Raw genomic sequence first — 109796 nt, 5'->3', positions numbered from 1 at the left:
TGGCAATATGTGCAGGACCTCGCCGGCCGCCTCGGCGTCGCGCTGACCGAGCGCTGACCGGCAAAACAAAACCGCGCCCGGCCTTGCGGCGGGGCGCGGTCTGAAGGTCGCCGGGATCGGAAGGGCCGGCGAAACTCAGAGACCGGCGAGATACTGCGACGGATCCATCGCCTGCGATCCCTTGCGGATCTCGAAATGCACCTGCGGCGAGGAGACGTTTCCGGTCTGGCCGGCCTTGGCGATCACCTGGCCGCGCTTCACCGTATCGCCCTTCTTCACGTCGAGCGCGCTGTTGTGGGCATAGGCGGTGACCCAGCCGTCGGCATGCTTCACCAACACCAGGTTGCCATAGCCCTTCAGCTCGCTGCCGGCATAGGCGACGACGCCGTCCTCGGCGGCCTTCACCGAGGTGCCTTCCGGCACCGAGACGTTGATGCCCTCATTGGTCTGCCCGCCGGGCTTCGGCCCGTAGCCGGAAATGATGCGCCCGCGCACCGGCCAGCGGAACTGCACGCCGCTCGCGGTGCGGGTTTCCTCGACCGGCTCGGAAGGCTTCACGGCGGCGATGGTCTGCGCCTTGGGCTCGGCCGGCGCGGCGAGCGGCGCCGCCGCGACGGCGGCCGGGGCCGGCTTGGCCGAATTGGCGGGAGCGAGAGGCTTGGCGGCCGGTGCCGCCGCGACGGCCGTGGATGCAGCGGCCGGAGCGGTCGCGACGGGTGTCGTCGCCACCGGCATGGTGGTCGCCGGCTTGGCAGCGGCGACCGGAGCCGGCGCCACGGCCGGCTTGGCGGCGACCGCCGCGCTGGCGCCGGGGATCACCACGCTCTGACCGATGCGCACCTGGGAATTGGTGTCGAGGCCGTTAGCCGCCGCGATCTGCGAGACCGGCACATTGTAGCGGCGCGACAGCGAGTTCAGCGTCTCGCCGGAGGCGACCACATGCGCGGCGCCGGCAGCGGCCATCGACGGCTTCGCGGCGGCGGCCGGCGCGTGCAGCACGGGCGCGGCGGCGACGGGTGCCGGCTGGCGCACCGGGGCGGCGGCCTGCGGCGCCGCATAGGTGCCGTAGAGGGGCTGCTGGGCCGGCGTCACCGCGGCGAGCTGCTGCGGCTGGCCGTAGCCCTGCGGCTGCGCCTGCGGGGCGCCATAGGTTTGCGGGCGACCATAGGCCGGCGCCGCCGCATAATTCGGCTGCGGCGCGCCGTAGGACGTCGAGGCGACCGGCTGCGGCGCGCCATAGGAGGGAGCCCCCATCGGCGCGGACTGGACCTGGCCGGTCGGCGCCGAGGCGATCGATCCGGTATAGGCCGGCGCCGACTGTGCGGCGAACGGGCTCTGGTTGGGATTCTGGAAGCGACCGACATCGGAGCTGCACGCCGCCGCGGTACCGCCGAGCAGCGCGACAACCGACAATCGCAAGAAGGACCGGGAGCCCGACACCGACCAAGATTCACGCATCAAAGACCCGCGCATCGCACCCATCACCCGCACGCCAAACATGGGGACGATTAAAGGCTCGTATAGGTAAACATCGGCTTAAGTCCGCCAGCGCCGTGGCCCACGAAACGGCAAAAGCGTGGCGGAATCGCTACAGAATCTCGGCCACGCCCGGCAACAGCGGCACGAAGCGCACCCGCCCGAGCTCACGCCGTTCCAGCCCGGCCGGGGTGGAGACGATCTTCATCAGTACTTGTGTACCGTCCAACTCGCCCACCGGCGCCACCAGCACGCCGCCATGGTTGAGCTGGGCAAGCAGCGCGGGCGGCACCTCGCGCACCGCAACCGTGACGAGAATGCGATCATAGGGCGATGTGGCGAGATAGCCGTGCTGGCCGTCCGCCACCACCACGTCGACATTGGAGAGCTCCAGCGCCTTGAGGCGGGCCCGCGCCTCCTGCGCCAGCGTATGGAAGCGCTCCAGCGTGATCACCCGTCCCGCCAGATGGGCGAGCACCGCCGCCTGGTAGCCGCTGCCGGTGCCGATCTCCAGCACGCGATGCGCCGCCGCCGGCGCCAGCGCCTCGGTCATCCGCGCCACCAGCGAGGGCTGGCTGATGCTCTGGCCGCACTCGATCGGCAGCGCCTGGTCGCTCCAGGAGAGGTGGCGGAACGCCGGCGCGATGAACATCTCGCGTGGCACCTGCTCCATGGCCCGCAGCAGCTCGCGGTCGCGAAACCCGCGCTGGCGCAGCGACAGCAGCAGCGCCGCCCGTGCCGTGGCATCCGTTCCGTCCGCATCCACCGCCATCGCCGCCGCCCCTCGCTCGCCCGGAAGATCAGCCGTGGAACACTTGCGCCAACAGGGTCATCATCGGCTCGTCGGTCATGTCCAGCCGCAGCGGCGTCACCGAGATGCAGCCCTGGTCGAGCGCATGCAGGTCGGAGCCGTTCACGGTTTCGAAGACGCGCCGTTCGAAGGCGATCCAGAAATAGGGGTTGCCGCGTCCGTCGGCGCGCTCGTCGATGCGCAGCAGTTCCTGGTTGCGCTTGCCCTGCGCCGTCACCCGCACGCCGGCCACCTCTTCCGGCGGCCGGTTGGGGAAGTTGACGTTGATGAGCAGGCCCGGCGGGATCCCCTCCTCCAGCAGCTTGCGGATCACCTGCGGCCCGTGATGCTCGGCCGCCGCATAGGAGGGGGCGTGGCGCGTCGCCAGCCCATAGGCCTGCGACAGCGCGATGGAGGGAATGCCGAGCACCGTGCCTTCCATGGCGCCCGCCACCGTGCCGGAATAGCCGACATCCTCGGCGACGTTCTGGCCGCGATTGACGCCGGAGAGCACCAGGTCGGGCTTGCCGTCCTTCAGGATGTGCCGCACCGCCATGATCACGCAATCGGTCGGCGTGCCCTTCACCGCGAAGCGCTTCTCCTCCACCTGCCGCAGCCGCAGCGGATCGGAGAGCGACAGCGAATGCGACACGCCGGACTGGTCGAATTCCGGCGCCACCACCCACACATCGTCGGAGAGGGCGCGGGCGATCCGCGCGCAGGCGTCGAGCCCGGGTGCGTGGATGCCGTCGTCATTGGTCACGAGAATGCGCATGGCCTGTCCATTCGTCGTCGCGGCGGGAAACGGGCGGCCGACGGAATCGGCCTCCCCTTCCCCGATATCACCTGACGGCAGGCTCCGCGATGACGCGGAGCCCACAATCGGCGGCGCTCAGTTCGCCGCGATGCGGGTGCGCCCGCCCATATAGGGCACCAGCGCGTCCGGCACCGTCACCGAGCCGTCCTCGTTCTGGTAGGTCTCGAGGATCGCCACCATGGCGCGCCCCACCGCGACGCCCGAGCCGTTGAGCGTGTGGACGAAGCGCGGGCCCTTGCTGTCCTTCGGCCGGTAGCGGGCGTTCATCCGCCGCGCCTGGAAGTCGGAGCAGGTCGAGACCGAGGAGATCTCGCGATAGGCGTTCTGGCCCGGCAGCCACACCTCGATGTCGAAGGTGCGCGCCGAGGCGAAGCCCATGTCGCCGGTGCACAGCGTGACGACGCGGTGATGCAGGCCCAGCTGTTTCAACACCGCCTGCGCGCAGGCGAGCATGCGCTCCTGCTCCTCCAGCGATTTCTCAGGCGCGGTGATCGCCACCATCTCGACCTTGCTGAACTGGTGCTGGCGGATCATGCCGCGCGTATCGCGCCCCGCCGCCCCGGCCTCGGCGCGGAAGCAGTTGGTGAGCGCGGTGAAGCGCAGCGGCAGCTCGTCCTCGGAAAGGATCGACTGCGCGACGAGGTTGGTCAGCGGCACCTCGGCGGTGGGGATGAGCCACATGTCCTCGCCGGCGCGGAACTGATCCTCGCGGAACTTCGGCAGCTGCGCGGTGCCGAACATCGCCTCGTCCTTGACGAGCACCGGCGGCGCCACCTCGGTATAGCCGTGCTGCTCGGTGTGGGCGTCGATGAAGAACTGCCCGATGGCGCGTTCCAGCCGCGCCAGCTGGCTCTTCAGCACCACGAAGCGGGCGCCGGACAGCTTGGCCGCCGCCTCGAAGTCCATCCAGCCCAGCGCCTCGCCGATCTCGAAATGCTGCTTCGGCGTGAACCCGTAGGCGCGGATCGCCGGCATGGGAAGCGCCGAGCCCTCGATCTCCGCATGCGGCGCGGCATCGAACGGCACGTTGTCGTGCTCGTCCTTGCCGAACGGCACCTCGGCGAGCGGCGCGTTGGGGATGGCGGCGAGGGTGTCGTTCAGCTCGGCCTCGGCCGCCTTCACGTCCTCCTCGATCGCCGGGATCTCGGTCTTGAAGCCGTTCACCTCCGCCATCAGCGCCTCGGCGCGGGCATTGTCGCCGGCCTTCTTGGCGGCGCCGATCTCCTTGGAGGCGGCGTTGCGGCGGGCCTGCAGTTCTTCCAGCTTCACGATGCCGGCGCGGCGACGCTCGTCGAGCGACAGCAGCGAGGACACCAGAGACCGCGCCTCGGTCTCCGGCGTGCCGCGCCGTACCAATGCGTCGATGAGCCCCTCGGGCTCCTCGCGGATCCACTTGATGTCGTGCATGGAAGTCTCGCTCTCGCGTCTGACGGTCTCCGGCCCGTGCCGGACGCCCTCGACCTACTCCAATGCAGTGGAGCGCGACAAGCCTGACGGGCCGAAAACGTCGCCGCGACCCGGCGCCGGGATCAGGCGGCGTTCTCCCGCGCCGCCTCCGCCGCCGCCCGCCGCTTTTCGACGACACGCACCAGAAAGACCGAGACCTCGTAGAGAAGCAGGGTTGGGATGGCGAGCGAGAACTGGCTCACCACGTCCGGCGGCGTCAGCACCGCGGCGATGATGAAGGCGCCGACGATGGCGTAGCGGCGGAACTTCTTCAGCTGGTCGGAGGTCACCACCCCGATCTGCGCCAGCAGGGTGAGGATCACCGGCAGCTGGAAGCAGATGCCGAAGGCGAAGATCAGCGTCATGATCAGCGACAGATATTCGCTCACCTGCGGCAACAGCGAGATTTCCGGCGAGTCCGGCCCGGCCAGCTGCTGCATGGAGATGAAGTAGGTCATCGCCAGCGGCATGGCGACGAAATAGACGAAGGCCGCCCCGATGACGAAGCAGATCGGCGTGGCGATCAGATAGGGCAGGAACGCGCCGCGCTCATGCTTGTAGAGGCCCGGCGCCACGAACATGTAGACCTGCGCCGCCACCACCGGGAAGGAGATGAACGCCGCCCCGAACATGCCGAGCTTGATCTGGGTGAACAGGAACTCCTGCGGCGCCGTATAGATCAGCTTGACGTTCTGCGAGCCGCCGGCGGCGAACTCATAGGGCCAGAGCAGGATGTTGTAGATCGCCTTGCCCAGCATGAAGCAGGCGAAGAAGGCGATGAAGAAGGCGATCAGCGATTTGATCAGCCGCGCCCGCAGCTCGATCAGGTGCTCGATCAGCGGAGCCTTGGAGGCGTCGATATCGTCCTGGCTCATGCTTAGGCGCCCTTCGCCTTGGAGGCGTCTTCGCCGGCCGGCGGCGCGGATGCGGCGGTCTTGGTCGCGGAGGTCTTGATCTCGGAGGTCTTGCCGTCAGGTGTCGCCGGCGGATGGTCGAGGTCGGCCACCGCCTCGGCGATCTCGGTCTCGGAGCCAGGTGCGGCGGGCCCGGTGTCCGTCGCCGCCGAGGGACGGTCGAGATCGGCGACCGCCGCCGAAATCTCCGGTTCCGAAATCTCCGGCGTCGCCGCGAGCTTGTCGGGGGAAGACACGGCCGGCGGCGCGGTCTCGCTCGCCGCCGCGATCGGCGCCGGCTCCGTCCCGGCGATGGCATCGGCGGCGCCGCGCACCTCGGCCTCGATGCTCTCGAAGGCGTTCGGCTCCAGCTCGCTCGGCTCCAATGCCGCCACCGGGGTGGCTGCCGGATCGGTGGGCACCGGCAGGTCCTTGCGCTCCACCGGCGTCGCCGCGTCCTTCAGCTGCTGCTCGATGTCGTGCAGCGGATTGGTGGGGATCGAGGCGGCGACGCTGTCGCGCACGCTGGAGATGCTGTTCTGCGTGTCGTCGGCGAAGCCGGACAGCGTCTTCTTCACATCCGCGAGATCGGCCTCGCGCAGCGCTTCCTGGAAGGTGCCCTGGAACTCGCCGGCCATGCGGCGCAGCTTGCCCACCATGCGTCCGACATTGCGGATCACGCCGGGCAATTCCTTGGGGCCGATCACGACCAGCGCCACGACGCCGATCACCAGCATTTCGGACCAGCCGATATCAAACATGAAGATGACGGGGCAGCGCGTCGGCTGCCCTCCCCGATCCGATGAGGTGCGATCCACGGGCCCGGCGCCCGTGGCCTGTCCGCCGACGACCTTCCGCCAGCGCCTGTTCGCGCCGGAAAGCCGTCAAAGCCGCCTTGCGCCGGCGAAACGCGCCGGCGGGAAGCAGCTTGGCTTCCCGCTTGGCAGGGAAGCCGCAGGCGTCGTCAGCCGACCTTGCTGCGCTCGGCCTCGACATTGTTCTGGTGGTCGAGCGAGCGCACCGGCTCGGCCGGCTTGGCCGCCGTCTCGTCATCGTCGGCCATGCCCTTCTTGAATGCCTTGATGCCCTTGGCGGCATCGCCCATCAGCTCGGACAGCTTGCCGCGGCCGAAGAGGAGCAGCACGACAACCAGCACGATGATCCAATGCCAGATGCTCAACGAACCCATATCAGAAACTCCCTGGACCGAAACGCCTGCCCCAAGCGGCTGGAACTCCTGGCGCGCGCGTCGCAACTGAGGCCGGACACTAGAGCATCGCGCGGAAAAGTGGGAACAGCTTTTTCGCGCAGTCCCTGCCCGCGTGATGGGCATCGGTCGCGTCGCACCCTGCCGACCCTCTGCACAGGTGATCTAAGGTCCGGTGGCGGCGAAAACAAGAACTTCGGCGATATCGATGTGAACGCCGACATTCTGGCCGGCACCGAGACCGGCGGTGCCGCGCCGCCGCACGATCAGCGGCCGGTCGATTCCGGCCACCACCACTTCATAAAGGTCGAGCTCGCCCAGGAAGCGGTGCTCGACCACGCGCCCGGCGGCGCCCGAGCCCGGCGCCCGCAGCTCGACCCCCTGCGGGCGGATCGCCGCGACCGCCGGCGTGCCCTCGCCGAGCCCCGGCGCCGCAAAGCTGCCGAGCGGGGTTTCGAGCCGCCCGCCGGCGACCCTTCCAGCCACCTCGTTGATCTCGCAGAAGAAACGCGCCGCCGGCAGGTCGATCGGCTCGCGGTACAGCGCCACCGGCGTGCCAAGCTGCACGATTCGCCCCGCCCGCATCAGCGCGATGCGGTCGCCCATGCGCATCGCCTCCTCGGGGTCATGAGTGACGATGACACAGGTCGCGCCGGCATCGCGCACCACGTCCAGCGTCTCGGCGCGCACGCTGCCGCGTAGCCGGCTGTCGAGCCCGGAGAACGGCTCGTCCATCAGGAGGATTCCCGGCCGGGTCACAAGTGCGCGCGCAAGCGCCACGCGCTGCTGCTCGCCGCCGGACAGCGCATGCGGATAGTCCCCGGCATAGCGGCCGAGCCGCATGCGCTCCAGCGCCCGCCGGGCTTCGGCGAGCGCCTCGGCCCTGGGCAGCGCCTTCAGGCCGAACGCCACATTGTCGAGATTGGTGAGATGGGGAAACAGCGCATAGTCCTGAAAGACGAGGCCGATGTGCCGCTTCTCCGGCGGCACGAACTGGTCCGGCCCCGCCACCACCCGCCTGTCGAGCAGGATGCGCCCGGCGCTCGGGCGCTCGATGCCGGCGATGAGGCGCAGAAGCGTGGTCTTGCCGCAGCCGGAGGGGCCGAGCAGGCACACGATCTCCCCCGGCTCGATCACGAGATCGATCCCCTTGGCGGCGGCGGTGGTGCCATAGCTGTGATGCACGCCTTCGAGGATCAGCCGGCTCGCCAGCGAGATCGGGGTGCGGGTCGGCACGTCGTCCATGCGTTGCTTGATCCCTGTGCGGGCCGGAAAGCCGGCCTCAACCCTCGTCTTCGCCTTCCCGCACCTCGTCCATTTCCTCCGGCTCGGGCGCGAGGCCGAAGTCGAGTTCCGGCTCCAGCGGATCCTCGTCGTCCGCCAGCGCCATCTCGTCGCTCGGCAGCGGCACGGTTAATCCGGCCGTGACGCGCGCGTCAACGAAGCCGGCCCCCTTGAGCTCCTCCAGCCCCGGCAGGTCCTGGATCGACTCCAGCCCGAAATGGACGAGAAAGCTTTCCGCGGTGCCATAGGTTACGGGCCGGCCGGGACTGCGCCGACGGCCGCGCATGCGGATCCAGCCGGATTCGAGCAGCACGTCGAGCGTGCCCTTGCTGGTGGAGACGCCGCGGATCTCCTCGATCTCCGCCCGCGTCACCGGCTGGTGATAGGCGATGATCGCCAGCGTCTCCAGCGCCGCGCGCGACAGCTTGCGCGGCTCGGGCTTGTCGCGGGCCAGCAGGAAGCCGAGATCGGGGGCGGTACGCAATGTCCATTTGCCCGCCACGCGCACCAGGTTGACGCCGCGGCCGGCATAATCGGCGGATAGTTGCGCCATCAGCGGCCGCAGATCGACGCCTTCCGGCAGACGGGCCGCCAGCGTCGCCTCGTCGAGCGGCTCGCCGGCGGCGAACAGCATGGCCTCGAGCAGGCGCAGATGGACATCGCGCTCCGGCACCCCGTTGTCCCCGCTCAACGCGACGGCCCCCGCTCACCGTCGGCGTCGCGGCGACGGACATAGATCGGCGCGAAGGCCTCGCTCTGCTGGAGATCGATCACCCCCTCGCGCACCATCTCGAGGCTGGCAGAGAAGCTGGAGGCCAGCATGGTCGCCCGCATCTTCGGATCGGCGAACCAGTCGATCAGCAGCCCGTCGAGGCGCGACCACTCGCCGGCGGGATCGAGCCGCCCGATCATCCGCTCCAGGCGCTCGCGCGCCTCGGCGAGCGGGATGACGTTGCGCGGGGCGAAGCGCACCTGCGAGAGCGCGACCTTCTGCCGTTGCGCGCCATAGGCCGCCAGCAGGTCGTAGAGGGTGGCCTCATAGACCGGCCGCGCCGCGCCGGTCAGAGGTTCCGGCGCGCCCCGCGCGAAGACGTCGTGGCCGATGCGGTCGCGGGTGGCGAGATGCGCGGCGGCCGCGCGGATCCGCTCCAGGCGCTGCAGCCGCGCCGCGAGGTCCTGCGCCAGATCGGCGGCGCTCGGCCCCTCCGCCTTGGGCGGCTCGGGCAGCAGCAGGCGTGATTTCAGGAACGCCAGCCAGGCCGCCATGACCAGATAGTCCGCCGCCAGTTCCAGCCGCACCCGGCGCGCCTCCTCGACGAAGCGCAGATACTGCTCGGCCAGCTCCAGGATGGAGATGCGGGACAGGTCCACCTTCTGGGTGCGGGCGAGCGCCAGCAGCAGGTCGAGCGGCCCCTCGAAGCCATCGACATCGACGACGAGCGCGCCCTCGCCCGGGATGCGGGCGTCGTCCGCCTCGAAGGCAAGAGGGGTATGTTCCATGGTGATCGTCGGCGTCGGAGATCGGGGGCGGCGTTCAGGACGCCGTGATCATACCCGAAAACGTCGCGGAATCCTCAATCCCGGCCACCCGTGCGGCGGGGCTCCATTCCAGCGCCGCCGCGCAGCGCCGTGCCGCCTCCCCGGCCAGCAACGGCGTATGCGCCGCCACCTCGGCCATCTCCTCCATGCGGCCATTGCAATGGAGCGCCAGGTCGCAGCCGGCGGCAAAGGAGGCCGCCGCCCGCTCGCCCAGCGAGCCGGACAGCGCGCCCATCGAGAGATCGTCGCTCATCAGGGCGCCGTCGAAGCCGATATGGCCGCGAATGATCTCGTCGATCACCTCTCGCGAGGTGGTGGCCGGCGCCGTCGCGTCGATCGCGGTGTAGACCACATGCGCGGTCATGCCGAGAGGCAGGTCCCTCAGCGGCCGGAACGCCGCGAAATCGGTCGCCTCCAGCTCCGCGCGCGAGGTCTCCACCACCGGCAGGCTTTCATGGCTGTCGGCACGGGCGCGGCCATGGCCCGGAATGTGTTTGAGCACCGGCAGAACGCCCCGCGCGCCCATGCCCTCGGCCACCGCGCGGGCAAGCCGCGCCACCTGCGCCGGCTCGGCGCCATAGGCGCGATCGCCGATGATGCCGTGGCCCTCCGGCAGCCGCAGATCGGCGCAGGGCACGCAATCGACGGTGATGCCGAGCGCTACGAGATCGCCCGCCATCACCCGTGCGTTCTCCCTGGCGGCCGTTTCCGCGGAGAAATCCCCGGCCTCGGCCATGGCGGCGAAGCGGCCAGCGGGCGGATAGGCCGGCCAGTGCGGCGGGCCGAGCCGCTGCACGCGCCCGCCCTCCTGGTCGATCAGCACCGGCGCATCGTGGCGGCCGACCACGGCGCGGAAATCGGCGACCAGCGCCCTCACCTGCTCCGGCGTCTCGACATTGCGACGAAACAGGATCAGTCCCCACGGCGCCGCCTCCGCGAAGAAGCGGCGCTCGTCCGGGGTGAGCGCAAGACCGGCGCAGCCGGCGATGAAGGCACGGGGGGCGGTCATGTCAGAGGTCCGGCGTCAGAGGCGCGAGACGAAGCAATTACCGCCCTGCGACTTCAACTGCTCGCACAGGTTCACCGCATCGGCGCGGTTGGTGAAGGCTCCGATCTGGGCGCGATAGGTGGTACCGCCGGTGGAGGAAATGTCGCCGCGCCGCACCGAGGCTGGCTTGCCGCCGAGCAGGCTCGGATAGCGCGTCAGCGCGCTGCGCAGCATGGCCTGCGCATCCGCCTCGCTCGGCACCGAGCCGATCTGCACCACATAGGCGCCGCTGGCGGTCGGCACGGAGTTGGCCGCGGCGTTCAGCGTCTGCGTCACATTCGCCGCCGGCGCGGGAGCCGCCTGCGACGGCGCGGTGGCGACCCGGGTGGGTGGGGCCGGCACGTTCGGCACGATGGACGGCGTGGCGGCGAGCGGCGCCGGATTGGTCGAGACCGGCGAGGCCGTGCCGGGGCTCAGGGCCACCGCGGCCGATGCGGTCGGCTGCGGCGATTGGGGCGTGGTGGCGACGGCCGCCGCCGGCGTCGGCGCGGGATCGCCTTCGACGATGCTGCCGTCGGCGCGCACGGTGAGGGTGCGCACCCGCTTCGGCTCGGTGCCGGACGGCGCGGTGGCGACCGGCGTCCGGGAACTCGGCGCCGGGGCGATCACCCGCGGCTGCGGCTGCGCCGCCTGCGAGACGTCGACCGGCTGCTCCTCGCTGGACACCACCTTCTCGCTGCCGGTCGAGCCGGTACCGCCGACGCGGTCATAGATCAGCTTCTGGCCATCGCTGGTGGTTTCCGCCGTCTGGGTCGGCGCCGGCACCACCTTGTTGGGCGCCTGCTCGGCGCGGATCACCGGAGGCTGGCCACCGGCAATGGTCGAGGTGCCGCCGCTGCGAAGGAACGCATAGGCGCCGGCACCGCCGACCACAAGAACCGCCAGCGCGGCGCCGGCCATCAGGAGGCGCCGCCGGTTGCGACGCGGCGCGGCGGCCTCGTGGCCGAAATCCTCGTCGGCCTCAGCCCCATAGGCCTCGTCGTCGCCGGAAGTGCGGCCATAGTCGTAGACGTCGTCCTCGCGATCGAGGCCGAGATCGAAGGTCGTGTCGCGATCGGCGGGCGCCTGGTTGGCGCGGCTCATCCAGCTCGGCGGCGGAGCGGCCGGCTGCTCGAAGGCCGGCTCGGCCCGCGCGGGCGCTCGCGGGGCCGGGGCCGGCTCGACGGGAGGGCGTCGATCCACCACCGGCGCGCGCACAGGAGCTGCGGGCGGGGCAACCGGCGCGCGGGGCGCGGGCGACGGGGCCGCGGCAGCCGCAGAGACGGGCGCCGCCGGCCGCGGCGGCATGGCGGGACGCGCCTCGCGTGCATAGGGCTCGCCCGGATGCGGCGGACGCTGACCGGGCTCGACGGAAGGACGCTCGGCGCGCGGGGCGGGAGCGGGAGCGGGAGCGGCGGCACGCTGCGCCGATTCGGTATAGACCTCCGCCGCGAGCGCGGCGAAGGAGCCCGCCGCCGGACGCGGCGCGGCAGCCGGGGACGGCGCGCGCGGCGCCTGCGGAGCCGGCTGGGGCTGCGACGGACGCGGCGAAGCCACCGGCGCCTGCGGCCGGGGCGGCGGTGCCGCCGGACGCTGGGGCTGCCGGGGAACCTCGCGCATCAACGCCGCGAACTCGTCCTCCTGCGCCATCATGCGCGCGAGTTCGGCAAGCGGATCGGCGGCGTTGGACCGTCCCTCGGCCGGGCGCGGGGCGTGACCCGGATCGCTCTGCCGATAACGTGAAGTGCCGTCGTTGACCATGTTGACCGGACCTGTTGGCTGCGTGCGAACACCCGCCGGCAGGACCGGAGGCGCACTTTAGGAGGAGCGGAGCGAGACCTTACGCAACGCGCTCACCGCATTTCTTCGGGAGCATCGACTCCGAGGATCGCGAGTCCCGAAGCGATGATCAGCGCAACCGCGTGAACGAGTGCCAGCCGCGCATAAGTCGACTTTCGATCATCTTCGATAATGAAGCGTAAATGTGGCGCGTCTTTGCCGCGATTCCACTGTGCATGCAGGGCGCTGGCGAGATCGTAGAGGTAGAACGCGACCCGGTGCGGCTCGCGCGCGGAGGCCGCCTGCTCGATCAGCCGGGGATAGCCGGCGATCAGCCGGGCAAGCGCGATCTCGCCCTCGTCGTCGAGCCGCGACAGCTCCGCCGAGGCGAAGGCGGCCGGGTCGGCGGGCAGATCGGCGAAGGCGTCGCGGGCGTTGCGCAGGATGGAGCGCGCCCGGGCATGGGCGTACTGCACGTAGAACACCGGGTTGTCGCGGCTCTGCTCCATCACCTTGGCGAGGTCGAAGTCGAGCACCGCATCATTCTTGCGGTGGATCATCATGAAGCGCACCGCGTCGCGACCGACTTCATCCACTACTTCACGCAACGTCACGAAGGTGCCGGCGCGCTTCGACATCTTCACCGGCTCGCCATTGCGCAGCAGGCGTACCAGCTGGCAGATCTCGACGTCGAGCCCCCCCTCCCCGCCGGTGGCGGCCTTCACCGCCGCCTGCATGCGCTTGATGTAGCCGCCGTGATCGGCGCCCCACACGTCGATCATCTGCTTGAAGCCGCGATCGAACTTGTCCTTGTGGTAGGCGATGTCGGCGGCGAAGTAGGTATAGGCGCCGTCGGACTTCACCAGCGGCCGGTCGACGTCGTCGCCATATTCGGTGGCGCGGAACAGCGTCTGCTCGCGGTCCTCCCAGTCCTCCACCGGCGCCCCCTTGGGCGGCGGCAGGCTGCCGTCATAGACGAGGTCGCGGGCGCGCAGGTCTTCCAGCAGTCGGTCGATGGTCGAGGCGTTGCCGCCGTTCCGCGCATGCAGCGTCCGCTCGGAGAAGAACACGTCGTGGCGGATGTTCAGCGCCGCGAGGTCGTCGCGGATCATCGCCATCATCTCGTCGATGGCAACCTTGCGCACCGACGGCAGCCATTCCTCCTCGCTCTTGTCGAGCAGCGTCCGGCCATATTTCACCACGAGGTCGCGCCCGACCGGCACCAGATAGTCGCCGGGATAGAAGCCCTCGGGAATGGTGATCTCTTCGCCCAGCGCCTCGCGGTAGCGCAGATAGGCCGAGCGGGCGAGCACGTCGACCTGCACGCCGGCATCGTTGATGTAATATTCGCGCGTCACCGCCCAGCCGGCGAAGGCGAGCAGGTTGGCGAGCGCATCGCCGAACACCGCGCCGCGGCAATGGCCGACATGCATCGGCCCCGTGGGATTGGCCGAGACATATTCGACATTCATCGCCTGCGCGCCGCCCATGCCGGAACGGCCGAAATCGGCGCCCTGGATCAGCACCGCCTCGATCACCCGCGGCCAGAAGGCCGGGGCGAGCGCGATGTTGATGAAGCCGGGCCCGGCGACGTCGACCCGCTCGACATCATCGATCGCCCGCAATTTCTCGGCCAGCTTCTCGGCGAGATCGCGCGGCTTCAGGCCGGCATCCTTCGAGAGCACCATCGCGGCATTGGTGGCGAGATCGCCATGGCTGGCATCGCGCGGCGGCTCCACCACCACGCGTCGCGCGTCGATGCCTCCCGGCAGCACACCTTCCGCCGCCAGCGCTTCCAGCGCGGCGCGGACATGATCGGCGAAGAGGGCATAGAGGTTCATGGCGGAAAGCTCCGAAACGGCCGGCCCGAAGGGGCGCGAGCCGGCTAGCGCGTTTCGGGGGGCGAGTCAAAAGACTTGGCGTGCCGCGTGCCGCACGTCCACCGAGCCCTCCTTGGCTTTCCCTCTCCCTGTGAGGGAGAGGTTGCCCGCGCAGCGGGTCGGTGAGGGGGGACGACATTGGGGGATCAGTAAGCCCCCTCACCCCATCCCTCTCCCCCGCGGGGAGAGGGCCGCCTCGCCTCGCAACGTCCCGAAGCGGCCACGCCTGGAACAGCCGCGTATGTTTGGCGAGCGCATAGCGGTCGGTCTGGCCGGCTTGGCCGGGTCAAGCCCGGCCATGACGTCGTGTGGGATGGAGGCGACGTCCATGGCCTCGCCGTCATCCCGGACGACCGAAAGGCCGATCCGGGATCGCATGGGAAGCAGAGAGCAATCCCGGCTCTCCGGCTTCGCCTGCGGCCGGGATGACGGATGCCGGCGAGGCGCTCCACCGGCCTCCCTACGCAATCCCGCCAAAGCACCCACATCCTGAGGTGCGTGCGAGCGCACCCGGACGAGCCTCCTTCGAGGCCCGACCTGCGGCCGGGCACCTCAGGATGAGGGCGCCCGGAGCAGGCTCGGAGCGGATGAGACCAGCCCCTCACAAATTCCCGACGTCGAACAGCCGCGCATGCTCGGCGAGCGCGTAGCGGTCGGTCTGGCCGGCGATGAAGTCGGCAATGCGCCGCGCCCGGCCGGCCTCGTCACGCGCCTCCATGCCGGCGCGCCATTCCACCGGCAGGGTGAACGTATCGGCCATGTAGGCGCCGAACAGTTCACGCACCATCCGCCCGGCCGCCTCCATCTCCGACATCACCCGCGGGTGCCGGTACATGCGGGGAAACAGGAAGTCCTTGATCGCCCGCTCGCCCTGCGCCCGCTCGGCGGAGAAGCCGACCAGCGCCCGCCCCAGCCGGCGCACCGCGTCGGCATCCTCCGGTCCAAGCTCGGCGGCCCGCCGCCGGGTCTCGCCCACCACGTCCTCGATCAGCAGGGTGATCATCCGCCGGCCGATCTCGTGCACCATGCGCGAACCGGACAGCCCCGGCCAATCCGCCTCGATGCCGGCGATCACCGCGCCCACCAGCGGCAGCGCCCGCAATTCCTCCACCCTGAACATGCCGGCGCGCAGCCCGTCGTCGAGGTCGTGCACGTCATAGGCGATGTCGTCGGCGATGGCGGCGACCTGCGCCTCGGCGGAGGGCCAGCTCCACAGCCACAGATCCTGCTTCTCGCCATATACGGCGATGGCATGCGCCAGTGGCCCCTTGCCCTCGCCGGCCAGCGGCCCGTTATGCTTGACGATGCCTTCCAGCGTCTCCCAGCTTAGGTTCAGCCCGTCGAAGCCGGGATAGCGGTTCTCCAGCCGCGTCACCACGCGCAGCGACTGGGCGTTGTGATCGAAGCCGCCATAGGCGGCCATGCAGGCGTCGAGCACCCGCTCGCCGGCATGGGCGAAGGGCGGATGGCCGAGATCGTGAGCCAGCGCCAGCGCCTCGGCGAGGTCCTCGTCCAGCCCCAGCGCGCGGGCGATGGAGCGCGCCACCTGCACCACCTCCAGCGTGTGGGTGAGCCGGGTGCGGTAGTGGTCGCCCTCGTGATAGGTGAAGACCTGCGTCTTGTAGGCCAGCCGCCGGAAGGCGCTGGAATGGATGATGCGGTCGGCGTCGCGGCGGAAGGCGCTGCGCGCGCGGCTTTCGGGCTCGGCGACCAGGCGGCCGCGGCTTTCCTCGGCCCGGGCGGCCCATGGGGCGCGTGGCTCGGCGGCGGCGAGCGCCATGCGCGGGTCTCCTCTGCGCGTTCGCCCCTTTGACTCGGCGGCGTCAGCACTTAACTATCAAGCCAGTCACATTCAACATCCGAAGGCCGCCCGATGGCTGACGCCTCCCTCGCCCCCTCTGCCGACAACGTCGCGGTCACGTCCAGCGCCGCCCGTCGCATCGCCGAGATCCTGGCCACCGAACCGCCCGCCAGCATGCTGCGCGTCAGCGTGGAGGGCGGTGGCTGCTCCGGCTTCCAGTACAAATTCGACATCACCCGCGAGAAGGCCGAGGACGACCTCGTCATCGAGCGGGACGGCGCCACCGTCGTCGTCGATCCGGTCTCGCTGGAATACATGTCCGGCTCGCAGCTCGATTTCGTCGACGACCTGATCGGCGCCTCGTTCAAGATCAGCAATCCGCACGCCACCGCCTCCTGCGGCTGCGGCACCAGCTTCGCGCTCTGATGTCGCCTGACGGGACGCGGCGCATCGGCGTGCTCTGCGCGCTGGAGCAGGAGGTCGCCTATCTCCTCGACAATCTCGAACATGCCGAGACCTTCGACACCGCCGGCATGGCCTTCCATGCCGGCCGGCTCGACGGCGAGGCGGTGGTGCTGGCCAAGGCCGGCATGGGCAAGGTCAATGCCGCCATCGCCACCACGCTGCTGATCGAGCGTTTCGGCGCGCGGGCGGTGATGTTCTCCGGCGTCGCCGGCGGGCTCGACCCGGCCCTGTCGGTCGGCGACATCGTCATCGCCGACCATGTGATCCAGCACGACCACGGCTATGAGGGGCCCGGCGGCTTCGTCGCCTACCAGCACGGGCACCAGCCCTATTTCAATCCGTTCGACGGCCTCGGCATCGCGCTGGATCCCGCCCTTGCGGCGCGGATCGCGGCGGCGCTGGCCGATGTCGAGCTCGCGCCCCTCGCCGCCGCGGGCGACGGTGCGCCGGCGCCGCGCCTGCATTTCGGCCGGGTGCTCACCGGCGACCAGTTCATCAACAACGAACAGGTGCGCGAGGCGCTGTTCCGCGACTTCGCTGCCAAGGCGGTGGAGATGGAGGGCGCCGCCATGGCGCAGGCCTGCGCCGCCTTCGGCGTGCCCTGGGTGGTGATCCGCGCCCTCTCCGACCTCGCCGGCCACTCCTCGCATTTCGACGTGCACCGCTTCCTCGACGAGGTGGCGCGTTCCGGCGCCCTCATCGTGCGCCGGCTGCTGCCGGTGGTATGAGGAGCAAACGGATCATCGCCGGCCGGCGACCAGGCGCTCCGCCACCGTGCCGCCCAAGGCCGGCAGCACGCCGAACAGCAGCAGCTGCGCCATGCCGGTGATGCCGAGGACGGCGGACAGGGCGAAGGCGACAAGAAGCCCCAGCACCACGCCCGCAATATAGGGTCCGTATCCGCCCATCCGCACCGCTCCTTTCCCGAGGCCGTCTGCGACGTCATAGGGCCGCAGCATGCGCCGCCGACGCCGGATCCACCACCCCACGCCTTCCAGCCGTTGCCGCACCGGCGTCGACGCGAAACAGGACGCGCAGGGAATGATCCCCCTCATCCTTACGCTTTCCTGAGGTCGCCGCCCCGTCTTCGCCATCGAAAGCTGACGCAGCGTCGCCCACATTGAGGGCACGGTCGATCCCGGCCGATGGAGCCTTCCATGTTCATCGCCACCCTGCGCTCCGTGCTGGCGCACCTGTTCCACCGCCTTGACCGGCAGCTGACCGATGGCTGCTACCAGCACGGCCGCTACTGCACCAGCGACGCCAAGATCCGCCATCCCGCCCGCCCGCGCCGGTGACGGCGCCGATTGCACCGATGGCGCCGAGCCGGCATGCTGCGCCCGATTCAAGACCCGAGGCAAAGCGGACATCTCGCCCATGCGCATCGCCACCTGGAACGTCAATTCCGTCCGGCTGCGGCTCGACAACACGCTGACCTGGCTCAAGGAGCGCCAGCCCGATCTCGTCTGCCTGCAGGAGATCAAGTGCCAGGACGACCAGTTCCCGCGCGAGGTCTTCGAGAGTGCCGGCTACAATGTCGCCGTGCACGGGCAGAAGGGCTTCAACGGCGTCGCCGTGCTGTCCCGCCTGCCCTTCGACGAGGTGAAGGCCGGCCTTCCCGGCGACGAGGCCGATGTGCAGTCGCGCTTCATCGAGGTGGTGGTGTCGCGCCCCGGCGGCGGCGTGGTGCGGGTGTGCGGCATCTATTTGCCCAACGGCAACCCGCCGGACACCGAGAAATACCCCTACAAGCTCGCCTGGATGGCGCGGCTGAAGGCGCATATCGCCGAACGCCTCGCCCTGGAGGAGCCGCTGATCGTGGCCGGCGACTACAACGTCATCCCCGAGCCGGAGGATGCCGCCCATCCCGAGGCATGGGTGCGCGACGCGCTGTTCCTGCCCCGCACCCGCGCCGCCTTCCGCGCCATCGAGAATCTCGGCCTTACCGATGCGCTGCGGGCGTCGAGCGACGCGGCCGGGCTCTACACCTTCTGGGACTATCAGGCCGGGGCGTGGCAGAAGAACAACGGCATCCGCATCGATCACCTGCTGCTCTCCCCGCAGGCGGCCGACCTCCTCAAGGGCGTTGGTATCGACAAGCATGTGCGCAGCTGGGAGAAGCCGTCCGATCATGTGCCGGTCTGGGCGGATCTCGACATCGCGGCGTGAGGACGGCCGATCCGAGCTACCGGGCACCACCTCATCCTGAGGTGCGAGCGAAGCGAGCCTCGAAGGATGCTTGCCCTGGCGTGCCCGGACAACCATCCTTCGAGGCTTGGCGTACCGCCGGGCACCTCAGGGATGAGGATGCTCCATGGATTTCGACCAGGCTGGCAACCGCCGAAGTCCATCGCCGCCCGCCTCGAAAGGCGGCACCTGGATCCGCGGCCGAAGCCTTAGCGCCTACAAGCGCCTACCGCTCGACCTTCATATATTGCTCGAGATAGACCAGCGCCATGGAGCGCTCGTCCGGCGTCGCATTGGCAAAGGCGTCGTCATAGAGATCGACCACCCATTTGTCGCTCGGCCCGGCCGCGGCGTCGCGGGCGAGCGTCAGCCACATCAGGCCGCGCGCCGCCTGGCGGGGAATGCCGTCGTCGCCCTTGAACAGCAGCCCGCCCAGCGCCGCCTGCGCCTGGTACTGGCCCTTGTGGGCGGCAAGCCCCAGCCAGCGGGCGGCGAAGCGCAGGTCGCGATTGACGCCGACGCCATCGATATAGAGGCGCGCCAGATGGTACTGCGCTTCGGAATCGCCGAAATAGGACGCGGCATAGGCGAACATGTCGCGCGCCCGGTTGGGATCGCGCCGCACCTTACTGTTGGGAATCCCGATCAGGTAGTAATTGCCCAGCGCCACGAAGGCATCGGCGACGAAACGCGCCTGCGGCGTCGACGGGTTGTCGTCCGCATGCATGTTGGCGATCTGGGTGAAATACTCGAACGCCTTGATGTCGTTGCGCTCGACCCCTTCCCCCTCGGCATACATGCGCCCGAGCTTCCACTGGGCACCGGCATGGCCCTGGTCGGCGGCATAGCGCAGGGAATCGATGCCCTTCTCGGTCTCGCCGGAGCGCAGCGCCTGGGTGCCGAAGCGCACGGCTTCGTCGAGGGGACGCGGAGTGGAGATGCCCCCATTGCCGGAATCGGTGGTGCCGTCGAAGGCAAACGCCTGCGACCACACCGCCGGCAGCGGCATCAGCACCGTCGCAGCGACGGCTATGAGGGCCAGACGGTCAGATATCCGCATAGCACGATGTCTCAGCTGCGCCGCCGGGATGCGTCACCGCGCCCTGACGGGCGGGCCCCACGGCCTGCGCGAACTTCCAGATGGCCCCCGAGCCGAAAGACGACGGACGCGGCTGCCACTCGCGACGGCGCGCGGCCAGTTCCTCGTCCGAAAGCGCGACGTCGAGGCGGCCCTCGATCGCGTCGATGGTGATGAGGTCGCCGTCGCGCAGAAGCCCGATCGGCCCGCCCACCGCCGCTTCCGGGCCGACATGGCCGATGCAGAAGCCGCGGGTGGCGCCGGAGAAGCGGCCATCGGTGATCAGGGCCACCTTGTCGCCCATGCCCTGGCCGTACAGCGCCGCGGTGGTCGCCAGCATCTCGCGCATGCCCGGGCCGCCCTTCGGACCTTCGTAACGGATCACCAGCACCTCGCCTTCCTTGTAGGCGCGGTTGGTGACGGCCTCGAAACAGGCCTCCTCATTGTCGAAGCAGCGGGCGGGGCCGGAGAAGATCTGGTTCTTCAGGCCGGCCACCTTCACGATGGCGCCGTCCGGGGCGAGATTGCCGGCAAGCCCAACCACGCCGCCGGTGACGGTGATCGGGTCGTTGGCCGGGCGCACCACGTCCTGGTTCGGGTTCCACTTCACCGAGGCGAGGTTCTCGGCGATGGTGCGGCCGGTCACGGTGAGGCAGTCGCCATGCAGATAGCCATGATCGAGCAGCGTCTTCATCAGCAGCGGGATGCCGCCGACTTCGAACATGTCCTTGGCGACATAGCGCCCGCCCGGCTTCAGGTCGGCGATATAGGGCGTGCGCTTGAAGATCTCGGCGACGTCGAACAGGTCGAACGCGATGCCGCATTCATGCGCGATGGCCGGCAAATGCAGGCCGGCATTGGTCGAGCCGCCGGAGGCCGCCACCACGGTGGCCGCGTTCTCCAGCGCCTTGCGGGTGACGATGTCGCGCGGGCGGATGTTGCGGGCGATCAGATCCATGATCTGCTCGCCCGCGGTCATGCAGAACCGGTCGCGGATCTCGTAGGGGGCCGGGGCGCCGGCCGAATAGGGCAGCGCGAGGCCGATCGCCTCGGAGACGGTCGCCATGGTGTTGGCGGTGAACTGGGCGCCGCAGGCGCCGGCGGAGGGGCAGGCCACCTGCTCGATCTCGTCGAGATCCTCGTCGGACATCAGGCCGACCGAGTGCTTGCCCACCGCCTCGAACATGTCCTGCACGGTCACCGGCTGGCCGCGGAACGAGCCGGGCAGGATCGAGCCGCCATAGATGAAGATCGACGGCACGTTGAGCCGCACCATGGCCATCATCATGCCCGGCAGCGACTTGTCGCAGCCGGCGAGGCCGACCAGCGCATCATAGGAATGGCCGCGCATGGTGAGCTCGACCGAGTCGGCGATCACCTCGCGCGAGGCCAGCGAGGCCTTCATGCCCTCATGGCCCATGGCGATGCCGTCGGTGACGGTGATGGTGCAGAACTCGCGCGGGGTGCCGTTGGCCGCCGCGACGCCCTTCTTCACCGCCTGCGCCTGGCGCATCAGCGAGATGTTGCACGGCGCCGCCTCGTTCCAGCAGGAGGCCACGCCGACCAGCGGCTGGTGGATCTGCTCGCGGGTGAGGCCCATCGCATAGAGATAGGAACGGTGCGGCGCGCGCGCCGGCCCTTCCGTCACATGACGGCTGGGCAGGTTCCTTTTATCGATGAGCGTCTTGGCGTCCATTTCTAAAGTGCTTTCCCGGTAGAGGCGGAATTCTTTGAACCCGCATCCTAGGCACGACTATCCACTGTCTTCGGGTCGGATTTCGTGCCGGTTTGTGGCGGCTTCGCGGCGCCCTGGGTGCCGGGCCCGGTTAGGGTGGCGAATGCGTGACACTGTTGCACATGTGTCACGATCGGCGGTAGCGCCAAACGGCGGTACCGCGTGCCATCTCGCGCTTAGGCTTAAGGCTTTACTGCTACCTCTTTTGCCGCCTCGCCCCGGGCCCGGCGTCCTTCAGGCGCGCGTCATCACCACGTCACGCGCTGTGCGGAAGGGAGGTGGCGGTGTAGGCTTCAACGACGCGGCGGAGACCGCGGTCAGGAGGACGAAAATGTCGAGCGGCAATATCGTGGATCGCCTGCGCGCGATGGCGGCGGATCTCGACGGGTTTCCCCGCGACAAGGTGGAGGACGAGCTCTCCGAGGCGGCCGATGTGATCGAAAGGCTGCGGAGCGAGCTCGACAAATATCTGCCGCCGGTCGAGGCGCCGACGGCCTCTTCGACCTCCGCCCGGGACGACGCCCTCCCGGTGCCGCCCACCGCTGTCGGCTCCACCTCCTGAGGGCGCCGGCCGGCACGCCCGCCCGCCGGCGCGGCGGAACCGATCTGCCGCCGCGATGACATGCAGCCCGGGCCTTGCCCGGGCATCCATGTCCTCGCCATGCCCCGGCCAGGGGGCGGCCTTCCCGCCGTGCCCCCCACCCGCCCGCAGAGCGGAATGTCGAGTGGAACCGCGGCCCGGAGAGCCCCCTCAGCCCGCCTTGCCGAGGCGGCCGAGCGCGTCGCGGATCTTGGCCGCGCGGGCCTGGGCGGCGTCGCGACGCTCGCGCTGCTCCTCGATCACCTCTTCCTTGGCGCGGGAGATGAAGTCCGGGTTGCCGAGCTTCTTCTCGATCTTGTCGAGCTCGTCCTGCGTCTTGGCGAGCTCCTTGCCGAGCCGCGCCACCTCGGCGTCCATGTCGATGATGCCGGCCAGCGGCAGCGCCGCCGCCTCGTCGCGCACCACCACCTGCACCGCACCGGGCGGGGCAATGTCGGCGAAGGTCACGCCGGAGAGGCGGGCGAGGCGCGTCAGCGCGTCCATCCACACCTCGGCCCGGGTCTGGGTGAGGCTGGAGGCGTCCACCAGCACCAGCGGGATCTGCGCGCCGGCCGGCACGTTCATCTCCGCCCGCACCGAGCGGATCTCGGTGACGAGGTCGAGCAGCCAGCCGATCTCCTCGGCCGCCTGCGGCGCCTTCAGGCCGGAGAGCTTCGACCAGGGGGTCAGCGCCAGCATGGCCGGCCGCCGCAGCCCTTCGCCGGCGGTGAGCTTCCACAGCTCCTCGGTGAGGAACGGCATGAAGGGATGCAGCAGCTTCAGGATCTCGTCGAGCACGAAGGCGGTGGTCGCCCGCGTCTCCGCCTGCCAGGGATTGTCGGCGTTCATGAACACCGGCTTGGCCAGCTCCAGATACCAGTCGCAGAAGATGTTCCACACGAAGCGATAGGCCGCGCCCGCCGCATCGTTGAAGCGGTAGGCCTCGATGGCGGCGGTGATCTCCTCGTTCGCCTGCTGCAGTTCGCCGAGGATCCAGCGGTTCACCGCCAGTTCCACCTGCTTCGGCTCATAGGTCGACACCCGCGTGCAGCCGTTCATCTCGGCGAAGCGGGCGGCGTTCCACAGCTTGGTCGCGAAGTTGCGGTAGCCCTCGACACGCGAGGTCGCGAGCTTGATGTCGCGCCCCTGCGCCGCCATGGCGGCGAGCGTGAAGCGCAGCGCGTCGGCGCCATATTCCTCGATCAGCGACAAGGGGTCGATGACGTTGCCCTTGGACTTCGACATCTTGGCGCCCTTCTCGTCGCGGACGAGGGCGTGGATGTAGACGTCCTTGAACGGGATGACGCCGTCCATGAAATGCAGGCCCATCATCATCATCCGGGCGACCCAGAAGAAGATGATGTCGAAGCCGGTGATCAGCACCGAGGTCGGGTAGAAGCGCTCGAGCTCCCTTGTCCGGTCCGGCCAGCCGAGCGTCGAGAACGGCCACAGCGCCGAAGAGAACCAGGTGTCCAGCACGTCCTCGTCGCGGGTGATGAGGCCGCCCGCCTTCTCGGGATGCTTGGCGTAATCCTGCGCCTCGGCGTCGGTGATGATGCCGGCCTGCACGCAATGGGCGAGCGCCGCGGCGATCGCCGCCTCCTCGGTCTCCTCGACGAAGACGGTGCCGTCCGGCCCGTACCAGGCCGGGATCTGGTGGCCCCACCACAGCTGGCGCGAGATGCACCAGGGCTGGATGTTCTCCAGCCATTCGAAATAGGTTTTCTCCCAGTTCTTCGGGATGAAGCTGGTGCGCCCGTCGCGCACCGCCTTCAGCGCCGGCTGGGCCAGCGTGTGGGCGTCGACATACCACTGGTCGGTGAGCCAGGGCTCGATGACGACGTTGGAGCGGTCGCCATGCGGCACCATGTGGGTGTGCGGCTCGATCCTGTCGAGCAGCCCGCGCTCCTCCATCAGCGCGACGATGGCCTTGCGCGCCGCCTCGCGACTCTGGCCGCCCAGCGCCAGCACCGCGTCGAGATCGGCGCCCTCGGTAGCGCCCTCGAGGAACTCGGCATTGCCCGACAGCGCGAGCCGCGCCTCGGCGTCGAGCACGTTGATCATCGGCACGCCGGCGCGCTTGCCGACCTCGAAGTCGTTGAAGTCGTGCGCCGGGGTGATCTTCACCGCGCCGGTGCCCTTGGTCGGGTCGGAATAGGCGTCGGCGACGATGGGGATCAGCCGGCCGACCAGCGGCAGGCGCACCTTGGCGCCGGCGGCGACGAGGCCGAGATAGCGGGTGTCCTCGGGATGCACCGCCACCGCGGTGTCGCCGAGCATGGTCTCCGGGCGGGTGGTGGCGACCACGATATAGTCGCGGGTCTCATACCCGGTCGGCCTGCCTTCCTCGTCGAAGGCGATCGGGTGCTCATAGGTGACGCCATCGGCGAGCGGATAGCGGAAGTGCCAGAGATGACCCTTCACCTCGGTCTGCACCACCTCGAGGTCGGAGATGGCGGACTGGAACTTCGGGTCCCAGTTGACGAGGCGCTTGTCCTTGTAGATCAGCCCTTCCTTGTAGAGCCGCACGAACACCTTGAGGACCGCGCGCGACAGCCCCTCGTCCATGGTGAAGCGCTCGCGCGACCAGTCGCAGGAGGCGCCCAGCCGCTTCAGCTGGTTGATGATGGTGCCGCCGGATTCTTCCTTCCACGCCCAGACACGCTCGACGAAGGCCGCGCGTCCCATGTCGCGGCGGCCCGGCTGCTGGCGCTCGGCGAGCTGGCGCTCGACCACCATCTGGGTGGCGATGCCGGCATGGTCGGTGCCGACCTGCCACAGCACGTCCTTGCCGCGCATGCGCTCGAAGCGGGCGAGCACGTCCTGCAGCGTGTTGTTCAGCGCATGCCCCATATGGAGCGAGCCGGTGACGTTGGGCGGCGGGATGACGATGCAATAGGGCTCGGCGTTTACCCGCTCGGGACGGCCGGCCTTGAAGGCATCGGCCTCGACCCATGCCTGATAGATGCGGCCTTCGACGGCGGCGGGATCGAACCTGTTGTCGAGCATGTCGGCTCCGGGGCACCACGGGAAACGGGTGCGACAGAAAGCGGAGCGGGGCGCTCAAGTCAACATTCAGTTGACGATCCGGCCTGCCCCAACGGCTCCGGCACAACCGGGGCCGGGATCGACAAGCCTCCCGATGGCATGCCGGCGTCGGCGGGTCGAGACCGGGCGAGCCGGCGGCCCGCCCGTTCGCTCACTGGCCGTGGCGCGCCACGCGCTCGATCTCGGCGCGCACCAGCCGCTCCACCAGCTCGGGCAGGTTCTCGTCGAGCCAGCTCCTCAGCATCGGGCGCAGAGCGTCGGTGACAACGTCCTCCATCGAGCGGGTGTTGGAGGCGACGGTACGGGCCAGCGCCCCGAAGGAGGACGCCACCGATTCGCCGGCAGCGCCGGACACCAGCCGGTTCGGCCGGCCCTCCGCCTCGGCGCGCGCCAGCAGCGAGCGGGTCTCGCCGCGCGGGGCCTCGGCGTCTTCGGAGGTGCGGCGTTCGGCGAGCGTGGAATTGAGACGCGACGAAACCACGGCGGGCTTGGCTTGCACCTGCATATCGGCAGTCTCCGGGAAGGCTTTGGGAGCGAGGGATTCGACGGAACGGGTAACGGCGGCCATGACCTGTGCATGCAAACTGCCGGCCAGGCCATCGAGTTCCGCATGGACGGCGCGCTCGATGGGCGTCGCCTCCGTCCGTGCGGCGGCGGCGGCGGTCGGCGGCAAGGGATGCGGGCGCGGCGCCGTGGCATCGGCGATCTCGGCCTCGTGCTGCGGGACGGCCACGGCCGCCACGGCGACGGCGGGCTCGGCCGCGAGCTCCTCCGGCTCGCCGGCAACGGTCTCGGCCGACGGCTCCGCCGAAGACGCGACATCCTCGCCGACCGGAGCGACCTCAACCAGTTCGACGAGGCCGGCGGACTGTGCCGCTTCGCCCTCGCCGGCGACATCGTCGGAGATGATCCGCCTGATCGAGGCTAGAATCTCCTCCATGGATGGCTCGTTCGCCCTCGCACTCACCGACATGCGCTGCATCCGACCTCTGAAACGCTTACTCACACACCATGCGGGTCATTGCCCCGCCGAATCATACATTAACACTTTGTAAACATGCCACTAGCTCCAATGTCGCGCCATCGAGGCCCGTGAGCTTGTGGATGACCGACCGCAAGGGACGTCCCGCCGCGCCCATTATTGACCCAGCGTCAGCCACCGACGCAATGCCTGCAATCAGCCCGCGCCCGCGACTTGCGCATGATGCCTGCAGCCGGGCGGATCCTGTATCCCGAGCGATGTTCCCCCCCACCCGCACCGGCCCGAACGAAAATGCCCGGCACGAGGCCGGGCATCTTCTCGATCGAGGAAGGCGGCCGGGCGCTACTGCCCGCCCGGGGTCCGCACGCCGATCCAGGCGTCGCGCACCTGGTTGTAGTGGATCTTCGGATTGTAGGTCGCGACCTTCAGCGACAGCTTGGTGGAGTTGAGTTCGCCCACCGAGGACAGCACCGCATAGGAGGCAACCACGCGGTCGCGCTGGGCGATGACCAGGCTGGCCCGCGCGTTGAACAGCGCCGTCTGGGCGTTCAGCACGTCGAGCGTGGTGCGCTGGCCGACGCGCCATTCCTCGCGCACGCCGCGCAGCGCGATCTCGTTGGCGGCCACCGAGGCCTGCGCCGATTCGATGGCGTCCTTTGCCGCCACCAGGGCGCCCCAGTACTGCACCACATTCGCCCGCACCTGGTCGCGGTTCACGTCGACCTCGATGCGCGACTGGCTGAGCAGTTCCTTGGTCTGGCGGATGGTCGCGAACTCCGAGCCGCCCTGATAGATCGGCACGGTGAGATTCAGGCTCGCGGTAGCGGAGGTCGCCCGCTCGATCGTGGTGGACGAATTGTAGTTCGACCCCGCCGTGCCCTGCAGGCTCAGCTGCGGCGACAGGGCCGATTCGGCCACCTTCACATTCGACATCGAGGCGTCGACCGCGAATTCGGCCGCCTTCACCGCCGGATGGCGACCGAGGCCCATCTGGATCGCCGTGTCGACATTCTTCGGCAGCATCGGGTCGATCGGGCGGCCGGGCGAAAGCTTGTTCGCCTTCAGCCCGGTCACCTGGAAGAACACCGCCTGCGAGGTGGTCAGGTTGGACTGCGCCTGCGAGAGCAGGCTCTGGGCGTTGGCGACGCTCGCCTCGGCCTGGGCGACGTCGGTGCGGGTGATCTCGCCGACGGCGAAGCGGTCGCGGGCCGCCCGCAATTCTTCCTGCAGGGCCGCGAGGTTCTGCTTCTGCAGCTCCACCAGCGCCGAGTTCTGCAGCACGTTCATATAGGCGGTCACGCCGTCGAGCAGTACCAGCTGCTCGGTATTGCGCAGCAGCTCGCGCTGGCCCCTCACCTGCGATTCGGCGCCGCGCACCGAATTGGCGGTGCGCAGGCCGTCATAGATGGTCTGGCTGATGGTGACGCCGAATCCCGAGGGAAACAGCGTGTTGTTGCTGACCGTCGGCACGCCGGTGAGGCGAGCCGTCGCCGCGCCGATTCGCGTCTCGGTCCATTCGGCGCCGATCGAGGCGGTGCCGAACACCTGCGGACGGTAGCCGCCCAGCGCGATCGGCACATATTCGTCGGTGGCGCGGGTGGCCGCACGCTGCGAATTCAACGTCGGGTTGCTGTTGTAAGCGGAAACCAGCGCCTGATCGAGCGTCTGGGCGGCGGCCGGAAGCGATGTCCCAATCACGAAAACGGTGATCGCAGACGCGACCAGCCTGCCCCCGGTAGCATCAAGCCACATGCTCAAACCCCTGCAACGCGATCAAAACGGAAGCGACTACCATCGGCCGCTTCTCATCTATGTATGACGGACTGTCAGAATAGGAGGACGAAGAGGAGCTGTGAACTGCAAGTAGGAGAACGGAAACCAATTTGCGGGGAGCGCGGCAGATCAGCCACAGCCCCCGCGCAAAGCCTTAGAATACAAAGCCCGGCGCCGCCTCGAACCCCGGCAGGGTGGGCACGGCGGCATCGAAGACCACGCGCGATCCGATGCCCCCGGCGGTGTTGGTGAACACCGTGGCGCGGCCGGCGCGGCCCCGTCCGATCACCGCAACGAGTCGCCCGCCCGGCTTGAGCTGCGAAAGCAGCGCCTGCGGCGCCTCGTCGACCGATCCGTTGAGCAGAATCGCGTCATAGGGCGCCTCGGCCGGCCAGCCGGCGGTGAGCGGCCCCTTCACATAGGCGGCGTTGAGCAGGCCGAGCTCGGTGAGCACGCCGGCCCCCTTGTCGGCCAGCTCGCCATCTTCCTCGAGCGCCACCACCTGGCCAGCGAGCCGCGCCAGCACGGCGGTCGAGTAGCCGGTGGAAGCCCCGACATCGAGCACCAGATCGCCTTCGCCGATTTCGGCCGCCTGCAGCAGCTTGGCCAGCACCATCGGCTCCATCAGGTAGCGGCCGGGGGCCCCCTCCTTCACCAGCAGATCGTCGTCGATATAGGCGAAGTTGCGCAGCCCGGCCGGGACGAAGCGCTCGCGCGGCGTCTCCAGCATGGCGGCGACGATCTTCAGATCGGTCACGTCGTTCGCCCGCACCTGCGCGTCGACCATGGCACGGCGCATCTCAGCGAAATCGATCATTCTGGGCAATCCCGACTACGTTCCCGGAAAACGCCGCGGAGAGCGCTGCGGCAAGGCTTCCCTGCCCTGCTCCCTGCCCTTCGCGGCTTGCCATGAGTAGTGCGACGCACGCCGGCTTGGCAAGCATTCTTCCACCCATGTCGCTGCATCCCGGCCCGTTCCGCCCGCACGGCTTCCACCTGCCCGCCTGCCGTGTGCCCGCGCGCGCCCAAGCTATACTCCTGCGCGGCCCTTGCGCGGCGGCGCACGGGACCGGGGACGAAAGGGCGCTCCTCCGTTGCCGTTCGCAAGAGGCTCTGTTATGAGGCGCCTCGGCTGCAAGACGGCGGCGCTCTCCGGGGCGCTTCCTCGCCTGCGGCCACGTGGCGGAGTGGTTACGCAGCGGACTGCAAATCCGCGTACGGGGGTTCGATTCCCTCCGTGGCCTCCAACAGCGCACGCGCCGCCGAGATGCCCGGATCGGGTGCCGGCGGCGCGTGTTGCGCCCGCAACAGGGGACGGCGGGTCGACCGCCCGCACCGCTCCATCGTTTGACAATGCTGGTCGATCGTCGTTGATGAAGCCCGTCGCTGAAGCTGCCGCCGGCGGCCAGCGGCTGCGGCGCCCGTGCCTTTTTCCGGCGCACGGCGCCCGCCTTAGAGGAACTGCCTGATGGTGCCATCGAAACTGGCCAATGCGTTTCGCAACATGATCAGCCCGGAGACGCGGGACACCGTCAAGCGGCTGTTCCTGTCCGACGGGCGGCGGCACTGGAAGGGCTATGCGCTGTCCTTCGTGTTCATGGGCATCATGGCCGGCACGACCTCGGGGCTCGCCTACATCATGGGCGACGTGATCAACAAGATCTTCGTCCAGCAGAATTCCGCCGCCGTCTGGATCATGTCCGGCATCGTGCTGGCGCTCAGCGTCATCAAGGGCTTCGCCACCTACGGGCAGGCGGTGACGCTGGCCCGCGTCGGCAACCGCATCGTCGCCGACAACCAGAAGCGGGTGCTCGACCGCCTGCTGGTGCAGGACCTGCGCTTCTTCGCCCAGACCCAGACCGCCGAACTGATGATGCGGTTCAATGCCGGCGCCGAGGGCGCGCGCAACGTCCTGAACCTCATCATCACCAGCCTCGGCCGCGACCTCCTGTCGGTGATCGGCCTCACCGCCGTGATGATCATCCAGGATCCGTTCATGGCGGTGATCGGGCTGATCGTGATGCCGATCGCGGTGGGCGGCGTGCGCAGCCTGATCCGCAAGGTGCAGAAGATCTTCACCCGCGAGTTCCACTCGGCCATCCAGATCATGGGCCAGTCGCTGGAGGCCTTCCAGGGCATCCGCACCATCAAGTCCTTCAATCTGGAGCCCAACGTCCAGTTCCGGCTGAACGACCGCATCGACGCCTTGGAGAAGGCGTCGAACCGCATGGTGCGCGCGCAGTCGCAGTCCGGTCCGCTGATGGAGGCGCTGGGCGGCGTCGCCGTCGGCCTCGTCATCATGTATGCCGGCTACAGCGTGCTGCATGGCGGCCGCACGCCGGGCGAGTTCTTCTCGGTGATCACCGCGCTGCTGCTCAGCTACGAGCCGGCCAAGCGGCTGGCCCGGCTGAACATCGACCTGACCGGCCACCTCCTCGCCGCGCGCATGCTGTTCCAGATCCTCGACCTGAAGCCGACCGAGCAGGACCCGCCCGGCACCCCCGACCTCGAACTGGCCCCCAAGGGCGGCCGCATCGAGTTCAACGACGTCTATTTCGGCTATCGCCCCGAGGAGCCGGTGCTCAAGGGCCTCAGCTTCGTCGCCGAGGCCGGCAAGACCACGGCGCTGGTCGGCCTGTCCGGCGGCGGCAAGAGCACGGTGATGAACCTCATCGAGCGCTTCTACGACATCTCGTCGGGCACCATCGCGATCGACGGGCAGAAGATCGAGCAGGTGACGCGCCGCTCGGTGCGCGATCAGGTGGCCTTCGTCAGCCAGGACGTGTTCCTGTTCTCCGGCACCGTCTATGAGAACATCCTCGCCGGCCGGCTCGACGCCACCAGCGAGGAGGTCGTCGAGGCGGCGCGCGCCGCCCATGCGCACGACTTCATCTCCGGCTTCGCCAACGGCTACGACACCGCCGTCGGCGAGCATGGCGCCCAGCTCTCGGGCGGCCAGCGCCAGCGCATCGCCATCGCCCGCGCCTTCCTCAAGAACGCGCCGATCCTGCTGCTCGACGAGGCCACCGCCGCGCTGGATTCCGAATCCGAGGCGGAGGTGCAGAAGGCGCTGCGCTCGCTGCAGATGCACCGTACCACGCTGGTCATCGCCCATCGCCTGCAGACCGTCGTCAACGCGGACCGCATCTGCGTCATCGAGGAGGGACAGGTGGTGGAGAGCGGGCGACACGATGAATTGATTGCACGCCGGGGCCGCTATTTCGGCTTTCACCAGTTGCAGTTCACCGGCCAGCAGGAGCGCCTCAGCGCCTGAAGATATCCACATGCCCGCCGGATGCGACTTCACAAACGCATCCGGCGTTGCTATAGGGGCGCCCGTGACGGCGACGTGGTCGCCTCTTTTCCCTGATAGCTCAGTTGGTAGAGCGTTCGACTGTTAATCGAATGGTCGCAGGTTCGAGTCCTGCTCAGGGAGCCACTCATTTCAGCCAAGGCGTTGATTTCAAAAGAAAATCCGCTTTGGCCAACCAAGTGCCCCCAACACCGCTCCTAATTCAGTGACCACCCTTGAAGCCGCAAATTGCGCGACTCGGGTGATTCCCCTGCCCTCTTGGCTCCAGCTATGAGTCGAACCCGCCGAGAGAGAGCGCCCCGCCCTCACTTCCGCTCAGCCAGCTTCCGCCAGACCTTGGATTCGGCGAAATCGCGGATCAGGTCGCCGAGCTCCGGCTCATCGACGAGCAAGGCAGCGCCTTCTGCCTGGAACCAGCGCTGAACCCGCTCGTGTCGTTCCGGCCAATCGGCTAGCTGGCGCGTCACCGCTAACGGAAACACCTCAACCTTGATCAGTGCGAAGTGCTGGTCGAGCCGCTTCCAGTAGCGATATTCGCCGAACGGCTTGCGGCCGATCTCACCGATCACACCCGCCTCCTGCCGTGCCTCCACCTGTGCGGACTTCCAGTCCTTGTGGTTCTTGATCGGCCAGCCCTTTGGGATAACCGCGCGGTGTGTCTCGCGGGAGGTGAGCAGCAGGATCTCCAACTGCCCTTCCGGCGACACCCGAAACGGCAGCGCAGCGATCTGCTCCAGCGTACGGCCACTGGCGGCCAGTTTCGTGAGCTTCTTTTTCTTCTTCGCCATGGGGCGATGTTACCGGACTTGAGCCGGGCCGCGAGCTTCGGCGGCAGGCGTCCACAGGCGCCCCGCCGCACCTTTCAGCGCGACGGGGCTGGGCTGTCAGCCCGTGCGGGAAGAGATGAATTCCCTCAAGAAGCTTTCGGCGGAATCGGGATATCGGCCGAAGCCAACCGTCCGGCACATCTCGTTCCATTGCTCGATATCAGGCAGATCGTCATAGAGCTCAGCAGCTGCGAGGATTACCTCGTCCGGCACGTCCTTGGCAGAACTGGCAAGGCGACGAAAGGCTTCAGCGGCTGTGGCGTTTCGGTCGTCATTGGGAAACTCGATCGCCTTCTGCTCGCGCCACTCCGCCTGCTCAATGAACAACTCTTCCAGTGTGGACTGATCCATCACACTTCTCCTCTTCGCGCCGCGCAGGCGCATTGCTTCGCTGAGTCGGTCCGCGGAACTGCGGACAGACCCACCCGTTGCCCCGCCAGGGGGCGCTGCCGTCAGTGATGAAGGCGCGCTATATGGGTTGCGATGCGCGCGATGGCCCTACGATGCCGGAGCAGTCGCGGGCGACGAGGGCTGAGCCTCGATCCAAAGAATGCCCGTGTGCCCTATGGTCGTCAAGGTAACCCGTACGCGTGCCGCCACCATTGGCGCACATAGTCCCGCCGCACCTCGCAGCGCGGCGGGGCGTGAGCGGTCAGCAGCTCATCGCGGCATCCGACTCGAGCCTTTCCTTAAGGCGGTCGACCATCTCCTGTCCGACGATTGCGACGCGGCTCAACGCATTGGCCTGATACGCCTCTAGGTCGGATGCCATCATGTTGATCGCTTCCAGAAGAGCCCGGAGTTCGTCCAGCCCGTCGATAGTGTTGGACAGGGACGCTGATGCTACGGGTTTGGGGCTATGCATGTTCATCGCGCCACCTCCACCAGCTGGCCGTTGACCACCTCGGCATAGCGCACCGGAATGTCGCCACGAGAGCGGCGAGGCCGGAACGTGATTCTCGGGAAGCTGGTGGCCTGCTGGGGCCGGCCTGTCATATCTGCCAGTTGATGCAGGGCCGACTCGCTGGCTGTCCGCCGCTCAACGCGTGTGTCTTCCATCTGCTGACTGAACCACCTCTCATCGCGCCGAAGGTGAAGGGCATCCGGGTCAGCTATGCCCGTGTCCTCATCCTCAGCATCATGCGGCTCGTCATTGATGTCGCCGCCGCCATCGTCGTCAGGCTCGGCGGTCCCGGATGGGTCTAGCGTGCACCACGCCAAGGCGTCGTCCTGATTGACGCCCAACGTCCAGCCGAACTCATGCTCGGCGTCTGCGTCGCCCTCAAGGGCGTCCAGCACCTCTATGGCGCGGTCGATGATGAGGATCAGGTCGCGCCTTGTCGTGGCGCGGTCGGCAATCGGGGCTTGCCCGTAGTCGGGATCGATTAGCATGGGGATTGGCTCACTGGTTCGGCCTCTCACAGCCGTGCCGGCGGTCGGAACCGGCATCCGGGGGGTGAGAACTCGCCAGTGAGACGAGTCGGACGCTTTTACCTTTTCAGGCTGGACAGAACGGCCGCCCCCGGACAATATGATCCGGTTCGGAGCCGAGCCGCCAAGCTCGTCCGTTGCTCTGCCGTTACCGGCAGCATGCATTTCGACCGCCGCCCAACGCTGCCAGGCGTCAGGGCAATTCCTGCCAGGGAATATGCGGTCTATCACTGGTCCAGGTTCTCACACCCACGGACACGTTGCCCCCGTTTCCGCGAATCTGCAAGCGTCCCCTCGCGGGGGACTACGACTTGCGGCTGCCCCTCGGGTGGCACGGTGGGACATTGTCCCTTTCAGCGATGCGCGCTGCTCGCCTTGCGTCTAGCTTTCGTCTGGCTTCCGCCATCGGGTCAGTGGTCTCTCCACCTGCGCGACGTCCGTCCAGCCAAGCGTCGATCGCCACTAGGTCATAGTGGCCTGTCACCGAGCATGCCTGCGGAAAGCCGGCACGGAATAGAGCTTCCCGCTTCAGATTGAACTCGGCAATCGTCAGATGCAGCCGCCGGGCCGCCTTGGTCGGCGGGACCAGCCGCGGCTCAACAACGAAGCGGATCTGGTTGGGTGTGGGGTGGCTCATCGTCTTCTCCCTTGATGATGGGAGCGTCATAGACACTTATGCCGCGCCCACACCATGCGCCGTATTGTTCCTGTTACGTTCCCATGCTTTCATGGCCGCATCAGGAGCGCCCACATGACATCTGCAGACGACAACATCCGCCTGGTTTTTGTGTCCCGCAAGACAGCGGCGGCATTGCTGGAAATCAGCCCAGACACGTTCGACCAGTGGGTGCGCTCCGGTTTCATCCCGCCTGCTGCGGTGAACCGTGGGCAGATCATTCGCTGGCATTGGCCGACCGTTGAGGCGAAGCTGGCAGAGCGCCCCAGCAACGTGGAGTCTGATCCATTCAAGCTCCCCGACGGGCCGTATGTGCGCAAGCCTAAGCCGAGGAAGCCTCGCGCCCCGCGCGCGCTGGTCGAACCGATCTAGTTGCCGCCATGACAGCAGCCCTAGGCACGATCTACACCCTTGAGGAAGCCGCCGACCGGCTGCGGACTACACCGCGGATGGTTGCCCGGCTCGCACGGCGGTATGGCAGGTGCGCTCGAATAGGCCGTGAATATCGCTTCAGTGAAGGTGACTTGGCCGCCCTGTGGGATGCGATACGCTTGCCCGCCAAGGAGCCTTGGGCGCACCACGCTACGAAGCAGCAGGTGGAACAGGCGTACGCCGACATAGCCGCCCACGCGAAGAAGGCGCGGGACGCCCGATTGGCCGCTCGTCAGGCCCTTCGTAATAGGACCACCCCATGACCCCCAATGAACGCATCGAACAGCTCGAGGCCAAGGTCCAGCAGGCCTACCAGGTCATCGGCCGCCTGCTGTCGGGACCGGACGGCGAGTGTCCGGACTTCGATCTGCCGGAGGGCCAGCGCGCGTTGGATTATTTCGCGCACGAGGACTACGACGACGACTTCCTGCCGTTCGTGCATCCGCGGCGGGCGGGGAAGTGAGGCCGCCGCGGGAAGAATTCCTTTGGGGGGAATTGATGTCCTGGTTCTCACGCCTATTTGGTCGCGCGGCGCCCGCTCAATCGATTGGCGAGCGCAACGCATCTGTCAAAGCCGTGACGATCGACGCCAGCGGACCAGAATTCTTCGATGCGTTTCCGAGCCGCGAAGATATCGACCGACGCCTGCGCCAATCTGGACTGTTCAAGCCAGAAGCCTCGGATTGGATTATCGATGCCGCATTCAAAGCCATTGGCGGGAGGGCGGAGGGCTCGATCACCGCAATCACGCGGGCTGGGCGCTTACTGGCGAAAGATGAACTGAAAGAAATCGGCTATCGATCCAACGCCAAGATTGGTCGCGGCTTTGTCGATGCGCTTGCCGTTAGCGATGTCCGCTTTGCCATTGAAGAAATGCAGAGGCAGCTAAGGGTGGCCGCGTGTCGCGCCAACCTACTGCACAACCTTCGTCGCGCAGAAGAGGCTGTTGGGATCAAGCGCGTTATTTTCCGCTGTGGGGTGCCGGATGCCGCTTCGAAAATCGAACGAGAGTTCGAGGGGAAGACCATGCTAACATCAAAGGCGCGAGAACTTATTATCAACCACGATGAGCAGCTGACATATACATGGTTCGAGCCGATTATTGAATTTTAACGCCAAGAGATAGGCGGGGACCACTTGCGGGGGTAGGATGGGCAGCCAAATGATCCACCGCCGACTACGGGCTAAAACGCGACGAGCAGATGGGTCATGGAAAAACGCACGATATCCCAGGATTTTGTGAATCTATCCGTGAGACACAACGGCCTCTTTTTGCCGGGCCATAGCTTACAGAGGGCGCTCTCTCGGTATTGTGTCTGTCTAGCGGTTTGGACAGGATCGGACGAGTATCCCGTCTATCTGCCAGGATCTGCCACGCTTCTGAGATATAAGGACCGCTATTTCCTCATATGTACGCGACATCAACTTACGGAGGAAGATTTTGAGAGTGTTTGCATCATGCTTCCGAACGGCAAGCAATCGCGATGCATTACCTCCGGTGGAGCAATCTGGTGGTCCGCGGAAATCAATGACGGCGATCATAATCAAATCGTGATTTTCGATTTTACAGGCCCGTGCATAGAACTGTCTGACCTCCGAGCTCTGTTCTTGGATTTTCGACATCAACACCCGGACGTGCCCGCCGATAACGTCGTCGCTCTCCTCGCCTATGGGTATCCTACGAAGGGAAGGAACTACGATGCCGACGCTAGGCATATCGAGTTAGGTCAGTGCTTCGTGCTTTGCCGCTTCATCGGAGGCGGTTCTGACGATGCGGTGCACGTGATCGCTCCGCTGAAGCCGTTGAGCTTCGACCCGGACGGTATGAGCGGCGGCGCCGCTTTCTGTCTGCTACACGATACGGAAGGCTTTTCCATTCACTTGGCTGGCGTCATCGTTAGAGGGGGTCAACATCGCTTACGCCTAATCAAGGCGGGCGCGGTCCAGATGGTGCTCGAAGAGTTCATTCGAAGCCGGCCGCTCTAGCAGCATACGGTCGAAGCACGGGAAACCTAGACCGCGACGCGGTCAAGTGTCCGGCCGACTCCCGCGCAAGTCTCGGCACTCCTGAACGCGGCCTATCCTCGCCGTGCACATCATGCCGCCCCCTTTCCAGCCGGTTGCAGGCGTGGCAGGGTGCTACCAGTGAGGTGTGGAGGTTGGGAATGCCCGAGGCACTAAAAGCTGGCGTCCAGTACGGCGATTGGGATGGAACTGTTGCTGCCGATAACGGTGATCAGGGAGGAATCCATGATCATCTCCGGGAGAAGGGCCTCCTCCGTGACGATGAGGCGCTTCTCGCCATAAGATTTCATAGTGGTAGCACTGACGGCATACCGTGGGTGGACGCACTTGTACTGCGCGCCGCGGGCTTTGACGGCGCCAAGCAAATTCTTCAGCAAACAGACACACCTACTCTTTATCAGCGCAAATTCGAGCCTACACTCCAAGAATTCTTTAGTTTATTCAAAAGATTTAATATTGTCTTGACCATAAGTGGACAAAATCTAAGCGGTCGAGAATTCGATATTGTTCAAGAAGACTAACTGGAGAACATGGAGACGCCTCTATGACAAACGAAGAGCTTGAAAAAGAAATAAGCCTGCTTCGTCAGGCAGTGTATAGCTTACTGCACTATGTTATGAGCACCAACAAGCAGTTCGAACATCTCGTCAAGAATGCCGACACGGCGCTTGGGCAAATGACTACACCCTTGCCCAATAAGAGAGAAGACAAGTTGTAAGAGTGCTTCCCGGAGTTGCGCCAGGGGCCGTGGTGGTGGCTCCTGGCTGGGTCGCCTATTCGGTTTCTTGCTTGCCGCCGTCCGTGAGCAGGTGCTTGAACGGGCCGCATTAGCATGATGCCCCACCTACACCAGGCCATGCCGGCGCAACATGGCTTCCAATTCGTCCGTAGCCATCGCTATGGCTGCGGCATCGCCGCTACCGGCGGCCCGCATAAGCTGCTCGATGGTTCGGTCAATCTCATCGTCGGAGAAGCCGCGGTCGTTCAGGCAGGCGATAGCGGCGAGCACCGTGCCAATTGTGCGGGGAGGACTGGTGTTGAGCACGATGGGCCGCGTGAGCGGCTGATCTATCAAGGATTGCATCGCACATCTCCGTCGCCGTCATCAAGGCTAAGACGCGTCGGCGGTGCAATGCAACCAATTTGGGGGACTATGATCGGAGGCGTAGCGGAGGCAGGAAGTGCAATTCCATCCCGTTATGGGTGATCTCGGTGACATCGACGTTGTGGCTGCTGCCATCTTCGAGGGTTAGAACGGCCCGGCCGAGCCGAGCACCCATAACAGGTTTACCCTCGGAAGAGACGTGCCCCCTTACGATCACTTCGCGGAGCGCAGGTATGCTCTCCCGTAGCATCACAGAGAGCTCGTAATGGGCGGTGGTGGCGCTTGCTCCCAGAATCCGGAGCCAGCCCTCTCCCTTAAACGACCTTAACAGCTCCATCCGCGTCACCTGAGAGAAGACCTCACCACGACAAAACGCCGTCGACGGCGGAAGGTTCCGCATCGCAACAGCGGGTTTTCGCCAATGCGAAAGCTTCACTCGCACTTGAATTCGCGCACCTTCTCGTCAGCGACGATCCGCCGCCGCAAGACGTTCCGGGCGGGGGTCTGTCCGGCAGTCTTATAACGCAGGCGCTCACTGACCGTTCCCCTCATCGAACGCAAGAGCCCGGTCAGCAGTTGGAACAGCTGTGGGCATGGCCGGGTTAGCAGAGCAAAGTCACTCCCGCCAAGCGAGGTGAGACCGATGCTTGCAAATCATTCGCCCCCGCCACGAGGTTCCGGGAAGGCGGCAGTACTGATCTTGGGAATCGTCGCGCTGATGATGGTGACGATCTTCGTCGGGTTTAACCTCTATCATGCAGACACGCTTCACGAGCAGCAGTCTGGCCAGGTAGAACCTACAGATGCCCCCAAGGGGCCCAAAGATCTCCAGACGCCGCCGGTTCAGCCGAGATAGAGCAGGTGCGTCGAGCGTGGCCTTGCTTATCTACTTCCGCATGAACTTGTCGGGCGCCTCGGGCCAGTAGGCCTTGCCATCCTTCGGTGCGCCCCAAGGATCCCCATGCTCGCGCGTATGCGGCGGTTCGTCTCCGCGAGCAACGCTAATCCGGGTGGCACGCCGCGCAGCGCGATGCGCCGCGACCTTGAACCACTTGTCGCTGTCCTTGGTGGTGATCCCCATGATTGGGGTCTTGCGCCGGCTGTCAGACATGTCCGCCTCCTAAGAGGGCGCTTATATCACGGTTCGTCTGCCGCTTCTGCGCGGGCCGCTGCCGAACGCATCCGGGGGCGGATGCAGCTTGCCGCCGAGAGCATTATTGAAGTTGGGCGGGAGCTGTCCGAGCAAAAGGAGGCTCTCGGGCACAGCAATTTCATGCAATGGGTGGATGCAGAATTTGAAATGAGCCAGGCGTCGGCCAACCGGTTCATGCAAGTAGCCGAACGATTTGGTTCAAATTCATCACGTGTGATAAATTTACTTCCAAGCGCCCTCTACGCCCTTGCCGCCCCGTCGACACCCGAACCCGTCCGCGAAGCGGTGCTGGAGCGGGCCGAAGCTGGTGAGAGGGAAGATTTTTCTACATCACGTCAACGTTTCGGTACGATATCTATGTGCGTGATAGACTACGCCATGGAAAACAACCTTGAAGCCCGCGCTCGGGCAATATGTGAAGCCGATCTGAGACTTGGGTCGGCAATCTCTGAATCCGCAATGGCGTCGGCTGTTGATCGATATTGGCGGGTCGTCGCGCGCGAGATATTGCACGGCGACGGTGACCATAGCGACATCAGCCATCGAGATGCTGACAACGTCGATGCAATCGCCTACCGAGCGCTCCGTACGCGCTACGACTTCCCTGGCAATTTGAACGGATAAGGGTGTTAGTCGGATATGTTCGCCGTCCGGGCCTGACGCGAAGCCTTTGCCATGAGGCTGGATAGGCCAGGTCCGCAGCTGCTGACGATAGCACTGGTTCGGCAATGCGACGTTAAATGTGCGCCCGTCAGTTGATGCAACCCATGGAGGGCTATCTATGTCCGTCTCCGAAGTTGCTGTCCCTCGTCAGCTGACCAAGGCGGGCTATCGTCTGCGCAAGGCGCTCGCCCCCCCCCTTTGGAGCCGTCACTATGGCGAGGGCTACGTGGCGACGGTCGATCGCGATGTGGCTGTGTTTGGCACCACGGCGGCGATGCCCACCCCGCCAGTGGCGCAGGACAAAGCCGAAAGGTGAACTGCCTACTCCTTTTGACCATCCCATCGATGCTGCGAAAGTGCTACTACTTTTGGGGGCGCGTTGAAAATGCGCCTACCACTCGTTGTAGCCAGATACAGTTTTGCCTGCGGATCTCGACTGTCAAGCGGATATGCCGCTAGCGATTCTGTACACAGATGGTGATATTTTTCATATGGATACTGAAGATGTAGCTGAATATTCAGCGTCGCCCGCCGAGCCGCAATCGGCCGCTCATGCGTCAGGACACAATGATCGAGGCACGCAATCGTATCCGACAAGGAGTAACGAGGCTCTAATTCGCCGCGACTTCATCGTCCTGATTGAGCCTCGCGTATTACATGCGCAGAGCATGGTCAGATCTCTTCGAATGACTGATAAGAGTTGTGATTTTGATACTTATTTAGATTTTCGTGAGTGGATGGCGTTGGGCGATAGTGAAAATACCTCGTTGATTCTGCTGTCGCTACCACGCGCCTTTGGAAATAAAATTGGCGTGGAGAAACTTCGATCCGACGTCGGGCAGCTACAGCTACACCATCCGTCAATCAGTTTTGCGGTTTTATGCGATGATGAGACAGCGAAGAGCGTGGTCGATGTCATGCAGACAGGCGCCAAGGGATACCTTCCAACCAATTTATCTCTCCGACTTATGATACAAATTCTCCATTTACTAATGGCGGGCGGAACTTACATACCTAGCTCCAGCTTTCTAGATGGCTCGCCTAATTCTTTTGAGGGGTCTGATCATCCAATTGAGCTACGAGATGCCTTTGGGTCCCACAAGCAAATGATGGTAGCCCGAGCCTTGCGCAGTGGCGCTCCCAACAAGATCATCGCCTACCAGCTCAATATGTGTGAAAGCACTGTTAAGGTGCATGTTCGTAACATCATGAAGAAATTCAACGCAAAAAACCGCACTGAAGTGGCGTTGTTGGCCGCGAAAATGTTTCCCGTGGAAAGCCAATAACCTCGCGAAATTTCTTCGTATTTCTTAGAATTAGCTATTGTCGCAGAATGGGGATAAAATTGGATATCGCCAGCATAAGCATAAGCACGTTGGCGGCTGAAAGAAGACGGATCGTCATCCGCGCGCTTTCGCTCGACCCAGCCGGAGAGCAGGCGCATGATTATGAAAGCAATCGATCCGAGACAGGTGCTGCACGATTTGAACGGTTGTGCGACGACGGCGTGGAAGTGGCCGCCGCGGAACGGTCAAGCGCGCACTGTCAGACGTCAGGAGTACAACTCTCTGCAAAAAGCGCTTAAGGCGATTTGTAAGAATAATTCTGGCCGTGATTTCCAGATTGTTGTGCACGCGGACTCAGAACATGAGTTCGAGCCTGAACACGTTGAAATGCTCTGTAATTATTTCCGTCGATCGAAATCCACTGAAACTTGAGCTCGATCGAAATTGAACACCGCAAGAATGAAGGGCGTGCCGACCTATCGTGCCAAAAGCCGCCACCCCTACGGCCTCAACCTCGCCTCGACATCGACGATGTAGCGCCCTTGAAAACCGTGTGCGTGACCGTCTCGATGACGAACTCAACGCCGTCGAGCTCGGGGCGCTTCTGCAAGCCGCCCCTTGACGCCGGTTGCAGTCGTGGAAGGATGCTACCGTTGAGGTTGGAGGGCCTAGCGTGGGCGACATCACGAAGGTGCACATCGGGCGCTTCGCGGCGAACAGGGTAGACAACACGGCGTCAGTTGGCGTCAGCATCCTGCGAGGTCAAAATATGACCGAGCTGGAGCTTTCGCTACCCACTCGTCCGTCAAATCCCAAGGAATGGCAGGCTCTCGCCCTGGAAGCTCTGCAGAAAGAGCTAGGAATTCCGGCAACAGAGTTAGCGTCAATCGCAACTTGGCCGAAGGATTGGCCTCCGACGGGTAGTCCATCCTAAAACGATTTATTCCCGTTTATTAGTCCTGTCACAGCCGCGTAACACCCCAGAACCCGCGCTGTTCTGATCACGATTCCAACCCACCGCTCCTTGGCGGACGCTCATACGGCACCGCATCGATCGCAGCTGTCAGCTGCATATCCATTAACAGCAGTGCGTGGTTCAGCACGTCGCAGCCGAGATAGGGCCGTCGTGCCGATCGGCACTTGCGCCGCCCATTGGCAGACCGAGCGGCGGAACTCCGCACCTCTTTCCGCATCGCTCAGCTTGGACTGGATGCAGCCCTCGCTGCGTGCGCTTTACCATCACTGCGCCTGCCGATGTAGAGATGGCCGACCGCGCACATACCCCCAGGACGCTTCCTTACGGGCTTCCTCGAGAGCCATGCCCAGTAGCTCTCCGGCGACTAATAGGGCCTTGATGGCCGCGCGCGCATCGCCGTCGCAGGTCGCGATGGCCTCGTCGACGTCGGCCTCGGTGATGGGCTTTGGGTGCTCTTGTTCGGTCATGTCCGCCTCCTGTTCTCTATTTCACCATGAGAACAAAAAGAGAACAATCCCGATCAGGGTAGGGGCCGGAACAGGCCGGCGAGCCTGTGCGTTGTTATCCCGTCCAATGGAGGGATTAGCCATGCCAATCATGGACCAGCTTCACACCGCGCAAGCCGCCACCATCCCGATGGTTCGTGTTCGTGACGGGTCGGTGGTTTTTGACATCGACACGCTTGACGAGGCATTGGCCTTTGCGACGGCTCACCCCTACCCTCGGGGCGACTACGACGAGATGATCCACCAGCTTGAGAGTGCGGCGGATCCTGAGGAGTTGATCGAGGCAGGACACGCTTTCCAATGGTGGGCGGAGGCCAACAATGTGGCCGCGGGCCCCGTGCGCTGCTGAGGGGACGCCTACAACCCAAGCCGCCCCGGCAGCCCCCTTGCACGGGCTCGGGCACCACGCCTGCCGCGACGCTCTCGGGGGAGAAGGAGGGGTAGTCACTCCTCCTCTGGCTGTCTCAGCTTCGGCAGCACCTTGATGTCGGTATCGACCCATCTGCGGTGATCGTCGCTGTCCTTGATCGGATAGGGGCCGCTTGGGCCAAGCGCCTTGCACTCCCGACACTTGAGCCAAAGCCTGACGCCATGACCGCCGTGGATATTGCCTCAATTTATCCGGATGTATTTCTTCTGCAAGAATCACCGGCCACCCGACACCGCATGACCGTTGCATTAAGATTCTCAGTGACGAACGCGAATAATATTCTCTATCATTTGGATAACGGATACTCAGTTTAGGAGATGTGGCTTGGATCAACCAGTTTCGGCGCCAGCGACCGAAGCCGCACAGCCCGGCGATGCCGGCGACACCTCGGACAATCGCCTGAAATTGAAAGATTATGTGACCATATTTTTCTCAACATGCGCCTTGATCTTGTCGATAGTTGGATTTTGGATACAAAATTTTCATACAAAATCTGTTCTTTCAGTCTCTTATACTTCCAGCAAATCCGATTACGGCAAACCTGGATATACATTTGCATTTTTGAATGAAGGAAATCGGCCCATATTGCTACGCAATATATTGTATTATAGAACCGAAGCGAATAAAATAGATGCAGATTTTATTAAAGTTCAGATTAGTAAATTGAAATTTGATATGAGAGACGTATCTTTTTTGGACGCCTTATCTAGGAAATCAGCCACCTTAACGACCTGCAATGACCGACATATTGGTGGTTTTTCGGCCGCAATATCTTTAGATAAAGTCTTCACTAGCACAAAAAACGATCAATTCTTGGGTGCACAAACCGTAAAGCCGGGTGAATTTCTGATATTGAACGATATTAGGTTCCGAGCGATGGATGTGTTGTTTCAGAGGAACGATGATCACGTTAACGGCCCGTTCTTTGTTTCATGTTTTGGATTTTTTTATACAAAGGCAGACGGTTCAATCGGAGAGAGAATAATTCCAGCCGGAATTTTATTTCGAATGCCCGGGATAAGTTCTGAACAGTTCCATTTCGTAGACAGTATTTCTTTTGGGAACGTGCCGAGGGTGGTCGCCCCTTAAAATCGGCTCGCCTGGCGAAGGCGGTCCGCAGTTCCGCTACCGACCCGATTATTTCGTATGCCTCGTCGTTAGCGCGGCAGCGCCCGAAGCAGAGGCGCAAACCAGTCCCAAACGTAGGTCGCCACGATGCCGATGGCGCCGCCCGTATAGACCACGGTGCGCCATCCGCCGCGCAATGCGAGCCAGCCGCCCTTGGCTTGGGTCAGAAGCTGCTTGATTTCCGCGACGTCGTTCTTCACGGACTTGATTTCGTCGCGCACTTCCCTGAATTCGTTCCGCACCTCGACGCGGGATTCCTCATGCTGTCGGGTGAGGTGTCGAACTTCTGCTTCCACGACAGCCAGTCTTTCGAGCTCGGTAAAGGTCATCGGCGCACCCCCTTGGCCAGGAGCGCCCCGGCGTCGCCAAGGATGATCGCGGGGATGAGGACCATCGCCATGCCGTTGATGTGCTCGGGCACGTCGACCACGACCAGATTCAGTCCGAACCACGGGTTGATGATCTGGATGAGATAGATCGCCGACCACCACAGCCCGTATGGCACGACGATCAGCAGCCGGCCGAGCCGTACGGCGGACCAGCGGTCGCCCGCTTCGGCAAGCGCAATGTCCCGCGCCGCTTCCAACTTGGCGATCGTCTGGTCGGCCTCGAGCTTGGCGGCGTCATTGGCGGCCCGCAGCTTGGCCGTGTAGGCGTCGGTGAGCGCCGACGTGATCTTGGTCAGCGTGCCGCCGGTTAGCCAACCGAGGATGGTGGCGATCATGTCCGCCATCCGAAGCGGCGAGCGAGCCAGTAGGCGCCCTCCACCACAGCAGCGAGCACCACACCCGCGGCGGCGGCGACATCGGGATCGTTGGCGATCATGTCCGCGAACTCCTGCGGCATGAAGCCCTTGAACACCAGATAGCCGGCGATGTAGCGCAGGAGAATGCGTAGGAACGGGCCGTTCATGCGGCGATCCTCTTGAATAGGGCCAGCAGCGCGGCAAGCCAGCCGCGGGGCGCAGGAGCGTTGTCATTGGCAGGGGCTGGCGCTGCCGTGGGGGCCGGGGCGGCGGGCTTGTCGCCAAGAGCGGCAGCGATTGCCGCTCGGGCGTCGATGCGCTTGCCGCTACCCCAGTCCGGCGTCATCTTGGCCGTCACACGGATGTATTCGGTGACGCGCCCGTCATTGGACCACTTGCCATCGAAGAACAGATCCCGCTCGGCCATGCGGCGAGCGGTGATCTCCTTCGGCGTGCACCAGTTCATGATGGCCTTGCGAGCGCCGGCAACGTCACCCGCCACCCACTCCTTCACCCAGTCGGCGCGGCCGATGGCTCCGGTGTTGTAGTGAAAAGAGAGCGCTGCCGCGAACTGTGCCTTGGTAAGGCTTCGCCCCTTGAACGCCGAGCGAACGGCGGGCGCGTATTTCGCCTCGAGCAGCCACACATAGACCGCCAGGCAATGCTCAAGCGTCTGCGGCTTGCCGATATAGCGGTCGACCTTGTGGCCGCTGGCGTTGGTGACGCCGATCGACCATGTCAGGACTCCGACACTGTCCTTGTAAGCCTGTCGGACCAGCCCCTCATGCGAGGCGAGCTCGAGCGCCACGTCGGCGTCGACGATGTTCATGTCGGTACTCCAAGAATCAAAATGCCGCCCGGAGGCGGCGGACGGGGCGGCTGTGGGAGGCGTTCAACCGGAAACGAGAATGCGCTGCCATCCGGTGAGAGAACCCGGCGCCGCCTCGACGGCGTAGCCGGTCAGATCCTCGCTCACGTCATGGAATGCTGGCTTCTCCCAGTCGTCAGGCGGCCCGGCCTGTGCCTGCACCTGATAGGTGAAGTCGTCATCATCAGCCGAGAACACCATGACGCGCTCAAGGAAGGACAGCCCGGTATCGACGATCTCATTCGAGACCAGCTCGAAATCCGGGTCTTCGTCGGCGGCGATGGCCTGAAGCTGGGCTGGGCTGAAGCTGCGCAGGACGTTCTTCATGTCTTTCTTCCCGATCAGGCGAAATAGCTGTGATCGATGGCACCCGAGGTGTCACCGAGATTGTAGCCGGTCTGGTTCGGATGCAGGCCGTCGCCGGTGTACTTGAACGCCGTGCCGTCCACCTTCCACTTGCCGGAGTTGAGGCTGCTTTCGAAAGCGGAGGCCGTGTCGAAGACATGATACAGCGGGTGCCCCGCCTGTCCGGCGATGATGGCGCCGACGGTGCCGGCATCGACGGGAACCCCGCCCAGGATCGGCGCCCCGGCGCGCAGCCAGTCATTCACCGCGACGCGGACCGCTTCACCGGCCTTCACGGTTTGGTTGGCGAGCGTGGCCCAGCTATCCGTCGAGGTGGTGTTCGGCCCGATGGTGGTTTGGAACAGCCGTCCATCGGGCCGCTTGAAGGTTGCCGCTCGGTTCCACAACGTCAGCATGTTGACGCGCATCGCCGTCAGCGTGGCGCCGTTGGAGATGGAGTTGACGCCCCATTCCATGATGCCGTTCTTGACGTAGGCAAGTTGCGACATGCGGAAGTTGGTGTTTCCGCCCTGAATGCAGGTTTCCAGATCGTCACCAGCGACGCCGCCGTTGATGTGGGCGCGCCGATTCGAGACGGCCCGGCCGATCAATCCCCAGCCGTCGCCCGCTGCGGCGGTATCCGCCAGAGGAGTGGTGAAGCTGTCTCCGGTGCCATCGACGATGGAATCGCCGAGACTACAGACGCCGCCGTGGGTGGTGCGCGAGATGATGCGCTGCGGCCAGGTGTTGGACGAGCGCGAGGCCGGGTCCGAGCCGATCTGCTCGGTTCGGTCGGCGACGCGCGTGGTGGACGCCGTGCTGCCCTCACCGATGGCGGTGTTCATCGCCATGTTCTTGCAGAGATAGCCGGCCGACATATACTCGGCGGCGCAGATCCAGAACTCCGCGCCAGCCGGGATGTTGATCTCCAGGAAGTCGGAACAGGCCTCGCTGGCCATGTCGACGCGGCCCTGCCGGCGCTTGCTGAAGGTCAGGAGCGTCTTGACGCCCGCCGGATATTCGATGGAGACCGAAACAGATTTCGGGCTCTGCGCGCCGCCTTCCTTCTTGTCGACCGCGCGATTGTTGAACCAGCCGGATAGCACAACGGCGATTTCGGTGACGGCCACCAACGCCTTGTGGTGCGATTTCCAGTAGACGGAGATACCGTCTGTGGCCTGCTGCGAGGATATGCGGCAGTTGCTGGCGATCTGGCCGTAATACTCGCCGCCGCCGCGCAGCGGATAGCTGGCATGGTTCGCCGGCAGGCCGCCAGTCCGCACCAGTTCCTCATTGAACAGACGGGTCGCCAGCTTGGGGCTGGTGACGCCGCCAGCGCGCTCGATATCGGCTTCGCTCAGCATCACTGGCGCTCCCACTTGGAGACAGCGGACATGTTCCCGTTCGCGTCGCGAGTGATCGTCTGCACCCAGGACGTGGTGCCGTCGCTGATCGTCTGCGTCAGCATGTTGCCGCTGGCGTCGCGCGTCACTGCCGTCACCGCGCAGTCGTCCGGGTACATCAGCGCGCCGGTGCTGTCCTTCACGGCGTTGCGCGCGGCGGACGGCATCGGGTTGGTGGCGGTGTAGGGGGTTCCGGTCGGATCGCTCGGAAGCGACTTCGGGAGGTGGAGGTCCGCGCCGAGGTCCTTGGTGGCGAGGTTCCTCGCATAGCCGTCGAAATCAACGGACTTGATGTAGTCGGGCATTGTCAGCTCCAGAAAAAGAAGGGCGTGAGGACCAGATTTCGGCGCTTTGAGAAGTCAGGACGGCGGGGGGAATAGCGGTCGACCTCGGACTGGGCCTCCGCGAGAACGGCCTCGGCCTCCGGCGTCAGATCGCCGGGCGGCCCGTCCTTGCCCTGGATGCCGGGCACCTCCAGCATCACAGGACCAAGGCGCTCGAACTCACCGGCCGCGCCGATGTAGAGCGTGCCGCCGCCGAGCTTTTCGGTGGTGGTTCCGATCGAGCGGAATACGTCGACCAGCGTCCGCTTGCCGGCCGGAAGCTGCCAGGCCAGATCCTCGTCATAGACCCACCTCACGCCGTTCGGCAGCGCGAGCGTCAGGGTGCCGTCTTCCGTCGACAGGGTGACCGGCGTCGAGCCGTCGAGCGGGGTCAGCAGGATCGTCACCGAGGAGCCCGTCAGGTCGACATTCGGAAAGACGATCTCGAACGGCGGGCCATTGGCGCCGCGATAGATCTTCAGGACGAATTCAGTCGCGGGGATCATGGTCGCTCCAATAGAAAAAGCCGCCTTGCGGCGGCTCGAACGGGGCGGGCATCAGGTCGTTTCAGGCGCCGGGCCACGCCCACGCGTCGATGTCGGCAGGATCGGTCACGGTGCCGGCCACGATGCCTGCCAGCACGTCGCGCTCAGCGGCAAAGCAGGCTTGCACGTGAGCCGCGACCGCATTCGCGATGGTGGTGACGGCGGCGGCATCGAGTGTCACGAAGCCATCCGCCGCCTTGAACTGCACCGTGGCCGAGGGGTTCGCCTGCACATAGACGAAGGCGCCGGTGATCAGGCCCTGGCTTTCTCGGTCGGTGGCGATGCTGGCGCCGTTGACGACGATGCCGGCCGTCTCGATCGCCCAGCGCTTGGCGGCGGCATAGGTCGCAAGGTCGATGTCGGGTGGCAATGGCTGGACAAGTATGGGCCGCCCGTTTCCGTCGGCGCGAACCATCCGCCCATCCGCCTGCCCGGCGATCAGCGCCTCGTGCTCGGCCTGCGTCACCAGCGCGACGTCGCCGGGCATGACCTTGTGAATGTCGGAGCGATAAAAGCCACCGGTCTCGGCGCTGTAGTAAATGCGGATGTCCGACATCACTTCCCCCATGCGCGCCAATTGACGCCGATATTCGTGTTCTTGGCCGCGATGTCGCCCGGATCGCCAAAGACGATGTAATGGGGGACGTAGATGATGATCGTGGTCAGGCTTCCGGGCGCCGGCCCGGCACCCGTCGGGTAGGCGCCGCTGCCCGCATCGCAGGTGATCACACCTTGGAACTGCGAAGGAAAGGCAATGGGCAGGGTCACGTTTACCTGCGTCGTGGTGCCGTTCAGCGCGACCGTTCCCCACTGTTCGATCTGACCATCAGGATAGCGTCGCCATCCAGATCCAGACGTGGGAACGACGGCATCGGCGAGCTGCAATTCGTCATCGGGCGTCATCCCGACGCGCTCGATGACGCTGACGATCTCGTCGATCGGCCACTGGAAGGCGTCAGCGCCGGGAATTGACCCCTCGACCCCGATGCTGGGATTGGCATTGATCCACAGGCGCTCAGGGTCGCTGAGGTTGCCGTTGAATGGCGGGATGTACTTCATTCGATCCTCACGAGTAGGAGAAGTGCAGCACCCCGTGCGCCGGCTGAAGAGGCCGGATGGTGCATTCGAGGTCAGTGGCGAGGGCGATGCGGGCGAAGGGATCGACGCCGCAGCGGCCAAGGCCGGCGCGGAACCACGTGACCCGGTAGCCGGTGACGATGATCCACCAGTGATGCGCGATCGACGGCGGGCCGAGCGGGTCGGATCCGCCGCACTGCGACAGGCCGCACATGAAGGGTGTGATCTCGACGATCGACACCTCGTAGCCGAGCTGCGCCGCGATCCCGAGGAAGTAGGCGCGCGATTGTCCGCCGGTGGACGTCAGGCGCTGCACCAGCGCATTCCGGCGATCCTCGATGCCGAGCGGTTCGGCGACGCAGGGATCGGGCAGACCGGCCGCCGCCTCCCATTCCTCCAGCAGGCGAAAGGTCGTGTCGGGGTGCGCCTCGATAGTGACGAGATTCCACGCCTCGGCATCCAACCGACCCCAGATCTCGGCCTGTCCTCGGCTGAACATCTGGAGCGGCGAGCCGGTTTCCCGCGGCCAGGCGTCGCCGGGCGGCAGGACCGCCAGCATCACGCCGCCATAGTCCTCCCCGGTGTGCTGGATCGGGGTGTCAGACATAGGTGATCGTCCCGAGCACGCCCATCTCGCCGGGCAGGCATGTCACGTTCGACGCGGTAAGATCGTGCGAATCCTCGCCGGCAGCGGCCGACACCGCTTCGGCGATCCACGAGCGCGAGATCGTCACGCCCGGCGCGGCACGGCGGCGAAGCATCTGCCGCACCGACGCAGCGATGGCGGACCGAATGGCGGAGGTGTCCGGCGTCAGGTTGGCGATGGTGAAATCGACCGGCTTCTCGACCGGCGCCAGCACGAACAAGCGCTTGGCCGCGACCGGCCGCAGCGGATCGATATGGGCAAATACGAGGTCGCAATCGTCGGTGGTCGGGATGCCGTTCGGAGGGCGCAGATCGTCCATCACAAAGCGGACGGTGACCGTGCCTTCCCCCATCTCCTGCGCCGCCCAGGCGCGAGTAACGCCAGTCACCTCGCGCGCCCAGGCGATGTAATCGCGGACGGCGCCACCCTGCGGCGGCTTGCGGATGCGCTCCAGCAGCCGGTCACGGTAGCTCTCGGTTCCCTCGGTGTCGGCGCCTCCCGCCCAGTCGGCGGGGATGGCAGCCAGCGCGTTGACGCCGGGGATGGCCGACAGGAAGGTGGCCGTGCCACCGGCCATCAGGTTGCCCTGCGGTCCCGGCTCGGTGCACCGCGCCGCTATCGTCGTGCCACCCGGCGACGCGGTGGCCGCGGCCAACGTCTCGATGCGTATATTGCCGACGTTCAGTTCGGTCCCCGCGTCGACCGGCGTGCCGGCGGTACCGGTGATGACGATCTCACCCTCGGCAAAGGTCGCGGCCTGTTTTGGACCGATCCAAATGCGGCCATGACGATCCAGCCAGAAGACGGCGGTGTCCGGCAACATCTCGCGCGCCAGCGTCTCAAGGTAGCGATAGGCGCCGTCGGCGAGCCCGGAATTCGCGTCGGCCAGCACACGCATGTTGCTGTTGGGAACGGTCGCGTCGGCGCCGGGGAAGTGCGCGGCAATATCGTCACGCACCTGCCGGCGGATATCCGGCAGGACAGGCAGATTGAGCGGCATGGAGGATCAATCCCAGAGTGTGCGGAAGCGCAGGGCGACCAACTGTTCCGGCCCGCGATAGGCGGTCACGGTGACTTCGATCACCCCGATCTCGGCGCGTACGGCCGATACGTCGAGGCGAGTGCCGATCTTCTCGTCGAGGAACCAGGCGAGGCCGGTGCGCACATAATCCTCGGCGCGCAACCGGACGGCTTCCGTCCACTTCTCGCGGCGGAGCAGCCAGAGTTTGGACCCGATCGGCGGTGCCCCCCAGATGTCGGCCGCCTGCCAGTCCGCCCACCATCCCCGCCGGTCGTCGTCGGTCGGATCGGGCAGCACGTCGTTTTCGTCAGCGAGGGCATCCGTCATCAGCGAGATGACGAAGGCCGTCTCCAGATCCCGGCCGGTGTCGAGTACCGAGCCGTTGAGCAGCCATTCGGCGTGCAGGGTGTCGGGGTTCCACAGGGTGCGAATGTCGGACATCAGACCACCGGCCCCCCGGTGTTGCCGATGCCAGGTTCGACGTCGGAATGGATATGCTGCTTCAGCGATACCCCGTCGGCGATGACGTCGCCGGTGACGACGACGTTGCCGCCCTGGCAGTCGATGGTCAGGTCGCCCGCCGACACGATGGCGATGCCGTCGCGTCCGAGCAGCAGCTTCTGCCCCTGATCGTCATAGAGCGCGACCTCGCCGCCTTGCAGGCCCTTCAGCCGGTAGCGACGATCTCCCACGGCGATGACCACCGCGTGCGAGCGCTTGCCCGTCGGGAACGCCACCAGCGCCTCGGCGCCCTCATGTGGCGCCGCTGTGATGCCATAGGGCTCCCAGTGTTCCACGCCGGATTTGTTCTCGTCGGCCAGCAGGCGGATATCCACCTCCTGCATCTTCCGGCCGCTGTTGGTGCGGGAGATAACGCCACGCGCCATGGTCTGCGAGGCGCGGCGGCGGGTGTCATTCCTCTCAGTTATCATCGCCAACCCTCACAACGCCGTCCCAAGAAAAGCCGCCCCCCTTTGCTCCCTTCGCCCTCTTCTTCTTGCCCTTCCCCTTTCCGCCTGACTTCTTGTTCAGGGCGGAATGCGGGACAAGACGCAGCACGGCGACGGTTCCGCCGTTCTGGCCTTGCCGGAAGGTGACCTCGCGCAACGCCAGGGGGCGGTCGACATAGAGTTTGGGGCTGGCAAGATGGATCGTCTCACCCGGCGTCCAGAGCTTGCCGGGCGCGCGGAACCACCCGAGCACGGTGACATCGGCTGTCAGTTCCGCTCCCTCTCTAACCGCGGCCTCCCAGTCGAGGCGGTCGCGAAGCTCGCGGGTGGTCAGCGGCTCCTCGGGCGCCAGGAGCAGGGGGCGGTAACGTGGGACAGCGCTGTCCGTCCGCGTCTCGGTGATCTCGGAAACCACCTCGCCCCAGGCATCATCCGATCCGCGACGCTGTGACTTGCCCACGTACTTCGAGAAGCGTTTTTCCGATCCGAGAGAGGCCTGCGCCGCGAGGATGTTCTCGCCCTCGACCAGCCAGGCTACCGGGTCGGTCTCCTCTGCCTCGTCGATGACAAGGTTTCCCTCTTCATCGTCGTGCAGCATCACGCCGCGCGCGTCGCACAGATCGGTCAGAGCGCGGACGACGGTCGCGCCGGGATCGATCGAGATATCCTCGAACGGCTCGCCCACGTCCGCCTTGGCCGTCACCCTCACCCCGACCGTGCCAGCCAGGTTGTTGGCGATGGCATCGAGCTTGTAGCCCTTGAAGTTGCCTCCCGGCACAATGGCGCTGCAATCGACCGCATCTGCCGTCTTCGATCTGCCGGCCACCCGGACCGCGCTGCGCGACGCGTCATAGGACGGTTCGACGCGGTCCACGAACCCGGTGATGACCTTCACGCCGCCGAGTTGCACGGTGCAGGCGTCAAAGGGCTTGATTGGCCAGGTCGGCAGCGCGGCCGGTGCAGCTTCCGTGTCCACGACCTCGAGCATGAACCCGGACGAGGCGGCGTCGAAAGCGCGGCGGACCTCGACTGTCTTCCACCCCTCGAACGCCTGCGCGCCGATGGAGAGCCGTGCACGAAGGTTCGTCATGCGGAAAGCGCCTTGAATTCACGTGGCATGAAGCCGGGATGCACGGCGCCGGCATAGGTCGCTACTTCTGCGGCCCGTGAGGCATCCTGCCAAAGCCGGTGCGCGGCGACCACGGCCGGCAGTGTCCCCGCCAGCTTGACGGTCCGCAACGCCGGCAGTGGACGGCCACGCTCCACCAGATCCCGCACCGTCGCAGCAAAGGAGATGCGCAGGGCGGCGAGAAGGTCCGCGTCCCGAGCCGTGGCGGCAATGTCGATTTCCGCGTCGAATCGCGCCGCGATGTCGGCCCGATAGGCGTCGGCTTCGTCGCGGGACGCGAAGTCCATCGAGGCCAGCGCCTTCGCATATTCCAGCAGCCAGATCCGACGGATGAAGTCGACGACGGCGCGATATTCCGGCCCGTCCGAAACCTTCGGCAGGACCGATCCCGCGCTGGCGAACGCCGAAGCGCGGGCCACGGTCGCTTCTCGCTGCTGCTGTGCCAAGTCCCGTTCGGTGGTGGCGCCCTCGGCGCGGGTGGCGTCTGGCAGTTGCAGTGTGTCCGCCAGGCCTTCAGCGATAGTCGGAATGGCTGCGGCCGCCACAAGCACCGGCGCCGGGTTCGAGCGCAGATCCCCGATTGCCAGCCGCATGTGAGCATGGGAGAGCGGATCGACCGGTAACACGTGAAGCGCCGATACCGCGTCACAATGCTCGATCACCGCCTCGTTGGCGATGCGCTGCGCCTCCGGTCCCATGTCGTCGACGGCGGCGGTGAACAGGTCGACGATTGCCGCCGCGACCGCCACCACGGCATTGATGGCCGCGACGCTGGTGACGATGAAGCCGAGCAGACCCGGCGCGTCACCCTTCTCGACAAACGCCATATCGAGCATGACCATCCGGCCATGGTCGACGCTCTCGGTGTTCGTGATGCCGAGGCATTCCACAAGCACTGGCGCCGCGGACGGCAGCGTGAGCAGGCCGGCGCCGTCCACCTCGCAGGCCAGCGCCAGCGCCTCGGCGCGAAGCGCGGCATCCCGTCCGAGCATGAAGGCGCGGAAGGCATAGCGGCGAGCCAGCCGCCCGAAGCTCTCCGCATAGGGGGTGTCGCGCTTCGGGAACTCGTGGACCTCGACGCGCTTCCCGCGCGCCGGGGCCACCTCCAGCACGTGGAAGCGCACCCCCCTGAAAGTTGCCGGCAGGTATGCCATCAGCCAGCCCCCCGATAGCCCATGTCGAGATCCCAATCACCGAACAGTCCGCCGTCGGTGCGCACGTCGGCCTTGGTGCCGGGCGGCGCGTTCTGGAACTTGACGTTCACGGTCGCGGTGCCGCGCTGTGCCGCCGCGTACTGCGGCCGCGTGGTGATCAGCTCCGGCGTCTGGTAGCGCTCGCCGTTCAGCGAGCCATAGCGCCCTCGATACTGCGACGGCGGGCCAACCGGGGGCGGACCACCGGGCGGCGTAGCGGGCGCGCCACCGTCGCCCGGATTGGCCGGCTGACCGCGCGAGCCGTTCGGCGCCGGGTTCTGAACCGACGGCAACGAGAAGGTGAGCGTCGCCCAGAGGGACTTGATGCGCTCGATGACACGCAGGAACGGCCCATAGAGATTGGTGTCGAGCCAACCGCCAAGCCAGGACAGCGCAGCCTCCAGACGTCCACGCAGGTCCGTTCCGAACGTCTCGTCGATGACGCTGAGAAGCCCGCGGACGAGGGCCTTCAGCGCGTCGAAGTTGCCGCCCCAGATGTCCTTGATGGCCCCGAAGATGTCCCCCTGGAACAGCTTGCCGAACCCGGACCAGATTCGTTCGACCCCGGCGGAGAATTCGTCCCAGTTCTTGAGCGCGCCTGCGATGGCCAGGAGGCCGAGGATCACAGGCCATCCACCGGCGGCAACAAGCGCACCACCCGCAGACGTGATCGCGAACCCCACCCGGCCGACCGCCACAGCAAGTTGCACCAACGGCGCCACGAGCGGAGCGGCGATCAACGCCGCAAGTCCACCGAACACAAATTTCCAATTCGCCCCGGCTGTGGTCACGAGGTCGTCAATGCGTTTGAACCCTCGTTCCGTCTGGGCAATGGCGTCCTGTAGATCGAAGCCGGCGAAGGCATCGCGGAGGCCGATCACCGCCTGTTCGAGCTTCAACCCAACCCAGTCCCGATTAACCTCCAACCACTTGGTGAAGTCCTGGATCATGGGCTCCAAGACGGGCTGGAGCTTGGAGCCAATCGATATTCCCAGCCCTTGCCCGGCGATCGATAGTTCCTCTAGGCTGTCTTTCAGAGATTTGGCCCGCTTTACGTCCCCTTCAGGGATGATGATCCCGAGTTGCCGAGCCTTCGCTGCAAGCTCTTCCAAGCCCTGCCTGCCATCCGAAAGCATCGGGACCAGTTGCGCACCGCTCTCCCCGAACAGGGCCAGTGCCATGCGGGCGCGCATCGCCGGATCCTTGTTCTTCTCGAAAGCCTGCGCCAATTGCGGAAGGATCGTTTCCAGCGGCTTGATATGACCTTTTGCGTCCTTCACCGAGACGCCGAGCTTGCGGAACAGCGCGGCGGCGTCCTTGGCCTTGCCCCTGCTCACATCTGCCATGGTCTTCTGGAGCTGCCCGAGGCCGCGATCGAGCACTGCCGACGTCGTGCCGCTGGCGGACGCCGCGTAGCGCCATTCCTGAAGGGCCACGACAGATGTTCCGAGACGGACAGCCATATCGGACGCTTCGGCACCGGTCGTCGCGAAGGACTTTGCGGCGGTGTAGGCAGCGGTGGCGACCGTTCCGAAGTAGGCGGCGGCACTGACCGCCGCCAGCGCAGCAAGAGAGCCGACGGCGGCGAAGTTCCATGCCACTGACTGCAGGCCATGACCGACACCGCCGAGTGACCGACCGACGCCCTGAAACGCGACGCTGACACCGCCAACATCGGCAGCGACCTTCTTGAGGCTTGGGTTACGACTGATACCGGCCATGGCAGCGCCGATTTTGGCGAGCGTCGGCGATACGCGGTCTGTGATTTCGGCTACGCCGCGGATGTCGAGAGGCTGAGTCATGGCTGTGGACCGTCAGCTTTTTCCGTTGCTATGGTTCAGCAAACCGGAGAGAGGCCATGAAAATGCGATGAGCGTCGCCGCTGCAGCAGTGCTTCTCTCGGGCGCTATTTTCGGCACCGAGTTGTCAGCCAATCAAACCGCCTTCATCGCGGCTGTAGATGCTGGCCGCACAGCATATGCGGCGGGAAAAATGACTTCCAAAAAGCTTCGGCTTGCCCCGCCCGTGCAAAGGCATTTTGAATGACATTCAGGCCGCGCCATAAGCCGTTGACCGAGTAATGGCAATGCTCTTCTGGTTCGCTTTAGGGGGCGGGATCATCTTCACCACCATCGTTACGGCGATGCTACGGCACGTCCTCTTGAGGCGCGCGCTGCTCATTGACCATGCCGAGGAGCACTCTCCCCCGCTTGTGCCCTCCATGCCCATGGAGGAAGAAACGGACCTTGCCATATTCCTCGACGAGTCCGAGAGGCTTCAATCTCCTCCGGCACATACACCTCGCTGTAGCGCCGGAACGCCATGGCGTGCCCCTGCTCCACCATCCACTGACCGACGTCAGTCCCGCCTACGGCGCAGGTGGCGATGATCCGCTTGTAGCGGTCACGGCCAGTCGGCTCGCATGAGGCGGTCGCCCGGCCGATCAAGTCTGCGAGGGCAAAGGCCGCTACCTGTCCGCATCGGTAGGAAGCACCATCAGCACGCCGGCACGTCTGGCGGCTTTCTGGGGCGTCGATCCCATTGAGGCGAATGCGCTCGCCGTGGATTTCCAGCGTGTCGCCGTCGATGACCGTCGCTTGACCGCTCAGCGGTTCGGCCGCCGCCGAGGTTCCGAGAAGAATGAGCAGGGCCAGCGCCTTAAGCATCCCCCTGCTTATCACTAAACCGCGACGCCATCGCATGGTCGGCCAGCATCTCGGGCACGGTCTTGGACAGGAACACATCGGGTAGCGTGTTCCAGAACCGCGCCAGATCACAGGCGACCATTTCGATGTCGACGTCTACGACGGGGTGAAAAAAGGGGCGATGGCCGCCGCCATCGGGAGCCAGTCGCCGGGCGGGATCTTGTTCACCGCGAGAGGAGAAAGAGGCGGCGTCGCCAGCAGAGCCGCATATTTTCCGACGCGGTCCATGTGGAAGTCGATCTGCGTGCCGTCGGCGCTCATCACCATGGGGATGTTGAGCCGGCGGATTTCCTCGCCGGTCGGCGGCCGGAACACCACGCTGGTGATCTGATCGCCAAAGCTCTCGACCGGCTTGCTGAAGGTGAAGGGCATGCCTTCGTCAACGTTGCTCATGCTGCTCTCCTCACGCGTTCGGCATCAGTTCGTCGCCGGACAGGCCTTCGAAGCGAAAGGCCACCTGGCCGTCGGCCGGCTGTGCGGTGGCATCCGAGGCGTACCAGGCATTGCGGATGACGATGACGCGGCCGTCCGGCCCCTCGACCGTCACCGTCTCGTCGGTGACGGCGTGCAGATTTTCGATCGAGACGTCGGGCGTGGTGCTGATCTGCCCCGACACATAGGGCACCTTCGGCGTTTCCTTGTAGCCGTGAACGCCGTCGAGGCCGGCGACGCCCTCTCGGGTCGACGAGGTCACGTCGTACTCCAACTCCTTGATCGGGTACTGGCGCGAGCCCACCCGCATATAGGAGACCCCTGCAATTCGCTTTCCCATGGATGCCTCCTATCAGGCCGCGGCTTCGGTCGGGTACTGGAGGCGGAACTGCGCCAGCACCGCGAACACGACCAACTGGTTGACGAGATCCGGCGGGAACAGAACGTTCACCCGGTTCGGATCGGTGCCGTCGCGTTCGACGATCAGTGCTTCCTTGAACGCCTTGGCGTTCTCGACCAACCCGCGGTCTTCAAGGTCGCGATACTGGGCCACCAGCCGGGCACGGATCGTATTCGGGGTGACGATCGCCTGGCCGGGGCCAAAGCGCGTGCCGTCATTCGCCAGCTTGTGGCGGGGATACTCCGAGGTCACGATGGCGCGCAGCTCGCGCAGCACCCGCGTCAGCGTGGCGCGGGTCTCGATGCGGCGATAGGCGCGATCCTCGACGCCATAGCTGTTGTACTTGTAAGTCGTCACCGACGCCTCGACGGCGATCTGATCATCATTCGTCACCGAATGCGTCCAGCCGCCCTGAAGCGCCAGAGCGGCCCGCTCGCCCTTGGTGAAGCGGCTGGGCGCCGGTGCCGGCAACGCGCCGGTGAGCAGTAGGGTCTGGAGCGGCCGGGCCGGGTCGGCGTTCAGCGCCTGGGCAGCCGCCGCGGCGTTGAGCGCAGAGATCTCCCACACCGGCGTCGGCGTCGCCACCTCGAGCATGTCCACCGAGATGGCCGGATCGTTGCGGGTGGCAAGGAAGGTCAGCAGGTCGGCATAGCTGCCGCGCATCGCCGAGAAGCCCCAGCCATAGAGCTGGCGGTCATAGGCCCAGCGCGCCTTGATCAGGTCGCGGAAGGCGTCGAGGGAGGCGCTATCGGTGAACGGGAACGCCTGATGGTCGAACTCCTGATCGCCGAGGTTGGCGATGCCGGTGTCGAGGGTCGGCGCGCCGGTGCCGGAGGCCATGGCGGTGATGGTGAGCGCCAGGCTGGCCGGCAGCGCCTCCCCGCCCTGCGTCCCGCGATAGGAGTGCTCGATGCGGATATCGTTGCCGGTGAGGCCCTTCCACTTCGCGGTCAGAGTGACCGTCGAGGTTGAGGCTACCCCGGTGACCGGCAGCGTGGTCTTGGCGGCGATGGCCGCGGCGATCTTCGTTGCCACCTGCGCGGTGGTGTCGCTCGCCGTCACCAGCACCGGGACGGACTGCCCGGCGATGTAGAGCGGGATGGTGCCGGCAGCCGTCGGCGCGGCAGTCACCGCGATCGTGCCGCTGGCAGCCACGCCGGCCGCCGGCTCGGCCAGCGGCAGCACCCATACCTCGCCGGTGGTGTTGCGACGGCGGAAGGCGGAGAGCATCAGCGCGGCCATGGAGCCGGCGCCGAAAAGCGCCGCGCCCTGGGCATCGCTGCCGACGGGCACCGGCACGTTCACCGCGGCAGAGCCGCCGGCAAGCTTGATGCCCCAGAGCAGCGCGCGATCGGAGATGATGACGCCGCCCGCCTTGGACGGGTCGACTTCAGCCCAGAAGAGAGGGAGCGGCCAATTGCTCGGCACCTCGTTGAAGGAAACGGCCATCGCTCATCACTCCTTGGCTTTGGCGGGCTTGGACGGATCGGCCGGCGGATCGGTCTCGACCACGCTGCCATCGCCGGAATCGGGAAGGCGCCGCATGAGGAACTGGTCATGCGGCCACCAGTCGCCGGTCGCGGGCAGGGTCTGCATGGTGTCGGGATGCACGACGACGAGGCCCGGCTGAGCGGGTTTCACGAACAGGGATTTCATGGGGGCGTCCTCAGTCTCGGGGGTAGTCGGTGCCGAATGTCGGCTGCGTGTCGTCGGGTAGCTTCCCGCGCAGGGCGTCGAACTGGTGCGGGCTGGAGGCGCCGAAATCTTCGCGCCAACGGCACGTCATGGTGATACCGGCATCGCCGATCAGAGCCTCGCCGCCCGGCGTCGTCGAAAGGACGGTGTCGATCTCTCCCACGGCTTCCAGCTCGGACAGCCAGGCCGCATCATTCATCAGCGTGGCGACGGCGATTTCTGCCTGATCCAGCAGGCGCGCCTCAAGATCTTCAGGTGTCCGCGCGACGTGGCGAAGCACGATCACGATCGTTCCGTCACAGACGTAGCCGGGCGGGCCGATGTTCGCCGAGCCCTCGGAACGCCGCTGCACCCGCTGCGCGCTCACTATGACCGCCGGCAGATCCGTGGCCTCCGTCGGGAGCACGGCGGCGCGGGTCACGTCACTGCGGCGCTTCAGCGCCGTATTGCCCGCGAGGCAATCGGCTGTCCGGTCCCGCAGCGCCTTGAGTTCACTCATCTTCGAACCCCGTCAGCCGATGCAGGAACACCGTGGCGCCGCCCTGGCCGTCCGACTTGACGTCGCTCACCCCGAACCAGTCGAGGATTTCGGGGCCGCTGATGGCGATCTGATCGCCCTTGATCGGTTGGCGGGGCCATTCGGAAAGGCGGATCCCGAGCTGCGGCGAGGTGGTGACGTGGGAGGTGCCGCTTTCGTCCAGCACCTCCACCGCCTTGTTGTCGAAGATCCCGCGCGCCGTGTAGTCGGTGCCGTTCTTCGGCCGCACCTGCACCGGGCGGGCGAACACGCCCATGCAGGTGCGCAGCACGACGCCCGAGAAGTCGATCATCAGACGGTCGGCAGCAGCTTGACGGGCACGGTGGTCGCGTCGGAAGCCAGCGCCGCCGAGGCCCAGCAGCGGCCGATCAGGGTATTGCCCGACGCGGTCGTGGTGACGTTGCTGTTGGCCGCGCTCCAATAGACCTTGACGCCGGGATTGATGGCGCCGGTGGCCTTCGGAAGGTCGTACACGAGATCTACAGAGAGGATCAGTGTCTCGCCGGCCTTGCAGGTGTTGAAGGCGACGCCGACAGTATCGCCGACGATGACAAGCGAGCCGGCGGTGGTATCTGCGGCGGCGGTGACCTTCAGGGTCTTGCCGTCCTGAACAAGGTTCTTCATCGGACTGTCTCCGGTTGGAAAGGGAAAGGGCGACCCGAAGGCCGCCCAAGGGGATGCAGCCCGATCAGGCGACCGGGATTTTGCGCAAGCCGCGGTAGCCCCACGCCTTCACGCCGAAGTCGGAACGGACCTTGAATTCGACGCCGTCGATCTTCCAGCCGTCCTGCTGCTCCAGCAGCGGGGACTCGTTGCCGTCGAGGTACATGACCTCGACAGTGTCGAAGGCGTTCGGATCCGCGGCGAGATAGGTGGCCAGGGTTCCGCTGGAGAGATCCAGTTCGGCATCCGCGATCGGCACCACTTCGCCAGCTACCTTGCTTGGGACGCTCGGATTGGCTTGCCCCAGCTCGGTCGCAGACAGGAAGATCTGGCGCACCGCAGCATAGTGCTCCATCGGAGTCAGCACGTACTTCGGCGAGATGCCGAGCGTTACGTCACCTTCCTTCTGCTTGCGCATCGCCGCAAGCGACTTGGCGTAGACGTCGGAGGTGACGCCGACATTGCCGGCACCGGCGGCGAGGTTGCCGTGGGTGGCATGGAAGAGTGCCACGCTGTCGGCCATCGCCGGGTTCGTGTTCAGTACGCCATAGACCAGCTTGTTGATGGTGCGCCGGGCCGCGGCACCCATCTTCATGGGCGTACGGGTGAAGACACCCATGTCGTCGTTGATGATGGCCTGTCGGCTGATCTTGAACAGCTTGCCATAGGTGCCGATCGCCCCGGTCTCGCCGCGCTCGCCGAAGCTAGCGTACTGGTACTCCTCACCCTCCTCGACCTTCGAGAGGATAGGGAAGAAGCCGGTGTCTGCACGCGTGGTCAGCTTGAAGTCTCCGAGCGAACCCTTGGCAGTCCAAAGCTGATAGGTGGTCTCAGCTTCGGTATAGCCTTTGAGCATGGCCTTGTTCGCCACGTTGCTCAGCACCAGCGGGAAGTCGGAGGTACCGTGCATGGCCGTGGGGGCGGCGGTGAAGGCCGCACCGACCATCGCGAGCACATCGTGGCTGGCCGGCTTGACGCCAGCGTGCTGGAGGCTGGCGCGTGCCAGCTCGGTGAGCTTGTAGGAGGTGAACTCATTCGCCTCGCCGCCGGCCAGGCCAGCCTTGCCGAGTAGCGCCTTTTCCATGCCGATGCGGAAGCGGTCGCGGGCGTCGCCGGTCACCGCCGCCTGATGCGGGCGAGATTCGGGACCGTTCTTGTCCTGCGCATTGCAGATCTCGGTAAGGATCAGGTCGGCCGCGTGCTCGGGCGTCTTGGCCTGGGCAACGATGGCCTCCGCTTGTTCAATGGTCAGGTTGGCAGCACGGCAGCGCGCCAGCACCTGCACCGCGAGCGGGCGGGTATCGGCCGCCGGCACGGGCGGGACGGGCGCCGGAGCCGGTGCGGGCGTGGTGGAGACGGGAGCGGGGGCCGGCTGGGCGGCCGCGTTCGGCATGGTCATGGTGACCTCCTGTTGAGCGGCGGCTGCCGCGGGGTGGTTCTTCGGGAAAGGTTTGGAAAAAGGCGCGAGGGTTTCAGGCGCCCGCGAATAGATCGCGTAATTCCACGTCGAGGCGTCGGTGGACTCGGCGTCATCGGTGCTGGTGGCGAAGCCTTTGGCCACGGCTTCCTCGCCGGTGAACCACGTCTCGGCTTCCATCATCTGCGCCGTCTCGGCACGCGCCAGGCCGGTGGACTTGGCGTAGAGGTTCGCCATCTGCACGTCGATCTTGTCGAGCAGGTTGGCGGACTTCTGCAGATCCCTCTTCTGCCCCCATGCGATGGTCGAAGCATTGTGGATCATCAGCAGCGCGCCAGTGCGCATGATGCGCTCGGCGCCGGCCATGGCGATCACCGAGGCGGCAGAAGCGGCCACGGCATCGACCACGATGGTCACCTTGCCGTCATAGCCCTTGAAGGCGTTGTAGATGGCGATGCCCTCCCAGGCGACGCCACCACCGCTGTTGATGCGTGCGGTGACGTCGGCACCGTCGAGCCCGGCGAGCGTGTGAATGACGTCGGCCGCAGTGAAGCCAGCGTCATCCCAGATCGAGCCGCCGACAGGCCCATAGAGGACCATCTCGCCGTCAACGAGCAGGTTTTTGGGCATTCTCATTTCCTGTCTGCTGGGCGGCGCCGGCCTTCAAGGACCGGCGGCCGTCGCTGTCGAAGGCGAGCTTCATGCTGTCCGCGCGCTCATTGTCAGCGGCGTTCTCGGCATCGATCGCTTCAGGGTCGTATCCGAGCTTGCGCACCTCGGTGGACCGGCTGGAAAGGCCGGAACGGATGGCGTCGCGGATGGCGGGAATCTCGTCGACCGGCGAGATCATCTCCCGCCGCGGTGGCGTCCAAGACCAATCCAGCCCCTCGGACGAGCCGAGCCGGACAGCCACCGCCTCCATTGTCCAGCGCTGCACCGGACGGCACAGGCTGGGGATCATCATGTGGTTCTGCCAGGCGGCGACGTTGCGCTGAAATTCAAGCCAGCCCATGCGGCCGGAGCTGAAATTCACGTCGGCATAGTTGCCGTACAGGCCCTCATAGGTCAGGCCGAGGCCGGCGGCGATCTCCTGCCCGATGGCCCGCATATAGGGGCCATAGTCCCCAACCTGCGGCGGGGTGCCGAAGGTGACCTCCTCGCCCTGGCGGAGATATTCGACAATTCCCGGCCCAAGCGCGGTCAGGCGGTCGTCACCATCGACGTCCTCCAGATCATCCGGGTCCTGCTCTTCGTCGCCTCCTTTCACGAAGGCGGCGTAGCAGGCCGCGATCTTGAAGCGCATCAGATGCGCGTCGGAGGCGTCCGCCTGATCCCGCATGCGCATGATCACCGGCGCGAACCAGCTGGCGCCGCGCATCTGGCCGGCACGATCCTGCCGGTAGACGTGCGCGACTTCCGACGCCGGGATGCGGCGCGACTGCGGCAGCGTGTAGCGCGACCAGGCGCCGGGGTGCTCGTCGAACAGGTGATAAGCCACCCGACGGCCAAGCAGATCGAACTCGATGCCTTGAACAGCGAAGCCGGTCCCGATCGGTCCGTCGATGCTGGTGTCGAGGTGGTCGATCTCCAGCACCTGCAACTGGAAGGGCAGCGGCAGGCGGTCCTCAGGACGGCGCCAACGGCGACGCACCAATACCTCACCATCCACGGCGACGGCCGCGACGATCCCCGCCTCTATGCCGTAGAGATCCGTTCGGCCGTTGGCGTCGATGTTCGGCGTATCCAGATGCTCGATCAACAGCGGGTCGACCCGCTTGACGAAGCCGTCCCGCCCCCTGATCGCGGGCACGATGCCGGTGCCCACCACGTTGTTGGCGATCATCTGCTGCGCCCGCGCCGCGATCGGCACGTTGCGCACCATGTCGCGCGCTACGTTGCGGAGGACGACGCCAGCCTTCCCGATCTCGGCGTCGGCAGACGTGCCAACGGCACGCCAACCGGCAGAGCGGCGGGATTTGGTGGCACCGTCGAAAGCGGCGCGCACCTGCCGACTGAACGCCACGCGCGCAGGGTTACGCTCGCGCCGGGCTTGCCCGCCACGCCACCAATCAAACCATGCCATGCGATCAGGTCCCGCTGCTGTATACGGCGTAGCGGCGGCGACGGCGCGGGCGACCCGCGGCCTGCGCCTCCAGATCGGCCAGCACGTCGCGCATTTCCTTCAGGCTACGGTATTCCACCGTCTTGCCGTCATAGGTCACACGCTGCGCGCCCAAGGCTATGGCCTCGCGCAGAGCTTCGACCCGCTCGCTCACCGTGCTAGCCATTCCGAATTCCTGCCTATCCAGCCGCTCGAGCGGCGAGGTCGTTTCCTGCGCTTCACTGCCGACACCGGCGTATCGTCGCTGATCTCTTCAACCACCGCGTCCGGCTCGCCCTCGTCATCGCTGGCAACTGGCGCGCTGGCCGCCGGTCGACGCCGGGGGCCGAGTTTCACGGACGTCGACAGGCGCGCTGCCAACGCGAGAACGAAGGTGTCTAAAGCCTCGTTACGTTTGCCCTTCGGCAGGTCCCACACCCGATAGGGGCGGCCCTGCTTGTAGCGGGTCACCACCTGCTCGGCGGTGAGCTGTGCGAAATACTCGGCGTCGAATCCATCAGCCGCCGGAAAATGCACATAGCCGGGCCGGCGCTGCTCCTCGCCCTGAAGCTGGATCTTCAGCCGGCCGTAGATCGAATCCTTCGCCGTATCGACGCCGATCCCAAAGAACGGCATCGAATGTGTCTTCGATCTTGTGCCGCGCTTCGGCCAGACCGGACGCGGCCCGGCGATGCCTTTGGTGGCGTAGACCGCCTGGCGCCGATATCGCTTCGCGTAGCCCAGTACCTCGGCCGTGTGGTGACCGCCCATGTCGATGCAGCAGGCCTTCACCCGCAACGTTCGGCCGGTGTCGGTCACCAGCAATTCGCGTCGGAAGGCGGTCAGCTTGTTCCAGACATCCTGTTGCGACGGGTCACCGAGGATCACTTCGTACCGGCACGGCCAGCTTTCTTCGCCTTCGCCCCACGCGAGCCATTGCAGTTCGAGCCGGTCGCCCTGCGTGTCGACGCCCATCGTGATCAGTTGGACATCGTCCGGTAGGCTGTCGTGATCGAATGTCTCCAGCCGCTGCATGAAGGCATCGGGGTCGATTGTCTCGCCCTGCTCCGCCCAGCTTTCGCCCAAGACGGTGTTGATGAACGGCTGAAGCAGTTCAGGCAGTCCGCGGCACTCGACAAACTCACGCACCAGGCCAGGCAGACCGTCCTCCAGCAGCTTCGAATACAGCGCGTTGAACCGGAAGCCGGCGACACCGGAGAACGGCTTTGTTGCCTCCCACTTGCGATTGTCGATCGCAGTGAGGCGGTCCTCTTCCGTCCACGACTCGCCACAGGCTTCGCACTGGTAGTGCGCGGTATCGGGCAGGTGTTCACCCGTCTCGGTCTTGTCCCACTTCACCTGCTCCCAGCGGAGCGATTGATACGCGTCGCACAGCGGGCACGCGACGTAGCAGATGCGCATGTCGGACCGCTCATATTCCCGCTCGATGCGAGAGAATCCCTTTCGCGTCGGCGTCGATCCGCCAAGCGTCTTGCGGTTCCAGAACGTCGCCTGGCGCTTGCGTGCCAGCTTTATCGGGTCGCCTTCCGTCCCCGCCGACACCGGGTAGCGGTCAACCTCGTCATAGATCACCACCCGCTTGGGTCGGGATGCGAGGCCTGCCGGCGCGTTGGCGCCGACCATGTCGATCTGTCCGCCAGGGAACGCCTTGTGCAGGATCGAATTACCGGAGTTCCGCGACTTCGGGTCGGCGATCAGGCCGCGCAGCGCCGGAGTGTCGCGGACCATCGGGGCCAGGCGGTCTTTCGACCAAGCCTCGGCCATCTCGACCGTCGGCTGCACCACGAGGATGCTGGTCGGGTCCTGATGCACAAAATAGCCGGCGGCGTTGTTTACCACCTCTGTCCAGCCGAACTGCGAGGGCTTTAGCACCCACGCCTCTTTCACGGCCGGATCGGTGATCGCCTCCATGATGTCGCCCAGGATAGGCTGGCGTTCAGTTCGCCACTTGCCGGGCCGAGCCGACGTTTCGCGCGACAAGCGCCGATATTCATCCGCCCATTCTTTGAGGCCGAGCTTCGGAGGAGGCCGAAGTGCGGCCAGCGCCTCGGAGACGATCTGCCGGAGGCCGGCATGGTCACGAACCCGGATCGCTGCCGTCGTCATCCCGTTCGACATCGACATCAGCCCCGGACAGGGCCTCCAGTGCTTCCTGCACCCGGTCCCGCAAAATGCTCTCGATCTGGGCCGTGGTCTTCTTCCCGCCCAGCAGCGGCGCGGTGTCCGCCGGCATCGCCAGCAGCACGCGCTTTATCTCGTTGCAGATCTGCTCCCACGTCGAGCCGACATCGGCCGCGGGGATCAGTTCGCCGCGGGTAACGGCGTTCTCCATCGCCTTGGCGTCCGCCTGCTCTTTTGCCAGCCGCGCCCGCTCGCTCTCCAGCGACAGAGCACTTTCCGGGTTGAGCATCCGGCCTGCCGCCTGGGCGCGCAGGTGCTGGATATAGGCCACGGTGCAGGCGTGGAGATCGTACCGGCCACGAGCCTCGGGCTGGAAAATCCCTTTCCCAACCATCTGCGAGACGGCGCCCTGCGAGAGGTCAATGCGCTCAGCCAGATCAGTCTGCGTGCCCCAGAATTCACCGTCGGCCATCGGCGCGCCTATCCAATAGAGCCATACGATAGAAAATTATTATTACCCCTTAGGAAATTCTTGGCGCTAGGGCGAGCCCATGCCTCCGAAACACCCATACCCACCCCCGGCCCGGAAGGACCCGACGAAAGAAAGTTGCGCGCGGCGGGCATGAGCGGTCATTTTCTTACCCGATCGATAGGCTTTCTCTATCGCAATTTTATTTCCTGACTGGCAGCGCCACGGTCACATTCTGTCGTAACGCAACTTTATTGCGTCTGCATATCGTATACCACGAATGGGCTATGTGGCTTCCGCCTTACCCCGGCCCCTTGGTCCCCTCGTGCATGGCGAAGCGGGCCATGACGTGCATCACCGCCTCGGTCACCTTGTCGGGCAGGGTGGAGCGCACAGTGGCTTCGAAGATGGCGGGGAAGTCGTAGCGCACGATGTACTTCATGCTCGGGCTGTAGAGCGCCAGGAGCCGGATCGTCGTGTTCTCGTTCGTGCGGCGCCAGATGCCGGCGGGCCGGTTCTTGCCCTTGGGCTTGCCGCTAAACACGCGACGCCTATCGCCCATCAGCGCTTTGAGGGCGCCGCGCCCGACGTTGCCATAGGAATTCCGTTTGATGAACGGGGTGGCCAGCACCTTGGCACCAACCGGCGAGCGGGTACCGCCAGCGACGTTGATGCCCAGGTATGCCGCCTGTCGGTCCTTGATGAACACTTCGAACCGGAGCTGCCCTTTGTTCGCCGGGGTGAAGCCGACGCCCTGCTGCGTGAACGGCGTTGGGCGATCGAGTGAAGTTGAGAGCGCCTTCTTCTCGGCCTCGACCGTCTCCCGCATCGTCCATGTCATGGCGGTGGCGAGTGCATAGGGAATTTGTTTGGATGTGGCGCCGAGGGCACGAGCCTTCCTATCCCACTCCTTGAGGTCGAAGCGGACTTGCATCAGAACATCCCTAGCACGTCACGCCAGATCCACACATGGCCAAGCTTGCCGGAATTGGCAAATATATTTCAGGACAATTGGGCGATCACAGCATTCTCGCTTGCAGATCATGTTGGGCGGCTGCGATAACTCACGCCTAAGAACTATTATTCAACTCTAGAAAAGGGAGGGAGATAATTGGATTTCTACGATAAATTCGGAACAGCAGCCGTATACGCCAAAGCTAACTACTTGATTACCTGGGAGGGCAAGCCCGTGGCACTGATCTCGCGCAATGCTCTATTCTCAATGCGCGGAACTCATATCGGCTTCATCAGCAGCGGATGGATTAGGGATAGGCACGGTGATGCGATTGCATGTGCCCCGACCCGGCGCGGGGTCGGCCCGATGACGCCAATTCGCGCTGTGCCCCCGGCGAAGGCGATTGCAGCTACGCCGCCGACGCCGGAGTTCTTGCCGGACGCACCAGAAATGCCGAAACCGAGATCGTCATGGTCTGCAATTTCAATCGCTGACTTCTTCGAGGATAGACCCGCGCGAGGCGGCCGCCTCAATTCAATTCTCCCTTGGCCCGCAGGAGGTCCACGGCCCGCCTAATCGCCAGCCGTTTCGTTCCCCATCAGCGCCCTCGCCGCTCGCTCTTGGCGATATTCGGTGCCAGCAATGGCACGTTGCCCGCGTTGGTACATTGGGATAACGCAGACCGATGATCGTGAAACTGAAAACTCTTCGCACCCGGCTGCTCACCGCCCAGCGCGAACTCATCACCATCGCAGCGAATGCCGACACCATTCCGGCCGACAACGTGATGCGGAAGATTGCCGATCTCGAAGTGACGATCGGCGCCATCGAAACCATGATCGAAGAAAACGAGAAGTGAACACCGAGGAGCAACCCGCGCCCGGACCCGCGCCATACCGCAGCATGGGGATCCGGGCGCAGTCACCGCAGCGGAGGAGTCGCCGCAGGTGAAACGGAGACGATGCTTCCAGCGCCCCAGCCTTGCGGCTCGCCTGGGTATCGGTGCATCGTCTTTGGGGTATCGGGACAGTCCGCATGTGGGTGCCGAGTATTCGTACCGGCCCTGCGAGCGCCCCGAATCTGCAAGCCCGCGGTCTCGCCGCGGGCGCAACTTTGACTTCTATTTGAAGTATAGCACCGCTGACGTACTTGACGTACGTCAGGCCGCTTGGCGTCTCGTGATGACGCCATAGAAAATTGCAAGTTCGTGCAACCCGAGGTCCAGCCGCTCAGCCGCCTGCGCTTCAGCCCGTGCACCGGCACTGTAGCGACCAACAGCCGCTCCGGCCTCTGCCAGCGTCCGGCCCTCAATCACCACGGCGTCGATCACAGGTGAAAACCTGTCGCCCATTGCCCTGCGCGCAGCTCTGTAGCGCTCCAGCGCCCGCGTCGCCGCCTCGCTCCCGAATAGCCCGCCGGCTGCCGTGCCTGCGCCGGATCCACCATCGACCTGTTCCCGGCCATAGTCGATGGCGCCGAGAGGCGCCAGGCCGGCGCTGTGGTGATCCTGACGGTAGCGCAGGCCAGCGGCGTACAGAGACTCGTTCAAATCTGGATTGCGATCAAGCTGGCCGCGCTTCCACATCCGTTCGAACCCCTCGACCAAACGGCGTGCGCCGGGCGCGGCGTTGTCGTTCTCGGCGCTCGCGGCGCGCACATCACCGAATGCGGGCATGGTGATCCCCTTCACCACGACAACCGGACGCTTCGCTGCTCCCCACCAACACCGCGCGACGTCTTCGATACCTGCCGCGAGCGGTGCCAGGTTGTCGAGATCGGCCACGGGCTGCCTGCAGGCCAAGGCGTGGCATACAGCCACGCGACGGGTCTTGCTGCGGACTGCCATGACGGTCTCGTCGACCTTGGCGGCGATCTCCCGGCGGGGCTGCGTCACGCGGCTCCACCTACCGTCCTTATCGCGCCAATCGTAGCGTCCGGGGTCCCGAAGCGTCGCCGATCCGACAGTGAACATCTTGTTCAGAATGTCGGCCGCGTCCCGACCTGTGTCGTCGATGCTGCCCTCATGATGCAGTCGGGTAATGAGCCGGGCGGGCTCGATTGCCACTTCTCCGGTCTTGTCGAGGGCGTCGTTCATGGCATCCGTCGGGTCATAGGAGATGGCATCTTCGGCGAGGCTGTCGAGGCTGATCATGTCGGGAGCGGACTTGCTCATGCGGCAATCCCGACGGCGCGAGCTGCGGCAATGCCATCCCCGCGGGCGGCCTCAGCTGCGGCAGGCGTTGAGTGCAGCGAGCAGTCGAAATCGCCGGTCTCGGATGTCGGCCAGACGGCCGCCCAGCGGGGATAGCCGTGAAGGCTGAAGCCCTCGAGTACAGCACCATCGTCGGGAAGCTGGCCATCCTCAATGGTGGAGTACTCCGGCAGAGTGCGACCAAACCGCAGGTCGTATTCGATGACGTCGGACAATTCGTGGCGCGAGAATGCGCCTTCGGCCCTCGGATGAGTGATGCGCACATGCGCCTCCATGACCTGGTTGATGACGGTGTGCGGCTTTGAGGTGATGTCCTAGATGTAGTGCTCTTGGGTGTGTGGCGCTACTGGGGATGGCACGCGAGGCGGGGCGTGACGCACAGGACGTCGCCGATCCCAGATTGGTCAGGCGGCCTTGCTCAATGTGCGTCATTGGCGTACATTGAGGATTGACACCTGTACGTCATTGGCGTATAGATGGGACATGAAGATTGTTCGCACCAGCGCATTCGATCGCAGTGTGGCCAAGGCAGGCGCGAGCAGGGCCGAGGTTGATGCGCTTGAATTGGCGCTGGCCGCCAACCCCGATGCCGGCGACGTTATCCCCGGCATGCACGGTGCCCGCAAGGTGCGCTTTGCGATGCGAGGAAAGGGCAAGCGTGGCGGTGGCCGATGCATTTATGTGGTGATGCGATCTGACGACATGGTGTTCCTGCTTTTGGCCTATGCGAAAGCGGATCAGGAAGACATGACCCAGGCCCAGCGCCAGCGCGTTGCGGCCCTGATGGAGGCGATCAATGAGTAAGCTTGGCGACGATCTGATAGAATCCCTGGAAGAGGTGCTGGCCTACAAGCGCGGGGAGATCGCGCTGCCCACACGTACCGTGAGTCCCCTTCCCCCTGCGCGGATCAAGGCCATTCGCAAGCGTGTGGCCAAGAGCCCGAAGGAATTCGAGCGCCGCTTTCATGTTCCTGCCCGCACCATGGAGGGATGGGAGCAGGGCCGTCGCCAGCCAGACCCGGCTGCGGTAGCCTTGCTTCGGGTGATCGAGAAGAACCCCGACGCCGTCGAGGCCGCGCTGGCCGATTGATTGTGGCGGACGGTCAAGCCGCCATCTGCAGATCGTTGTCATTGGCCACCCTACCTGCCGCCAGCCATTCCTCGACGGTGGCCTCTACGAGGTCGGCGCACTCGTCTTCGCTGGTGGCGTGGGGAATCTGGGTCGATGGGCCGCGACGTCGACGGCGTGGCGGCCGAGACGTTTGTCCGCACGATCGCCCGGCGGGTCGATGAGGCCATGGACCGCTGCTAGCCGCAAAAAAGAAGCCGCCGGCGGAGACCGGCGGCTTCCAGAGATCGCAATCCCCGGCAGGACACCGGAGACTTGAAGGTAGCAGCCGTGCGGCACGGCGGGAAGCGATAGCTGCCAGTGCGATGTTGATGGAGCCATGTTCGCCATGTTCGCGCAGGGATACCCTCACGCGAAAACCACCCTCGCGGGACACCCCCCTGCTGTTTATGACCATACCTTATATATAATATATTGATATATATAGATATTTTACAATAAAGCCATGTTCGAAGGCATGTCCAAAGGTATGTCGAAGGCATGTCCGAGGTGGAGAAAACAGACATGCCTTCGCTGCACGAGGCATGTCCATCTTCCGAAAACGGACATGCCTTCGAACATGGCTTGAGTACGCCTATGTGAGCGGTTCGGCGCCCTCAGGGGTGTGCTCGCGCGCCCAATACCGCACTAGGGTCTGCCCGCTCTCGGACGTCACCCTGCCGAAGATGACCTCGCGGGCCTCGCGCAGTTGGTCGAGCACGTCGTCCAGACGCCTCCCGTCAATGGCACCGCGCAACCGGACCAGCAACCTCCCTTTGGTTAGCCCCTTAACGTCGGCGCGCTCAATAATGCTTCGCACCCTAAGGTATTCCGCCGCCCGGTCGTTGTCTGCGATGTTAGCATGCGCACCCCGGACGATGGTGTTGAACGATGCCTCAGCTACTGCGTTGGCCCATTCCTGGATCTCGGGGGTGATCACCGGTTCCTTTGGGTCACATCCTACGGCGACGATCAACGCCAAGCGTGCGGCGTTCTCGCCGACGCGGTTCAGGATCGGCCGGTATTGCGGATCCAGGGTCGTCCGCATGGCACGCATCCGGTCGTCGAACGCCTCGAAAAGGTCCTCCACCCCTGGCGCAAATTTGACCGTCACCATCGGCCATGGCTTAGCCTCAGGATTGGCAGATAGGGCGTGCCAAGGTCCCGCCCCGAGATGGCCAACACTGCCACCGAGAAGCGCAGACACCTTCGCCGATAGTTCAGCGGGGATATTATCCAGTGAGCCCTCAGGCCGCCGCACCTTCACCGGCTCGCCATCGCCTGCGTCGATCATCACCAAGCGCCCAAGGAGTCCCTCCGAGATATTGCCGGACGAAAGCGCAGCCCAGAAGGTACTTGGCGTCGACACACCGTGGATCGTCAAGCAGGGTTGGATGATCCGCTTAATATTGCCGCTGGCTTTCTCGGCGCCGCCCCAGCTTCCGGAAGGTGCACCGGTCAACTCCATCAACGCAGTGGCGATTTCTTCGCGATGCGGCGCGACATTCCGGCCCGCATGGAGCGAGAGGAACTTGCCAAATTCGTCGATCACGGCGATGCACGATGGCGACTTCCGCAGGCGCCCGGCAAGGCCCGGCAACGAGCGGAGTTTATCAGCGAAGATGTGCTCGCTGACCCGTGCGCCGTCGGGCGTGGAGTCGGCCAGTGCTTCGGCCGCGCGTATGGTGATGTCCTTTCCGAAACCCGACTCTGCCAGCGCCACGACGTAAAGGTTACTCCGAAGACCCGTCGGCCCCTTGTAGCGACGGCCGATCAGCCCGGCCGTGAACGCCAGCGCCGAGGCAAGCGCGAGGTGCGGCGACGGGAAACGGGCGCAGGAGGCGATCCAGCGAGCGAACTCGCCGACGGCGCCGGGCGGATAGCAAAGTTCGAGCGGCAAGCCGACGGCGGCCGCCGTCGGGATAGGCCGCGCAGCGTCTTCGTCATCGTCATCGGGCTCATTGTCATTGGCGGCCCTGCCGCGCAGCTTCTCGATCATCGCCGCGCCTATCTCTCGCGCACGAAGATGGGGCTGCCCGAACCGCCCCCAAAGCCGGGTGAAGTCCTGCCGGGCGTAATCCTCAGAGCGGTAGCGGCTCAGCCAATCGCCGGACGCCGACAGGAACAGTCCCGCAGCCACCTCGGCGGGGTGGCCGTCGAAGGCGAGCTTCTCGACGACGCGCGCGGCATGGGCAGACCTGTCGCCGACGTCGTTGGCGGCCAGCAGGCGCGCTGCTTCCGGCGTCACCTCGACCCCGTCGACGTCCGGTAGGTCGCCGAGCTCGACGGGGTCGGCCTCGGCGCGCGGCGCACTGGCGGACACAGCGAGGGCGAGTGCCGTCGGATCGGTGAAGGTCCCGTCCCACGGCTCGACGGCGGTGACCGCCGCCGGCTCCGGGTTGCGCCCGCGGGCCAGCTTCGCCGGGCCGGGCCAGTTCAGGGTGCCCGGCACTCGCCAGACATGCGCGATGTCGCCTGTGCCATGGTCTGAGCCAGTGGTGGCTTTCAAGCCCCGCGCGATCGCCTTGGCTACGTCCGGCGCAATGGGGCGGTCGAATATCCACATGGGCTGCCGGTTGCCGGGTGAGGTCTCCAGCACGAGGTTCGGCGGCAGAGGGTACGAACCGGTGTCGCGGCCTGTGTCGGCATCGATGTCGGCGACCAGGCCAAGCACGGCGACGACATCGTCGCCGCCGCCACGGTGGCCGCGCGCAAGGGTGCGGCGCATGACCTGAAGGCCGCAATAGACGTTCGCTCCCGCGGTGCCGCTATGTGCCTCGATAGCGGCCACCATGCCTTCGACGTCGCCAACGGCGTGATGCGTGATGATGCCGCCGTCGCGCTCCAGCGCCGCGTTGAACACCGACACCACCAACACGCCGTCGACGCCGTGGGCGAGGCGCTGGAGCATTTCCACATGGCTGCGGACGGGGTTGGGTGATGAGTCAGGCTGCGGTGCGGCGGTCACGGTCATGGCCAACTTTCGACATAGCGAGCGATGAAATTTCGGCGGCGATTTCTGCAGGGATGGCGACGACCCGCGCGCCATCGACATTCGGGGACCACACCCGTAGGCCGCCGTCCGCGGCTCTACGAAGTGTGAGGCGAAGAAGCCGGACGCCGCAGGGCAGCTCGAGATCGAAGGTCGCGAGATTCCGGCTCCCCTGCTGGCCGGGATGAATGTTTTCTATTCTCACCGGATCACCGCCCCCAAATGGGTGCGGCTGCGACAGCTTGGCAGTCGAGGAGTGGCGCTCGCTGTGCTGACCTCCAGGCCCCCGCAAACAGATCCTCGCCATCACCCGCGCCGCGGTCCCCATCATGGTAGCCGGTTATGCGGTTCCTGAAGCTGCCTAGGCTGTGGCAGAATCCGATACCTCCGCCGCTATGCGGGAGAGCATCTCCCCAACAATAGTAGTCGCCCGAGCATTCCCCGAGCGCGCCAAGCGCGAGGCCCCAGTACTCGGAATGAACGAGACCAATGCCGAGCAGCAGGATGTCGCTGCGGCCGCCAGCGTCGCGGACCGAGCGGCTGGCCAGCAGGCGGGCTTTCGGGGTCGGCTGAAGCTCCTGTTCGACGCCGACGAGCACCGTGCCGGCACCACGCAGCGCAAACGTCGGTGCCCATCCCCTCGGGCCGCTCGGCTTGTATTCGTACGACCAACTGAGATTGTCGAAAAACGCCGCCCATATTGCATCGATACGAGAGTCGTAGAGGGCGCCAAGGTAGTATACCGGGCTGTTGCTGCCAGAATGCATCAGGATCTCCTCACGAAGACAAAAACTGATCGTCCGCCGCCGCGACGGTGCGGGACGAGTCATGGGCGCGATGGCGATGCCCGCGCGGGCGGGCGGTTGCTGTGCGGCAGGTACGGTTAGGCGGCCGCCCGTTGGTCACGAGCGGCGATGCGGGCGTCAATCCAGGCGAGAACTTCGGCGCGGACGAACGCGACTCTTTTCTCCCCCAGAGGAACCGCAGCGGGGAAACGACCGGACGTGCGATATTTGTTGATCATCGTCCGTGACATGCTTGTCATGCGGCACGTGTCGTTCAGCGAGATGAGCGGAAAATTATCGTTGTCCGGCATGGAGCACTCCTGCAGCCGGTGGATCGACGGGTTTTCTTGGCCCCTGAGAGCTTCTTGTCTTTATTGAAACTCTGCCACACTGGGTCGGCACCGTCCGCAAGTCGCCAGCGCGAACTCGGGCGCAACGCACAGGACGTTAGAGGCCGGCGCAGAAATCGGCCCACGCGGACATCAGCAGGCGGCGCTTTTCGAGAGCATCTCCCCGCCGATACGCTCGCTCGACCTGGTCACCCACCGCGTGCGCCAATGCGCTCTCTGCGACCTCGCGCTGGAATTCGGTTTCCTCCGAGACCCAGTCGCGGAACGCGCTTCTCATGCCGTGCACGGTGAAGCCGTCCCCGCCGCTCGTCGCCAAAGCTTTCGTCAGCGCTGGGTCAGACATCGGCTTGCGGACGGACTGGCCGGGAAACACCAAGTCCGACAACGCCCTCGCTTTCTGGCCCTCCAATAACTCAACGGCGCGGTCCGACAGCGGCACCCGGTGCTCGCGGCCGGCCTTCATTCTGGCGGCGGGAATCGTCCAAACCTTCGAGCCGAGATCTATCTCCGCCCACAATGCGCCCCTCGCCTCTCCAGAGCGCGCGGCCGTCAGGATCGCAAATTCGAGGCACCGCGCAGCCGTGCCGTTCGCCTTGCGAAGCTGCGTCATGAACGCCGGCAGATCAGGATACGGCATCGCCGCATGGTTCTTCTTCTGCAGCGGATCGCGGCGCGGCAGGATCTGATCCAGATGGCCTTTCCATTCCGCTGGATTCGGACCGTCGCGCAGGCCGCGAGCACGGGCATGGTCAAGGATCAGTTTCACCCGCTCGCGGGTCTTCTGAGCGGTCTCCGGCATGGCGGTCCAGATAGGCCGGAGGATCCGCACGACGTCATCGGTGGACACCTCTCCCACCGGGATGCGCCGCAGCCCCTTGGCATAGACCTCGGCCACCCGGCGCCATCCCGCCTGAGTCACCCTGCCCCGCCATTGGCTTTTCATGGACTCGATATATTCATCGGCAACCGTGCCGAAAGTCACGACAGGCACCCTCGCCTGCCGCTCAGTCATTTCCTTGAACGGGTCGCCGCCAGCACCGAGAATTTCGCGGATCTCATCCGCCTTCCGGCGAGCGGCGGCGAGCGAGACCTGGCCGACGCCGCCGCCGAAACTACCAAGACCCATCTCGCGCCGCCGGCCGTGCCGGACAAAAATGAACACCCAGGCCCAAGTCGCACCGGACTTCCCGCGATGCAGCCATAGGCCATCGCCATCGCGAAGTTTCGGCTTGTCGGCATGTTTAATCGCCAAGGCAGTAAGTAAATTCCGAGCCATTTCCGCTCCGAACGAAAATCCTAATCCATGTCGGTTACTATCAAAGTCAGTAGTGTCAGAGGTGGCGCCGCCAACTCGCAATATAGCTAGGAATCTGCGCGGCACCTGTCAAGAAAATCAGTAAAAACAATACCTTGTCTCATGCTCAGGGAGCCACCCCCCATCCGGGGCGGCTCAACCTCCCAAATCGCTTCCCCACCCGCCGAGATTGCTGGATAAATTCATTTCCAGCCTCCGCGCGCTGTCCCCAGCCGGGGCAGCCACAGCCCCCATCCCCGCGAATTTGTCGGCCTTGTTGTTGATCCCGGCAATCAGCCGGGACGGCGAACATGGCCTTGTCAGATGCGGCATGCCGGACGGCCAGAGGCCGGGAAGGCGAGTACAAACTTTCCGACGGTGGTGGCCTCTATCTCTTCGTGAAGCCTAACGGCGCCCAGGGCTGGCAGCAGGCCCACAGGTTCGGCCGTAGCCACCTTGCAGCAACTGCGGGACACCACCCGTGGCGGGATAAGTTCGTCCGTGTTTCCCGCGACCGTATCGGCGGAGAAACCGGTGAGCGAAAACACTCTGAACTTCGCGCTACGCCGCCTGGATATAAGGGCGGAGGTAATGACCGCCCACGGCTTTCGGGCAGCGTTTGCCACGCCCGCCGACGAGAGCCCGACGCTGGCATCCCGATGCGATCGAGCGGCAGCTCGCCCATGCTGAGGGCAACAAACATGCGCCGGGGCTTCCCCCTCAATTTGCAACACGACAAGCGTCTGCAACGACGACGGTGGCCGTCGACCGGTCGGCACCTCGGCGGACGGTGACGGAGGCGCCGGCAAGGGACGAATTGTTCTCGCCCAGCGAGAAACAAAATCTCAAAATGCGAGAACTCGTCTGGACAACGATAGAACGCCACCTATCCTCCCATTCAAATAACAATGACCAATAGGGAGGAGGCACGTGGCGTCTCCTGCAAAGAAAACGGCGCCGGAGGCGACACATTCATCACTGTCCAAAGCTCTCAGCCTGATGAAGGTGATCGCGGAGCGCGGACGCAACGGAATGACGTTAAGCGCGGCAGCGAAGAGAGCCGAAATACATATCGCGACGGCGCACCGTCTTCTCGTTGCACTCGTCGAAGAAGATTTCCTGAACTTCGATCCCTACACGAAACTCTATCATCTCGGCCTGATGCCTTATGAGATCGTCGCCCGTGCCGGCACCGATCTCGAATTCGTTTCCTTGCGCAAGAAGTTGCGTCCCTATCTGGAACGGGCCCAGGCGGAAGCCGGCGGCATCGTCAGCCTTTCGGTGGTGTCCCGCAGCGAGGCGCTGTGCGTCGACGTCGTGGAGGGACATTCCGACATAAGGCTGAACACCCTGACCGTGGGCTCACGGCGTCCGCTCGGCGCCGGTGCGGCGAGCCTGGCGCTTCTCGCCGCCCAGGACGCGGCCGAACGGGAGGCGACGATCGCCCGCGAGGCGGAGCGCTATCTGAAATATGGCAGCCTTACCGCCGATCTCGTGCGCACCGCCTGCGAAGGGCTTCGGTCCGATGGCTACGTGTTCAACGAGGCATGGATCATCCCGGATATCGGGGCCCTTGGCATACCGCTGTTCTCGACGGCTCCCGGCGCGGTCTGCGCGGTGTCGCTCACCAACACGATCTCACGCCTTAGCCCCGACCGACGGCGGGAGATCGCCGTCGTGCTGTCCCGGGCAGCTCAGGCGGCCGGCTTCAAAACCATGGATATTCCCTGATGTACCCCATTGATCTTTTCTATCGGCAGGCGGCGCGCACGCCAGACCGGATCGCGGTGGAGTTCGGCGAGGAGCGTTGCACCTATGCGCAGCTGCTCGCCCGATCGAGCGCGCTGGCCGCCGGACTTCAGGCGCAGGATCCGACGCCGGGCTCGCGGATCGGCATCTGCTGCTACAATCACCTGGAACATCTGATCGCCTGGCTTGCCATCCTCGCGGCGGGCAAGGTGTGGGTGCCGCTTTATCCGCGGAACAAGTCAGCGGAGATCGGCGGGAGCATTTCCTTCACCGAGATGTCGATCGTCATCGCCGATGCGGCCGCCGTGCCGCTGGTTGAAGGCGCCGGCGCCCGGATTCTCATTGCCGACGCCAAGGGCGGCGCCGGCACGACGGGCGGTCTTGCTCGCGCCCATGAAGGCGGCAGGCCGCGCTTTCATCCCCTGCCGCTCGATGCGACCCAAGCGATCAAGTTTACCGGCGGCTCAACGGGCAAGCCGAAGGGCGTGATGCAGCCTTATCGCTCGTGGAACACCAACATCATCACCCAGATCCTTGCCTGGGACCTGAAGCCCGGCGACCGGTTGCTGGCGGTGGCGCCGATCACGCATGGCACGTCGACCTATATCCTGCCGACGCTCGCCACCGGCGGCACGCTGGTGCTGATGGACCAGCCCCGCCCCGAGGAGGTGCTGCACGCACTGTCGCAGGAGCGCATCGCGACCACATTCCTGCCCCCGACCGTCATCTACATGATGATGCAGCTGCCGGAAGCGCGCCGGGGCACCTATGATCACCTGCGCAACCTTGTCTACGGGTCGGGGCCGATGCGCGCCGATGCCATCGCCGAAGCCCAGTCGATCTTCGGCCCCCGCATCTGTTCCACCTATGGGCAAACCGAGGCGCCGCAGATCGCCACCATGATCTCGGCCGAGCAACTGGCCATGCCGGAACTCCGCGCTTCCGTCGGCCGAGAGACCGTCCTCACCCGCGTCGCGATCATGGATGAGGAGGGGAAGCTCCTGCCTGACGGCGAACTTGGTGAAATCGTCATCCGTGGCGACCTGCTGATGACCGGCTACTGGCGCCAGCCGGAAAAGACCGAGCAGACCATCGTCGACGGCTGGCTGCACACGGGCGACATCGGGCAGTTCGACGACAGCGGCTTCCTCTATCTCAAGGGGCGCTCCAAGGACCTCATCATTACCGGCGGCTTCAACGTCTATCCGGTCGATGTCGAGCCGGTGATCGCCGAACATCATGCCGTGTCCGACTGCGCGGTTTTCGGCGTCCCCGACGAGAAGTGGGGCGAGGCGGTCCATGCGGCGGTCGAGATCCGCGAAGGGGCGTCGTTCGACGCGCAGGACATCATCCGCTTCGTCAAGGACAGGCTCGGCTCGGTGAAGGCACCGAAATCCGTCGCCGTCTACGACCGTCTGCCGCGCAACAGTTACGGAAAGCTCCAGAAGCAGGCGCTGGTGGACGACTACATCGCCCGCGCGGCCCGCGAAGATAAAGAGGTGCACTCATGAGTTCCGGGACTTCGACCACGGGCACCGGTCGCGCGCCGGCAACGACGCCGACGCCCACGACCGCGCTTAGCCACCATACGCTCGACGCGGTCTACTACCGGGGCCGAAGCGTCGTGGACGACATCCTGAAGCCGGGCGCCAAGCCGGATTTCGTGCGCGAGGCGATGTTCCACATCTTCGGTCGCGCGTTCAGCGAAGACGAACTGACGGTTGTGAACGCCATTCTCATCACCATGATGGAACACGGATTCACGCCCAGCGCCATTTCCACCCGCTCGATCTACATGAGCGCACCGGAAAATCTGCAGGGCGCGGTCGCTGCCGGCCTGATGGCGGTCGGCAGCCAGTTCGTCGGCACCGTCGAGAACAATGCGCGGCTGCTGGCTCGCATCGTCTCCACGCCGGCCGACGGGCAGCGTGCGGCCGCCGAGGCGATCGTCGATGACTACAGGGCCCGCAAGGCGCCTTTGCCCGGCTTCGGGCATCATCTCCATCGCCCGGATGACCCGCGTGCCGCATGCCTGCTGCAGATCGGTGCGGGACACGGGCTCGACGGCGCCTATGTGAAGGCCTTGCGCCTGCTCTCGGCGGTGATCGACGAAAAGGCCCGCCGTCACATCACCATCAATGCCACCGGTGCGGTTTCGGCTCTGCTGGGCGAGATGAGCATTCCGGTCGATCTGATGCGCGGTTTCTCGGTTTTCGGCCGGACGCCGGGCCTCATCGCGCATATCGCCGAGGAGCGTGAGCGCCCGAGTGCCCGCTTCATCTGGGAACTCGTCGACAACACCATTCCCTACGAGGCCTGAGCCGTGGGCGATTACGCATTGCTTACCGGCGGGGCCCGCAATATCGGCGCCGCGATTGCCCGGCGCCTGACGCAAGACGGGTTCCGCGTCATCGTGGTTGATGCCGCGGAGCCGGAGCACGATCAGTTCGAGAGCTTCGTCAGGGCCGACTTGCGCGATCCGGGCACGGCGCGTCACGGCTTGGCCAGGGCTGTGGCGGGACGCGCGGTGACGCGCCTGGTGAACAATGCGGGCATCGTCGAGCCGGCGAGCCTGGAGGACACCAGCACGGAGAGCCTCGATGCCGTGGTTGCGGTCAATCTGAAGGCGCCGCTCCTGTGCATGCAGACGGTGCTGCCGGCGATGAAAGCGGCCGGGTGCGGGCGCGTCGTCAATATTTCCAGCCGGGCGGCGCTCGGCAAGGAACTGCGATCGGCCTATTCCGCGACCAAGGCGGGCCTGCACGGCATGACGCGCACCTGGGCGCTGGAACTTGGCCGCATCGGTATCACCGTGAATGCCGTCGGCCCCGGGCCCATCCGCACCAGCCTCTTCGATGCGGTGAACCCGGCGGATTCTCCGCGCACGAAAGCGATAGTGGATGCCATCCCCGTGGGGCGGCTCGGCACCTGCGAAGACGTGGCGGAGGCGGTCGGTTTCCTCGTCTCCGATCGCGCCGGCTTCATCACGGGGCAGGTTCTTTATGTCTGCGGAGGAATGACCATAGGCGCTGCGTGAGCCTGCCGACCGGCAGGCAGCGCGAAGCGTCCGACAGAACATCGAAAAATAACAACGACGCCGGATTCAAAGGGAGGAACAGCATGCTTCGCTTCGTACGACACGCCATCATGGCGGCACTGGTGGCGGGCGTCGGGATCGGGATGAGTTGCGCCCACGCCGACAACTGGCCATCGCGCAACGTCTCCATCATCGTGCCTTATTCGGCCGGCGGGGCGACAGACATTCTCGCGCGCAAGATCGCCGAAGGGCTGACCAACGAACTGGGCCGGACGGTGATCGTCGACAACCGTGCCGGAGCCGGCGGCATTCTCGGCACGACGCTCGCGGCCAACGCGAAGCCGGACGGCTATACGCTGTTCTTCGGACAGGTCTCGTCCCACGGCATCGTCCCCAACCTGGCCGCCTCGCTGAAATATGACCCGGTAAAGAGCTTCGAGCCGATCATCTTCATCGCGTCCATTCCCAACATCCTGGTGGTCAACAAGGACCTGCCGGTCAATTCGGTCGACGAGCTGATCGCCTATGCCAAGGCGAACCCCGACAAGCTCAATTACGCCTCCTCGGGCATCGGCGCCTCGACCCATCTTTCGGGCGAGATGTTCAAGTCGCAGGCGGGGATCAGCATGACCCACATTCCCTTCCCGGGAAGCGCGCAGGCCATCACCTCGGTGATGGGAGGGCAGACGCAGATCATGTTCGACAACATGCCCTCTGCCTATCAGCATGTGCTCAGCGGCGGCCTGAAGGCGCTCGCCGTCACGACCAAAAACCGCTCGCCCGCCGCCCCCGACATTCCCACCGTCGCCGAAGCCGCGACGAAGGCGGATCTCTCGAAATTCGAGGCGACCTCCTGGTTCGGGCTGTTCGCTCCCGCTGGCACGCCGGCGGAGGTGATCACGCGTGTGAACACCTCGGTGAACGACCTCCTCAAGAAGCCGGAAATCATCAAGTTCATCAACGATGGTGGCGGCGTGACGGAGGGCGGCACGCCGGAGGAACTGGCCAAGCATGTGACGGCAGAGCTGGCGAAGTGGAAAGTCGTGATCAACGACGCGGGCATTCCCAAGCAGTAGCGCTCAGCCGCGGCGGCGGGGCAAATGTCGCCGGCTCCCCATCTCCTGCGTGGAAGTCTCATCATGCCTCCATCCAGAAGCGGATCCTGCCCGCAGGACATCATCGCGGGCATCTTCTTCCTCGTTATCGGCCTTGCCGGTATGTGGAACAGTTTCTCCTATCCGATTGGCACCGCCCTCCAGATGGGGCCGGGCTACTTCCCGGCGCTGGTGTTCGGCCTTCTCGCCGCGCTCGGCCTCGCCATTCTCGTCAAAGGGCTCCTCGCCGCCGGGCCGGGAATCCAGGGTTGGGCATGGCGGCCGACACTGCTGGTGCTCGGCGGGTTGGTTCTCTTCGCCGTCCTCGCCCCGGTGCTCGGCTTCGTGCTGTCCTGCATGCTGCTCACGACCGTCGCGACGCTGGCCGTTCCCGAAATGCCGTGGCGCACCCGTCTCGGGCTCGCGGCCGCGCTCACCGGCTTCTGCTGGCTGATCTTCATCGCCGGCCTCGGCGTTCTCATTCCCTCGTGGCCGGAGCTGCTGCCATAATGGACCTGTTCGGCAATATCGCCATGGGGCTCGGGGTCGCCGTCCAGCCCATCAATATCGGCTTCTGCTTCATCGGCGCGCTGCTGGGAACCGTCATCGGCGTGCTGCCCGGCGTCGGGCCCACCGCGACGATGGCGCTGCTGCTGCCGCTGACCTTCGGCCTGCCCACCGAAGCCTCCATCATCATGCTGGCCGGCATCTATTACGGCGCCCAATATGGCGGTTCGACCACGGCCATTCTCCTGAACCTGCCGGGCGAGACCTCGAGCGTCGTCACCACGCTGGACGGCCATCAGATGGCCAGGCAGGGACGGGCGGGAGCGGCGCTGGCGATCGCGGCGATCGGCTCGCTTGTCGGCGGGAGCGTGGCCACGCTGGTGCTGGCTGCCTTTGGTCCGCTGCTGACCCGCGCCGCCTTGTCCTTCAGCGCGCCGGACTATTTCGCGCTGATCCTGTTCGGATTGCTGGTCTCCATCATCCTCGCCCATGGCTCGCTCCTCAAATCGGTGACCATGGTGGTGGCGGGCATCGCGCTCGGCACCATAGGCGTCGACATCAATACCGGCCAGTTCCGCATGACCTTCGGCACGATGGAACTGGCGGAAGGCATCAACTTCGTGCCGCTCGCAATGGGCCTGTTCGGCATCGCGGATATCCTGCGCAACCTCGAGAACCGCGGCTCCGGCATGGGCACGGTGAGCGTCATCTCCAGCCTGTGGCCGAGCCGGGACGACATCCGCCGTTCCTGGCCCGCCATACTGCGCGGCACCGGGCTCGGCAGCCTGCTCGGCGTGCTGCCGGGTGGAGGGGCGACGCTGGCGTCCTTCGCCTCCTACAGCCTCGAAAAGAAGGTGGCGGCCGATCCCGCCCGCTTCGGCAAGGGCGCCATTGAGGGCGTCGCCGGTCCTGAGACGGCCAACAACGCGGCCGCCCAGACCTCCTTCGTGCCGCTGCTGACCCTCGGCCTGCCGACCAATGCGGTCATGGCACTGCTGGTCGGCGCCTTCATCATCCAGGGCGTCCAGCCCGGCCCGATGATGCTGAAGCAGCAGCCGGGGCTGTTCTGGGGGCTGATCGCCTCCATGTGGATCGGCAACCTCATGCTGGTCGTCATCAACCTGCCGCTCATCGGCCTGTGGGTGAAGCTGCTGCGGGTCCGCTACGAGTTTCTGTTCCCCGCGGTGCTGCTGTTCTGTGCCATCGGCGCCTACAGCCTCCATAATTCCGGCTTCGACATACTGGTCATGGCGGTGTTCGGCGCGGTGGGCTACCTGCTCATCAAGCTTGGCTGCGAGCCGACGCCGCTGCTGCTCGGCTTCGTCCTGGGACCCATGCTGGAGGAGAACCTCCGCCGCTCCCTGATGCTGTCGCGCGGCAGCCTGATGACCTTCATCGAACATCCGATCAGCCTGACCATCCTCATCGCGTTCGCCCTGACTTTGGTGACGGTCGTGCGGCCGTCGATGCGGCGCAAGCGCGACATCGCCTTTGCCGAGGAGGAAACATGAGTGCCGATATCGATGGACGACGGCCCTCCCCTCCCGCCGAACTGTCCGGCCGGGTCGCCGTCGTGCTGGGCGGGGGCTCGATTGGTCCGGGCTGGGGCATCGGCAAGGCCGTCTCGGTGCTCTTCGCGCGGGCGGGAGCACGGATCGTGGTCGGCGACCGGGAGCTCCGCTCCGCAGAGGAAACATGCGAGATCATCCTCGCCGAGGGCGGGGAGGCCCGTGCGATCGGGCTCGACGTGACCGACGACACCGCGCTGACCGGCGCCCTGCAGCAGGTTCTGGATCAGCACGGCCGCATCGACGTGCTCTATTTCAATGTCGGCATCGGCAAGGCCGGCCCATCGATCGCCACTTCGCCGGCCGACTGGCGCCGGATCTGCGACGCCAACCTCACGGCGCTGCACGTCGCGACGACCAGCGTGCTGCCGGCCATGCAGGCCGCGCGACGGGGCGTGATCCTCGCCACATCGTCCATCGCCGGCATACGGGATGTCGGGTATCCGCATCTCGCCTATGGCAGCACCAAGGCGGCGATGATCCAGTATCTGCGGCTGCTGGCCGTGGAATACGCCCCCTATGGGATTCGGGCGAACACGATCATCCCCGGCCTGATAGACACACCGCGCATCGAGAAGACGGTGGCCAACGCTTACGGCTCCGCCAGCCTTGCCGAGATGAAGGAATTGCGGGCCTCCCAATGCCCGCTCGGGCGCATGGGCACGGCATTCGACGTGGCGGAGGCGGCGCTGTTCCTCGCCTCCGACCGGGCCGCCTACATCACCGGTACGGAACTGCGGATCGACGCGGGCCTCGCGGCGACGACCCGTCAACCGGGCGGAACATGACGTCTTCAGGCCTGCGTCGGCCACGACACCGGCGGCGCCAGCGCGCCGGACGCCTCGACGATCCGCGCGTGCGGCAGACGCCTCTGCGGATCCTCCCCGTCGCCCGTGGCGCATGAAATCGATTGCGTGGAGGTAGTTGAATTCGGCGGTGACGCCGAGCGGGTCATGGTCTCGATCCAGGGGCCAGCATCGCACCGCTGAGACAAGAGAGACATTTGTCGCCGCGCGTTCGGGAAATATAACAGGGGTTGAATCCCGGCGCGGGAGGGCGGCGCGGCGCGCCGGCTGGTCTTTCCGCGCGGGCGAAGGCTTCACCCTTCCCGCCATAGCGGAGCTTTCCGGCGCATGAACATCCGCTTTCTGGAGACCTTTCTCTGGGTGGCCCGGCTGCGCAGCTTCTCCAGCGCCGCCGACAAGCTCTGCACCACCCAGGCTGCCGTCTCCAATCGCATCGCGACGCTGGAGCGCGACCTCGGCGTGCGCCTGTTCGAGCGGGACCTGCGCAATGTCAGCCTCACTCCGGCCGGGGAGCGGGCGCTTGCGCAGGCGGAGACCATCGTCCAGCTGGCAGCCGATCTGCGGTTAGGGATCGGCGATCCCCACCGGCTTCGCGGCCGCGTGTCCATCGGCGTCATCGACACCATCGTCTATGCTTGGCTGCCGCAACTCATGGAGCAGGGTTATGCCGCCCATCCCGACGTCGACCTCGACCTCACGGTGGACACGAGCCTGGCGGTGGCGCGCCTGCTGATGGATCGGCAGGTAGATCTGGCGCTCATCGCTGGCCCCGTGCTCGCTCCCGGGTACCGCAACATCGAGCTGTGCAGTTATGAGTGCATCTGGGCGGCGGCGCCGCGCCTCGGCCTACACGGCCGCCGGCTGACACTGGAGGACCTTACCGCCTATCCGGTCTTCGCCTTCTCGCGCGGCTCGCAGCCGCACCAGAACGTGCTGAAGCTGATCGAGGCGGCTGGCCTGGACCCACACGCGGTGCGCATCCTCAATTCCAACTCCCTCGCCACCATCACCCGCCTCGTGCGCGACGGCATGGGGGTCGCGGTGTTTCCCGAAGTGGTGATGCGTGAGATGCGCGAGCGCGGCGAACTCGTGCAGCTCGACGTCGAGGCGCGGTTGCCGCGGCTGCACCTGCACGCGGTCTATCGCGAGGAGCCCGGCAGCACGCTGCCGCAGCTGATCGCCCGCATGGCCGCCGAGATCGCCGCCGGCGAGGACAAGCCACCCGGTGCTGCACCGCACAGGGAATAGGCAGCATCCGCATATGCCGCTCTCATAAGCGTTGCTTGTCGGCGCGGACAAGAATTTCGCGTTTGTCGGGGCGCCGGCGGTCTGGTCACATCGACCGGACCGCTGAAGGAGGACCCGGCGTGAAGGTTTCGTTGATCCAGATGAATTCACAGGGCGACAAGGCGGCGAACCTCGCCACCGCCGCCAATCTCATCGAGGAGGCGGTCGCCGCCGAGCGTCCCGACCTCGTGGTACTGCCGGAATATTACGCCTTTCTCGGCGACACGCCGGCTCAGATGCAGGATTCCGCCGAGAGCTTTCCCGATGGCGCGTCCTACCAGCTGATGAAGGGCCTGGCCCGGAAGCTGAAGGTGGCGATCCACGCCGGCAGCGTCGCCGAGAAGGACGGCAATTCCTTCTACAACACCACCCTCGTCTTCGGCCCGGACGGCGAGGAGCTGGCACGCTACCGCAAGATCCACCTGTTCGACGTGGAGATAACCGGCGGCACCATCTATCGCGAGAGCGACACGGTCTCGCGCGGCGAAGAGGTCGTCACCTACCAGCTGGGCGACACCACCGTCGGTTGCGCCATCTGTTACGACATCCGCTTCCCCGAATTGTTCCGCAAGCTGCGCGACAAGGGGGCCGACGTCATCGTGCTCCCCGCCGCCTTCACCCTGATGACCGGCAAGGACCATTGGGAGGTGCTGGCCCGCGCCCGCGCCATCGAGACCCAGACCTGGTTTCTTGCCGTCGGCCAGACCGGCTCGCATGCCGGCGGCGCCAAATGGTGCTGGGGTCATTCCATGGTGATCGACCCCTGGGGCCATATCGCCGCCCAGTGTTCGGACGGCGTCGGTTTCACCTCCGGCCGGCTCGACTTCGCCTATAGCGCGAAGGCCCGCACCAATGTGCCGGTCGCCAATCACCACGTCCTCGGCTGAGGGAAGCGTATCCATGTTCATCGTCAATCCCATGCCCGCCCAGATCGCCCCCGAACTCGTCGCCGAGCTCGAGAAATGCGAGGTCGCCACCATCGGGCATGTGCTGCATTCCGGCTTCGTCGATCGCGGGATCGGCGCCGTTCTGCCCGGCAAGCGCGTGGCCGGCACCGCGGTGACGCTGCGCATCCCCCATGCCGATTCCACCCTGCTGCACTACCTCACCGCCTATGTGCGCCCCGGCGACGTCGTGGTGATCGAGCGCTGCGAGGATTCCCGTCATGCCTGCTGGGGCGGGGTCATCACCAACGCCATGAAGCAGGCCGGCGTGAAGGCCGGCGTCATCGACGGCCCGGCCACCGACTTCTCCGAGATCGTGCGCGTCGACATGCCGGTGTGGTGCCGCGGCCCCTCGCCGATCACCACCAAGCTGCTCGGCCTCGAAGGCGCGATGAACGTGCCGGTGAATGTCGGCGGTCAGACCGTCGAGCCGGGCGACGCCGTGCTGTGCGACGAGAGCGGCGTGGTGGTGCTGAAGCCCGACCAGGCGCCCGCCATCGCCGCTCGCGCCCTCCAGATGCAGGAGACCGAGATAAAGCTCCTCGCCCGTCTCGCCGCCGGCGAGAAGCTGCCCGACATCACCGGCGCCCGCGCCCTCGTGGAGGCCAAGCTGGTGGAGGCCCGGCTCGCCACCGCCTGAGGCTCGCGCATTCGCCATATCATCGTGAAACGAGGCCGGGCCACCGGCCCGCCAACCTTTCCAGAGGGGATTCATGACGACATCCGTGAAGCTCGCCGCCGCCATCCTCGCCCTCGGCCTGCTGACCCAAGGCGTCCGGGCGCAATCCTCCATCACCGTCATGGGCTATTCCGGCCTGTTCCAGGAGCGCTACACCAAGGCCGTTGTCGAGCCCTTCATGCGGGCGCATCCCGACATCCAGGTGACGTATTTCCCCTTGCCGTCCTCCGCCGCCATGCTCGGCAATCTGCGTGCCCAGAAGGCGGCGCCGCAGGCCGACGTGGTGATCATGGACGTCTCCGTCTCCAAGGCCGGCACCGACGAGAAGCTGTTCGACAAAATCGACGAAAGCAACGCGCCGAACGTCAGGGATCTCTATCCCGCCGCCCGCATCCCGGACGTCGCCGGCGTCGGTGTTACCTTCGACAATCTCGTCATGCTCTACAATGCCGAGGCGGTGAAGGAGCCGCCGGCATCGTGGATGGCGATGGCCGACAAGGCCAATGAGGGCAAGGTGGTCATCCCCGGCATTCCCGACATCCAGGGCGTGTCGCTGGTCATCATCCTCAACAAGGCCAATGGCGGCACGGATTATCTGAAGGACGTGAGCAAGGGCATCGCGGCCATGACCGAGATCGCCCCCAATGTGCAGACCTGGGAACCCAAGCCCGAGGTCTATGTGCCGATCGTCACCGGCCAGGCCGTTCTCGGCGCCGGCTGGAACGCGCGCGCCCAGGTCAACAACCAGACCTCCGGCGGCAAGCTGAAGGCCGCCATCCCACAGGAAGGCACGGTGTTCCAGATCAACACCATCAATCTCGTCGCCAATGGCCCCGGCGGCGAGGCGGCGAAGACCTTCGTGAACTACGCGCTGAGCCCGGAGGCGCAGAAGGCTTTCACCGAGAGCATGTTCTACGCGCCCACCAATACCAAGGCGCAGATCTCGCCGGAGGCGCTGGACCGCACGGCGGTGAAGTTCATGGACAAGGTGATCCCCGTGGACTGGATCGCGCTCGCCAAGGTGCGTGAATCCATCGGCGAGCAGTGGCGCCGCCGCGTGTTGCCCGCGAGCCGTTGAGGACCATCGCATGATGAGCATCCGCCCCGACGAGATCCAGGGTCTGAAGCAGGCGGAGGGCTTCCTCTCCCTGCGCGGCCTCACCCGCCGCTATGGCAACTTCAATGCCGTGGACGACCTCAATCTCGACGTGGCCAAAGGCGAGCTCGTCGCCTTCCTCGGCCCTTCCGGCTGCGGCAAGACCACGTCGCTGCGCATGATCGCCGGCCTCGCGCCCTCCACCTCCGGCCATATCGTGGTGGATGGGCACGACATTACCGGCGTGCCGCCCTATCGGCGCGACATGGGGCTGGTGTTCCAGTCCTATGCGCTCTTCCCGCATATGGACGTGGCGCGGAACATCGCCTTCGGCCTGGAGATGCGCAAGGTCGGCAAGGCGGAAGCGCAGGAGCGGGTGCGCGAGGCCATCGCCCTGGTGCGCCTTTCCGGCAAGGAGCAGCATCGCCCCGCCCAGCTGTCCGGCGGCCAGCAGCAGCGCGTGGCGCTCGCCCGCGCCCTCGTGGTGCGTCCTTCCATCCTGCTTCTCGACGAGCCGCTGTCCAATCTCGATGCCAAGCTGCGCGAGGAGATGCGCAACGAAATTCGCGACATCCAGAAGCGGCTCGGTATCACCGCCATCTTCGTCACCCACGATCAGATGGAAGCGCTCACCATCTGCGACAAGGTCGCGGTGATGAACCATGGCCGCCTCGAGCAGCTCGGCACCCCGCTCGACATCTACGAGCATCCCAGCACCGCCTTCGTGGCCGGCTTCGTCGGCCGCATCAACCGCCTCGCCGGAACCGCCTCGGGCGGTCTCGCCGAGGTCGCAGGGGTGCAGGTCGCCGCACCGGGCTTCGATGGCCGGGTAGAGGTGATGGTGCGGCCGCACCGCGTCTCGCTTTCGGCGTACGCTCCGCCGGCCGGGGACGACCGCTACGCGCTCGCCGGCACGGTGGCCCGGGCCACCTTTGCCGGCGACATCCTCGAATATGAGGTCGAGGCGGGCGGTGTCCTGATGAAGTCGGAAGCCGCGACACGCGGCGGCGAGGGCGTGCTCGCCCCCGGCACTCCGGTCATCCTGTCCTGGCACCGCCGGGACACCTTCGTCTACGCCGCGTCGTGAGCGCTCTCTCATGAACACCCTCGCCCTCCCCGCCCGCGAAGCTCGCGGCATGAGCCCGGCGGCGGTCGCCATGTGGCTGCTGCTGCCGATCGCCCTCGTCAACGCCGTCGGCTTCCTGTGGCCGGTGGTCAACCTGCTGCGCATGTCCCTCAACGAATCGGAGGCGACCGGCGCGCTGATCGACACCGTCTCGCTCGCCACCTGGCGGAACGTGCTCACCGACAGCTTCACCCTGGAGCTGATCGGCAACAGCATCGGCGTCAGCCTGTTCATTACCCTGCTGACGCTCGTGGCCTCCTACCCGATCGCGATCTACCTGCACCGCTCCAGCGGATTGTGGCGCACCGTCCTGCTGGTGCTGGTCATCGCGCCGCTGCTCACCTCGGCGGTGGTGCGCACCTATGGCTGGATCGCCATCCTCTCCAATCAGGGGCTGGTCGCCAACCTGCTGGCCGCGTTCGGCCTCGCCCCGCCCCGGCTGATGTTCAACCTCACCGGGGTGGTCATCGGGCTCACCGAGATCCTCATGCCCTACATGATCCTCGCTTTGCTCTCCGGCTTCGGGCGGCTCGACCCGCGCTACGAGGAGGCGGCGCTGACGCTCGGGGCGACGCCCTTGAAAACCTTCTGGCGCGTGGTGCTGCCGCTCACCGCTCCGGGCATGGCGCTCGGCTGTCTGCTCTGCTTCGTGCTCGCCATCTCTTCCTTCGTGACGCCGAAACTGCTCGGTGGAGGCCGGGTGTTCCTGCTGGCCACCGAGATCTACGACCAGGCCATCGTGACGCTGAACTGGCCGGTCGCCGCGACGCTGTCGATGATCGTGCTGGTCCTGTTCGGCGCCGCCCTGGCCCTTTACACACGCGCGCTGCGGCGCATCGCCTGACGGAGGCCAGACATGGACGAACGCCCGATCTCCCCGGTGCTGAAGGCCGCCGCCGGCCTGATGTTCCTGTTCCTGCTGGCGCCGCTCATCATCGTCATTCCCATTTCGCTGAGCGGCGACACCTATATGGCGTTCCCCCCATCGAGCTGGAGCCTGCGCTGGTACGGTGCCATCTTCTCGGACACCCGGATGACGGCCGCCTTCTCGGTAAGTCTCATCCTGGCACTGGTGGTAACGGCGCTATCGCTGCTGATCGGCCTGCCGGCCGCCTATGCGCTCGTAAGGCTGCGCCCGCTGGGCGCGGAGGTGTTGGGCAGCCTGTTCACCGCGCCGCTGCTGCTGCCGACCATCGTGCTCGGCCTCGCCATCTTGCTGGTGTTCGCCCCGCTCGGCCTGCTCGGCACCTTCCAGGGCCTGGTGGCGGCGCATCTCATTGTCACTCTGCCCTATGCGATCCGCGTGTTGTCGACGGCACTCGCCACCTTGCCGATCCCGGTGGAGGAAGCCGCGGCGACGCTCGGCGCGCCGCCCCTCACGGTGTTCTTCCGTGTCACCCTGCCGATGATGCGCTCGGGCATGGTATCCACGGCGGCGCTGTGTTTCCTCGTCTCCTTCGACGAGGTGGTGCTGTCGCTGTTCATGACCGGGCCGCGCCTGTCGACCCTGCCGGTCGCTATGTACCGGCATGTGGAGCAGCAGGCGGACCCGCTCGTCGCCGCCATCTCGGTACTATTGGTGGTGCTGACTCTGGCAGTGGTGATCGTGGTCGACCGTACCGCCGGGCTGGCGAAGACCTTCGTTCGGTAAACGGTTGCGCCAGGTGAGGCCCACCCGAACGGGGCGCAGCGCCCCTTCTCCAGAGGCTTCTCAGCACATGACCGGCACCGAGGGCGCCATGTCCTTCAGCCTTGGATTCCGGCCCGCGGGAAGAATGAACATCAACCAATTTTCGATCGACGTCGCAAGATAGCGGCCATGCGGTCACGTTGCATTTCTGCCTCCCTGCGGCTCCATTGTCTTCTGGGAGCCCGGAAAGCCGGGGCCATTGCAGGCGCGGTCGGCTCGTTTGCAGATCCGTCGTTTCCGGCGCCAACCCACTCGGTGTGGGGGCGAGCGGCGTCACCCACGGGTAACGTGCCTCTAACGCGCGATGCCTTGCCGGTCGACTTCGCCGTTTCTGTCGTGAAGCCAACGGAAAATTTATCCGTCGCGACCTCGCGCCCCCGCGCAGCGGCAGCCCAACCATCCCCCCTTTGGGGGTCCGTATGTTTCCAGATGCGCTGACGGAAGCCGATGCTTCCGTCCTTCTGGAATGAGAAGCCGCAACACTGCGACCTCCCTGTTTCCGCAGCCTTCAGCGCAGCGACGCCGAACAGCCTCGTAACCGGCCTCTCCTATCCGGCGGCGCTTCCCGACAGTCCACCCTCACCGATGGCTTGGATGCGGCTCTACGCCTTCATGACCCCCACGTTCGACAGCCCTGCATCTCGACGAGCCCCCTCGCGCGACCGGTTGGCTCAGTAGCGACCAGTGCGGGGCTCAGACGCGAGGGTTGCCGATATTATCTATATGTTTTATTGGCTATAGAAGATATTTTGAGGATCGTTTCCTGCCCAAGGCTCGCATTTGGCGGCGGCTGCGCCTCGCGGTTCGCGCGTCTTCCCGGCGATGGAGAGCGTGCAGGACCGGGCCGACCGCATCGCCCCCCCGCGCGGAGCCGCTCGCCCCTCTCCGTCCTCACCCTCGGCCTCACCAAGGAGCCTGCCCATGCCGCTCGTGATCGGCGCTCATCCGCAGAACCCCTCCCTGTCGATCCTTGCGCGCCGCAAGGCCGCGCGGGCCCGGCTCGCCGCCCGCGATTTGTCCTTCTTCGTCTTTGGCGCCGGCTCGCAGACCATTCCGTTGCTGAAGGCCGGGGTCATTCAGCTTGCCGGCACGGGCGCCACCCCGCCGATCCTGGCCAAGGCGGAAGGCTTTTCGACCGCCGTGTTCGCAATAGGCCAGCCGCGTCCCGAACGCGGCGGCCTGCTGGTACGCGAAGACGCCGGAATAGGCTCGCTCGCGGATCTGCGCGGGCGGGGCGTCGGGCTGATGCCGATCTCGTGGCATACCCAGTTCCTCGCCGCCGAACTCGAGGCGGCCGGGCTGGACTGGCGCGAGGTGAAGGCGGCCGAGATCATCCCGGCCACCGCCAGGGATGCCTTTGTCGAAGGCCATCTCGATGCCATCGTCGCCACCGACCCGCTCTATTCGCAGATCGCGGCGCAGGTGCCGGTGCGCATTCTCGCGGCGCCGGGCGCGCATTTCTCGAACCGCACCGTGTTCTGGGCGCCGGTGGAGATCCTGCGGCGCCATCCCGATGCCGTGCGCGTTCTGCTCGACGAGCTGATCGCGTCCGATGCCGCCACCGCGGCGGATCCCGAGGCCGCCGCGGCCCTGCTCGACGGCGTCAACGGGAACTCGGCGAAGCAGTGGCTGCCGGCGCTGGCGAACCGGCCATGGGGCGTGTTCCCGCCCGGTGCCGAGTTTCTCGCGGAGCAGCAGGGGCATGCCGACCTGTTCGCGCGTTTCGGCCTCATTGCACACCCCATCGACGTTGCCGACACGGTCGATGATTCGCATTTCGCCGCGCTCGCCTGAGCCGGTCCAACGACAAAAAGGCCAGAAAAATGGAAGTGTTGTGGTACCTCACCGGCCCGGACGGGCGCTATCCCTGGCGCAAGGATGGCGCTCGCCCGCTCAACTACGCCTATTTCCAGCAGATCGCCCGCGCCGTGGACCATCTCGGTTTCACGGGCGCCCTGCTCGCCACCGGCTCGCACGACGCCTGGATCCAGGGCGCGGCGCTCATCCCTTATACCGAGCATTTCCAGCATCTTATCGCAGCTCATCCACCGCTGCTCTCGCCGGTGCTGCTGGCGAAGATGATCACCACCTTCGACCAGTTTTCCAACGGTCGGCTGCGGGTGAACATCGTCAATGGCGATGCCAGGCTGATGGCGCAGTTCGGCACCCATCTCAGCCATGACGACCGCTATGCCTATACGGACGAGTTCCTCACCGTGCTGCGCGGCCTGTTGCGCGGCGAAACGGTGACGTTCAAGGGCCGGTTCATCCATGTGGTGGATGCCGGCCTGCCGCTGCCTCCCACCCAGGCGCATGTGCCGCTCTGGTTCGGCGGCTCCTCGCCGGCCGCCCACGAGGTCGCCGCCAAGCATATCGACACCTATCTGTCCTGGGGCGAGACCCCGGAGCAGGCACAGGCCAAGATAAGGGAAGTCCGCGCGCTCGCGGCCAGGCACGGACGCGCGGATGCGATCCGCTTCGGCATCCGGCTCTATGTGATCGTGCGCGAGACGGAGAAGGCCGCCTGGGCGGCGGCGCAGGATCTCTACGACCATATGGACGAGGCGGCCGTCGCCGGCGCCCAGGCCTATGTGGCGGGCATCGATTCGGTGGGCCAGCAGCGCATGTCCGCGCTCCATGGCGGACGCAAGCCGAAGGATCTGCGGGAATTGGAGATCGCGCCCAATCTGTGGTCCGGCATCGGCCTCGTGCGGCATGGGCCGGGCACGGCGCTGGTCGGCAGCCCGCAGCAGGTCGTGCAGCGCCTGCAGGATTATCGCGACGCCGGCATCGAGGTGCTGATCGCCTCGGGCATGCCGTTGCTGGAAGAAGCGTATCGCTTCGCCGAACTGGTGCTGCCGCACCTACCCGTCCAGCGGAACGCGCCCGACGGCGTGACGTCCGCCTTCACCAAGGACCGCGATGCCGCCTGGCGTGCCAGCGCCTGAGAAGGGAACGCATGCGGAAGGGGAGACGGCGCGCTCTCCTTCCGCACCGGCTCACCTGTCCGAAAGCGGCTCTTCCTTGAGCCGATAGCGGAAATCGCAATGGTCCGCGCCCTCCATGATGGTCTGGGTGCGCTCCATCTCGATGCGGGGATCGATGCCCTTGCAGAACACCGCATCGCGCTGGCACGACAGCAGGTGGCCGATCTCGGCAAGGCCGAGTTCACGGTACATCTCGGCATAGCGGCAGCGATGCACGTTGTAGTCGAGCGCGGTCGGAGACTGCTCGGTGACCTCGATTTCCAGCGCCCCGTTCATCGTCCACAAATGCAGCGTCGAATAGAAGCCGTCGATGCCCGAATGCTCACCGAGCTCGGTGCGAAACGCGGCGGCCTGCCGGATCGAATTCTCCCGTACCGCCTTTCCGATCACGGCCTTGGCTTCATCCTTGCCGAAGCGAGCGACGAGTTCGTCATAGATCGGCTTGATGATCTCCGCCTCGATGCGTCGCTTCTCGAGAATGGAAACAGTCGTCATCAGATCCGCACCTCACGCTGCATGGTTCGCTCCCTGCGCCCGCCCCGAACGGAGGGCAGCTTCGGCCTTCAGCCTCGTGCGGTCCACCTTGTTGGTCTGGGCGAGCGGAATCTCCGGCACCGCGAAGATGTGCCGGGGATGCAGATAGGGATCGGCCTGCGCGACAAACCACTCCTTCACCTCGCTCTCCTGCAAGGCGACCCCGCCGCGGGTGACGACGAAGGCCGCCGGCACCTCATGCTTGAGACTGTCGGGCACGGGAACCACGATCGCCTGCTCGATGGCCGGATGCTGCTCCAGCACGCGCTCGATCTCCGCCGGATAGATATTGTGGCCTGCCGAAATGAACATGTCGTCGACGCGCCCGACGAAATAGTGAAACCCCTCGGCATCCTGCCGGATGATGTCGCGGCTGTTGTACCACCCGTCCTGCAGGACGGCGGCACTGACCTCCGGCCGATTGAGATAGCCGGCCATCGTCGCCGGGGTGCGCATGAACAGCGTGCCTTCCCCCTCCCCCTCGACGAGCGTGCCGTCCGCCGCCACGAGGCGCAGATTTTCCTGGAACAAGGGGTAGCCGCAGGAGAGCGCCGGTGTCGGGCGTCCATCGGGATGGCGGCCATAGACGGTCGGGCCGGCCTCGGTGGTGCCGTAGAAATTGGCGATCTCGGCACCGGGGAAAAGGCGGCGGGCCTCGGCGATCAGATTGTCGCCATAGGGCGCCGATCCGATGAACAGGAAGCGCACCCGCGCGAACGCCGAGGGCACCTCGTCGCCGAGATGCCGGGCCAGCATCGCGATCATGGTCGGCACCCCGGAGACCCAGTCGCAGCGGAACGTGTCGACCGCGCGTGCAAAGCCCGCCGGGGTGAAGCCGGGAAGCACGACGAGGCTGCCGCCGGCCCGGAAGGTGCGCTTCACGTTGAACAGCGCATTCATGTGGAACAGCGGCGCGGCGACCAGCACCCGGTAGGAACCCGGATCGGACACCAGCTTCGCCCCCTCCTCGACGGCCCAGTACTGTCCGTGGTGGGAAAGGGGAACTCCCTTGGGCGTGCCGGTGGAACCGGAGGTGTAGAGGATCTGCGCGATGTCGTCCTCCGCCACCGGCGCCGGATCGAGCTCGCCCTCGTCCTGCAACGCCTCCCAGGCTTCGCTGCCGATCAGCACCGCGCCGGGTCGGCGGCCATGCCGCTCGGCGTCGTCGGTGAAGATCATGTCGATGGCCGCGTCGCGCAGGAGGAAGTCCACCGCCTCGTCGCCCGCCCGCCAGTTGAACGGCACGACCACCCCGCCCGCGCGCATGACGGCGAAATAGATCACGACATAGTCCGCGCTGTTGCGCGCCAGCACCGCGACCCGGAAGCCCCGCTCCCCCAGCCGGGCGCGCAGGCCGCGGCCGAGTGCATTCACCCGCCTGTTCAGCTCTCCATAGCTGAAGCTCCGCACGCCGGCGTCGGTGGCCTCGATGAGTGCCACATCCCCGGCCTTCCCGCCGAACAGGACGTCAGAGAGGTTGTGAGCCATTGATATCATTCCCGATTTTCTAATTTTGGCAGGACGTGCAGAGCGCCGGGGGGCAACATGCTGCAACGCAACCAGACTTCCATTGACACGATAGCCAGAGGACAAATAATGTCTACATATTAAATAGATTATGGAGTTTCCAATGACGTTCCGCCGCGCAACCGCCGGCTTGCTCCTTGCGCTCGGCCTGGCCGTTCCCGGCGTTGCCGCGCAGGCGGCCGAGCCGATCCGGGTCGGCTTCTTCGCCCCGCTGACGGGCAATCTGGCCAATTTCGGCGAGCGCTTCCGCGATTCGGTGCAGCTGTTCGAGGAGCAGACCAACGCGGCAGGCGGCATCGACGGCCGCAAGCTCGAGGTCATCTACGAGGACGATCGCAATTCGCCCAAGGAGGCGGCGAGCATCGCGCAGAAATTCGCGAACACGCCGGATCTGGTTCTCGCCATCGGCTCGTTCACCACCACCGCCGCCCTGGCGGCGGCGCCGATCCTCACCGAGGCCAAGATCCCGCAGATCAGCCCCTCCTCCTCGCACCCAGACTTCCCGAAGTTCAGCCCCTACCAGTTCCGCCAGAACATCCGGCAGGACAAGCTGGCCCCGCTTCACGCCGAGCTGGTGCTGGAGAAGCTGAAGGGCAAGAAGATCGCGATTCCCTACTTCCAGGACGACTGGGGCCAGGTGACCGCCACCCTCACCAAGGCGGCGATCGAGGCCAGGGGCGGCGAGGTCGTGCTCATCGAGCCGATCGCCCCCAATGCCCGCGACTTCCGCCCGCTGGTCTCCAAGATCAAGGCGCTCAACCCGGACGTGATCTTCCTGCCGGTGCACTACCAGGAAGCCTCGGCTTTCGTGCAGCAGCTGCGCCAGGCCGGCGTGACCATTCCGGTCGGCGCCCCCGATCCGCTGAGCAATCCGAAGTTCCTCGAACTGGCCGGCAAGGATGCCGAGGGCGTGCTGCTCTACACCACCTTCTTCCCGGACGATCCGAAGGTGAAGAACTACGTCGATGCCTACAAGGAGAAGTATGGCCGGCTGCCGGACCAGTATTCCGCACTCGCCTATGATTCGATCGCGGTCGGCGTGAACGCCATCCGCGCCGTCATCAAGTCCGGCAAGCCGCTGACCGGCGAGAATGTGCGCGACGCCATCGCCAACGCGCCGGCCTATGAGGGCGTCACCGGCGTCACCAAATATGACGACGAGCGCGAGGTGAACAAGAAGAGCACCTACATCATCGTCAAGGACGGCAAATACGTCCTCTATTGACCGCCGCCGACACGCGAACGCCGCCCTTCCGGCAGGGAGGGTGGCGTTCTTGCGTTTCCCGAGCCTTCTCCTCCGCGTTTTTCCAAGGCTACCCCTCCCATGGAGCTGTTTCTCAGCCAGATCCTGAACGGTCTGGCGATCGGCCAGGTCTACGCGCTGATCGCCCTCGGCTTCAGCCTGGTCTTCGGCGTGGCGAACATCATCAACTTCGCGCAGGGCGCGCTGTTCATGCTGGGCGCCTTCATCGCCTATTCCGCCATTGCCTGGTTCGAGCTGCCCCTGGTGGCGGCGGCGGCCGTCTCGGTGGTGATCGTCGCCATTCTCGGCCTGCTGCTGGAACGTATCGCGCTGCGCCCGCTGATCGGGGCGCCCTATATCGCGCCCTTCCTGTCCACCCTGGCGATAAGCACCATCATCGACCAATCGGCGGAGATCATCTGGTCGCCCGAAAGCCAGCCCTTCCCGGCGGCACTGTCGAACACGACCTTCTTCATCGGCAATGCCTACATCACGCTGACCGATCTGGTGATCTTCGCGTTCGGCGCCGCCGCGACGGTGGCGCTCACCCTGTTCATCTCCTTCACCTGGACCGGCCGGGCGCTGCGCGCCACCGCGCAGGATTCGGCCGCGGCCGCGCAGCTCGGCATCCGCACCGAGGCGATGCGCCAGATCGCCTTCGGCCTCGCCGGGGCGCTGGGCGCGCTGAGCGGCATCCTCGTCGCGCTCTATTTCCAGAGCGTCTTCCCGCAGATGGGCATCCCCTTCGGCCTCAAGGGCTTCGCGGCGGCGCTGCTCGGCGGCCTTGCCAGCATTCCCGGCGCGGTGGTCGGCGGCCTGTTGCTGGGCATCGGCGAGACGCTGGCGAGCGCCTATGTCGGCGACAGCTACCGCGACGCCATCGCCTTCACCCTGCTGCTGCTGATGCTGCTGGTGAAGCCGAACGGCCTCCTCGGCAGCAAGCGGCTCGACGCGCTGGGCGGAGCCGGCGCGGCGGCGGGCGCCATGCCGACCACCAGCCTGCTCGCCTCCTCCTCCAGCCAGCAGACCGCGATCCGCGCCGTCTACCTGCCGGCATGGGGCTTCCTCGTCGTCGGGATCGCCTTCGCCACCGTGCCGCTGGTGCTGACCAGCACCTATGTGCTGCAGGCGCTGATCTACGGCTTCATCTTCGCGTTGCTGGCGGTGAGCACCAGCCTCGTCTCCGGCTCGGTCGGCATCCTCTCCATCGGCCATGCCGCCTTCTTCGGCGTCGGGGCCTATGCGGTCGGCATATTGGCCCGCCCCTATGGCCTCTCCGCCGATGCGACGCTGCTCGTCGCGATCGCCCTGACCGCCCTGGTCGCGGTCGTCGCCGCGATCCCGCTGCTCAGGCTCACCGGCCACACCGCCGCGCTCGGCACGCTCGCCATCGGCCAGATCGGCTTCCTGGTGTTTCTCAACTGGGTGTCGGTGACGCGCGGCCCGATGGGCATCCTCAACATTCCCCATCCGGTGCTGGAAATCCTGGGCGGGGCGCGCTTCGCCACCACGGCGCAGAAATACTGGCTGGTACTGGGCTTCGTGGTGATCGGCCTCGTCATCGCCGAACGCTATGTCTCCTCGCCCATCGGGCGGGTATGGCGGGCCATCCGCGAGGATAGGCTGGCGGCGCAGGCATCGGGCCTGCCGGTGAAACGCTACATCCTGCTGGCCTTCGCCATTTCCGGCGCGCTTGCCGGGCTCGCGGGCGGCTTGTTCGCCTATGTGCAGCAGGTAGTGAGCCCCGAGAGCTTCACCGTGGAAACCTCCATCCTCGTCCTCACCATGGCGGTGCTCGGCGGGCTGGGCAATTTCACCGGCGCGGCGGTCAGCGGCTTCGCCCTCGCCATCCTGCCCGAGTTCCTGCGCGGCTTCGCGGAGTGGCGGATGATCATCTACGGGTTGCTCCTGCTGGCCGCGTTGCGCGTGCGCCCTCAGGGCCTGCTGGGAGCGCGCTGACATGGCCGTGCAAGGCATCGTGGTCGAAAACGTCTCGCGCGTGTTCGGCGGCCTCAAGGCCGTCGACGGCGTGAGCCTGACGCTGGCGCGCGGCGAGACCGTCGCCATCGTCGGTCCCAATGGCGCCGGCAAGTCGACGCTGGTCCAGCTCATCAGCGGCGTGGACCGGGCCGACAGCGGCAGCATCCATGTGGACGGCGTGCGCACCGACCGTCTGTCGTCGGACAGGATCGCCCGTCTCGGCGTCGGGCGCAGCTTCCAGACGTCCCGGGTCTTCCCGGCGCTGACCGTCTGGGACAGCGTGCTGGTCGGCGTGCAGCCCGGCCTGATCGAGCGGCCGTCGGGCCGGCTGATCGACCCGGTTACCGAGAGCCTGGGCGCGCTGCTCGGCCTGGGATTCTGGCGGCGGCGCGTCAAGGCGCAGGAGGCCGCCGCCGAGGCGGCGCTCAAGCTGTTCGGCGACCGGCTATGGCCGCGGCGCGACCAGCCGGCGCTCAGCCTCTCCTACGCCAATCGGCGCCGGCTGGAGATCGCCCGGCTGCTGGCGGCGGAACCCCGCTATCTGCTGCTCGACGAACCCAGCGCCGGCATGAACCCGACCGAGACCGAGGAACTCACCCATCTCATCCTCGACCTGCGGCGCACGCATCCGCAGACGGGCATATTGGTGATCGAACACAAGCTCTCCATGGTCCGGCGCATCGCCGACCGGGTCGTTGTGCTCAACCAGGGACGGGTCCTCATCGAGGACAAGCCGGACCATGCCCTCGATCATCCCGAAGTCGTCGAAGCCTATCTCGGCAAGCCCCGGACAGGCGCCAGCTTCCAGGACGCGCATCATGGCTGACATCGCCCCCCGCATCGTCATCGATGCCATCGACGTCCATTATGGCGCGGTACAGGCGCTCTTCGGCCTGAGCCTGACCGTTGGCGACGGCGAGGTGGTGTCCGTGCTCGGCGGCAACGCCTCCGGCAAGTCGACCACCATCAAGTCGGTACTGGGTCTCGTGCGCCCCACCAAAGGAACGATCACTCTCGACGGCCTGCGCGTGGACGGCCAGCGGCCGGATGCCATAATCGGCCGCGGCGTCGCCAGCGTGCCGGAGGGCCGGCGCGTCTTCCCGGACATGTCGGTCTACGAGAACCTCCTGCTCGGTGCCTATCCGAGGCGTCGCGAGGCCAAGGATCTCGCCGGGGATCTCGAGCGCGTCTATGAGGCGTTTCCACGCCTGAAGGAGCGGCGCGCGCAGCTGGCCGGCACCATGTCGGGCGGCGAGCAGCAGATGCTGGCGCTGGCCCGCGCCTGGCTGCGCCGCCCCAGCCTCGTCTGCATCGACGAGCCCTCCATGGGTCTCTCGCCGCGCTTCGTCGATCAGGTCTACGAGGTGCTCCATGGCTGGAAGGCCCAGGGGATCACCATCCTGCTCGTCGAGCAGAACGCCCGCATGGCACTCGAACTGGCGGACCGGGCCTATGTGCTCCAGCACGGCCGGGTGGCGGTCTCCGGCACCGCGCGGGAACTCGCCTCCGACCCGCAGGTGCGCAAGGCCTATCTCGGCGCCGCCTGAGCGGCCCGATGCCCCCATCGACCGCGGGGGGCGGCTCCCGCGGATCTCGCCGTCATCTTGAAGGGCCGCATCAGAGCCCGAACTGGGAAGCCTCACTCATGAAAGCCATCATCTTCGAAGAACACGGACCGATCGCGAACCTGAAGCTCGCGGACGTGCCGGTCCCGGTACCGCTCTCCGGCCAGGCGCTGGTGCGGGTCCGCTCCGTGGGGCTGAACGGCTTCGACCCGATGATCCTCGCCAAAATTCCCGGCATCAACACGCCGCTGCCGATGATTCCGGGCGGCGACATCTCCGGCGAAGTCGCGGCCTACGGGCCGGATACCGCCATCGAGGGCATTCCCGTCGGCACGCGCGTGCTGGTCGACCCGCTGGTCGGCACCACCGGCGTGTTCGGCGAGACGGTGCGCGGGGGGGCCTGCGAATATGTGGCGGTCCCCGCGATCAACCTCGTGCCGCTGCCGGATGCGGTTTCCTTCGAGGATGCCGCCGCCCTGCCCATCGCCTACGGCACCGCCTACCGCATGATCCGCGAGCGCGGAAAGGTCCAGGCCGGCGAGAAGGTGCTGGTGCTGGGCGCCACCGGCGGCGTCGGGGTGTGCAGCGTGCAGCTCGCCAAGCTCGCGGGCGCCGAGGTCGCCGCCGCCACCTCCTCCGCCGCCAAGGCCGAGCAGCTTCGCGCGATCGGCGTCGACCATGTGATCAACACCTCCGAGACCGACTTCGTGAAGGCGACGCAGGCGCTGTGGGGCAAGCCGCGCGTCTTCGACGAGGGCGGCGGGGCCGACGTGGTGGTGAATTTCGTCGGCGGCGACGATTGGCCCCGCGCCCTGCGCTGCGTGAAGCGCGGCGGGCGCGTGCTCACCTGCGGCGCCACCAATGGCTACGATCCGAAGACGGACATCCGCTTCATCTGGTCGTTCGAGATTTCCATCGTCGGTTCCAATTGCTGGCGGCGAAGCGACCTGACGGACCTGCTGGACCTCGTGGCGAGCGGGCGTCTCAAGCCGCAAATATCCTCGCTCCGCCCGCTGGACGAGTTGCCGCTTTCCTTCCAGGAGCTGAGCGATCGCAAGGTGTTCGGCAAGGCCGTGCTGCGCGTGGCCTGAGCGATTTTTCTCCCCGCCCTCTCCCAGCGCGCCAAGGATTTCCAATGCCCGACATCTCCCCCGAGCAGCTGCTCGACGAGGCTATCGCAACCTCGCCCTTCATCTCCTTCTCCGGCTTGAAGATCGTCTCGGTCGACGCTGCGGCGGGCGAAGTGGTCGTCACCATGCCGGCCCGCCCGGAATTCATGCGCGCCAGCGGCGACGACATGTTCCATGGCGGCCCCATCGCCGCGCTGATCGACACGGCCGGCGACTTCGCGATCGCCATCGGCGTCGGCGGGGTGGTCCCGACCATCAATTTCCGTGTCGACTATCTGCGGCCCGCGCGCGGCGGCGAGCTCAGGGCGGTGGCGAAGGTCCGCAAGGCCGGACGCACCGTTGGGCTGGCCGACGTCGATGTCTACGACGCGTCCGGCAAGCTGTGCGCCGTCGGGCGCGGCTGCTACAGCGGCGCCAGGGGCTGAGCCTGCCGAGGGAGGCGTCCATGCCGGCCGACCTGCTCGCGGGTATCCGCGTCGTCGAGATCGGGCAGTATATCCCCGCTCCCTTTGCGGGGCTGGCGCTGGCCGATCTCGGGGCGGAGGTGGTGAAGATCGAGCCGCCGTCCGGCGACCCGATGCGGCGGTTCGGCGAGACGCGAGCCGGCGGCGTCTCGGCCGCCTACACCGCCCTGAACGGCGGCAAGCGGATCATCCGGCCGGATCTGAAGACGCCGGCGGTGCAGCAGCAGGTTCGCGCCCTCGTGGCCGCTGCCGATGTGCTGCTGGAATCGTTCCGCCCCGGCGTGCTGGACCGTCTCGGACTCGGACGGCAGGCCCTGGCGGAGGCGAATCCGCGCCTCGTCCACTGCGCACTCTCCGGCTTCGGCCAGAACGGCCCGTTGTCGCGCAAGGCGGCCCATGACCTCAACTACATGGCGGCCGGCGGCGGCCTCGCCGGCTCGGGCACGACCGAGCGGCCGGTCATTACCCGCCCGCCCGTCTCGGACTATGCCGGCGGCCAGCAGGCCGCGCTCTCCATCGCGGCGGCGCTGTTTCGCCGCGAGCGGACGGGACGCGGGGCCTATATCGACATCGCCATGGCCGACGTCGTGCTTTCCTGGCAGGCTGCCGACCTCGCGGAATCGGCCTCGCCGATCGCGCCCGCCCGCGGCGCCGATCTGATCGGGGGAGGAGCGGCGGGCTACAACATCTATCGCGCCGCCTGCGGCGGCTTCGTCACGCTGGCGGCCCTCGAGGCCAGGTTCTGGCAGGTCTTCTGCCACGCCGTCCGCCGCGCCGACCTCATCGACCGGCAGGCCGATCCCCTGCCGCAGACCGCCCTCATCGCCGAACTCGCCGCGCTCTTCGCAAAGCACACGGCGCTTGAGTGGGAAGACCGGCTCGGCGCGCTGGACTGCTGCTTTCAACGCGTGCTCACCCCCGCCGAAGCGTTGCTTTTCCCGCAGTTTCTCGCCCGCGAGATCCTCGACGGGCCCGACGGGGACATGCCGGGCGTCCGCTATCCCGCCTGGATCGACGGCGCTCCCGCGCGCTCCCGGCGCGAGCCGTGGCGGGACGCCGATCTCGGCCAGGTGCTGTCGGGCTGGAGCTAGGCCGCCCCTCAGCCGCGCGCTTGCCGGAGCGGCGCCGGCAGCGTTTCCCAGGCCCGGATCAGCTCGCCCACGGTCGCCACCTGCATTTTCCGCATGGCGTTGCTCCGGTGGAGCTTCACGGTGACGACGCTGATGCCGAACTCGTGGGCGATCTGCTTGTTGAGGCGCCCGCGAACCACTTCCACAAGGACGGCCCGCTCGCGTGGCGTCAGCAGTTCCAGCCGCTCGGCATTGCGCCGGGCGACCTCCGCCGTCGCCCGCTGCAGCCGGTCGCGCTCCAGCGCGACGGTGATGGCATCGAGAAGCACCTGGTCGCGGACCGGCTTGGTCAGAAAGTCCACCGCCCCCGCCTTCATGGCCTGAACCGTCATCGGAATATCCCCGTGCCCGGTCAGGAAGATGATCGGCTTGGCATTGCCGCTGGCGGCCAGGCGATGCTGCAGGTCGAGGCCGCTCGCACCGGGCAGGCGCACGTCGAGGATGAGGCAGCCCGGGACGTCGGGATCCCAGGAGGCGAGCAGTTCCTGCGTGGAGGCGAAGCCGATCGGGTTCAGCCCGATCGACGAGATCAGTTCGCTCAGGCCTTCGCGGATCGCCGCATCGTCATCCACGATCAGGACGACAGGCCGTTCCACGTCGGCAGGCTCCGGCAACCCTCGGGCGTGGCGCGGCGATGGCTGCAACATGCTCACCCCTCCCAGTTCAGGCCGGTGAAGGCCTTCTCCACCGCGGCCAGCAGCAGCCGGCCGTCGATCGGCTTGCGGAACAGGACGGTCGCCGCGGCGGCGTTGCCGGGCCGATCGGCGATTTCGTGGCGGCCCGTCACCAGGAAGACGGGAAGGTGCGGACAGGTCCGGCCGATGGCGTCGCGAAGCTGGAAGCCGTCCATTTCGGGCATGCCGATATCGGTGATCAGGCAGTCGAGATCGGAAAGCCCTGCCGCCAGGAGAGCCTTCGGCGAGGAGAAGGTCCGCACGGCATAGCCCGCGGACTCCAGGAGGTTCTCCAGGGATTCCAGCAGCCGGCTGTCGTCGTCGACCACCGCGATGATACGCTTGGGACTACTCACGCTTCCCTCTCTCCGCGACGCGAATGGGTGACCGGGATGCTCAGCCGCTCGGCGATCCGCACCAGGTCGGCGAGCGAGGCGGCTCCCATCTTTCGCAGCACGTTTCTCCTGTGCACCTGGAACGTCACCTCGCTGAGCCCCAGCGCGGCGGCGGCCTGCTTGTTCAGCAATCCGCTCACGATGAGCGGCAGAACCTCGCGCTCGCGCGGCGTCAGCGTCCCGTACCGCGCTTCGAGGCGCTCGAACTCGGCGCGCTCGGCGCGAAGCCGCCTGTCTTCAGCGAACGCAGCCGCGATGGCGGCCATCAGCGCCTCCTCGCCGAACGGCTTGGTCAGGAAATCCACGGCCCCGCGCTTGATCGCCCGCACCGACGAGGGAATGTCGCCATGGCCGGTGATGAACACGATCGGCGGGTGGTCCGTGCCGGCAAGCTGCGCCTGCAGGTCGAGCCCGTTGATGTCGGGTAGCTCGACGTCGAGGAGCAGGCAGGCCGGCGCCTCCGGCTTGCCCGCGCGCGCATAGTCCCCTGCCGAGGCATAGGCAACCACGCGCATGCCATGGGCCTCCACAAGCTCGCTGAGGGCTTCGCGCGCACTCGGATCGTCGTCCACGATCAGCACGATGGGCGTCTCCGGCGTCATGAGGGCTCGATCGCCTGGATCGGCAGGGTAAAGGCGAAGGTCGCGCCGCCGGCGTCGTTCCGTTCGACCCACAACCGCCCGCCGTGGGATTCGATGATCGAGCGGCAGATCGCCAGGCCCATCCCCATGCCGGTCTGCTTGGTGGTGAAGAAGGCGTCGAACACCTTCTCGGGATGCAGGATGCCGGGTCCGTTGTCGCTGACCTCGACCCGCACGACCTCGCCGTCGCGAAGCGCGCGCACCCTGAGGCGAGGCTCGGAGGTGTGTCCCTCCATCGCCTCGATCGCATTGCGCATGAGGTTGGCCAGCACCTGCTGGACCTGGACGACGTCGAACGGAATGTCCGGCAGCTCGGCGGCGACGTCCGCCTCGACGCCGACCCGCGTCTGCGACGTCCTGTCGGCGAGCAGCCGCCCGACATCGGCGATGACCTCCCCGATCGGCGCCCGGTCCCGGGGCACTACCGCCTGCTTGAACAGCGCCCGGATGCGGCTGACGAAATCCGCGGCGGCATTGGCGTCGCGGATGATGCGCTCGACGGTGATCTGGGCCCGGTCCAGATTGGGCGGGTCGGCGGTCAGCCAGCGCTGGCAGGCCTGCGAGTTCCAGACCACCGCCGCCAGCGGCTGGTTCACCTCATGGGCGATCGAGGCCGAAAGCTCGGCGAGGCTCGCCGCCTGGCTCGCCCGTGCAAGCCGCTCCTGCGCCAGCCGGAGATCCTCCTGCGCCCGCACCTCGGCATCGATATCGAGGCAGATCACGTTCCACTGGATGATGGCGCCGTCGGCGTCGCGCATGGGCGCCGCGCGGGTCTCGACCCAGCGATATTCGCCGTCATGGCGGCGCAGGCGGTGGCGGCGCGCATAAGGCTTGCCGGTCATCAGGCAGTGGGCATAGTGCTTCTTCACGGCCGCGAGGTCGTCGGGGTGGACGCCGGCATCCAGCGTCTGCTTCAGGCGCGATCCGCCCGTCTTGTGCAGTTCCTCCAGCTCGTAGCCCAGGAACTCGCGGAGCTGCTGGCTGCGATACACCGGCTCGCCATTGGGCGCCGCGCAGTCGATCATCGCCGGCAGCGTTTCCACGAGTTGCCAGAGCAGCCGCTCCCTTTCGCGCAAGGCCGCCAGCGCCTGCATCTCCTCCTCGATATCGATCGAGGCGATGTACCACTGGACGATCTCGCCATCGGCGTCGCGCAAGGCCTGGGCGCGGGCTTCTATCCATCGATAGACGCCGTCGACGCAGCGGCGGCGGAACCGGTTCACGAAAGGCTCGCCGGTCGCAAAGCCGGCTGATGCCTTGCGGAACATGGTCGGGAAGTCTTCCGGGTGGGCGACGTCCCGCGCCAGGGCCTCGAAATCCCGGATGTGGCCCGGCGATCCCACCGTGTCGAGGTAGCGCCGGCTGGCATAGGTGAGGTTGCCCGCGCGATCGAAGCTCAGAATATTGACGGGCACCGCATCGATCATCTGCTCCAGCTGCTGCTTGCTGCGCCGCAGCACCTCTTCGGCCAGAACCTGATCGTCGATGTCGTGGCAGAGGCCGTACCACTGGGTGATGCGCCCATCCTCCTCCCGCATCGCCTCGGCGCTCGCCTCCATCCAGCGATAGACGCCATCGGCCCGGCGCATGCGCCATTTCATGAACAGGCGCTCGCCGCTGGCCAGAGAGCGCTCGAACGCCTCCATGACATTGTCGCGGTCATCCGGGTGGATGATGGCGTCGGTGATGGCGGCAAGGCGGCTCTTGTCCGGCCTGTCCGCCCCCGACACGTCGAGCCCCAGGAAATCGACGAGCCGCTTGTTGAAGAACACCGGCAGGCCATCGGCGTTGATCCGCCAGAGATAGCTCGGCACCATGTCCACGAGCTGGGACAGTTCGCGCTCCCGCTCGCGCACGGCGGCTTCCGTACGCTTGCGCTCGGTCAGGTCGAGAATATAGGCGACGCCCTGCCGGGACTGCCCGTCGAAGCAGGCCGCGCCGATGAGGACCGGCACGCGGCTGCCGTCCTTCCTGAAATATTCCTTCTCGCGGGCCTGCATCTTCCCCGTCGCCGCGAGCTCGTCCGCCTCCTCGCGGGCATGCACCGCCTGCCATTCCGCGGGCGTCATGTCCAACCAGCGGATCCCGGCCTTCACGTCCTCCCGGTCGTACTGGACCATGCGGAGAAACGCGTCGTTGGCCTCGATGAGCGTGCCGTCGAGATCCCAGATGACGATGCCGATAATGTCGGAATCGACCAGGCGCCGGATCCTGGCCTCGCGCTCCGCAATGTCGCCGTAGAGGCGCATCTGGTCGTCTATGTCGTGACTGAGGCCGAACCACTGCACCACGCGCCCGCGGTCGTCCCGCAGGGGCTCGGCCCGCCCCGACATCCACCGGTAGTCGCCATCGGCGCGGCGCAGCCGGTAGTGCATGGCGAAGGCCTCGCCGGTGGCGAGGCTGTGGTGAAGCGTCTCCTGGAACTGCGGCGCGTCGTCCGGGTGGAGCGTCTCCTCCAGCGCCTGCAGCCGGCTCGCGCCCGGCCTGTCGGTGTCGGCGATCTCCATGCCGAGGAAATCGATCATCCGCCGGTTGAAGAAGATCGGCTCCCCGTCCGGCTTCAGCCGCCAGATCTGGCTCGGAACCATGTCCACGAGCTGCGAAAGCTCCCGCTCCCGGCCGCGAAGATCCTCCTGCGCGCGCATCAATTCTTCGATGTCGATCAGCACGCCGTACCATTGGAGGATGTTTCCGTTGGCGTTGCGCAGGGCCTGGGCGCGGCCCTCCATCCAGCGGAAGACGCCGTCGTGGCGGCGCACGCGGTATTTGCGCATGAACGGATCGCCCGTCCGCACGCAGCGCGCCAGCTCCCGGTGAATTTCCGCACTGTCCTCGGGATGCACGAGCAGGGCCGCCGCATGCGCCAGGCGGTTCGTCTCCGGCGTGTCGAGATCCTCGACGCTGACGCCCAGCCAGCGAACCAGTTGCTCGCTGTAATAGGATGGCTGGCCGTCGGGCGAGAGGCACCAGGTGAGGCTCGGCACGGTGTCGACGAGCTGGCGGAGTTGCCGTTCGCTCTCGTTCAGGGCTTCGCGCGCGGCGATGCGATCATGGACGTCGACACATACGCCGTACCACCGGATGATCGCGCCGGTTTCGCTGCGCATGGGTTCGGCGCGCCCCTCGGTCCAGCGGAAGATGCCGTCGGCACGACGCTGCCGGTATGTCATCTGGAACGTGTCGCCGGTCTCGAACGCATGGCCGAGCGCCTTCTCCACCGCCGGCATGTCCTCGGGATGGATATCGGCAAGCGAGCGCGAACCGTCCGATCCGATGAGGTCCTCCAGTTCCACTCCGACCGCATCCGCCAGCCGCTTGTTGATGTAGGACGGCTCGCCCTCCGGCGTGACGCACCAGATCATCGCGGGCACGGCGTCGACGAGGCGCTTGAGCTCCTGCTCGCGCAGCCGGAGCGCCTCTTCCGCCCGGGCCTGGTCGTCGATGTCGTGGCACACGCCGTACCATTGCTGGATGTCGCCCGCCTCGTTGCGCAGCGGCTCGGCCCGACTCGACATCCAGCGATAGGCGCCGTCCGCGCGGCGCAGCCGGTAGCGCAGCGCGAACGGTTCGCCGGTAGCCAGGCTGCGGCCGAGCGCATCGCGGAAGGCGGGCGCGTCGTCGGGGTGGACGAAGCCGATCAGGGTCTCCAGCCCGCCGGGCATGCCGCCCGCGGCGTCCAGCCCGAGATATTCCGCCATCCGC

At 66.0% G+C, this 109796-nt stretch carries 120 protein-coding genes, 2 tRNA genes and 1 pseudogene (2 of these 123 running past the window's edge); 51 read left to right on the top strand and 72 right to left on the bottom strand.

All coding sequences use genetic code 11. The features are described from left to right. Positions 1–57, top strand: partial view of an ATP-binding protein gene (locus KHC19_RS24745; RefSeq protein WP_213356230.1) — the 3' portion only. 825 nt of this gene lie to the left of the window's left edge; only the last 57 of its 882 coding nucleotides appear in the window; its start codon lies beyond the left edge, outside the window; the stop codon is at positions 55–57. Between the two features lie 78 nt (positions 58–135). On the opposite strand, the gene KHC19_RS24740 is transcribed toward KHC19_RS24745, so the two are convergent. The 14 genes from KHC19_RS24740 to KHC19_RS24675 all read right to left on the bottom strand — a co-directional run bounded on the left by KHC19_RS24740 (position 136) and on the right by KHC19_RS24675 (position 15918). Continuing rightward, positions 136–1413 carry a M23 family metallopeptidase gene (locus KHC19_RS24740; protein WP_246549468.1) on the bottom strand — a complete coding sequence of 426 codons (1278 nt, stop codon included), beginning with the start codon at positions 1411–1413 and terminating at the stop codon, positions 136–138. A 175-nt stretch (positions 1414–1588) separates the two neighbouring features. Beyond that, entirely contained in the window at positions 1589–2248 is a 660-nt protein-coding gene (locus KHC19_RS24735) for a protein-L-isoaspartate(D-aspartate) O-methyltransferase (RefSeq protein ID WP_213356228.1), read from the bottom strand. A gap of 28 nt (positions 2249–2276) precedes the next feature. Beyond that, the gene (gene surE / locus KHC19_RS24730) at positions 2277–3041 is read right to left on the bottom strand and encodes a 5'/3'-nucleotidase SurE (protein ID WP_213356227.1); all 765 of its coding nucleotides are present in this window, start codon (positions 3039–3041) and stop codon (positions 2277–2279) included. Positions 3042–3158: 117 nt separating this feature from the next. Next, positions 3159–4490 carry a serine--tRNA ligase gene (gene serS / locus KHC19_RS24725; protein ID WP_213356225.1) on the bottom strand — a complete coding sequence of 444 codons (1332 nt, stop codon included), beginning with the start codon at positions 4488–4490 and terminating at the stop codon, positions 3159–3161. Positions 4491–4612: 122 nt separating this feature from the next. Further along, complete coding sequence (tatC, locus tag KHC19_RS24720; RefSeq protein WP_213356224.1) at positions 4613–5404, bottom strand: twin-arginine translocase subunit TatC; 792 nt, start codon at positions 5402–5404, stop codon at positions 4613–4615. A 2-nt stretch (positions 5405–5406) separates the two neighbouring features. Then, complete coding sequence (gene tatB / locus KHC19_RS26065) at positions 5407–6183, bottom strand: Sec-independent protein translocase protein TatB (protein ID WP_246549467.1); 777 nt, start codon at positions 6181–6183, stop codon at positions 5407–5409. 203 nt (positions 6184–6386) lie between these two features. Further along, on the bottom strand, positions 6387–6611 hold the full coding sequence (locus KHC19_RS24710; protein ID WP_213356223.1) for a twin-arginine translocase TatA/TatE family subunit: 225 nt from the start codon (positions 6609–6611) through the stop codon (positions 6387–6389). A 183-nt stretch (positions 6612–6794) separates the two neighbouring features. Continuing rightward, entirely contained in the window at positions 6795–7874 is a 1080-nt protein-coding gene (locus tag KHC19_RS24705) for an ABC transporter ATP-binding protein (protein ID WP_213356222.1), read from the bottom strand. 37 nt (positions 7875–7911) lie between these two features. Beyond that, complete coding sequence (gene scpB / locus KHC19_RS24700) at positions 7912–8547, bottom strand: SMC-Scp complex subunit ScpB (protein ID WP_213356445.1); 636 nt, start codon at positions 8545–8547, stop codon at positions 7912–7914. 53 nt (positions 8548–8600) lie between these two features. Continuing rightward, on the bottom strand, positions 8601–9413 hold the full coding sequence (locus tag KHC19_RS24695; RefSeq protein WP_213356221.1) for a segregation and condensation protein A: 813 nt from the start codon (positions 9411–9413) through the stop codon (positions 8601–8603). 34 nt (positions 9414–9447) lie between these two features. After that, the gene (gene nagZ / locus KHC19_RS24690) at positions 9448–10461 is read right to left on the bottom strand and encodes a beta-N-acetylhexosaminidase (protein ID WP_213356220.1); all 1014 of its coding nucleotides are present in this window, start codon (positions 10459–10461) and stop codon (positions 9448–9450) included. Positions 10462–10476: 15 nt separating this feature from the next. Further along, positions 10477–12240, bottom strand: a complete 1764-nt coding sequence (locus KHC19_RS24685) for an SPOR domain-containing protein (RefSeq protein WP_213356219.1) — start codon at positions 12238–12240, stop codon at positions 10477–10479. Between the two features lie 92 nt (positions 12241–12332). Further along, positions 12333–14099, bottom strand: coding sequence for an arginine--tRNA ligase (argS, locus tag KHC19_RS24680; RefSeq protein WP_213356218.1), 1767 nt, complete (start codon positions 14097–14099; stop codon positions 12333–12335). A 640-nt stretch (positions 14100–14739) separates the two neighbouring features. Beyond that, positions 14740–15918, bottom strand: a complete 1179-nt coding sequence (locus KHC19_RS24675; protein WP_213356217.1) for a deoxyguanosinetriphosphate triphosphohydrolase — start codon at positions 15916–15918, stop codon at positions 14740–14742. Between the two features lie 93 nt (positions 15919–16011). Between KHC19_RS24675 and erpA the strand changes: the two genes are divergently transcribed. Both erpA and KHC19_RS24665 read left to right on the top strand, forming a co-directional pair. Beyond that, complete coding sequence (gene erpA / locus KHC19_RS24670) at positions 16012–16365, top strand: iron-sulfur cluster insertion protein ErpA (RefSeq protein WP_213356216.1); 354 nt, start codon at positions 16012–16014, stop codon at positions 16363–16365. Then, positions 16365–17132, top strand: a complete 768-nt coding sequence (locus tag KHC19_RS24665; protein WP_213356215.1) for a 5'-methylthioadenosine/adenosylhomocysteine nucleosidase — start codon at positions 16365–16367, stop codon at positions 17130–17132. The genes erpA and KHC19_RS24665 overlap by 1 nt, the downstream gene beginning before the upstream one ends. Before the next feature lie 12 nt (positions 17133–17144). On the opposite strand, the gene KHC19_RS24660 is transcribed toward KHC19_RS24665, so the two are convergent. Next, positions 17145–17312 carry a hypothetical protein gene (locus tag KHC19_RS24660; protein WP_213356214.1) on the bottom strand — a complete coding sequence of 56 codons (168 nt, stop codon included), beginning with the start codon at positions 17310–17312 and terminating at the stop codon, positions 17145–17147. Between the two features lie 249 nt (positions 17313–17561). Here KHC19_RS24660 and KHC19_RS24655 point away from each other — a divergent pair, with 249 nt between their 5' ends. Both KHC19_RS24655 and xth read left to right on the top strand, forming a co-directional pair. Beyond that, entirely contained in the window at positions 17562–17702 is a 141-nt protein-coding gene (locus KHC19_RS24655) for a hypothetical protein (protein ID WP_213356213.1), read from the top strand. A gap of 79 nt (positions 17703–17781) precedes the next feature. Further along, entirely contained in the window at positions 17782–18573 is a 792-nt protein-coding gene (gene xth, locus KHC19_RS24650; RefSeq protein WP_213356211.1) for an exodeoxyribonuclease III, read from the top strand. A 244-nt stretch (positions 18574–18817) separates the two neighbouring features. Here the strand turns inward: xth and KHC19_RS24645 are convergent, their stop codons facing one another. Both KHC19_RS24645 and ilvD read right to left on the bottom strand, forming a co-directional pair. Then, a complete protein-coding gene (locus KHC19_RS24645; RefSeq protein WP_213356210.1) occupies positions 18818–19651 on the bottom strand; it encodes a tetratricopeptide repeat protein in 834 nt (277 codons plus the stop codon). Further along, a complete protein-coding gene (gene ilvD / locus KHC19_RS24640; protein ID WP_213356209.1) occupies positions 19638–21365 on the bottom strand; it encodes a dihydroxy-acid dehydratase in 1728 nt (575 codons plus the stop codon). The genes KHC19_RS24645 and ilvD overlap by 14 nt, the downstream gene beginning before the upstream one ends. A gap of 370 nt (positions 21366–21735) precedes the next feature. Between ilvD and KHC19_RS24635 the strand changes: the two genes are divergently transcribed. Further along, positions 21736–21966 (top strand): hypothetical protein, encoded by a 231-nt coding sequence (locus tag KHC19_RS24635; RefSeq protein WP_213356208.1) that lies wholly within the window; start codon positions 21736–21738, stop codon positions 21964–21966. 189 nt (positions 21967–22155) lie between these two features. Here KHC19_RS24635 and KHC19_RS24630 read toward each other — a convergent pair whose 3' ends face one another. From KHC19_RS24630 to KHC19_RS24615, 4 genes are all read right to left on the bottom strand, one after another. Continuing rightward, positions 22156–24993: a valine--tRNA ligase gene (locus KHC19_RS24630; protein ID WP_213356207.1), complete on the bottom strand. Its 2838-nt coding sequence runs from the start codon at positions 24991–24993 to the stop codon at positions 22156–22158. Positions 24994–25183: 190 nt separating this feature from the next. After that, positions 25184–25972 carry a PopZ family protein gene (locus tag KHC19_RS26265; protein WP_213356206.1) on the bottom strand — a complete coding sequence of 263 codons (789 nt, stop codon included), beginning with the start codon at positions 25970–25972 and terminating at the stop codon, positions 25184–25186. Positions 25973–26356: 384 nt separating this feature from the next. After that, a complete protein-coding gene (locus KHC19_RS24620; RefSeq protein ID WP_213356204.1) occupies positions 26357–27766 on the bottom strand; it encodes a TolC family outer membrane protein in 1410 nt (469 codons plus the stop codon). Between the two features lie 175 nt (positions 27767–27941). Next, positions 27942–28604 (bottom strand): protein-L-isoaspartate O-methyltransferase family protein, encoded by a 663-nt coding sequence (locus KHC19_RS24615; RefSeq protein WP_213356202.1) that lies wholly within the window; start codon positions 28602–28604, stop codon positions 27942–27944. A 356-nt stretch (positions 28605–28960) separates the two neighbouring features. Between KHC19_RS24615 and KHC19_RS24610 the strand changes: the two genes are divergently transcribed. The 3 genes from KHC19_RS24610 to KHC19_RS24600 all read left to right on the top strand — a co-directional run bounded on the left by KHC19_RS24610 (position 28961) and on the right by KHC19_RS24600 (position 31226). Next, positions 28961–29034 (top strand) — tRNA-Cys (locus KHC19_RS24610). Between the two features lie 221 nt (positions 29035–29255). Next, positions 29256–31061, top strand: coding sequence for an ABC transporter ATP-binding protein (locus tag KHC19_RS24605; RefSeq protein WP_213356200.1), 1806 nt, complete (start codon positions 29256–29258; stop codon positions 31059–31061). Between the two features lie 89 nt (positions 31062–31150). Beyond that, positions 31151–31226: transfer RNA gene (locus KHC19_RS24600), tRNA-Asn, on the top strand. 179 nt (positions 31227–31405) lie between these two features. On the opposite strand, the gene KHC19_RS24595 is transcribed toward KHC19_RS24600, so the two are convergent. The 5 genes from KHC19_RS24595 to KHC19_RS24575 form a co-directional block, all read right to left on the bottom strand. Next, positions 31406–31888 (bottom strand): NUDIX hydrolase, encoded by a 483-nt coding sequence (locus KHC19_RS24595; protein ID WP_213356198.1) that lies wholly within the window; start codon positions 31886–31888, stop codon positions 31406–31408. A gap of 96 nt (positions 31889–31984) precedes the next feature. After that, positions 31985–32278, bottom strand: a complete 294-nt coding sequence (locus KHC19_RS24590; RefSeq protein WP_213356196.1) for a hypothetical protein — start codon at positions 32276–32278, stop codon at positions 31985–31987. 301 nt (positions 32279–32579) lie between these two features. Continuing rightward, a complete protein-coding gene (locus tag KHC19_RS24585) occupies positions 32580–32798 on the bottom strand; it encodes a hypothetical protein (RefSeq protein WP_213356195.1) in 219 nt (72 codons plus the stop codon). Next, positions 32795–33319: a hypothetical protein gene (locus KHC19_RS24580; protein ID WP_213356193.1), complete on the bottom strand. Its 525-nt coding sequence runs from the start codon at positions 33317–33319 to the stop codon at positions 32795–32797. Before KHC19_RS24580 ends, KHC19_RS24585 begins: the two co-directional genes overlap by 4 nt. A 343-nt stretch (positions 33320–33662) precedes the next feature. Continuing rightward, positions 33663–33995: a hypothetical protein gene (locus KHC19_RS24575; RefSeq protein WP_213356192.1), complete on the bottom strand. Its 333-nt coding sequence runs from the start codon at positions 33993–33995 to the stop codon at positions 33663–33665. Between the two features lie 114 nt (positions 33996–34109). On the opposite strand from KHC19_RS24575, the gene KHC19_RS24570 reads away from it, so the two are divergent. The 7 genes from KHC19_RS24570 to KHC19_RS24540 all read left to right on the top strand — a co-directional run bounded on the left by KHC19_RS24570 (position 34110) and on the right by KHC19_RS24540 (position 37209). Beyond that, positions 34110–34406, top strand: a complete 297-nt coding sequence (locus KHC19_RS24570; RefSeq protein ID WP_213356191.1) for a hypothetical protein — start codon at positions 34110–34112, stop codon at positions 34404–34406. A gap of 8 nt (positions 34407–34414) precedes the next feature. Then, positions 34415–34729: a helix-turn-helix domain-containing protein gene (locus KHC19_RS26520; protein WP_213356190.1), complete on the top strand. Its 315-nt coding sequence runs from the start codon at positions 34415–34417 to the stop codon at positions 34727–34729. Next, positions 34726–34929: a hypothetical protein gene (locus KHC19_RS24560; RefSeq protein ID WP_213356189.1), complete on the top strand. Its 204-nt coding sequence runs from the start codon at positions 34726–34728 to the stop codon at positions 34927–34929. Before KHC19_RS26520 ends, KHC19_RS24560 begins: the two co-directional genes overlap by 4 nt. A gap of 35 nt (positions 34930–34964) precedes the next feature. Next, complete coding sequence (locus KHC19_RS24555) at positions 34965–35579, top strand: hypothetical protein (protein ID WP_213356188.1); 615 nt, start codon at positions 34965–34967, stop codon at positions 35577–35579. Positions 35580–35924: 345 nt separating this feature from the next. Then, positions 35925–36452: a hypothetical protein gene (locus KHC19_RS24550; RefSeq protein WP_213356186.1), complete on the top strand. Its 528-nt coding sequence runs from the start codon at positions 35925–35927 to the stop codon at positions 36450–36452. A 179-nt stretch (positions 36453–36631) separates the two neighbouring features. Continuing rightward, positions 36632–37012, top strand: coding sequence for a hypothetical protein (locus KHC19_RS24545; RefSeq protein ID WP_213356185.1), 381 nt, complete (start codon positions 36632–36634; stop codon positions 37010–37012). 23 nt (positions 37013–37035) lie between these two features. Next, positions 37036–37209 (top strand): hypothetical protein, encoded by a 174-nt coding sequence (locus KHC19_RS24540; RefSeq protein WP_213356184.1) that lies wholly within the window; start codon positions 37036–37038, stop codon positions 37207–37209. A gap of 126 nt (positions 37210–37335) precedes the next feature. Here the strand turns inward: KHC19_RS24540 and KHC19_RS24535 are convergent, their stop codons facing one another. Further along, entirely contained in the window at positions 37336–37575 is a 240-nt protein-coding gene (locus KHC19_RS24535) for a hypothetical protein (protein WP_213356183.1), read from the bottom strand. Between the two features lie 907 nt (positions 37576–38482). Further along, positions 38483–38707, bottom strand: coding sequence for a hypothetical protein (locus tag KHC19_RS24530; RefSeq protein WP_213356182.1), 225 nt, complete (start codon positions 38705–38707; stop codon positions 38483–38485). Positions 38708–38788: 81 nt separating this feature from the next. Here KHC19_RS24530 and KHC19_RS24525 point away from each other — a divergent pair, with 81 nt between their 5' ends. From KHC19_RS24525 to KHC19_RS24510, 4 genes are all read left to right on the top strand, one after another. Next, complete coding sequence (locus tag KHC19_RS24525) at positions 38789–39373, top strand: DUF3102 domain-containing protein (protein ID WP_213356181.1); 585 nt, start codon at positions 38789–38791, stop codon at positions 39371–39373. Positions 39374–39530: 157 nt separating this feature from the next. Further along, positions 39531–39728 (top strand): hypothetical protein, encoded by a 198-nt coding sequence (locus KHC19_RS24520; RefSeq protein ID WP_213356180.1) that lies wholly within the window; start codon positions 39531–39533, stop codon positions 39726–39728. A gap of 175 nt (positions 39729–39903) precedes the next feature. Then, entirely contained in the window at positions 39904–40698 is a 795-nt protein-coding gene (locus tag KHC19_RS24515) for a response regulator transcription factor (protein WP_213356179.1), read from the top strand. Between the two features lie 156 nt (positions 40699–40854). Next, a complete protein-coding gene (locus tag KHC19_RS24510) occupies positions 40855–41130 on the top strand; it encodes a hypothetical protein (RefSeq protein ID WP_213356178.1) in 276 nt (91 codons plus the stop codon). A gap of 807 nt (positions 41131–41937) precedes the next feature. On the opposite strand, the gene KHC19_RS24505 is transcribed toward KHC19_RS24510, so the two are convergent. Next, a complete protein-coding gene (locus KHC19_RS24505; protein WP_213356177.1) occupies positions 41938–42141 on the bottom strand; it encodes a hypothetical protein in 204 nt (67 codons plus the stop codon). A gap of 130 nt (positions 42142–42271) precedes the next feature. On the opposite strand from KHC19_RS24505, the gene KHC19_RS24500 reads away from it, so the two are divergent. Then, on the top strand, positions 42272–42529 hold the full coding sequence (locus tag KHC19_RS24500; RefSeq protein WP_213356176.1) for a hypothetical protein: 258 nt from the start codon (positions 42272–42274) through the stop codon (positions 42527–42529). Positions 42530–42934: 405 nt separating this feature from the next. Continuing rightward, positions 42935–43699, top strand: coding sequence for a hypothetical protein (locus KHC19_RS24495; protein ID WP_213356175.1), 765 nt, complete (start codon positions 42935–42937; stop codon positions 43697–43699). A gap of 68 nt (positions 43700–43767) precedes the next feature. Here KHC19_RS24495 and KHC19_RS24490 read toward each other — a convergent pair whose 3' ends face one another. The 17 genes from KHC19_RS24490 to KHC19_RS24410 all read right to left on the bottom strand — a co-directional run bounded on the left by KHC19_RS24490 (position 43768) and on the right by KHC19_RS24410 (position 55785). After that, a complete protein-coding gene (locus KHC19_RS24490) occupies positions 43768–44067 on the bottom strand; it encodes a hypothetical protein (RefSeq protein WP_213356174.1) in 300 nt (99 codons plus the stop codon). Continuing rightward, entirely contained in the window at positions 44064–44462 is a 399-nt protein-coding gene (locus KHC19_RS24485) for a hypothetical protein (RefSeq protein WP_213356172.1), read from the bottom strand. The genes KHC19_RS24490 and KHC19_RS24485 overlap by 4 nt, the downstream gene beginning before the upstream one ends. Further along, positions 44459–44650 (bottom strand): Pam3-gp28 family putative phage holin, encoded by a 192-nt coding sequence (locus tag KHC19_RS24480; RefSeq protein ID WP_213356170.1) that lies wholly within the window; start codon positions 44648–44650, stop codon positions 44459–44461. The genes KHC19_RS24485 and KHC19_RS24480 overlap by 4 nt, the downstream gene beginning before the upstream one ends. Further along, the gene (locus KHC19_RS24475) at positions 44647–45312 is read right to left on the bottom strand and encodes a lysozyme (protein ID WP_213356169.1); all 666 of its coding nucleotides are present in this window, start codon (positions 45310–45312) and stop codon (positions 44647–44649) included. Before KHC19_RS24475 ends, KHC19_RS24480 begins: the two co-directional genes overlap by 4 nt. Positions 45313–45375: 63 nt before the next feature. Further along, positions 45376–45678, bottom strand: a complete 303-nt coding sequence (locus KHC19_RS24470; protein WP_213356168.1) for a hypothetical protein — start codon at positions 45676–45678, stop codon at positions 45376–45378. Positions 45679–45692: 14 nt separating this feature from the next. After that, complete coding sequence (locus KHC19_RS24465; protein ID WP_213356167.1) at positions 45693–47060, bottom strand: SGNH/GDSL hydrolase family protein; 1368 nt, start codon at positions 47058–47060, stop codon at positions 45693–45695. Then, positions 47060–47404, bottom strand: coding sequence for a hypothetical protein (locus KHC19_RS24460; RefSeq protein WP_213356166.1), 345 nt, complete (start codon positions 47402–47404; stop codon positions 47060–47062). Before KHC19_RS24460 ends, KHC19_RS24465 begins: the two co-directional genes overlap by 1 nt. 2 nt (positions 47405–47406) lie before the next feature. Beyond that, entirely contained in the window at positions 47407–47928 is a 522-nt protein-coding gene (locus KHC19_RS24455) for a hypothetical protein (RefSeq protein ID WP_213356165.1), read from the bottom strand. Between the two features lie 61 nt (positions 47929–47989). Beyond that, entirely contained in the window at positions 47990–48523 is a 534-nt protein-coding gene (locus tag KHC19_RS24450; protein WP_246549466.1) for a DUF4376 domain-containing protein, read from the bottom strand. Then, positions 48523–49026 carry a gp53-like domain-containing protein gene (locus tag KHC19_RS24445; RefSeq protein ID WP_213356163.1) on the bottom strand — a complete coding sequence of 168 codons (504 nt, stop codon included), beginning with the start codon at positions 49024–49026 and terminating at the stop codon, positions 48523–48525. The genes KHC19_RS24450 and KHC19_RS24445 overlap by 1 nt, the downstream gene beginning before the upstream one ends. Positions 49027–49033: 7 nt before the next feature. Continuing rightward, positions 49034–49651 carry a YmfQ family protein gene (locus KHC19_RS24440; RefSeq protein WP_213356161.1) on the bottom strand — a complete coding sequence of 206 codons (618 nt, stop codon included), beginning with the start codon at positions 49649–49651 and terminating at the stop codon, positions 49034–49036. Beyond that, positions 49644–50690 carry a baseplate J/gp47 family protein gene (locus KHC19_RS24435; RefSeq protein WP_213356160.1) on the bottom strand — a complete coding sequence of 349 codons (1047 nt, stop codon included), beginning with the start codon at positions 50688–50690 and terminating at the stop codon, positions 49644–49646. Before KHC19_RS24435 ends, KHC19_RS24440 begins: the two co-directional genes overlap by 8 nt. Positions 50691–50696: 6 nt before the next feature. Next, the gene (locus KHC19_RS24430; protein WP_213356158.1) at positions 50697–51152 is read right to left on the bottom strand and encodes a phage GP46 family protein; all 456 of its coding nucleotides are present in this window, start codon (positions 51150–51152) and stop codon (positions 50697–50699) included. After that, positions 51152–51643, bottom strand: a complete 492-nt coding sequence (locus KHC19_RS24425) for a phage baseplate assembly protein V (protein WP_213356156.1) — start codon at positions 51641–51643, stop codon at positions 51152–51154. Before KHC19_RS24425 ends, KHC19_RS24430 begins: the two co-directional genes overlap by 1 nt. Further along, a complete protein-coding gene (locus KHC19_RS24420; protein ID WP_213356154.1) occupies positions 51633–52751 on the bottom strand; it encodes a phage baseplate assembly protein in 1119 nt (372 codons plus the stop codon). Before KHC19_RS24420 ends, KHC19_RS24425 begins: the two co-directional genes overlap by 11 nt. Continuing rightward, positions 52748–53944: a DNA circularization N-terminal domain-containing protein gene (locus tag KHC19_RS24415; RefSeq protein ID WP_213356152.1), complete on the bottom strand. Its 1197-nt coding sequence runs from the start codon at positions 53942–53944 to the stop codon at positions 52748–52750. Before KHC19_RS24415 ends, KHC19_RS24420 begins: the two co-directional genes overlap by 4 nt. Beyond that, complete coding sequence (locus KHC19_RS24410) at positions 53944–55785, bottom strand: phage tail tape measure protein (protein WP_213356150.1); 1842 nt, start codon at positions 55783–55785, stop codon at positions 53944–53946. Before KHC19_RS24410 ends, KHC19_RS24415 begins: the two co-directional genes overlap by 1 nt. Here KHC19_RS24410 and KHC19_RS24405 point away from each other — a divergent pair. Further along, entirely contained in the window at positions 55784–56029 is a 246-nt protein-coding gene (locus KHC19_RS24405; RefSeq protein ID WP_213356149.1) for a hypothetical protein, read from the top strand. The genes KHC19_RS24410 and KHC19_RS24405 overlap by 2 nt on opposite strands. A gap of 131 nt (positions 56030–56160) precedes the next feature. On the opposite strand, the gene KHC19_RS24400 is transcribed toward KHC19_RS24405, so the two are convergent. From KHC19_RS24400 to KHC19_RS24335, 14 genes are all read right to left on the bottom strand, one after another. Further along, complete coding sequence (locus KHC19_RS24400; RefSeq protein WP_246549464.1) at positions 56161–56649, bottom strand: thermonuclease family protein; 489 nt, start codon at positions 56647–56649, stop codon at positions 56161–56163. Between the two features lie 135 nt (positions 56650–56784). Further along, the gene (locus tag KHC19_RS24395; RefSeq protein WP_213356147.1) at positions 56785–57081 is read right to left on the bottom strand and encodes a phage tail assembly protein; all 297 of its coding nucleotides are present in this window, start codon (positions 57079–57081) and stop codon (positions 56785–56787) included. 10 nt (positions 57082–57091) lie between these two features. Continuing rightward, entirely contained in the window at positions 57092–57460 is a 369-nt protein-coding gene (locus KHC19_RS24390; protein WP_213356146.1) for a phage tail tube protein, read from the bottom strand. 12 nt (positions 57461–57472) lie between these two features. Continuing rightward, on the bottom strand, positions 57473–58969 hold the full coding sequence (locus tag KHC19_RS24385; RefSeq protein ID WP_213356145.1) for a phage tail sheath C-terminal domain-containing protein: 1497 nt from the start codon (positions 58967–58969) through the stop codon (positions 57473–57475). Between the two features lie 6 nt (positions 58970–58975). Beyond that, a complete protein-coding gene (locus KHC19_RS24380) occupies positions 58976–59176 on the bottom strand; it encodes a DUF2635 domain-containing protein (protein WP_213356144.1) in 201 nt (66 codons plus the stop codon). 10 nt (positions 59177–59186) lie between these two features. Beyond that, positions 59187–59714 (bottom strand): hypothetical protein, encoded by a 528-nt coding sequence (locus tag KHC19_RS24375; RefSeq protein WP_213356143.1) that lies wholly within the window; start codon positions 59712–59714, stop codon positions 59187–59189. Beyond that, entirely contained in the window at positions 59707–60045 is a 339-nt protein-coding gene (locus tag KHC19_RS24370; protein WP_213356142.1) for a head-tail joining protein, read from the bottom strand. Before KHC19_RS24370 ends, KHC19_RS24375 begins: the two co-directional genes overlap by 8 nt. Next, positions 60045–60377 carry a DUF2190 family protein gene (locus tag KHC19_RS24365; protein ID WP_213356141.1) on the bottom strand — a complete coding sequence of 111 codons (333 nt, stop codon included), beginning with the start codon at positions 60375–60377 and terminating at the stop codon, positions 60045–60047. Before KHC19_RS24365 ends, KHC19_RS24370 begins: the two co-directional genes overlap by 1 nt. 64 nt (positions 60378–60441) lie before the next feature. Next, the gene (locus KHC19_RS24360; protein WP_213356140.1) at positions 60442–62463 is read right to left on the bottom strand and encodes a ClpP-like prohead protease/major capsid protein fusion protein; all 2022 of its coding nucleotides are present in this window, start codon (positions 62461–62463) and stop codon (positions 60442–60444) included. Then, positions 62441–63916, bottom strand: a complete 1476-nt coding sequence (locus KHC19_RS24355) for a phage portal protein (protein ID WP_213356139.1) — start codon at positions 63914–63916, stop codon at positions 62441–62443. Before KHC19_RS24355 ends, KHC19_RS24360 begins: the two co-directional genes overlap by 23 nt. 4 nt (positions 63917–63920) lie before the next feature. Continuing rightward, positions 63921–64121, bottom strand: coding sequence for a phage head-tail joining protein (locus KHC19_RS24350; protein ID WP_213356138.1), 201 nt, complete (start codon positions 64119–64121; stop codon positions 63921–63923). Further along, the gene (locus KHC19_RS24345) at positions 64106–66079 is read right to left on the bottom strand and encodes a phage terminase large subunit family protein (protein WP_213356136.1); all 1974 of its coding nucleotides are present in this window, start codon (positions 66077–66079) and stop codon (positions 64106–64108) included. The genes KHC19_RS24350 and KHC19_RS24345 overlap by 16 nt, the downstream gene beginning before the upstream one ends. Further along, a complete protein-coding gene (locus KHC19_RS24340) occupies positions 66033–66548 on the bottom strand; it encodes a hypothetical protein (RefSeq protein ID WP_213356135.1) in 516 nt (171 codons plus the stop codon). The genes KHC19_RS24345 and KHC19_RS24340 overlap by 47 nt, the downstream gene beginning before the upstream one ends. Positions 66549–66846: 298 nt before the next feature. Continuing rightward, positions 66847–67479, bottom strand: a complete 633-nt coding sequence (locus KHC19_RS24335; protein WP_213356133.1) for a hypothetical protein — start codon at positions 67477–67479, stop codon at positions 66847–66849. 177 nt (positions 67480–67656) lie between these two features. Here KHC19_RS24335 and KHC19_RS26515 point away from each other — a divergent pair, with 177 nt between their 5' ends. Then, positions 67657–68076 carry a 4-fold beta flower protein gene (locus KHC19_RS26515; RefSeq protein WP_378296882.1) on the top strand — a complete coding sequence of 140 codons (420 nt, stop codon included), beginning with the start codon at positions 67657–67659 and terminating at the stop codon, positions 68074–68076. A gap of 109 nt (positions 68077–68185) precedes the next feature. Further along, a complete protein-coding gene (locus KHC19_RS24330) occupies positions 68186–68359 on the top strand; it encodes a hypothetical protein (RefSeq protein WP_213356132.1) in 174 nt (57 codons plus the stop codon). Positions 68360–68659: 300 nt separating this feature from the next. Here the strand turns inward: KHC19_RS24330 and KHC19_RS24325 are convergent, their stop codons facing one another. Both KHC19_RS24325 and KHC19_RS24320 read right to left on the bottom strand, forming a co-directional pair. After that, positions 68660–69673: a hypothetical protein gene (locus KHC19_RS24325; protein ID WP_213356131.1), complete on the bottom strand. Its 1014-nt coding sequence runs from the start codon at positions 69671–69673 to the stop codon at positions 68660–68662. Next, entirely contained in the window at positions 69670–69975 is a 306-nt protein-coding gene (locus KHC19_RS24320; protein WP_213356130.1) for a hypothetical protein, read from the bottom strand. The genes KHC19_RS24325 and KHC19_RS24320 overlap by 4 nt, the downstream gene beginning before the upstream one ends. A gap of 220 nt (positions 69976–70195) precedes the next feature. Here KHC19_RS24320 and KHC19_RS24315 point away from each other — a divergent pair, with 220 nt between their 5' ends. Further along, complete coding sequence (locus KHC19_RS24315; RefSeq protein ID WP_213356129.1) at positions 70196–70516, top strand: type II toxin-antitoxin system RelE/ParE family toxin; 321 nt, start codon at positions 70196–70198, stop codon at positions 70514–70516. Further along, positions 70509–70802, top strand: a complete 294-nt coding sequence (locus KHC19_RS24310) for a helix-turn-helix domain-containing protein (RefSeq protein ID WP_213356128.1) — start codon at positions 70509–70511, stop codon at positions 70800–70802. The genes KHC19_RS24315 and KHC19_RS24310 overlap by 8 nt, the downstream gene beginning before the upstream one ends. A gap of 613 nt (positions 70803–71415) precedes the next feature. Here KHC19_RS24310 and KHC19_RS24305 read toward each other — a convergent pair. From KHC19_RS24305 to KHC19_RS24290, 4 genes are all read right to left on the bottom strand, one after another. After that, positions 71416–73794 (bottom strand): DUF3987 domain-containing protein, encoded by a 2379-nt coding sequence (locus KHC19_RS24305; RefSeq protein ID WP_213356127.1) that lies wholly within the window; start codon positions 73792–73794, stop codon positions 71416–71418. Between the two features lie 227 nt (positions 73795–74021). Continuing rightward, positions 74022–74579 carry a hypothetical protein gene (locus KHC19_RS24300; RefSeq protein WP_213356126.1) on the bottom strand — a complete coding sequence of 186 codons (558 nt, stop codon included), beginning with the start codon at positions 74577–74579 and terminating at the stop codon, positions 74022–74024. Between the two features lie 116 nt (positions 74580–74695). After that, positions 74696–74908, bottom strand: coding sequence for a helix-turn-helix transcriptional regulator (locus KHC19_RS24295; RefSeq protein ID WP_213356125.1), 213 nt, complete (start codon positions 74906–74908; stop codon positions 74696–74698). A gap of 136 nt (positions 74909–75044) precedes the next feature. Beyond that, positions 75045–76199 (bottom strand): tyrosine-type recombinase/integrase, encoded by a 1155-nt coding sequence (locus KHC19_RS24290; RefSeq protein WP_343207792.1) that lies wholly within the window; start codon positions 76197–76199, stop codon positions 75045–75047. Positions 76200–77171: 972 nt separating this feature from the next. On the opposite strand from KHC19_RS24290, the gene KHC19_RS24285 reads away from it, so the two are divergent. The 17 genes from KHC19_RS24285 to KHC19_RS24205 all read left to right on the top strand — a co-directional run bounded on the left by KHC19_RS24285 (position 77172) and on the right by KHC19_RS24205 (position 94772). After that, positions 77172–77972 carry an IclR family transcriptional regulator gene (locus KHC19_RS24285; protein WP_213356123.1) on the top strand — a complete coding sequence of 267 codons (801 nt, stop codon included), beginning with the start codon at positions 77172–77174 and terminating at the stop codon, positions 77970–77972. After that, positions 77972–79501 (top strand): class I adenylate-forming enzyme family protein, encoded by a 1530-nt coding sequence (locus KHC19_RS24280; RefSeq protein ID WP_213356122.1) that lies wholly within the window; start codon positions 77972–77974, stop codon positions 79499–79501. Before KHC19_RS24285 ends, KHC19_RS24280 begins: the two co-directional genes overlap by 1 nt. Then, a complete protein-coding gene (locus KHC19_RS24275; protein WP_213356121.1) occupies positions 79498–80310 on the top strand; it encodes a citryl-CoA lyase in 813 nt (270 codons plus the stop codon). Before KHC19_RS24280 ends, KHC19_RS24275 begins: the two co-directional genes overlap by 4 nt. Positions 80311–80313: 3 nt before the next feature. After that, positions 80314–81027 carry an SDR family NAD(P)-dependent oxidoreductase gene (locus KHC19_RS24270; RefSeq protein ID WP_213356119.1) on the top strand — a complete coding sequence of 238 codons (714 nt, stop codon included), beginning with the start codon at positions 80314–80316 and terminating at the stop codon, positions 81025–81027. Next, positions 81024–82103, top strand: coding sequence for a Bug family tripartite tricarboxylate transporter substrate binding protein (locus tag KHC19_RS24265; protein WP_343207791.1), 1080 nt, complete (start codon positions 81024–81026; stop codon positions 82101–82103). The genes KHC19_RS24270 and KHC19_RS24265 overlap by 4 nt, the downstream gene beginning before the upstream one ends. 63 nt (positions 82104–82166) lie before the next feature. Continuing rightward, a complete protein-coding gene (locus KHC19_RS24260; protein ID WP_213356117.1) occupies positions 82167–82631 on the top strand; it encodes a tripartite tricarboxylate transporter TctB family protein in 465 nt (154 codons plus the stop codon). Further along, a complete protein-coding gene (locus KHC19_RS24255) occupies positions 82631–84139 on the top strand; it encodes a tripartite tricarboxylate transporter permease (protein ID WP_213356116.1) in 1509 nt (502 codons plus the stop codon). Before KHC19_RS24260 ends, KHC19_RS24255 begins: the two co-directional genes overlap by 1 nt. Then, entirely contained in the window at positions 84136–84984 is an 849-nt protein-coding gene (locus tag KHC19_RS24250) for an SDR family NAD(P)-dependent oxidoreductase (protein ID WP_213356114.1), read from the top strand. Before KHC19_RS24255 ends, KHC19_RS24250 begins: the two co-directional genes overlap by 4 nt. A gap of 345 nt (positions 84985–85329) precedes the next feature. Then, the gene (locus KHC19_RS24245; protein ID WP_213356112.1) at positions 85330–86250 is read left to right on the top strand and encodes a LysR family transcriptional regulator; all 921 of its coding nucleotides are present in this window, start codon (positions 85330–85332) and stop codon (positions 86248–86250) included. Positions 86251–86369: 119 nt separating this feature from the next. Further along, on the top strand, positions 86370–87176 hold the full coding sequence (locus KHC19_RS24240) for a carbon-nitrogen hydrolase family protein (RefSeq protein WP_213356110.1): 807 nt from the start codon (positions 86370–86372) through the stop codon (positions 87174–87176). A gap of 13 nt (positions 87177–87189) precedes the next feature. Next, a complete protein-coding gene (locus tag KHC19_RS24235; protein WP_213356108.1) occupies positions 87190–87873 on the top strand; it encodes an RraA family protein in 684 nt (227 codons plus the stop codon). A 73-nt stretch (positions 87874–87946) separates the two neighbouring features. Further along, positions 87947–88990, top strand: a complete 1044-nt coding sequence (locus tag KHC19_RS24230) for an ABC transporter substrate-binding protein (protein ID WP_213356107.1) — start codon at positions 87947–87949, stop codon at positions 88988–88990. Between the two features lie 10 nt (positions 88991–89000). Next, on the top strand, positions 89001–90095 hold the full coding sequence (locus KHC19_RS24225) for an ABC transporter ATP-binding protein (RefSeq protein WP_246549462.1): 1095 nt from the start codon (positions 89001–89003) through the stop codon (positions 90093–90095). Positions 90096–90105: 10 nt separating this feature from the next. Continuing rightward, positions 90106–90978, top strand: a complete 873-nt coding sequence (locus KHC19_RS24220; RefSeq protein WP_213356106.1) for an ABC transporter permease — start codon at positions 90106–90108, stop codon at positions 90976–90978. 12 nt (positions 90979–90990) lie between these two features. Further along, a complete protein-coding gene (locus KHC19_RS24215; RefSeq protein ID WP_213356105.1) occupies positions 90991–91785 on the top strand; it encodes an ABC transporter permease in 795 nt (264 codons plus the stop codon). A 960-nt stretch (positions 91786–92745) separates the two neighbouring features. Continuing rightward, positions 92746–93618 (top strand): ABC transporter substrate-binding protein, encoded by an 873-nt coding sequence (locus KHC19_RS24210; RefSeq protein WP_213356104.1) that lies wholly within the window; start codon positions 92746–92748, stop codon positions 93616–93618. Positions 93619–93647: 29 nt separating this feature from the next. Then, a complete protein-coding gene (locus KHC19_RS24205) occupies positions 93648–94772 on the top strand; it encodes an LLM class flavin-dependent oxidoreductase (protein ID WP_213356103.1) in 1125 nt (374 codons plus the stop codon). Positions 94773–94823: 51 nt separating this feature from the next. Here KHC19_RS24205 and KHC19_RS24200 read toward each other — a convergent pair whose 3' ends face one another. Both KHC19_RS24200 and KHC19_RS24195 read right to left on the bottom strand, forming a co-directional pair. Next, positions 94824–95306 (bottom strand): L-2-amino-thiazoline-4-carboxylic acid hydrolase, encoded by a 483-nt coding sequence (locus KHC19_RS24200; protein WP_213356102.1) that lies wholly within the window; start codon positions 95304–95306, stop codon positions 94824–94826. A 12-nt stretch (positions 95307–95318) separates the two neighbouring features. Next, on the bottom strand, positions 95319–96833 hold the full coding sequence (locus KHC19_RS24195) for a class I adenylate-forming enzyme family protein (protein ID WP_213356100.1): 1515 nt from the start codon (positions 96831–96833) through the stop codon (positions 95319–95321). A 142-nt stretch (positions 96834–96975) separates the two neighbouring features. Between KHC19_RS24195 and KHC19_RS24190 the strand changes: the two genes are divergently transcribed. The 7 genes from KHC19_RS24190 (at position 96976) to KHC19_RS24160 (ending at position 104345) form a co-directional block, all read left to right on the top strand. Further along, positions 96976–98097 (top strand): ABC transporter substrate-binding protein, encoded by a 1122-nt coding sequence (locus KHC19_RS24190; protein ID WP_213356099.1) that lies wholly within the window; start codon positions 96976–96978, stop codon positions 98095–98097. Between the two features lie 99 nt (positions 98098–98196). Beyond that, positions 98197–100074 (top strand): ABC transporter permease, encoded by a 1878-nt coding sequence (locus KHC19_RS24185; protein WP_213356098.1) that lies wholly within the window; start codon positions 98197–98199, stop codon positions 100072–100074. 1 nt (position 100075) lies between these two features. Next, positions 100076–100921 carry an ABC transporter ATP-binding protein gene (locus KHC19_RS24180; protein ID WP_213356097.1) on the top strand — a complete coding sequence of 282 codons (846 nt, stop codon included), beginning with the start codon at positions 100076–100078 and terminating at the stop codon, positions 100919–100921. Further along, positions 100914–101642, top strand: coding sequence for an ABC transporter ATP-binding protein (locus tag KHC19_RS24175; RefSeq protein WP_213356096.1), 729 nt, complete (start codon positions 100914–100916; stop codon positions 101640–101642). The genes KHC19_RS24180 and KHC19_RS24175 overlap by 8 nt, the downstream gene beginning before the upstream one ends. 98 nt (positions 101643–101740) lie before the next feature. Continuing rightward, positions 101741–102751: a zinc-binding dehydrogenase gene (locus KHC19_RS24170; protein ID WP_213356095.1), complete on the top strand. Its 1011-nt coding sequence runs from the start codon at positions 101741–101743 to the stop codon at positions 102749–102751. 44 nt (positions 102752–102795) lie between these two features. Continuing rightward, a complete protein-coding gene (locus KHC19_RS24165; RefSeq protein WP_213356094.1) occupies positions 102796–103215 on the top strand; it encodes a PaaI family thioesterase in 420 nt (139 codons plus the stop codon). 20 nt (positions 103216–103235) lie between these two features. Continuing rightward, positions 103236–104345: a CaiB/BaiF CoA transferase family protein gene (locus KHC19_RS24160; RefSeq protein WP_213356093.1), complete on the top strand. Its 1110-nt coding sequence runs from the start codon at positions 103236–103238 to the stop codon at positions 104343–104345. 8 nt (positions 104346–104353) lie between these two features. On the opposite strand, the gene KHC19_RS24155 is transcribed toward KHC19_RS24160, so the two are convergent. The 4 genes and pseudogenes from KHC19_RS24155 to KHC19_RS24140 all read right to left on the bottom strand — a co-directional run. Further along, on the bottom strand, positions 104354–105037 hold the full coding sequence (locus KHC19_RS24155) for a response regulator transcription factor (RefSeq protein WP_378296896.1): 684 nt from the start codon (positions 105035–105037) through the stop codon (positions 104354–104356). After that, on the bottom strand, positions 105034–105414 hold the full coding sequence (locus KHC19_RS24150) for a response regulator (protein WP_213356091.1): 381 nt from the start codon (positions 105412–105414) through the stop codon (positions 105034–105036). Before KHC19_RS24150 ends, KHC19_RS24155 begins: the two co-directional genes overlap by 4 nt. Next, positions 105411–106055, bottom strand: a complete 645-nt coding sequence (locus tag KHC19_RS24145) for a response regulator transcription factor (protein WP_213356090.1) — start codon at positions 106053–106055, stop codon at positions 105411–105413. The genes KHC19_RS24150 and KHC19_RS24145 overlap by 4 nt, the downstream gene beginning before the upstream one ends. Next, positions 106052–109796, bottom strand: a pseudogene (locus KHC19_RS24140) (PAS domain-containing sensor histidine kinase) (its annotated part continues 101 nt past the right edge of the window); the annotation flags it as partial. The gene KHC19_RS24145 and the pseudogene KHC19_RS24140, both read right to left, overlap by 4 nt.

This window comes from Ancylobacter oerskovii (genome assembly GCF_018390555.1).
GTDB classification, from domain to species: Bacteria; Pseudomonadota; Alphaproteobacteria; order Rhizobiales; family Xanthobacteraceae; genus Ancylobacter; species Ancylobacter oerskovii.
This window is presented reverse-complemented; position numbering and strand designations above follow the sequence as displayed.

Bases quoted from the DNA above. Each gene is read 5' to 3' on its own strand.
- KHC19_RS24735 (WP_213356228.1), bottom strand. From the start codon at position 2,248: ATGGCGGTGGATGCGGACGGAACGGATGCCACGGCACGGGCGGCGCTG.
- surE (WP_213356227.1), bottom strand. From the start codon at position 3,041: ATGCGCATTCTCGTGACCAATGACGACGGCATCCACGCACCCGGGCTC.
- serS (WP_213356225.1), bottom strand. From the start codon at position 4,490: ATGCACGACATCAAGTGGATCCGCGAGGAGCCCGAGGGGCTCATCGAC.
- tatC (WP_213356224.1), bottom strand. From the start codon at position 5,404: ATGAGCCAGGACGATATCGACGCCTCCAAGGCTCCGCTGATCGAGCAC.
- tatB (WP_246549467.1), bottom strand. From the start codon at position 6,183: ATGTTTGATATCGGCTGGTCCGAAATGCTGGTGATCGGCGTCGTGGCG.
- KHC19_RS24710 (WP_213356223.1), bottom strand. From the start codon at position 6,611: ATGGGTTCGTTGAGCATCTGGCATTGGATCATCGTGCTGGTTGTCGTG.
- KHC19_RS24705 (WP_213356222.1), bottom strand. From the start codon at position 7,874: ATGGACGACGTGCCGACCCGCACCCCGATCTCGCTGGCGAGCCGGCTG.
- scpB (WP_213356445.1), bottom strand. From the start codon at position 8,547: ATGCTGTTCGCCGCCGGCGAGCCGCTCGACGAGGCGACGCTGGCGGCC.
- KHC19_RS24695 (WP_213356221.1), bottom strand. From the start codon at position 9,413: ATGGAACATACCCCTCTTGCCTTCGAGGCGGACGACGCCCGCATCCCG.
- nagZ (WP_213356220.1), bottom strand. From the start codon at position 10,461: ATGACCGCCCCCCGTGCCTTCATCGCCGGCTGCGCCGGTCTTGCGCTC.
- KHC19_RS24685 (WP_213356219.1), bottom strand. From the start codon at position 12,240: ATGGTCAACGACGGCACTTCACGTTATCGGCAGAGCGATCCGGGTCAC.
- argS (WP_213356218.1), bottom strand. From the start codon at position 14,099: ATGAACCTCTATGCCCTCTTCGCCGATCATGTCCGCGCCGCGCTGGAA.
- KHC19_RS24675 (WP_213356217.1), bottom strand. From the start codon at position 15,918: ATGGCGCTCGCCGCCGCCGAGCCACGCGCCCCATGGGCCGCCCGGGCC.
- erpA (WP_213356216.1), top strand. From the start codon at position 16,012: ATGGCTGACGCCTCCCTCGCCCCCTCTGCCGACAACGTCGCGGTCACG.
- KHC19_RS24665 (WP_213356215.1), top strand. From the start codon at position 16,365: ATGTCGCCTGACGGGACGCGGCGCATCGGCGTGCTCTGCGCGCTGGAG.
- KHC19_RS24660 (WP_213356214.1), bottom strand. From the start codon at position 17,312: ATGGGCGGATACGGACCCTATATTGCGGGCGTGGTGCTGGGGCTTCTT.
- KHC19_RS24655 (WP_213356213.1), top strand. From the start codon at position 17,562: ATGTTCATCGCCACCCTGCGCTCCGTGCTGGCGCACCTGTTCCACCGC.
- xth (WP_213356211.1), top strand. From the start codon at position 17,782: ATGCGCATCGCCACCTGGAACGTCAATTCCGTCCGGCTGCGGCTCGAC.
- KHC19_RS24645 (WP_213356210.1), bottom strand. From the start codon at position 19,651: ATGCGGATATCTGACCGTCTGGCCCTCATAGCCGTCGCTGCGACGGTG.
- ilvD (WP_213356209.1), bottom strand. From the start codon at position 21,365: ATGGACGCCAAGACGCTCATCGATAAAAGGAACCTGCCCAGCCGTCAT.
- KHC19_RS24635 (WP_213356208.1), top strand. From the start codon at position 21,736: ATGTCGAGCGGCAATATCGTGGATCGCCTGCGCGCGATGGCGGCGGAT.
- KHC19_RS24630 (WP_213356207.1), bottom strand. From the start codon at position 24,993: ATGCTCGACAACAGGTTCGATCCCGCCGCCGTCGAAGGCCGCATCTAT.
- KHC19_RS26265 (WP_213356206.1), bottom strand. From the start codon at position 25,972: ATGGAGGAGATTCTAGCCTCGATCAGGCGGATCATCTCCGACGATGTC.
- KHC19_RS24620 (WP_213356204.1), bottom strand. From the start codon at position 27,766: ATGTGGCTTGATGCTACCGGGGGCAGGCTGGTCGCGTCTGCGATCACC.
- KHC19_RS24615 (WP_213356202.1), bottom strand. From the start codon at position 28,604: ATGATCGATTTCGCTGAGATGCGCCGTGCCATGGTCGACGCGCAGGTG.
- KHC19_RS24605 (WP_213356200.1), top strand. From the start codon at position 29,256: ATGGTGCCATCGAAACTGGCCAATGCGTTTCGCAACATGATCAGCCCG.
- KHC19_RS24595 (WP_213356198.1), bottom strand. From the start codon at position 31,888: ATGGCGAAGAAGAAAAAGAAGCTCACGAAACTGGCCGCCAGTGGCCGT.
- KHC19_RS24590 (WP_213356196.1), bottom strand. From the start codon at position 32,278: ATGGATCAGTCCACACTGGAAGAGTTGTTCATTGAGCAGGCGGAGTGG.
- KHC19_RS24585 (WP_213356195.1), bottom strand. From the start codon at position 32,798: ATGAACATGCATAGCCCCAAACCCGTAGCATCAGCGTCCCTGTCCAAC.
- KHC19_RS24580 (WP_213356193.1), bottom strand. From the start codon at position 33,319: ATGCTAATCGATCCCGACTACGGGCAAGCCCCGATTGCCGACCGCGCC.
- KHC19_RS24575 (WP_213356192.1), bottom strand. From the start codon at position 33,995: ATGAGCCACCCCACACCCAACCAGATCCGCTTCGTTGTTGAGCCGCGG.
- KHC19_RS24570 (WP_213356191.1), top strand. From the start codon at position 34,110: ATGACATCTGCAGACGACAACATCCGCCTGGTTTTTGTGTCCCGCAAG.
- KHC19_RS26520 (WP_213356190.1), top strand. From the start codon at position 34,415: ATGACAGCAGCCCTAGGCACGATCTACACCCTTGAGGAAGCCGCCGAC.
- KHC19_RS24560 (WP_213356189.1), top strand. From the start codon at position 34,726: ATGACCCCCAATGAACGCATCGAACAGCTCGAGGCCAAGGTCCAGCAG.
- KHC19_RS24555 (WP_213356188.1), top strand. From the start codon at position 34,965: ATGTCCTGGTTCTCACGCCTATTTGGTCGCGCGGCGCCCGCTCAATCG.
- KHC19_RS24550 (WP_213356186.1), top strand. From the start codon at position 35,925: ATGCTTCCGAACGGCAAGCAATCGCGATGCATTACCTCCGGTGGAGCA.
- KHC19_RS24545 (WP_213356185.1), top strand. From the start codon at position 36,632: ATGCCCGAGGCACTAAAAGCTGGCGTCCAGTACGGCGATTGGGATGGA.
- KHC19_RS24540 (WP_213356184.1), top strand. From the start codon at position 37,036: ATGACAAACGAAGAGCTTGAAAAAGAAATAAGCCTGCTTCGTCAGGCA.
- KHC19_RS24535 (WP_213356183.1), bottom strand. From the start codon at position 37,575: ATGCAATCCTTGATAGATCAGCCGCTCACGCGGCCCATCGTGCTCAAC.
- KHC19_RS24530 (WP_213356182.1), bottom strand. From the start codon at position 38,707: ATGTCTGACAGCCGGCGCAAGACCCCAATCATGGGGATCACCACCAAG.
- KHC19_RS24525 (WP_213356181.1), top strand. From the start codon at position 38,789: ATGCAGCTTGCCGCCGAGAGCATTATTGAAGTTGGGCGGGAGCTGTCC.
- KHC19_RS24520 (WP_213356180.1), top strand. From the start codon at position 39,531: ATGTCCGTCTCCGAAGTTGCTGTCCCTCGTCAGCTGACCAAGGCGGGC.
- KHC19_RS24515 (WP_213356179.1), top strand. From the start codon at position 39,904: ATGGATACTGAAGATGTAGCTGAATATTCAGCGTCGCCCGCCGAGCCG.
- KHC19_RS24510 (WP_213356178.1), top strand. From the start codon at position 40,855: ATGATTATGAAAGCAATCGATCCGAGACAGGTGCTGCACGATTTGAAC.
- KHC19_RS24505 (WP_213356177.1), bottom strand. From the start codon at position 42,141: ATGACCGAACAAGAGCACCCAAAGCCCATCACCGAGGCCGACGTCGAC.
- KHC19_RS24500 (WP_213356176.1), top strand. From the start codon at position 42,272: ATGGACCAGCTTCACACCGCGCAAGCCGCCACCATCCCGATGGTTCGT.
- KHC19_RS24490 (WP_213356174.1), bottom strand. From the start codon at position 44,067: ATGACCTTTACCGAGCTCGAAAGACTGGCTGTCGTGGAAGCAGAAGTT.
- KHC19_RS24485 (WP_213356172.1), bottom strand. From the start codon at position 44,462: ATGATCGCCACCATCCTCGGTTGGCTAACCGGCGGCACGCTGACCAAG.
- KHC19_RS24480 (WP_213356170.1), bottom strand. From the start codon at position 44,650: ATGAACGGCCCGTTCCTACGCATTCTCCTGCGCTACATCGCCGGCTAT.
- KHC19_RS24475 (WP_213356169.1), bottom strand. From the start codon at position 45,312: ATGAACATCGTCGACGCCGACGTGGCGCTCGAGCTCGCCTCGCATGAG.
- KHC19_RS24470 (WP_213356168.1), bottom strand. From the start codon at position 45,678: ATGAAGAACGTCCTGCGCAGCTTCAGCCCAGCCCAGCTTCAGGCCATC.
- KHC19_RS24465 (WP_213356167.1), bottom strand. From the start codon at position 47,060: ATGCTGAGCGAAGCCGATATCGAGCGCGCTGGCGGCGTCACCAGCCCC.
- KHC19_RS24460 (WP_213356166.1), bottom strand. From the start codon at position 47,404: ATGCCCGACTACATCAAGTCCGTTGATTTCGACGGCTATGCGAGGAAC.
- KHC19_RS24455 (WP_213356165.1), bottom strand. From the start codon at position 47,928: ATGATCCCCGCGACTGAATTCGTCCTGAAGATCTATCGCGGCGCCAAT.
- KHC19_RS24450 (WP_246549466.1), bottom strand. From the start codon at position 48,523: ATGTCGGACATCCGCATTTACTACAGCGCCGAGACCGGTGGCTTTTAT.
- KHC19_RS24445 (WP_213356163.1), bottom strand. From the start codon at position 49,026: ATGAAGTACATCCCGCCATTCAACGGCAACCTCAGCGACCCTGAGCGC.
- KHC19_RS24440 (WP_213356161.1), bottom strand. From the start codon at position 49,651: ATGTCTGACACCCCGATCCAGCACACCGGGGAGGACTATGGCGGCGTG.
- KHC19_RS24435 (WP_213356160.1), bottom strand. From the start codon at position 50,690: ATGCCGCTCAATCTGCCTGTCCTGCCGGATATCCGCCGGCAGGTGCGT.
- KHC19_RS24430 (WP_213356158.1), bottom strand. From the start codon at position 51,152: ATGTCCGACATTCGCACCCTGTGGAACCCCGACACCCTGCACGCCGAA.
- KHC19_RS24425 (WP_213356156.1), bottom strand. From the start codon at position 51,643: ATGATAACTGAGAGGAATGACACCCGCCGCCGCGCCTCGCAGACCATG.
- KHC19_RS24420 (WP_213356154.1), bottom strand. From the start codon at position 52,751: ATGACGAACCTTCGTGCACGGCTCTCCATCGGCGCGCAGGCGTTCGAG.
- KHC19_RS24415 (WP_213356152.1), bottom strand. From the start codon at position 53,944: ATGGCATACCTGCCGGCAACTTTCAGGGGGGTGCGCTTCCACGTGCTG.
- KHC19_RS24405 (WP_213356149.1), top strand. From the start codon at position 55,784: ATGGCTGTGGACCGTCAGCTTTTTCCGTTGCTATGGTTCAGCAAACCG.
- KHC19_RS24410 (WP_213356150.1), bottom strand. From the start codon at position 55,785: ATGACTCAGCCTCTCGACATCCGCGGCGTAGCCGAAATCACAGACCGC.
- KHC19_RS24400 (WP_246549464.1), bottom strand. From the start codon at position 56,649: ATGCTTAAGGCGCTGGCCCTGCTCATTCTTCTCGGAACCTCGGCGGCG.
- KHC19_RS24395 (WP_213356147.1), bottom strand. From the start codon at position 57,081: ATGAGCAACGTTGACGAAGGCATGCCCTTCACCTTCAGCAAGCCGGTC.
- KHC19_RS24390 (WP_213356146.1), bottom strand. From the start codon at position 57,460: ATGGGAAAGCGAATTGCAGGGGTCTCCTATATGCGGGTGGGCTCGCGC.
- KHC19_RS24385 (WP_213356145.1), bottom strand. From the start codon at position 58,969: ATGGCCGTTTCCTTCAACGAGGTGCCGAGCAATTGGCCGCTCCCTCTC.
- KHC19_RS24380 (WP_213356144.1), bottom strand. From the start codon at position 59,176: ATGAAATCCCTGTTCGTGAAACCCGCTCAGCCGGGCCTCGTCGTCGTG.
- KHC19_RS24375 (WP_213356143.1), bottom strand. From the start codon at position 59,714: ATGAGTGAACTCAAGGCGCTGCGGGACCGGACAGCCGATTGCCTCGCG.
- KHC19_RS24370 (WP_213356142.1), bottom strand. From the start codon at position 60,045: ATGATCGACTTCTCGGGCGTCGTGCTGCGCACCTGCATGGGCGTGTTC.
- KHC19_RS24365 (WP_213356141.1), bottom strand. From the start codon at position 60,377: ATGAAGAACCTTGTTCAGGACGGCAAGACCCTGAAGGTCACCGCCGCC.
- KHC19_RS24360 (WP_213356140.1), bottom strand. From the start codon at position 62,463: ATGCCCAAAAACCTGCTCGTTGACGGCGAGATGGTCCTCTATGGGCCT.
- KHC19_RS24355 (WP_213356139.1), bottom strand. From the start codon at position 63,916: ATGGCATGGTTTGATTGGTGGCGTGGCGGGCAAGCCCGGCGCGAGCGT.
- KHC19_RS24350 (WP_213356138.1), bottom strand. From the start codon at position 64,121: ATGGCTAGCACGGTGAGCGAGCGGGTCGAAGCTCTGCGCGAGGCCATA.
- KHC19_RS24345 (WP_213356136.1), bottom strand. From the start codon at position 66,079: ATGTCGATGTCGAACGGGATGACGACGGCAGCGATCCGGGTTCGTGAC.
- KHC19_RS24340 (WP_213356135.1), bottom strand. From the start codon at position 66,548: ATGGCCGACGGTGAATTCTGGGGCACGCAGACTGATCTGGCTGAGCGC.
- KHC19_RS24335 (WP_213356133.1), bottom strand. From the start codon at position 67,479: ATGCAAGTCCGCTTCGACCTCAAGGAGTGGGATAGGAAGGCTCGTGCC.
- KHC19_RS24330 (WP_213356132.1), top strand. From the start codon at position 68,186: ATGATCGTGAAACTGAAAACTCTTCGCACCCGGCTGCTCACCGCCCAG.
- KHC19_RS24325 (WP_213356131.1), bottom strand. From the start codon at position 69,673: ATGAGCAAGTCCGCTCCCGACATGATCAGCCTCGACAGCCTCGCCGAA.
- KHC19_RS24315 (WP_213356129.1), top strand. From the start codon at position 70,196: ATGAAGATTGTTCGCACCAGCGCATTCGATCGCAGTGTGGCCAAGGCA.
- KHC19_RS24310 (WP_213356128.1), top strand. From the start codon at position 70,509: ATGAGTAAGCTTGGCGACGATCTGATAGAATCCCTGGAAGAGGTGCTG.
- KHC19_RS24305 (WP_213356127.1), bottom strand. From the start codon at position 73,794: ATGACCGTGACCGCCGCACCGCAGCCTGACTCATCACCCAACCCCGTC.
- KHC19_RS24300 (WP_213356126.1), bottom strand. From the start codon at position 74,579: ATGCATTCTGGCAGCAACAGCCCGGTATACTACCTTGGCGCCCTCTAC.
- KHC19_RS24295 (WP_213356125.1), bottom strand. From the start codon at position 74,908: ATGCCGGACAACGATAATTTTCCGCTCATCTCGCTGAACGACACGTGC.
- KHC19_RS24280 (WP_213356122.1), top strand. From the start codon at position 77,972: ATGTACCCCATTGATCTTTTCTATCGGCAGGCGGCGCGCACGCCAGAC.
- KHC19_RS24275 (WP_213356121.1), top strand. From the start codon at position 79,498: ATGAGTTCCGGGACTTCGACCACGGGCACCGGTCGCGCGCCGGCAACG.
- KHC19_RS24260 (WP_213356117.1), top strand. From the start codon at position 82,167: ATGCCTCCATCCAGAAGCGGATCCTGCCCGCAGGACATCATCGCGGGC.
- KHC19_RS24255 (WP_213356116.1), top strand. From the start codon at position 82,631: ATGGACCTGTTCGGCAATATCGCCATGGGGCTCGGGGTCGCCGTCCAG.
- KHC19_RS24250 (WP_213356114.1), top strand. From the start codon at position 84,136: ATGAGTGCCGATATCGATGGACGACGGCCCTCCCCTCCCGCCGAACTG.
- KHC19_RS24245 (WP_213356112.1), top strand. From the start codon at position 85,330: ATGAACATCCGCTTTCTGGAGACCTTTCTCTGGGTGGCCCGGCTGCGC.
- KHC19_RS24235 (WP_213356108.1), top strand. From the start codon at position 87,190: ATGTTCATCGTCAATCCCATGCCCGCCCAGATCGCCCCCGAACTCGTC.
- KHC19_RS24230 (WP_213356107.1), top strand. From the start codon at position 87,947: ATGACGACATCCGTGAAGCTCGCCGCCGCCATCCTCGCCCTCGGCCTG.
- KHC19_RS24225 (WP_246549462.1), top strand. From the start codon at position 89,001: ATGATGAGCATCCGCCCCGACGAGATCCAGGGTCTGAAGCAGGCGGAG.
- KHC19_RS24220 (WP_213356106.1), top strand. From the start codon at position 90,106: ATGAACACCCTCGCCCTCCCCGCCCGCGAAGCTCGCGGCATGAGCCCG.
- KHC19_RS24215 (WP_213356105.1), top strand. From the start codon at position 90,991: ATGGACGAACGCCCGATCTCCCCGGTGCTGAAGGCCGCCGCCGGCCTG.
- KHC19_RS24210 (WP_213356104.1), top strand. From the start codon at position 92,746: ATGCCGCTCGTGATCGGCGCTCATCCGCAGAACCCCTCCCTGTCGATC.
- KHC19_RS24205 (WP_213356103.1), top strand. From the start codon at position 93,648: ATGGAAGTGTTGTGGTACCTCACCGGCCCGGACGGGCGCTATCCCTGG.
- KHC19_RS24200 (WP_213356102.1), bottom strand. From the start codon at position 95,306: ATGACGACTGTTTCCATTCTCGAGAAGCGACGCATCGAGGCGGAGATC.
- KHC19_RS24195 (WP_213356100.1), bottom strand. From the start codon at position 96,833: ATGGCTCACAACCTCTCTGACGTCCTGTTCGGCGGGAAGGCCGGGGAT.
- KHC19_RS24190 (WP_213356099.1), top strand. From the start codon at position 96,976: ATGACGTTCCGCCGCGCAACCGCCGGCTTGCTCCTTGCGCTCGGCCTG.
- KHC19_RS24185 (WP_213356098.1), top strand. From the start codon at position 98,197: ATGGAGCTGTTTCTCAGCCAGATCCTGAACGGTCTGGCGATCGGCCAG.
- KHC19_RS24180 (WP_213356097.1), top strand. From the start codon at position 100,076: ATGGCCGTGCAAGGCATCGTGGTCGAAAACGTCTCGCGCGTGTTCGGC.
- KHC19_RS24175 (WP_213356096.1), top strand. From the start codon at position 100,914: ATGGCTGACATCGCCCCCCGCATCGTCATCGATGCCATCGACGTCCAT.
- KHC19_RS24170 (WP_213356095.1), top strand. From the start codon at position 101,741: ATGAAAGCCATCATCTTCGAAGAACACGGACCGATCGCGAACCTGAAG.
- KHC19_RS24165 (WP_213356094.1), top strand. From the start codon at position 102,796: ATGCCCGACATCTCCCCCGAGCAGCTGCTCGACGAGGCTATCGCAACC.
- KHC19_RS24160 (WP_213356093.1), top strand. From the start codon at position 103,236: ATGCCGGCCGACCTGCTCGCGGGTATCCGCGTCGTCGAGATCGGGCAG.
- KHC19_RS24145 (WP_213356090.1), bottom strand. From the start codon at position 106,055: ATGACGCCGGAGACGCCCATCGTGCTGATCGTGGACGACGATCCGAGT.